The sequence below is a fragment of the Arthrobacter sp. EPSL27 genome (assembly GCF_001512305.1).
GTDB lineage: Bacteria > Actinomycetota > Actinomycetes > Actinomycetales > Micrococcaceae > Arthrobacter.
Genome location: NZ_LNUT01000003.1, coordinates 57672 through 170913 on the forward strand (window position 1 = coordinate 57672; position 113242 = coordinate 170913).

The 113242-nt window shown below is 67.2% G+C and carries 108 protein-coding genes, 1 tRNA gene and 1 pseudogene (2 of these 110 only partly in view); 58 read left to right on the forward strand and 52 right to left on the reverse strand.

Going from position 1 to position 113242, the window contains the following annotated elements; genetic code table 11:
* The 3 genes in view from AR539_RS02315 to AR539_RS02325 are tightly spaced (at most 2 nt apart) and all read right to left on the reverse strand, a layout consistent with a single transcriptional unit that may run on beyond the window.
* A protein-coding gene (locus tag AR539_RS02315) for a PP2C family protein-serine/threonine phosphatase (protein ID WP_442854390.1) crosses the window boundary here: on the reverse strand, positions 1–294 show its start. 1401 nt of this gene lie to the left of the window's left edge; only the first 294 of its 1695 coding nucleotides appear in the window; the start codon lies at positions 292–294; its stop codon lies off the left edge, out of view.
* A gap of 2 nt (positions 295–296) precedes the next feature.
* The gene (locus AR539_RS02320; protein WP_066432206.1) at positions 297–776 is read right to left on the reverse strand and encodes an FHA domain-containing protein FhaB/FipA; all 480 of its coding nucleotides are present in this window, start codon (positions 774–776) and stop codon (positions 297–299) included.
* Complete coding sequence (locus AR539_RS02325) at positions 773–1516, reverse strand: FhaA domain-containing protein (protein WP_066432207.1); 744 nt, start codon at positions 1514–1516, stop codon at positions 773–775. The genes AR539_RS02320 and AR539_RS02325 overlap by 4 nt, the downstream gene beginning before the upstream one ends.
* Before the next feature lie 363 nt (positions 1517–1879).
* Here AR539_RS02325 and AR539_RS02330 point away from each other — a divergent pair.
* Positions 1880–1962, forward strand: a tRNA-Leu gene (locus tag AR539_RS02330).
* 45 nt (positions 1963–2007) lie between these two features.
* On the opposite strand, the gene AR539_RS02335 is transcribed toward AR539_RS02330, so the two are convergent.
* Positions 2008–2697, reverse strand: coding sequence for a TetR/AcrR family transcriptional regulator (locus AR539_RS02335; protein ID WP_066432208.1), 690 nt, complete (start codon positions 2695–2697; stop codon positions 2008–2010).
* 188 nt (positions 2698–2885) lie between these two features.
* Here AR539_RS02335 and AR539_RS02340 point away from each other — a divergent pair, with 188 nt between their 5' ends.
* From AR539_RS02340 to AR539_RS02355, 4 genes are all read left to right on the forward strand, one after another.
* Complete coding sequence (locus AR539_RS02340; RefSeq protein ID WP_066433036.1) at positions 2886–4274, forward strand: flavin monoamine oxidase family protein; 1389 nt, start codon at positions 2886–2888, stop codon at positions 4272–4274.
* A 47-nt stretch (positions 4275–4321) separates the two neighbouring features.
* Entirely contained in the window at positions 4322–5233 is a 912-nt protein-coding gene (locus AR539_RS02345) for a universal stress protein (protein WP_066432210.1), read from the forward strand.
* On the forward strand, positions 5230–6753 hold the full coding sequence (locus tag AR539_RS02350) for an APC family permease (RefSeq protein ID WP_066432211.1): 1524 nt from the start codon (positions 5230–5232) through the stop codon (positions 6751–6753). Before AR539_RS02345 ends, AR539_RS02350 begins: the two co-directional genes overlap by 4 nt.
* A gap of 118 nt (positions 6754–6871) precedes the next feature.
* On the forward strand, positions 6872–7354 hold the full coding sequence (locus tag AR539_RS02355) for a pyridoxamine 5'-phosphate oxidase family protein (RefSeq protein ID WP_066432213.1): 483 nt from the start codon (positions 6872–6874) through the stop codon (positions 7352–7354).
* Positions 7355–7359: 5 nt separating this feature from the next.
* Here the strand turns inward: AR539_RS02355 and AR539_RS02360 are convergent, their stop codons facing one another.
* Entirely contained in the window at positions 7360–8007 is a 648-nt protein-coding gene (locus AR539_RS02360; protein WP_066432215.1) for an NADPH-dependent F420 reductase, read from the reverse strand.
* A 55-nt stretch (positions 8008–8062) separates the two neighbouring features.
* Complete coding sequence (locus AR539_RS02365; RefSeq protein ID WP_066432217.1) at positions 8063–8713, reverse strand: hypothetical protein; 651 nt, start codon at positions 8711–8713, stop codon at positions 8063–8065.
* A 156-nt stretch (positions 8714–8869) separates the two neighbouring features.
* On the opposite strand from AR539_RS02365, the gene AR539_RS02370 reads away from it, so the two are divergent.
* Positions 8870–9250, forward strand: a complete 381-nt coding sequence (locus AR539_RS02370) for a VOC family protein (RefSeq protein ID WP_066432219.1) — start codon at positions 8870–8872, stop codon at positions 9248–9250.
* A 34-nt stretch (positions 9251–9284) separates the two neighbouring features.
* On the opposite strand, the gene AR539_RS02375 is transcribed toward AR539_RS02370, so the two are convergent.
* The gene (locus AR539_RS02375; RefSeq protein WP_066432221.1) at positions 9285–9689 is read right to left on the reverse strand and encodes a DUF5997 family protein; all 405 of its coding nucleotides are present in this window, start codon (positions 9687–9689) and stop codon (positions 9285–9287) included.
* 103 nt (positions 9690–9792) lie between these two features.
* On the opposite strand from AR539_RS02375, the gene AR539_RS02380 reads away from it, so the two are divergent.
* Positions 9793–10548: a LysR family substrate-binding domain-containing protein gene (locus AR539_RS02380; RefSeq protein WP_197410535.1), complete on the forward strand. Its 756-nt coding sequence runs from the start codon at positions 9793–9795 to the stop codon at positions 10546–10548.
* A 19-nt stretch (positions 10549–10567) separates the two neighbouring features.
* Here AR539_RS02380 and AR539_RS02385 read toward each other — a convergent pair whose 3' ends face one another.
* Complete coding sequence (locus AR539_RS02385) at positions 10568–10918, reverse strand: hypothetical protein (RefSeq protein WP_066432223.1); 351 nt, start codon at positions 10916–10918, stop codon at positions 10568–10570.
* 134 nt (positions 10919–11052) lie between these two features.
* Between AR539_RS02385 and AR539_RS02390 the strand changes: the two genes are divergently transcribed.
* From AR539_RS02390 to AR539_RS02425, 8 genes are read left to right on the forward strand one after another with little or no spacing between them, the layout of a single operon-like run.
* Complete coding sequence (locus AR539_RS02390; RefSeq protein WP_066432224.1) at positions 11053–11355, forward strand: urease subunit gamma; 303 nt, start codon at positions 11053–11055, stop codon at positions 11353–11355.
* Positions 11356–11364: 9 nt separating this feature from the next.
* Positions 11365–11682: an urease subunit beta gene (locus AR539_RS02395; protein ID WP_066432225.1), complete on the forward strand. Its 318-nt coding sequence runs from the start codon at positions 11365–11367 to the stop codon at positions 11680–11682.
* Positions 11679–13457 (forward strand): urease subunit alpha, encoded by a 1779-nt coding sequence (gene ureC / locus AR539_RS02400; protein ID WP_066432226.1) that lies wholly within the window; start codon positions 11679–11681, stop codon positions 13455–13457. Before AR539_RS02395 ends, ureC begins: the two co-directional genes overlap by 4 nt.
* A 19-nt stretch (positions 13458–13476) precedes the next feature.
* Entirely contained in the window at positions 13477–13959 is a 483-nt protein-coding gene (ureE, locus tag AR539_RS02405; protein WP_066432228.1) for an urease accessory protein UreE, read from the forward strand.
* Positions 13940–14629 (forward strand): urease accessory protein UreF, encoded by a 690-nt coding sequence (locus tag AR539_RS02410; RefSeq protein ID WP_066432230.1) that lies wholly within the window; start codon positions 13940–13942, stop codon positions 14627–14629. Before ureE ends, AR539_RS02410 begins: the two co-directional genes overlap by 20 nt.
* Before the next feature lie 34 nt (positions 14630–14663).
* On the forward strand, positions 14664–15281 hold the full coding sequence (gene ureG, locus AR539_RS02415) for an urease accessory protein UreG (RefSeq protein ID WP_066432232.1): 618 nt from the start codon (positions 14664–14666) through the stop codon (positions 15279–15281).
* 41 nt (positions 15282–15322) lie between these two features.
* Positions 15323–16153 carry an urease accessory protein UreD gene (locus AR539_RS02420; protein ID WP_082699161.1) on the forward strand — a complete coding sequence of 277 codons (831 nt, stop codon included), beginning with the start codon at positions 15323–15325 and terminating at the stop codon, positions 16151–16153.
* Positions 16153–17205, forward strand: coding sequence for a HoxN/HupN/NixA family nickel/cobalt transporter (locus AR539_RS02425; protein ID WP_066432237.1), 1053 nt, complete (start codon positions 16153–16155; stop codon positions 17203–17205). Before AR539_RS02420 ends, AR539_RS02425 begins: the two co-directional genes overlap by 1 nt.
* A gap of 858 nt (positions 17206–18063) precedes the next feature.
* Here the strand turns inward: AR539_RS02425 and AR539_RS02430 are convergent.
* A complete protein-coding gene (locus tag AR539_RS02430) occupies positions 18064–20001 on the reverse strand; it encodes an adenylyl cyclase (protein WP_066432239.1) in 1938 nt (645 codons plus the stop codon).
* 310 nt (positions 20002–20311) lie between these two features.
* On the opposite strand from AR539_RS02430, the gene AR539_RS02435 reads away from it, so the two are divergent.
* From AR539_RS02435 to AR539_RS02460, 6 genes are all read left to right on the forward strand, one after another.
* Entirely contained in the window at positions 20312–21604 is a 1293-nt protein-coding gene (locus AR539_RS02435) for an ABC transporter substrate-binding protein (RefSeq protein ID WP_066432241.1), read from the forward strand.
* 3 nt (positions 21605–21607) lie between these two features.
* A complete protein-coding gene (locus AR539_RS02440; RefSeq protein WP_066432243.1) occupies positions 21608–22597 on the forward strand; it encodes a carbohydrate ABC transporter permease in 990 nt (329 codons plus the stop codon).
* Positions 22594–23520 carry a carbohydrate ABC transporter permease gene (locus tag AR539_RS02445; protein ID WP_066432246.1) on the forward strand — a complete coding sequence of 309 codons (927 nt, stop codon included), beginning with the start codon at positions 22594–22596 and terminating at the stop codon, positions 23518–23520. Before AR539_RS02440 ends, AR539_RS02445 begins: the two co-directional genes overlap by 4 nt.
* Complete coding sequence (locus AR539_RS02450; protein WP_066432248.1) at positions 23517–24992, forward strand: glycoside hydrolase family 1 protein; 1476 nt, start codon at positions 23517–23519, stop codon at positions 24990–24992. Before AR539_RS02445 ends, AR539_RS02450 begins: the two co-directional genes overlap by 4 nt.
* Before the next feature lie 25 nt (positions 24993–25017).
* Complete coding sequence (locus AR539_RS02455; protein ID WP_066432250.1) at positions 25018–26076, forward strand: LacI family DNA-binding transcriptional regulator; 1059 nt, start codon at positions 25018–25020, stop codon at positions 26074–26076.
* Positions 26077–26168: 92 nt separating this feature from the next.
* The gene (locus AR539_RS02460; RefSeq protein WP_066432252.1) at positions 26169–26861 is read left to right on the forward strand and encodes a GntR family transcriptional regulator; all 693 of its coding nucleotides are present in this window, start codon (positions 26169–26171) and stop codon (positions 26859–26861) included.
* A gap of 10 nt (positions 26862–26871) precedes the next feature.
* On the opposite strand, the gene AR539_RS02465 is transcribed toward AR539_RS02460, so the two are convergent.
* The 3 genes from AR539_RS02465 to AR539_RS02475 all read right to left on the reverse strand — a co-directional run bounded on the left by AR539_RS02465 (position 26872) and on the right by AR539_RS02475 (position 29670).
* Positions 26872–27687 carry a putative hydro-lyase gene (locus AR539_RS02465; protein WP_066432253.1) on the reverse strand — a complete coding sequence of 272 codons (816 nt, stop codon included), beginning with the start codon at positions 27685–27687 and terminating at the stop codon, positions 26872–26874.
* A gap of 15 nt (positions 27688–27702) precedes the next feature.
* Positions 27703–28920, reverse strand: coding sequence for an NRAMP family divalent metal transporter (locus AR539_RS02470; RefSeq protein ID WP_066433040.1), 1218 nt, complete (start codon positions 28918–28920; stop codon positions 27703–27705).
* 111 nt (positions 28921–29031) lie between these two features.
* Positions 29032–29670, reverse strand: a complete 639-nt coding sequence (locus tag AR539_RS02475) for a GntR family transcriptional regulator (RefSeq protein WP_066433042.1) — start codon at positions 29668–29670, stop codon at positions 29032–29034.
* A gap of 228 nt (positions 29671–29898) precedes the next feature.
* Here AR539_RS02475 and AR539_RS02480 point away from each other — a divergent pair, with 228 nt between their 5' ends.
* From AR539_RS02480 to AR539_RS19260, 8 genes are all read left to right on the forward strand, one after another.
* A complete protein-coding gene (locus tag AR539_RS02480) occupies positions 29899–30663 on the forward strand; it encodes a LamB/YcsF family protein (RefSeq protein WP_066432255.1) in 765 nt (254 codons plus the stop codon).
* Between the two features lie 46 nt (positions 30664–30709).
* The gene (locus tag AR539_RS02485; protein WP_066432256.1) at positions 30710–32383 is read left to right on the forward strand and encodes a 5-oxoprolinase/urea amidolyase family protein; all 1674 of its coding nucleotides are present in this window, start codon (positions 30710–30712) and stop codon (positions 32381–32383) included.
* Positions 32383–34164: an ATP-binding protein gene (locus AR539_RS02490; RefSeq protein WP_066432257.1), complete on the forward strand. Its 1782-nt coding sequence runs from the start codon at positions 32383–32385 to the stop codon at positions 34162–34164. The genes AR539_RS02485 and AR539_RS02490 overlap by 1 nt, the downstream gene beginning before the upstream one ends.
* A 180-nt stretch (positions 34165–34344) precedes the next feature.
* Positions 34345–35385, forward strand: a complete 1041-nt coding sequence (locus AR539_RS02495) for an NAD(P)-dependent alcohol dehydrogenase (RefSeq protein WP_066432259.1) — start codon at positions 34345–34347, stop codon at positions 35383–35385.
* 104 nt (positions 35386–35489) lie between these two features.
* Entirely contained in the window at positions 35490–35870 is a 381-nt protein-coding gene (locus tag AR539_RS02500) for a DUF7793 family protein (RefSeq protein ID WP_082699163.1), read from the forward strand.
* A 63-nt stretch (positions 35871–35933) separates the two neighbouring features.
* Entirely contained in the window at positions 35934–38321 is a 2388-nt protein-coding gene (locus AR539_RS02505) for an ATP-binding cassette domain-containing protein (RefSeq protein WP_066432263.1), read from the forward strand.
* A gap of 35 nt (positions 38322–38356) precedes the next feature.
* Positions 38357–38965, forward strand: coding sequence for a hypothetical protein (locus AR539_RS02510; protein WP_066432267.1), 609 nt, complete (start codon positions 38357–38359; stop codon positions 38963–38965).
* A 12-nt stretch (positions 38966–38977) separates the two neighbouring features.
* The gene (locus AR539_RS19260; protein ID WP_157360905.1) at positions 38978–39199 is read left to right on the forward strand and encodes a hypothetical protein; all 222 of its coding nucleotides are present in this window, start codon (positions 38978–38980) and stop codon (positions 39197–39199) included.
* A gap of 171 nt (positions 39200–39370) precedes the next feature.
* Here AR539_RS19260 and AR539_RS02515 read toward each other — a convergent pair whose 3' ends face one another.
* Complete coding sequence (locus tag AR539_RS02515; RefSeq protein WP_066432268.1) at positions 39371–40039, reverse strand: TetR/AcrR family transcriptional regulator; 669 nt, start codon at positions 40037–40039, stop codon at positions 39371–39373.
* Between the two features lie 95 nt (positions 40040–40134).
* On the opposite strand from AR539_RS02515, the gene AR539_RS02520 reads away from it, so the two are divergent.
* The gene (locus AR539_RS02520; protein WP_231728461.1) at positions 40135–41181 is read left to right on the forward strand and encodes an NAD(P)-dependent alcohol dehydrogenase; all 1047 of its coding nucleotides are present in this window, start codon (positions 40135–40137) and stop codon (positions 41179–41181) included.
* Between the two features lie 132 nt (positions 41182–41313).
* On the opposite strand, the gene AR539_RS02525 is transcribed toward AR539_RS02520, so the two are convergent.
* Positions 41314–42105, reverse strand: coding sequence for a CPBP family intramembrane glutamic endopeptidase (locus AR539_RS02525; protein WP_197410536.1), 792 nt, complete (start codon positions 42103–42105; stop codon positions 41314–41316).
* Positions 42106–42484: 379 nt separating this feature from the next.
* A complete protein-coding gene (locus AR539_RS02530) occupies positions 42485–43066 on the reverse strand; it encodes a recombinase family protein (RefSeq protein WP_066433048.1) in 582 nt (193 codons plus the stop codon).
* 419 nt (positions 43067–43485) lie between these two features.
* Between AR539_RS02530 and AR539_RS19265 the strand changes: the two genes are divergently transcribed.
* Positions 43486–43980, forward strand: coding sequence for a hypothetical protein (locus AR539_RS19265; RefSeq protein WP_157360906.1), 495 nt, complete (start codon positions 43486–43488; stop codon positions 43978–43980).
* Between the two features lie 298 nt (positions 43981–44278).
* Here the strand turns inward: AR539_RS19265 and AR539_RS02535 are convergent, their stop codons facing one another.
* On the reverse strand, positions 44279–45448 hold the full coding sequence (locus AR539_RS02535) for an IS30 family transposase (RefSeq protein ID WP_066432269.1): 1170 nt from the start codon (positions 45446–45448) through the stop codon (positions 44279–44281).
* Between the two features lie 76 nt (positions 45449–45524).
* Complete coding sequence (locus AR539_RS02540) at positions 45525–46115, reverse strand: M15 family metallopeptidase (RefSeq protein ID WP_066432270.1); 591 nt, start codon at positions 46113–46115, stop codon at positions 45525–45527.
* A gap of 504 nt (positions 46116–46619) precedes the next feature.
* On the opposite strand from AR539_RS02540, the gene AR539_RS02545 reads away from it, so the two are divergent.
* The 3 genes from AR539_RS02545 (at position 46620) to AR539_RS02555 (ending at position 48216) form a co-directional block, all read left to right on the forward strand.
* Complete coding sequence (locus AR539_RS02545; protein ID WP_231728462.1) at positions 46620–47135, forward strand: ANTAR domain-containing protein; 516 nt, start codon at positions 46620–46622, stop codon at positions 47133–47135.
* 118 nt (positions 47136–47253) lie between these two features.
* Positions 47254–47499: a hypothetical protein gene (locus AR539_RS02550; RefSeq protein ID WP_157360907.1), complete on the forward strand. Its 246-nt coding sequence runs from the start codon at positions 47254–47256 to the stop codon at positions 47497–47499.
* Positions 47500–47850: 351 nt separating this feature from the next.
* The gene (locus tag AR539_RS02555; RefSeq protein WP_231728463.1) at positions 47851–48216 is read left to right on the forward strand and encodes a nuclear transport factor 2 family protein; all 366 of its coding nucleotides are present in this window, start codon (positions 47851–47853) and stop codon (positions 48214–48216) included.
* 82 nt (positions 48217–48298) lie between these two features.
* On the opposite strand, the gene AR539_RS02560 is transcribed toward AR539_RS02555, so the two are convergent.
* The 5 genes from AR539_RS02560 to AR539_RS02580 all read right to left on the reverse strand — a co-directional run bounded on the left by AR539_RS02560 (position 48299) and on the right by AR539_RS02580 (position 53183).
* A complete protein-coding gene (locus tag AR539_RS02560) occupies positions 48299–49144 on the reverse strand; it encodes a fumarylacetoacetate hydrolase family protein (protein ID WP_066432280.1) in 846 nt (281 codons plus the stop codon).
* 28 nt (positions 49145–49172) lie between these two features.
* On the reverse strand, positions 49173–49808 hold the full coding sequence (locus tag AR539_RS02565) for an AmiS/UreI family transporter (RefSeq protein ID WP_066432281.1): 636 nt from the start codon (positions 49806–49808) through the stop codon (positions 49173–49175).
* A 197-nt stretch (positions 49809–50005) separates the two neighbouring features.
* Positions 50006–50425, reverse strand: coding sequence for a hypothetical protein (locus AR539_RS02570; protein WP_066432283.1), 420 nt, complete (start codon positions 50423–50425; stop codon positions 50006–50008).
* Positions 50426–50636: 211 nt separating this feature from the next.
* Positions 50637–51923, reverse strand: coding sequence for an MFS transporter (locus AR539_RS02575; RefSeq protein WP_066432285.1), 1287 nt, complete (start codon positions 51921–51923; stop codon positions 50637–50639).
* Positions 51924–51944: 21 nt separating this feature from the next.
* A complete protein-coding gene (locus AR539_RS02580; RefSeq protein ID WP_066432287.1) occupies positions 51945–53183 on the reverse strand; it encodes a M20 metallopeptidase family protein in 1239 nt (412 codons plus the stop codon).
* Positions 53184–53320: 137 nt separating this feature from the next.
* Between AR539_RS02580 and AR539_RS02585 the strand changes: the two genes are divergently transcribed.
* The gene (locus tag AR539_RS02585; protein ID WP_066432288.1) at positions 53321–54352 is read left to right on the forward strand and encodes an Lrp/AsnC family transcriptional regulator; all 1032 of its coding nucleotides are present in this window, start codon (positions 53321–53323) and stop codon (positions 54350–54352) included.
* 280 nt (positions 54353–54632) lie between these two features.
* Here the strand turns inward: AR539_RS02585 and purU (AR539_RS02590) are convergent, their stop codons facing one another.
* The 7 genes from purU (AR539_RS02590) to glyA are packed head-to-tail and all read right to left on the reverse strand — an operon-like array spanning position 54633 to position 63515.
* On the reverse strand, positions 54633–55529 hold the full coding sequence (gene purU, locus AR539_RS02590; RefSeq protein ID WP_066432289.1) for a formyltetrahydrofolate deformylase: 897 nt from the start codon (positions 55527–55529) through the stop codon (positions 54633–54635).
* A gap of 3 nt (positions 55530–55532) precedes the next feature.
* The gene (locus tag AR539_RS02595) at positions 55533–56906 is read right to left on the reverse strand and encodes an L-serine ammonia-lyase (protein WP_066432291.1); all 1374 of its coding nucleotides are present in this window, start codon (positions 56904–56906) and stop codon (positions 55533–55535) included.
* Position 56907: 1 nt separating this feature from the next.
* Positions 56908–57543, reverse strand: coding sequence for a sarcosine oxidase subunit gamma (locus tag AR539_RS02600; RefSeq protein ID WP_066432293.1), 636 nt, complete (start codon positions 57541–57543; stop codon positions 56908–56910).
* Complete coding sequence (locus tag AR539_RS02605) at positions 57536–60481, reverse strand: sarcosine oxidase subunit alpha family protein (protein ID WP_066432295.1); 2946 nt, start codon at positions 60479–60481, stop codon at positions 57536–57538. Before AR539_RS02605 ends, AR539_RS02600 begins: the two co-directional genes overlap by 8 nt.
* On the reverse strand, positions 60478–60900 hold the full coding sequence (locus tag AR539_RS02610) for a sarcosine oxidase subunit delta (RefSeq protein ID WP_066432297.1): 423 nt from the start codon (positions 60898–60900) through the stop codon (positions 60478–60480). The genes AR539_RS02605 and AR539_RS02610 overlap by 4 nt, the downstream gene beginning before the upstream one ends.
* A gap of 27 nt (positions 60901–60927) precedes the next feature.
* Complete coding sequence (locus tag AR539_RS02615) at positions 60928–62148, reverse strand: sarcosine oxidase subunit beta family protein (RefSeq protein ID WP_066432299.1); 1221 nt, start codon at positions 62146–62148, stop codon at positions 60928–60930.
* The gene (gene glyA, locus AR539_RS02620; protein ID WP_066432301.1) at positions 62145–63515 is read right to left on the reverse strand and encodes a serine hydroxymethyltransferase; all 1371 of its coding nucleotides are present in this window, start codon (positions 63513–63515) and stop codon (positions 62145–62147) included. The genes AR539_RS02615 and glyA overlap by 4 nt, the downstream gene beginning before the upstream one ends.
* Positions 63516–63684: 169 nt before the next feature.
* Here glyA and AR539_RS02625 point away from each other — a divergent pair, with 169 nt between their 5' ends.
* Positions 63685–64356, forward strand: a complete 672-nt coding sequence (locus AR539_RS02625; RefSeq protein WP_066432303.1) for a GntR family transcriptional regulator — start codon at positions 63685–63687, stop codon at positions 64354–64356.
* 18 nt (positions 64357–64374) lie between these two features.
* Positions 64375–65595: an MFS transporter gene (locus AR539_RS02630; protein WP_231728464.1), complete on the forward strand. Its 1221-nt coding sequence runs from the start codon at positions 64375–64377 to the stop codon at positions 65593–65595.
* 27 nt (positions 65596–65622) lie between these two features.
* Here the strand turns inward: AR539_RS02630 and AR539_RS02635 are convergent, their stop codons facing one another.
* From AR539_RS02635 to AR539_RS02655, 5 genes are all read right to left on the reverse strand, one after another.
* Positions 65623–66711: a LacI family DNA-binding transcriptional regulator gene (locus tag AR539_RS02635; protein WP_082699164.1), complete on the reverse strand. Its 1089-nt coding sequence runs from the start codon at positions 66709–66711 to the stop codon at positions 65623–65625.
* 38 nt (positions 66712–66749) lie between these two features.
* Entirely contained in the window at positions 66750–67655 is a 906-nt protein-coding gene (locus tag AR539_RS02640) for a carbohydrate ABC transporter permease (RefSeq protein ID WP_066432304.1), read from the reverse strand.
* Positions 67652–68533, reverse strand: coding sequence for a carbohydrate ABC transporter permease (locus AR539_RS02645; RefSeq protein ID WP_066433053.1), 882 nt, complete (start codon positions 68531–68533; stop codon positions 67652–67654). The genes AR539_RS02640 and AR539_RS02645 overlap by 4 nt, the downstream gene beginning before the upstream one ends.
* Before the next feature lie 110 nt (positions 68534–68643).
* Positions 68644–69978: an ABC transporter substrate-binding protein gene (locus AR539_RS02650; RefSeq protein WP_066432306.1), complete on the reverse strand. Its 1335-nt coding sequence runs from the start codon at positions 69976–69978 to the stop codon at positions 68644–68646.
* Between the two features lie 47 nt (positions 69979–70025).
* Entirely contained in the window at positions 70026–71462 is a 1437-nt protein-coding gene (locus AR539_RS02655; RefSeq protein WP_066432308.1) for a family 43 glycosylhydrolase, read from the reverse strand.
* Positions 71463–71749: 287 nt separating this feature from the next.
* Here AR539_RS02655 and AR539_RS02660 point away from each other — a divergent pair, with 287 nt between their 5' ends.
* Complete coding sequence (locus tag AR539_RS02660) at positions 71750–73309, forward strand: glycoside hydrolase family 32 protein (protein WP_066432310.1); 1560 nt, start codon at positions 71750–71752, stop codon at positions 73307–73309.
* A 68-nt stretch (positions 73310–73377) separates the two neighbouring features.
* On the opposite strand, the gene AR539_RS02665 is transcribed toward AR539_RS02660, so the two are convergent.
* On the reverse strand, positions 73378–74310 hold the full coding sequence (locus tag AR539_RS02665) for a LysR family transcriptional regulator (protein ID WP_066432312.1): 933 nt from the start codon (positions 74308–74310) through the stop codon (positions 73378–73380).
* Positions 74311–74468: 158 nt separating this feature from the next.
* Between AR539_RS02665 and AR539_RS02670 the strand changes: the two genes are divergently transcribed.
* The 9 genes from AR539_RS02670 (at position 74469) to AR539_RS02710 (ending at position 87809) form a co-directional block, all read left to right on the forward strand.
* Positions 74469–75773 carry an aromatic ring-hydroxylating oxygenase subunit alpha gene (locus tag AR539_RS02670; RefSeq protein WP_066432313.1) on the forward strand — a complete coding sequence of 435 codons (1305 nt, stop codon included), beginning with the start codon at positions 74469–74471 and terminating at the stop codon, positions 75771–75773.
* Positions 75770–77185 carry a ferredoxin reductase gene (locus AR539_RS02675; RefSeq protein WP_066432314.1) on the forward strand — a complete coding sequence of 472 codons (1416 nt, stop codon included), beginning with the start codon at positions 75770–75772 and terminating at the stop codon, positions 77183–77185. The genes AR539_RS02670 and AR539_RS02675 overlap by 4 nt, the downstream gene beginning before the upstream one ends.
* A 126-nt stretch (positions 77186–77311) precedes the next feature.
* Positions 77312–79234, forward strand: coding sequence for a BCCT family transporter (locus tag AR539_RS02680; protein ID WP_066432315.1), 1923 nt, complete (start codon positions 77312–77314; stop codon positions 79232–79234).
* Between the two features lie 3 nt (positions 79235–79237).
* On the forward strand, positions 79238–80167 hold the full coding sequence (purU, locus tag AR539_RS02685; RefSeq protein ID WP_082699165.1) for a formyltetrahydrofolate deformylase: 930 nt from the start codon (positions 79238–79240) through the stop codon (positions 80165–80167).
* A gap of 38 nt (positions 80168–80205) precedes the next feature.
* Positions 80206–82713 (forward strand): GcvT family protein, encoded by a 2508-nt coding sequence (locus AR539_RS02690; RefSeq protein WP_066432319.1) that lies wholly within the window; start codon positions 80206–80208, stop codon positions 82711–82713.
* A 544-nt stretch (positions 82714–83257) separates the two neighbouring features.
* Complete coding sequence (locus AR539_RS19885) at positions 83258–83959, forward strand: hypothetical protein (RefSeq protein WP_442854391.1); 702 nt, start codon at positions 83258–83260, stop codon at positions 83957–83959.
* A 246-nt stretch (positions 83960–84205) separates the two neighbouring features.
* Positions 84206–85567 (forward strand): MFS transporter, encoded by a 1362-nt coding sequence (locus tag AR539_RS02700; protein ID WP_066432321.1) that lies wholly within the window; start codon positions 84206–84208, stop codon positions 85565–85567.
* A 65-nt stretch (positions 85568–85632) separates the two neighbouring features.
* Positions 85633–86886, forward strand: a complete 1254-nt coding sequence (locus AR539_RS02705) for an aminopeptidase P family protein (RefSeq protein WP_066432323.1) — start codon at positions 85633–85635, stop codon at positions 86884–86886.
* Between the two features lie 89 nt (positions 86887–86975).
* The gene (locus AR539_RS02710; RefSeq protein WP_066432326.1) at positions 86976–87809 is read left to right on the forward strand and encodes an IclR family transcriptional regulator; all 834 of its coding nucleotides are present in this window, start codon (positions 86976–86978) and stop codon (positions 87807–87809) included.
* Between the two features lie 4 nt (positions 87810–87813).
* Here AR539_RS02710 and AR539_RS02715 read toward each other — a convergent pair whose 3' ends face one another.
* A complete protein-coding gene (locus tag AR539_RS02715; RefSeq protein WP_066432327.1) occupies positions 87814–89406 on the reverse strand; it encodes a PucR family transcriptional regulator in 1593 nt (530 codons plus the stop codon).
* 124 nt (positions 89407–89530) lie between these two features.
* Here AR539_RS02715 and AR539_RS02720 point away from each other — a divergent pair, with 124 nt between their 5' ends.
* Together AR539_RS02720 and AR539_RS02725 are read left to right on the forward strand one after the other, a co-directional pair.
* On the forward strand, positions 89531–91045 hold the full coding sequence (locus AR539_RS02720) for a purine-cytosine permease family protein (protein WP_231728465.1): 1515 nt from the start codon (positions 89531–89533) through the stop codon (positions 91043–91045).
* 86 nt (positions 91046–91131) lie between these two features.
* The gene (locus tag AR539_RS02725) at positions 91132–91941 is read left to right on the forward strand and encodes a creatininase (RefSeq protein ID WP_066432329.1); all 810 of its coding nucleotides are present in this window, start codon (positions 91132–91134) and stop codon (positions 91939–91941) included.
* Positions 91942–92071: 130 nt separating this feature from the next.
* Here AR539_RS02725 and AR539_RS02730 read toward each other — a convergent pair whose 3' ends face one another.
* The 7 genes and pseudogenes from AR539_RS02730 to AR539_RS02760 all read right to left on the reverse strand — a co-directional run bounded on the left by AR539_RS02730 (position 92072) and on the right by AR539_RS02760 (position 97970).
* Positions 92072–92887, reverse strand: a complete 816-nt coding sequence (locus tag AR539_RS02730) for a CPBP family intramembrane glutamic endopeptidase (protein WP_066432330.1) — start codon at positions 92885–92887, stop codon at positions 92072–92074.
* A gap of 116 nt (positions 92888–93003) precedes the next feature.
* Positions 93004–93237, reverse strand: a complete 234-nt coding sequence (locus AR539_RS02735) for a DUF6480 family protein (RefSeq protein WP_066432332.1) — start codon at positions 93235–93237, stop codon at positions 93004–93006.
* Positions 93238–93272: 35 nt separating this feature from the next.
* Positions 93273–94448, reverse strand: coding sequence for a zinc-dependent alcohol dehydrogenase (locus tag AR539_RS02740; RefSeq protein ID WP_066432334.1), 1176 nt, complete (start codon positions 94446–94448; stop codon positions 93273–93275).
* A gap of 190 nt (positions 94449–94638) precedes the next feature.
* Positions 94639–95086: pseudogene (locus AR539_RS02745) on the reverse strand (hypothetical protein).
* Complete coding sequence (locus AR539_RS02750; RefSeq protein WP_066432338.1) at positions 95086–95910, reverse strand: fumarylacetoacetate hydrolase family protein; 825 nt, start codon at positions 95908–95910, stop codon at positions 95086–95088. Before AR539_RS02750 ends, AR539_RS02745 begins: the two are co-directional and overlap by 1 nt.
* Positions 95910–97040 carry a cupin domain-containing protein gene (locus AR539_RS02755; RefSeq protein WP_066432340.1) on the reverse strand — a complete coding sequence of 377 codons (1131 nt, stop codon included), beginning with the start codon at positions 97038–97040 and terminating at the stop codon, positions 95910–95912. Before AR539_RS02755 ends, AR539_RS02750 begins: the two co-directional genes overlap by 1 nt.
* Before the next feature lie 108 nt (positions 97041–97148).
* Positions 97149–97970, reverse strand: coding sequence for an IclR family transcriptional regulator (locus AR539_RS02760; RefSeq protein ID WP_066432342.1), 822 nt, complete (start codon positions 97968–97970; stop codon positions 97149–97151).
* A gap of 49 nt (positions 97971–98019) precedes the next feature.
* Here AR539_RS02760 and AR539_RS02765 point away from each other — a divergent pair, with 49 nt between their 5' ends.
* Entirely contained in the window at positions 98020–99354 is a 1335-nt protein-coding gene (locus tag AR539_RS02765; RefSeq protein ID WP_066432344.1) for an MFS transporter, read from the forward strand.
* Positions 99347–100618, forward strand: coding sequence for an FAD-dependent oxidoreductase (locus tag AR539_RS02770; protein WP_066432348.1), 1272 nt, complete (start codon positions 99347–99349; stop codon positions 100616–100618). Before AR539_RS02765 ends, AR539_RS02770 begins: the two co-directional genes overlap by 8 nt.
* A 105-nt stretch (positions 100619–100723) precedes the next feature.
* Here AR539_RS02770 and nagA read toward each other — a convergent pair whose 3' ends face one another.
* Both nagA and AR539_RS02780 read right to left on the reverse strand, forming a co-directional pair.
* Positions 100724–101968 carry an N-acetylglucosamine-6-phosphate deacetylase gene (gene nagA, locus AR539_RS02775; protein ID WP_066432350.1) on the reverse strand — a complete coding sequence of 415 codons (1245 nt, stop codon included), beginning with the start codon at positions 101966–101968 and terminating at the stop codon, positions 100724–100726.
* A gap of 11 nt (positions 101969–101979) precedes the next feature.
* A complete protein-coding gene (locus AR539_RS02780; RefSeq protein ID WP_066432355.1) occupies positions 101980–102339 on the reverse strand; it encodes a hypothetical protein in 360 nt (119 codons plus the stop codon).
* A gap of 138 nt (positions 102340–102477) precedes the next feature.
* Here AR539_RS02780 and AR539_RS02785 point away from each other — a divergent pair, with 138 nt between their 5' ends.
* Complete coding sequence (locus AR539_RS02785; RefSeq protein ID WP_231728466.1) at positions 102478–102780, forward strand: antibiotic biosynthesis monooxygenase; 303 nt, start codon at positions 102478–102480, stop codon at positions 102778–102780.
* 78 nt (positions 102781–102858) lie between these two features.
* On the opposite strand, the gene AR539_RS02790 is transcribed toward AR539_RS02785, so the two are convergent.
* From AR539_RS02790 to AR539_RS02805, 4 genes are all read right to left on the reverse strand, one after another.
* A complete protein-coding gene (locus tag AR539_RS02790; protein ID WP_066432357.1) occupies positions 102859–103404 on the reverse strand; it encodes a hypothetical protein in 546 nt (181 codons plus the stop codon).
* 330 nt (positions 103405–103734) lie between these two features.
* Positions 103735–104385 (reverse strand): hypothetical protein, encoded by a 651-nt coding sequence (locus AR539_RS02795; protein ID WP_066432360.1) that lies wholly within the window; start codon positions 104383–104385, stop codon positions 103735–103737.
* 61 nt (positions 104386–104446) lie between these two features.
* A complete protein-coding gene (locus tag AR539_RS02800; protein ID WP_231728467.1) occupies positions 104447–105091 on the reverse strand; it encodes a hypothetical protein in 645 nt (214 codons plus the stop codon).
* A gap of 28 nt (positions 105092–105119) precedes the next feature.
* Positions 105120–106001, reverse strand: coding sequence for a hypothetical protein (locus tag AR539_RS02805; protein WP_066432365.1), 882 nt, complete (start codon positions 105999–106001; stop codon positions 105120–105122).
* Between the two features lie 218 nt (positions 106002–106219).
* On the opposite strand from AR539_RS02805, the gene AR539_RS02810 reads away from it, so the two are divergent.
* Entirely contained in the window at positions 106220–106786 is a 567-nt protein-coding gene (locus tag AR539_RS02810; RefSeq protein ID WP_066432367.1) for a LacI family DNA-binding transcriptional regulator, read from the forward strand.
* 22 nt (positions 106787–106808) lie between these two features.
* Here the strand turns inward: AR539_RS02810 and AR539_RS02815 are convergent, their stop codons facing one another.
* Positions 106809–107810 (reverse strand): bile acid:sodium symporter family protein, encoded by a 1002-nt coding sequence (locus AR539_RS02815; protein WP_066432369.1) that lies wholly within the window; start codon positions 107808–107810, stop codon positions 106809–106811.
* Between the two features lie 121 nt (positions 107811–107931).
* Positions 107932–108282: a MerR family transcriptional regulator gene (locus AR539_RS02820; protein ID WP_066433059.1), complete on the reverse strand. Its 351-nt coding sequence runs from the start codon at positions 108280–108282 to the stop codon at positions 107932–107934.
* 208 nt (positions 108283–108490) lie between these two features.
* Here AR539_RS02820 and AR539_RS02825 point away from each other — a divergent pair, with 208 nt between their 5' ends.
* The 3 genes from AR539_RS02825 to AR539_RS02835 all read left to right on the forward strand — a co-directional run bounded on the left by AR539_RS02825 (position 108491) and on the right by AR539_RS02835 (position 110919).
* Entirely contained in the window at positions 108491–110014 is a 1524-nt protein-coding gene (locus AR539_RS02825; protein WP_066432371.1) for a SulP family inorganic anion transporter, read from the forward strand.
* 44 nt (positions 110015–110058) lie between these two features.
* Complete coding sequence (locus AR539_RS02830; RefSeq protein WP_066433061.1) at positions 110059–110499, forward strand: protein-tyrosine phosphatase family protein; 441 nt, start codon at positions 110059–110061, stop codon at positions 110497–110499.
* A 135-nt stretch (positions 110500–110634) separates the two neighbouring features.
* On the forward strand, positions 110635–110919 hold the full coding sequence (locus AR539_RS02835; RefSeq protein WP_066432374.1) for a DUF1540 domain-containing protein: 285 nt from the start codon (positions 110635–110637) through the stop codon (positions 110917–110919).
* Positions 110920–110983: 64 nt separating this feature from the next.
* On the opposite strand, the gene AR539_RS02840 is transcribed toward AR539_RS02835, so the two are convergent.
* Complete coding sequence (locus AR539_RS02840; RefSeq protein WP_066432376.1) at positions 110984–112090, reverse strand: GTP pyrophosphokinase; 1107 nt, start codon at positions 112088–112090, stop codon at positions 110984–110986.
* Positions 112091–112299: 209 nt separating this feature from the next.
* Here AR539_RS02840 and AR539_RS02845 point away from each other — a divergent pair, with 209 nt between their 5' ends.
* Positions 112300–113094 carry an alpha/beta hydrolase gene (locus tag AR539_RS02845; RefSeq protein ID WP_066432378.1) on the forward strand — a complete coding sequence of 265 codons (795 nt, stop codon included), beginning with the start codon at positions 112300–112302 and terminating at the stop codon, positions 113092–113094.
* 42 nt (positions 113095–113136) lie between these two features.
* Positions 113137–113242: the beginning of a TrkH family potassium uptake protein gene (locus tag AR539_RS02850; RefSeq protein WP_082699166.1), read on the forward strand. Its footprint extends 1286 nt past the window's final position; the window shows 106 of its 1392 coding nt (coding positions 1–106); the start codon lies at positions 113137–113139; the stop codon falls past the right edge of the window.

A 113242-nucleotide genomic window follows, 5' to 3' on the forward strand; every position in this document is an offset into this window, starting at 1 on the left:
CGAATTGGCGGTCTGGATTTCGTCCGCCAGGACGGTGCCCGCGTCGCCGTCGTAGTCGTCCTTGTCCAGATGGATCATGTCGAGCACCGTGGCGGCCGAGGCGACATCGCCTCCGGCGTGCCCGCCCATGCCGTCGGCGACAACGGCGAGGTGGCGGCCGACGTACGCCGAGTCGTCGTTCTTCGCGCGCACCCGGCCGACGTCGGAGCGCGCGGCAAAGCGCATGATGAGCGGCCGCAGCGGGGCAGCCGTGGTGCCTTCGGCCCTGTCTGCGGGGCGATCCGGGGCGGTCACGGCTACGGCCTCAATTCGATGACCGTCTTGCCGATCCTGACGGGGACGCCGAGTTCAACGGGCAGGGCCCGGGTGAGCTGCTGATCGGCCAGATAGGTGCCGTTCGTCGAGCCCAGATCCTCGATGAACCAGCGGCTGCCCTGCGGGAAGAGGCGGGCGTGGCGTCCCGAGGCGTAGTCGTCCTCCAGCACCAGGGTGGCCTCCTGGGCGCGGCCGAGCAGGATGGGGCTCGCTGCCAGCGGGATGGTGGTGCCCTTGAGCGGGCCTTCGATGACCACCAGCTGGCGCGGCTGCTGCTTGACCGGGGCCGGGGATTCGGCGAGGGAGGGGTTCTTCCGCACCTGCCGGGCCGTGGGCGCACCGGCTGCGGCCTTGCGGCCGATCATCAGGTCGCGGCGCATGGCGGCAACGATGCTGAAGATGAGGACCCAAAGGAGCAGCAGGAAGCCGAAGCGCAGCGCGGTAATGGTCAGTTCGCTCACTGGCGGCCGCCTGGGTTGGCGGGCAAAAGGCGGTAAATGATCTTGGTCCGTCCCATCGTGATCGTGGAGCCGTCGGTCAGTTCCGAGGAGCCCTCGACCTTGTGGCCGTTGACGTAGCTGCCGTTCGTGGAACCGAGATCGACGGCCTGGGCGGTGCCCGGGCCGGTACGGATTTCCAGGTGGCGGCGGGACACGCCGGTGTCATCAATAAGAATGTCTGCTTCGGACGAACGCCCCAGGACGATCGACGGCGCATTCAGCGAGTACCGCTGGCCGTCAATGTCGAGAACGGGCTGCATCCGGGAGGGCTGGCGCGTCGGTGCGGCGGGCATGCCGCCGTGTGCCGGCTGCGCGGGGCCGGAAGAGGGGGACTTTTCAGTCCGGGACTTGATGTCGAAGTCGCCGGCGCGGCGCTCCTCGTCCCGGCGGAAGCTGATCCGGACGGGGCCCTGGAGCGTGTAGCCCTGGCTGCGCACGTGGTTGATCACCACGTCACACAATTCCTCGGCGAGGGGAGTGCCCCATTCCTGGGCCCGCTGGAAGTCGTCGTCACTGAGGAGGACGTCAAAGACGTTGGGCGCGAGGGTCCTGCCGGCAGCGATGGTGAGGGCCTTGTTGTCCACCTCGCGGCGGAGGTGGCTTGCGATCTCGACCGGCTCAACCTGGGCACGAGAACCGGTGGAGAAGACTCCGCGGACGGCCTTTTCGATGCCGCGCTCGACTTTGTCCAGCAATCCCATGGTCCTTCTCCTTTCGTGACGGCTGCGCAGGCAGCATTCGTTCCGGAACTCGGTTTCCCACATCTGCGGGAGCCCGCCGGTAGCGGGCACTCCTACATCAGATACTACTGGGCGAGTCTGGGAATGGCCTTAATGCGCGTCGCTCCTCCGTGCCGAAAATTTGCGCCGGGGCGGCTCTGACGTGCGCTGACGTCGGCCCGCTCCGGCCGGCGGAGACCGCTTCACGGGGGCCTGGCGGGGCACCGGCCCGGACGGCCCCGGAGGCCGATTAGTGTTTTTCCGCAATCGTCCGTTATGCTTGATCTCGCTGCTTTTACGAGGTTCACGGCCGGATTCCGGACGGGGAAACGTGGAAGAAGTTGCGCGCGAGTGGCGGAACGGCAGACGCGCTGGCTTCAGGTGCCAGTGTCCGAAAGGGCGTGGGGGTTCAAATCCCCCCTCGCGCACGCAAATGTAAAGAACCCCGGTCTTCGGACCGGGGTTCTTTTCGTTTAAGCGCGGAGCGCCCCGAACGCCGCGATCATGGCCTCCAGGCCGAGGTTGAAGGCGACGTCGGCGGGCTGTGCGTAGCCTTCCAGGTCCTGGTGTGCGACGGCCGCGGTGAAATTCGGAGTCGACTCCGCCATGCTGCCCGAGTCGAAGATGTCCGCCGGCGCCGTGACGTCGTAGGCGGACCCGAAGATAAAGGACTCCAGCGCCACGATCGCGGAGACGATCCGGCCCTGCGGGAAACCCGCCCGGCTGAACCCGGCGCTGACGGCCTCATACATGGCCAGCGTTTTGGGCGCGTCCGCCACCGGAAGCACGGCGATCACGGTGATCAGCGGGGTGTGCTTGGAGAACACGTCGCGGTAGCTCCACGCCCAGCTGCGCACCGCCCGGTCCCACGGCTCGGCGTCGAAAGCGGAGACATCAACCAGCGACGTCAGGTGGTCCTGGACCAGCACCAGCACGTCCCGTTTCGACGCGACGTGGTTGTACAGCGCCGACGGCGCCACATTCAGCGTCCGGGCCAGGGCCGCCATGGTGAACCCCTCATAGCCGCTTTTGCCGATGAGCTGCAGCGCCGCCGCGGTGATGCCGTCCTGGTCGAGGACGGCTGCCGCCGGCCGGCCCACCCGGCGGCGCGGCTTGGCGTCCTGGCGGTGGGGTTCTGCAGGGGCGCTGGGTAATGCCGGCATTGCAGGCCTTTCTGCTGTCGCTGTCCTGGGTGCTCCCATTGTGCCCCCACTTTACGGCCACTCTGCCGGGGAAATTTTGTTGCTCCGGAGGTCTTCCCTGATGCCTTGGAAAGGTCTATAGTCAATCCTAAATGAACGGCATTCATTTAGTGGCCAGCATCACCTTGGGCGGCCACGGAGAGGACATCATGCTGGAACTTGACCGCGACGTCGTCATCGTCGGAGCAGGCCCTGCCGGGCTGACCGCCGCCCGCGAACTGAAGAAGGCGGGACTGAGCGTCGCAGTCCTGGAGGCGCGCGACCGCGTCGGCGGCCGGACCTGGACCGACACCGTGGACGGCGCCATGCTGGAAATCGGCGGCCAGTGGGTTTCCCCGGACCAGACCGAACTCCTGGCGCTCCTCAATGACCTTGGCCTCGACACCTACTCCCGCTACCGCGACGGCGAATCCGTATATATCGGAGCCGACGGCAAGCGCACCCGCTACACGGGCGACACTTTCCCGGTCAGCGAAACCACCAAAGCGGAAATGGACAAGCTCACCGCCCTCCTGGACGGCCTCGCCGCCGAGATCGGCCCCACCGAGCCGTGGGCCCACCCCAAGGCCCGCGAGCTGGACACCATTTCCTTCCACCACTGGCTGCGCCAGAACTCCTCGGATGAGGAAGCGTGCAACAACATCGGCCTCTTTATTGCCGGCGGCATGCTGACCAAACCCGCCCACGCCTTCTCCGCCCTGCAGGCGGTACTGATGGCCGCCTCCGCCGGATCCTTCTCGCACCTCACCGACGAGGACTTCATCCTGGACAAGCGCGTCATCGGCGGCATGCAGCAGGTTTCCCTGCTGCTCGCCGCGGAACTGGGCGACGACGTCGTGCTGGACAGCCCGGTGCGCACCATCCACTGGGGTGAGGCGTCCGACGGCGGAGGCGTCACCGCCGTCTCGGATCGCGCCACGGTGACGGCCCGCTACGCCATCATGGCCGTGCCGCCGAACCTGTACTCCCGGGTCTCCTTCAACCCGCCGCTGCCGCGCCGCCAGCACCAGATGCACCAGCACCAGTCCCTGGGCCTGGTCATCAAGGTCCACGCCGTCTACGGCACCCCGTTCTGGCGCGAGGACGGCCTCTCCGGTACCTGCTTCGGTGCCGATGCCCTGGTCCAGGAGGTCTACGACAACACCAACCACGAGGATCCGCGCGGCACCCTGGTCGGCTTCGTCTCGGACGAGAAGGCCGATGCCATGTTCGAACTCAGCGCCGAGGAACGCCGCCGCGCCATCCTCGAATCGATCGCCGGGTTCCTGGGGGACAAGGCCCTCGAACCGGAGGTCTACTTCGAGTCCGACTGGGGCTCCGAAGAGTGGACCCGGGGCGCCTACGCCGCCAGCTATGACCTTGGCGGCCTGCACCGCTACGGAAAAGACCAGCTGGCCCCGGTGGGCCCCATCTACTGGTCCTCCTCCGACCTTGCAGCGGAGGGCTACCAGCATGTTGACGGCGCGGTCCGGATGGGGCGCCACACGGCGGCCCAGATCGTCGCGGCAGCAGACCGCACTTCCGTGGCGTCCAACTAACCCACCAACCCACCAACCCGCCCAGCAGCTCAGAAAGGATCGGCCAGATGCGTTATGTAGTGGGGTATTCAGCCAATGCCAGAGGCCATGATGCCGTCAATCTGGCCGTTTCGATGGCACGCGGCCGCGGCGCCAGCCTGGACCTCGTGCTGGTGGTTCCCGAGGTCCAGCAGTTCGGCGCCCACGCGCCCAAGGCCGGTTTCGAGAGCCTCCTGAACGAGCAGGCCCGCGCGTGGCTCGACGAGGCCCTCGCCCTCGTCCCTGCCGACGTCCCGGCAGAGGCGCACATCCGCAGCGGCGACTCCGACGCGCAGGCCCTGATCGATGCGGCCGAGGAGTTCGGGGCGGACGTGCTGGTGATTGGGGCCAGCAGCACCGGCCTGTTCAAGCGGTTCACTATCGGTTCGGTGGCCAGCGCTCTGCTCCATGCCTCCACGGTTCCCGTGGCGCTGGCCCCCCACGGCTACCACCGCAAGGACGCGCTGACCCGGATCAGCTGCGGTCTCGGAACCAGGGCGGGCGCCGAGAAGTTGCTGGACTTCGCCATCGGCATGGCGGCGAACCGGAAAGTGCCGCTGCGGGTGGTGTCCCTGCTTGCCCTCGACGGCGAGGACGCCGCCGGCGCTGCAGAGGCCGCCCGCGAATACGCCGAGAAGACCGTCGCGGCCGCCGCGCCCGTCAACCACGCCGGCGTCGAACTAGCGGCCAAAACGGAAGTCGTGGTCGCGCAGGGCCGGAGCATCGAAGAGGCCGTGGACGGCCTCGACTGGGAGGACGGCGAGGTACTGGTGATCGGCTCCAGCCGTCTCGCCCAGGCCCGGTCCATCTTCCTGGGCAGCACCGCCAACCGGATCCTGCGCGCCCTGCCCGTGCCCATGCTCGTGGTCCCCAGCGGCTATGAACTGAAGCACCAGAACGATACAACCTCGAATGACACCTCCCGAGAGGCACACCAATGAGCACTGAACACGTGACGGCCAAGACCTCTCACGACACACACGCAGGATTAAGCGCCAAAGGCCTCAAAGCCGGATCGGTGGGCCTGATCGGCGCCGTCGTGATCGGCGTGTCCTGTATTGCCCCCGCCTACACCCTGACTGCTGCCCTCGGCCCCACCGTGTCCGAGGTCGGGGTCCAGTTGCCCGCCATCTTCCTGGTGGGCTTCATCCCGATGCTGCTCGTCGCGTTCGGCTACCGCGAACTGAACAACGCGATGCCCGACGCCGGCACCTCCTTCACGTGGGCCTCGCGGGCGTTCGGCCCCTGGCTCGGCTGGATGGGCGGCTGGGGGCTGATCGCGGCGACGATCATTGTGCTCTCCAACCTGGCGGCCGTGGCGGTGGACTTCTTCTACCTCATGCTGGCCCAGCTGTTCGGCAACCCGGAGCTGGCCGACCTGACCCTGAACCTGCCACTGAACATTGCCACCACGCTGGTGTTCATCGCGCTGGCCTGCTGGATCTCCTACCGCGGCATGGAAACCACCAAGGGCGTGCAGTACGTGCTGGTGGCGTTCCAGCTCCTGGTGCTCGGCTGGTTCGCCGTCGCGGCGTTCAGCCATGTCGCCAACGGCACGGCGTTCGATGCCACCGCGATCACCCCGGAATGGTTCAACCCGTTTGCGGTCGAGTCCTTCTCGGCCTTCGCCGCCGGCGTCTCGCTCTCCATCTTCATTTACTGGGGCTGGGACGTCACCCTGACCATGAACGAGGAAACCCGCAACCCGGAAAAGACCCCGGGCCGCGCCGCCACCGTCACCGTGCTGGTCATCGTGATCATCTACATGACCGTCGCACTGTCCACCCTGGCCTACGCAGGCATCGGCCAGGAAGGCCTGGGCGCCGGAAACCCGGAGAACCAGGGCAGCATCTTCGCCGTCCTCGCCGGCCCGGTCATGGGCCCGTTCGCCATCCTGATGTCCCTCGCGATCCTTAGCAGCTCGGCCGCGTCGCTGCAGTCCACGTTCGTCTCACCGGCCCGGACGCTGCTGTCCATGGGCCACTACAAGGCGCTGCCGGCCAAGTTCGACCGGATCAGCCCCACGTACAAGTCGCCGAGCTACGCCACGATCGCAGCCGCCATCGCCGCCGCCGCGTTCTACGTCATCACCCGGACCACCTCCGAGAACGCCCTGTGGGACACCATTACGGCACTCGGCATGATGATCTGCTTCTACTACGGCATCACCGCCCTGGCCTGCGTCTGGTTCTTCCGGGCCGAGGCATTCAGCGGAGCCCGGGCGTTCTTCTTCAAGTTCCTGTCGCCGCTCCTGGGCGGCGTGATCCTGCTGGTGATGTTCTTCAAGACCGCCTACGACTCCATGGACCCGGCCTACGGCTCCGGCTCCTCCGTCGGCGGGATCGGCCTGGTGTTCATCCTCGGCATGGGCGTGATCCTGCTGGGCGTGGTGCTCATGCTGGTCATGTACAAGATCCGGCCGGAATTCTTCAAGGGAAAGGTGCTGCCGAAGGGCTACTGAGTCCCCGACCCTGCCCGGAAGGTCCTCCTCCCGCCCGCCATTGGAAAGTAAGCACACTTACCAATATGCTGGCGGGAGGGGGACCTTCCCCCGTTCGGAACCAGAATGAGGTCGCACCATGTCGGATGCAGAAAACATCAGCAAAGTAACGGACATCATCAACAGTTCGCGCATCGGAATGTTCACCACCGTTAACGAAGACGGCGCCCTGGTGAGCCGGCCGCTGGCCGTCCAGGATGTCAAGGACGACGGCGACATGTGGTTCTTCACGTCCTCCACCACCTCACAGGTGGCCCAGGTCCGGGCGGACTCCCGCGTGAATGTCTCCTTCGGCAAGGGCACGGAATGGGTGTCCGTTGCCGGAACGGCGGAGGTTGTCACCGACCGCCAGAAGATCCACGAGCTGTGGAACCCCGCGGTGGAAGCCTGGTTCCCGGACGGTCCCGACACACCGGTGGCCGTGCTCCTGCACGTGGATTCCGACTCCGCCGAATACTGGACCAGCCCCGGCGGGACCGCCGCGACGGTGCTGCAGTGGGTCAAGTCCAAGGTCACGCACAGCCGGGTGAGTGTCGGCGAAAGCGGAACCGTAGAGCTTTAGCTGTACTAACCCGGCTGGTCGACGATTTTCAGCCCGGTGCCCCAGTTGAAGGCGTCGTAGGCGGGGTTGACCTGCAGTGCCATCACCAGGAGCTGGAAGCCCTCCAGTTCCCGCGCGTGCTTCAGCCCGCCCACCCGCAGCGGCCGCAACCCTGCGGCCGCTGCGAACGACGCGACCTTGCTGGCCGCCTCGTCGGAGTCCGAGGCGATAAAAACGTCCAGCGGCATCCCGCCGGCTGCGCCCGCCGCCAGTGTGCCGGCGAACGTGGTGTTGAACGCCTTGACCACGTCGGCCCCCGGGAGCAGTGCGGAGATTTCCTCGGCGGCTGACGAGCCCGGCGGGACGGTCAGGGAATCATAGGTGTCCGTATCCACCGGGTTGCTGATGTCCACCACGGTTTTTCCGCTCAAGGTGTCGCCGTAGTGCGTGGCGACCTCGCGGGCCGGACCGAAATACAGGGCCAGCACCACAATGTCCCCGTCAGGGACGTCGCCCAGCCCTCCGGACGTGGTGCCGCCGCCCAGCTCGGCGGCCAAAGCGGCCGCGTGCTCCGCTGAACGGCTGAGGATCTGGACCGAGCGGCCGGCTGCCACAGCCCGGGTCCCGATCGCCCGGGCCATGTTGCCGCTGCCGATGATGGTGATGTCAGCCATGGGATTCCTTCTGTAGGGTGCCGTATTTATGGGGGCCCAGGGGCCTGTCGGCGCCTCAGCCGCGGGCCGGACCGTTCGCCAGGCGTCCGGCGCTGCGGGCCGGAGGAACCTGACCGCGGCCGGCGGTACGGTCCGCGCCGGCCGCCCGTTCGGCGTCGGCAAGGGCCTGTTCCAGCCGCGCCACAGCAGGTGCGTAGCCGGCGTCGGTTCCGCCGCGGAGCCTCTCCGCGTCCTTCATGGCCCGGATCAGGGCCGCCGTCTCGGGCTGCCGGGCGTCGGTCATGGCCGGGAAATCGATGGTGTGGGCGGGGTCCAGTTCGTAGCGCTGCCAGCGGGCCAGGGCTGCGCGGTGGCGGGCCTCAGCCGCCTCGTTGCTCGCTGCAATCGTCCGGGCAAGGCGCCGGGCTTCCTGCCGGTGCAGGATCCGGGGTGTGTAGAAATAGGAGGCCACGGCGGCGGCCACCGCCAGGCCGCCGAGCAGCAGGCCGGCCCACGGTGCAGCCAAAGCGGGCAGGATCACGGCCGGTGCCACTATGGCGAGTCCGCCGAAAACGTCCCAGAACACGGCATCCGGCACGCCGTCGTCGTCCGCGGCCAGATGCTTCCGGACGAGGTAGACCGAGCCCGCCGCAGCGCACATGACAATCACGGCCAGGGCCGGCAACTGCCACAGCATCATCGGGGCGGACTCAAAAAGGGACGGCATTCGAACACCTCCAGGGATCCAGCCCGGGGCGGGCGCGGTTCCGCTGATTCCATTGCAGTCCATCGGCGGCGGGCAGTCAATGGCTGGCAGGAGGGGGCGGGACGTGCGGGGTAGGCCGGTTCACAGCCGGGACGTGCCGGGCGTAGCCTGAAGCCCATGCGACTGAAAATGTGCAGTATCCACGTCAAGGACCCCGCCGCCTTCGAGTTCTACACCGGAATTCTGGGCTTTGAGAGCCTCCTGGCCATGCCCGAGCACAACCTGTACATCGTGAAGGACCCGGCGGGATCCGGCGGGGGATCGGTGGGTCTCCTGCTGGAGCCCAGCGACAACCCGCTGGGCGCCGCCTATATGAACGGATGCCACGACGCCGGGCTGCCCGCGATCGTGATGGGGGTGCCCGACGTGAGGGCGGAATACAAGCGCCTCACGGCCAAGGGCGTGATGTTCCAGGGCGAGCCCTCCGACGGTCCCGGCGGCACCACGGCGGTCTTCGACGACGGCTGCGGGAACTTCGTCCAGCTGCACCAGGACTGAGCGGCGCTTTCGCGGCGGGGCGCCCCGGCTCCGGCTACTGGGAGGCGGAGCGTGCCTTCTTGGCGTCCTTCTTCGCGGCCTCGTCCTTGACCCGCTGGGCTTCGGCGCGGACAGCGGCGTGCGTGGCTCGCTCGGCCACGAGCCACGCCGGGGGAGCCTGCAGCAGCGCGGTGATTTCCGCCGTCGTCAGCGCTTCCTCAACGCCGCCGCGGGCCAGGCCGCTGATGGAGACGTTCAGCTTCTGCGCCACCACCGGGCGGGGGTGCGGGCCGTTGCGCCGCAGTTCCGCCAGCCACTCCGGCGGGTTGGCCTGGAGCTCGGCGAACTCGGCGCGGGTGATGACCGAATCCTGGAACTCCTGGGGTGTTGCGGGCAGGTAGATGCCAAGCTTCTTGGCAACGGTGGCCGGCTTCATGGACTGGGAGTTCGCAGAGGTCATGCTTCAAGGGTATCCGGCCCCGGGCCGCGGCACTGCACCGCGGGGGTCCTGTTTCCGGCCCCGGCAGCCGGTCCGTGCCGGGGCCGGGCGGTACTGTGAACAGGTGGCCGCAGCAGAAGAAGCACCCCAGACCCCCGATGAATCCGCCGTCCCGGCCGAAGCGGCCGTGCGGGAGCTGCGGTTCGCCTACGTCGCCGGTGTGACCCCCGGCAAGTGGATCCGGCGCTGGGAAGAGCGGATGCCGGACGTTCCGCTGCACTCCTTTATGTCCGACGACGGCGCCCAGCTGACGATGCTGCGCGACGGGTCCGCGGACCTCAGCTTCGTCCGGCTGCCCGTGGAGCGCGTGGGCCTGAGCGTCATTCCGCTGTACGAGGAGCAGCCCGTGGTGGTGGCGCCCAAAGGGCACGAGATCGCGGTGTTCGAGGAAGTGGACCTGGCGGACCTTGCCCAGGAGACGTTCCTGGACGTGCAGGAACTCGGCGGCCCGGCGATGGCCCTGCAGGTGGTGGCCTCCGGCGCCGGGCTGGTGATTCTGCCCATGTCCGTGGCGCGGCACTTCAACGTCAAGGACACCGTGGCGCGGAAGCTGACCGGGGCACCCATGACGGAGATCGCCCTGGCGTGGCCCAGCGACGCCACGGACGAGGTGGTCGAGGAATTCATCGGGATTGTCCGCGGGCGCACCGCGGCCAGCTCCCGGCAGCCGTCGGCGCAGCAGGAGAAGCCCAAGCGGGCGCCCAAGCCGGACCGGCGCGGAACCGGAACGGCCGCCAAGAAGCCCAAGGTGGCGCAGCGTTACGCGCCGAACCCGGACAAGGGCCGCGGCAAGGGATCCCGGAAAAAGGGCAAGCGCTAAAGCGCAGCCGGCCCGGAGGCTAGGAAGCGCAGGCGTCCTGCAGGGCCTTGACGGACTCGGCCGGGACCTGGTCGCCGGACTCGGCGATCTGCCGCAGCGGCGTGGTGATTTCCGCGGGAACCCCCGCGGCTGCCGCTCCCGCCACCAGGCCGCCCAGCAGCTCCTTGTCCTGGACACTGACCAGGCCGTCCTCAACGAGGGCGCAGGCCTGCTTCTTGACTTCACCGCCGGCCGCCGTCGCAACCTGGGACGCGCCGTCGCTGACAGCCTTGTTGGCGGCGTCCTGGACCTGGCCGCAGCCGGTCAGGGCCACCATCAGGGCGGCAGCGGAAACGGCGGTACCGGACAGGGATGTGAAGCGGAGTTTCATGCCGCCACCCTAGCAAGCGAGCCTGAAAGCCAGCTGACTCCCGGCGGAAACCTGCAGGAAACGTTCCTTGTCTACGCTGGCAACACCGCGGCGCCGAACGGCGCGTGACCGCCGGCGTTTGAAGGGATTCCGCCATGCATCTGCTGCCCCGCGAGCAGGAAAAGCTCATGATCGTGGTCGCGGCCGACCTCGCCCGCCGGCGCCAGGCGCGCGGGCTGAAGCTGAACTTCCCGGAGGCGGTCGCCGTCATCAGTTACGAGCTGATCGAGGGGGCCCGGGACGGAAAGACCGTGGCGGAACTGATGAGCTACGGCACCACACTCCTGGCCCGTGAGGACGTGATGGAGGGTGTCCCGGAGATGATCCACGACGTCCAGATCGAAGCAACGTTTCCGGACGGCACCAAGCTCGTCACCGTCCACGACCCCATCCGATAGGGCAGACATATGGTTCCCGGAGAATACATTCTGGCCGCCGAGCCCATCGTGGTGAACGCCGGACGTGAGGCCGCCGACGTCGTGGTGACCAACACCGGCGACCGGCCGGTTCAGGTGGGCTCACATTTCCACTTTGCCGAGGCCAACGCGGCGCTGGTGTTCGACCGGCGGGCCGCCTACGGCCGGCGGCTGGACATCCCTGCGGGCACGGCGGCCCGCTTTGAGCCGGGGGACAGCAAGACCGTCCGGCTGATCGAACTCGCCGGCCGCCGCGAGGTGTACGGCCTGAGCAACAGGATCAACGGAACACTGGAAGGCCGCAGATGAGCTTCGAATTGCCGCGCCGGCAGTATGCCGACCTGTACGGCCCGACGACGGGTGACGCCATCCGCCTTGCCGACACCGACCTTTTCCTGGAGATCGAAAAGGACCTCACCGTCTACGGCGAGGAAGTGGTGTTCGGCGGCGGCAAGGTGATCCGCGACGGCATGGGCCAGAACGGCCAGGTGACCCGGGACGGGGACGGCGCTAACGGGGGCCTCGGTTCCGGCGGCGGAGTGCCCGACACCGTGATCACCAACGTCGTGGTGCTCGACTACACCGGGATCTACAAGGCCGACGTCGCGCTCCGGGACGGCCACATCTTCCGGATCGGCAAGGCCGGCAACCCGCAGATCACCGACGGCGTGGACATCGTGATCGGCGCGAGCACCGAGATCATTGCCGGGGAGCGGAAGATTCTCACCGCCGGCGGGGTGGACTCCCACATCCATTTCATCTCACCGGACCAGGTTCCCGCCGCCCTGTGCAGCGGGGTGACCACCATGGTGGGCGGCGGCACCGGCCCCGCTGAAGGGACCAAGGCCACCACTGTCACCCCCGGCCCCTGGCACATCCAGCGCATGCTGCAGGCGGCCGAGGGGCTCCCGATCAACATCGGCCTGTTCGGCAAGGGGCATGCCTCCGCCGTCGAGCCCCTCGCCGAGCAGATCCGCGCCGGCGCGATCGGGCTGAAAGTCCATGAGGACTGGGGTTCCACCACGTCCTCCATCGACACGTCGCTGAAAGTCGCGGACCGCTTCGACGTCCAGGTGGCCATCCACACCGACACCCTGAACGAGTGCGGCTTCGTGGAGGACACCATCCGGGCCATCGACGGCCGCGTGATCCACACCTTCCACACCGAGGGTGCCGGGGGCGGGCACGCGCCGGACATCATCAAGATCGCCGGGCTGCCCAACGTCCTGCCGGCCTCCACCAACCCCACGCTGCCGTACACCCGCAACACCATCGAAGAGCACCTGGACATGCTGATGGTCTGCCACCACCTCAACCCGGACATCCCGGAGGACGTGGCCTTCGCGGACTCGCGCATCCGCGCCGAGACCATCGCTGCCGAGGACGTGCTGCAGGACCTGGGCATTTTCGCGATCACGTCCTCGGACTCGCAGGCCATGGGCCGGGTGGGCGAGGTGGTCATCCGCACCTGGCAGGTGGCGGACAAGATGAAAAAGCAGCGCGGCGTGCTCAAGGACCCGAAGGGGGGCATCCACGGCGCCACCTCCGGCCTGGGGGCGGAGAGCGACAACTTCCGGCTGAAACGGTACGTGGCGAAATACACCATCAACCCGGCCATCGCGCAGGGCATGGCGGACTCCATCGGATCGGTGGAGGCCGGCAAGTTCGCGGACCTGGTCCTCTGGGACCCGGCGTTTTTCGGCGTCAAGCCGGACCTGGTGCTCAAGGGCGGTCAGATCGCCTACGCGCTGATGGGGGACGCCAACGCCTCCATCCCCAGCCCGCAGCCGCGCACCATGCGGCCCATGTTCGCCGCGTACGGCAAGGCCTTGCAGAAGTCCTCCATCACCTTCCTATCCCAGGCCGCCATCGACGCGGGGGTTCCGGCGGAACTCGGGCTGGAGAAGGTCATCCGGCCGGTGTCCGGCATCCGGAACCTCAGTAAGTCCGACCTCAAGCACAACGACGCCACCCCGGACATCGACGTCGACCCCGAAACGTACCGGGTGACGGTGGACGGCGAGGATGTCACGTGCGAACCGTCGGACGTGCTGCCCATGGCGCAGCGCTACTTCCTTTTCTAGGCCCCGGAGGCACCCAACCATGATTATCGACAAGGTCCTCGGCAACACCCACCAGCTTCCGCCCGGGCCGGACCCGTACGCCGGCCTGCACCGGGAAAAGGTGGTGCTGCCCAGCTCCCAGCTGGTCAAACGCATCCAGCGTGTCACCACCGACCATGGCAAGGAACTGGGTATCCGGCTCCCGTCCGGGGCCGGGGACCTGCGCGACGGCGACATCCTGCACATCGCCGGGGGCAACATGATCGTGGTGTCGGTGCTGCCCACTGACGTCCTGGTGATTGCGCCGCGCTCCATCCACGAGATGGGGGTGGTGGCGCATTCCCTGGGCAACCGGCACCTGCAGGCCCAGTTTTTCGACGGCGGCTCCGAGTACCGGGCCGAGGTGATGGTCTGCCAGTACGACCACACCGTGGAGGACTACCTGGACCGTGCCGGGGTGCCCTACCAGCGCCAGGAACGCGTGATGCCCGTCCCCTTCCGCCATGCCGAACACAGCCACTAGCGCCGCGTCCCGTCAGCTGGCCCTCCAGCAGCTGTGCGACTCGGCGCTGCCCACCGGGGCGTTTGCGCACTCGCTGGGGTTCGAAACCTACATCGACCGCGGGCTGGTCCACGACGAGGAGACGTTCGGGGTGTGGCTGGCCGCGTTCATCGCGCAGCAGCTGACCTACTCGGACGCCCTGGCCATCCGGTTCCTGTACGAGGGCGCCCCCGTGGCCGAGCTCGATGCGCTGCTCACCGCCCAGCTGCTTTCCCGGCAGCTGCGCGAGGCCAGCATCAAGATGGGCGCCCGGCTGCTTGAGATCGGCACCGAGATTTTTCCCTCTTTGGAACTGGCGGACTACCGGTCGCTGGTGGGCTCGGGCCGTGCCGCCGGGCACCAGCCGCTGGCGTTCGCCGTCGTGGCGCGTTCCCTGGGTGTCCCGCTGCCCGAATCCCTCACCGCCTACCTGTTCGCCACGGCCACGTCGCTGACCCAGAACGCCGTCCGGGCGATCCCCCTGGGCCAGAATGCCGGCCAGCGGCTGCTCCGTTTGGCGGCCCGCGACGTGGCGGCCGCGGCACTCCGCGCCGGCAGCCTGGACCGGTCCGACTTCGGCGCCGTCAGCCCCGGACTGGAGATTTCACAGATGCGGCACGAGCGCCAGCGTGCCCGCATGTTCATGAGCTAACCGACCCGCAAGAGAAATATGTCTGGAGAAGAATATGTCTGAACCCGTCAAAATCGGCATCGGCGGCCCGGTGGGTGCCGGCAAGACCCAGCTCGTGGAGCGCCTCACCCGGCACATGAGCCGCGAGATCTCCATGGCCGCCATCACCAACGACATCTACACCATCGAGGACGCCAAGATCCTGGCGGCCAACGGCATCCTCCCGGTCGACCGGATCATCGGCGTGGAAACGGGCGGGTGCCCGCACACCGCCATCCGCGAGGACACGTCCATGAACACCGCCGCCATCGAGGAGCTCACCCGGCGGCACCCGGACCTGCAGGTGATCTTCGTGGAATCCGGCGGCGACAACCTCTCCGCCACGTTCAGTCCGGAACTGGTGGACTTCTCCATCTACATCATCGACGTGGCCCAGGGCGAGAAGATCCCGCGCAAGGCCGGCCAGGGCATGATCAAGTCCGATCTGTTCATCATCAACAAGACCGACCTCGCACTCCACGTCGGCGCGGACCTGGCCGTGATGGAGCGGGACTCCAAGGAATTCCGCGGCGAGAAGCCGTTCTGCTTTACGAACCTCAAGACCGACGAAGGGCTGGATCGTGTCATCGACTGGGTGCGGCGCGACGTCCTGATGCTCGACCTGGCGCCGTGAGCACGACGGCGGCCGTTGCGCCTACGGCTGCGGCCGCGCCGATGGGGGAGCTGGCCCTGCGCATCGCAGAGCGGCGCGGCCGCTCGGTGGCCGTGCACCAGTTCCACCAGGGCGCCCTGCGGGTCCTGCGGCCGCACTACCTGGATGATTCCGGGCAGGTTTGCTACGTGGTGGTCAACCCCGGCGGCGCCTATCTGGGGGCCGACCTCTATGTCCTGGACGTGGAGGTGGAGGCCGGGGCGAAGCTCCTGCTGACCACCCAGTCCGCCACCAAGGTCTACCGCACACCGGGCTCCTTCGCCGAGCAGCGGATGCGGCTGCGGCTGGGCGAGGGAGCGCAGCTGGAGCTCGCCCCGGACCAGCTGATCGCCTACCGGGAGGCCAGCTACCGGCAGAACACCCACATCACGGTGCACTCGACGTCGAGCGTGGTTATCTCCGAGGTGGTCACCCCCGGCTGGTCACCCGACGGCGCCTCCTTCCGGTACGAGGAGTTGCGGCTCCGCACGGAAATCCACGTCGAGTCCGGGGAGCGCAGCGGGCTGCTGGCCCTCGACAACCTGCTGATCCGGCCCCCGCAGCACGACGTCACCGGCCTGGGGTTCATGGAGGGCTTCAGCCACGTGGGATCCCTGATCGCAGTGGACCGGCGCGTGGACCAGGACCTCGCGGACGAACTGCATCTCCTGGCCGGCGGCCACGATGCCTTCACAGGGGTGTCGCTGACTGCCACAGTGGACGGCATCAGCGGCCTGGTGCTCCGGGCCCTGTCGAACAGCACCGATGAGCTCAACAGGCTGCTGGGTGCCTGCAGCGCCTTGCTTCGCCGGCGGTGGCACGGCACGCCGCCCCTGGACCTAAGGAAATACTGATGACCACGTTGACCGGCGTCGCATCCCTGTACCGGCGCCGGGAGCAGCTCCCGTTCCGGACGCGGCTTATTGCCACCTTCGGTGCCGTGGCAGCGCTGCACGCCGCCGCCGTCGGGCTCCTTCTGGCCGGCCAGCTGACGGGCGGCGAGCCGCTGGCGCTCGGCCTGGTGCTGACCGCCTATGCGGCCGGCATCAAGCACAGCTACGACTGGGACCATCTCGCCGCGATCGATAATTCGACCCGGAAGTTCGTGGCACAGCGGCAGGATCCTGTGAGTGTCGGCTTCGCATTCAGCCTGGGCCACAGCTCCGTGGTGATCCTCGCGGGCGTGCTCCTGGTGGGCGGCGCTGCGGTGGTGGGCCAGTTTATGGAGGACGGCACGTCCGGCAACCTGGTGCTGGGGCTGATTGGCAGCGGCGTCTCGGGGATCTTCCTGCTGGCTCTGGGGCTGTTCAACGGGTCCGCATTCATCCGGGCGGCGAGGGCCTACCGGAGCGCGCGGGCCGGCGGCGACGTGCGTGCCGAGGATCTTGAAGCCCAGGGGCTCATGGCCCGGCTGCTGGCGAAGCCCCTGGCCCGGGTCCGGCGGCCGCGGAACATCTACGTCATCGGGTTCCTGTTCGGCCTGGGCTTCGATACCGCCACCACCATCGGGCTGCTGGTGATGGCGACGGCGGCGTCCCTGGCCGGGGTGTCCCCGCTGGCGCTCCTGGCGCTGCCGCTGGCCTTCACCGCCGCCATGACACTGTGCGACACCGCCAACGGCGTTGCCATGATGCGCATGTACAGCTCCGCCCTCCACCACCCCCGGAAGCGGCTGGGCTTCAACGCGGCGGTCACGGGCATCTCGGCCGTCTCGGCCCTGTTCATCTCGCTGATCACCCTTGGCGGGTTCTGCCACGCCGCCTTCGGCCTCGAGGATCCCGTCACCACGTGGCTGGGGGAGATCGACCTGGGCGAAGCGGGCCTGCTGCTCGTGGCCTGCCTGCTGGCGGTCTGGGGAACCGCCGCGGTGCGCGGGCGCCGGCACGCTGCACCCGGCGGGACCTAGACGGAGCCCTGGCCGCGCCGGCGTCGCGCGGTTGCGATGCGGGTTTGTCTCCCCGACGCGCTTTGTGCCCGGCGCGCCGGTAGACGGGCCGCGTCAGGTCGTTAGCGCAGCGCAGGGCACGAACCGCGTCGCAAAGTGCTGGGGTGAGGGGGTGATGCAGCGGCAGGCCTCGCCCGTCGGGACCTAGCCGCTGGTCCGACGGCGGGCGGTTGCGACGCGGGGACACTGGGGGACCTCGACGGAGGCCTGGCTGGTCCGGCGTCGGGCGGTTGCGACGCGGGTTTGTCCCCCCGACGCGCTTTATGCCCGGCGCGCCGGTAGACGGGCCGCGTCAGGTTTTTCGCGCAGCGCACGACACGAACCGCGTCGCAGAGCGCAGGGGGTGCCGGGGGTGATGCAGAGGAAACGCTCGCCCGGTGGACCTCGACGGAGCCGCCGAGTCCCGACCGGGCCGGCCTCGGGCGGTTGCGACGCGGGTTTGTCCCCCCCGACGCGCTTTATGCTCGGCGCGCCGGTAGACGGGCCGCGTCAGGTCTTTAGCGCAGCGCACGACACGAACCGCGTCGCAAGATGGCGGGGAAGGGGGATGGCGGTGACGCGCTGGCACCCTGCGCGGGGCGGAACCTCGACGGAGTCGCGGCGTCCCGGCATGGCCGACGTCGGGCGGTTGCGACGCGGGTTCGTCCCCCCGACGCGCTTTGTGCCCGGCGCGCCGGTAGACGGGCCGCGTCAGGTTTTAGCGCAGCGCACGACACGAACCGCGTCGCAGGCTGGCGGGGCCGGGGCTGGGAAATTTGGGGGTGACGCGCCGGCACCCTGCTCCGCGGACGGGGCAGGGCGCCGGCTGCCGACGTCGGGTTAGCCGAAGCTCTCGACGTAGCTGGGGATGCCGACGACGTCGGTCGAGACCGGAGCGCCGGTGTCGTTGACGACGTGGTCCAGGGTGCCGGCGCCGAGGTTGACCGTCAGCAGGCCGTGGAGCTTCACTCCGGGCGTGACCGGGACTTCAAAGCCCCGGGTGGCGTGGATGGTGGGGTCGACGTTGTTGTAGACGTAGCTGCCACCGCCCCAGAGCTCGTGCGTCTTGACCGAATCGGCGATCTTGTAGCCGGCCCAGCCCAGGACCCCGTCATGCTGCCAGGCGGCCTGGTTCGGGGCGTCGTAGGGCAGCTCATTCTGGAAGAAGATGGTCTTGCCGTTCTCGCCGTTCCAGATGACGTTGTACTCCTGGTAGTGCTCCACGAACAGGCCGGTGGCGGTGACGTTGTCGCCGTTGATGATGACGCCGTTTTCACCGGTGTTGGTGGTCCAGCCCACGCCCTTGCCGTGGTCCGCGCGCCAGGCCCAGATGTGGTCCAGGAGCACGTTGTCGCTGTTGACCTCCAGGCTGAGCGAGGCCTTCCCGACGTGCGGTCCGCCGATGCGGAAGAAGACGTCGTGGAGCGTGGTGGGGTTGGCCGGATCGCTGTGGTTGAGCGAGTTGGACGGTCCGCCGGCCTCGGAGTTGCGGGCCTTGCCGATCCGCATCAGCGTCGGGGAGTTCACTTCGCCGGCATCGATGGTGACGGCGGCAATGTCGACGCCGGGAACGTCCGCGACGGTCAGCGGCACGGAGCCGTTGACGGCGGTGAGGGTGGCCATGCCGAGGCCAAGGACCACGGTGTTGGCACGCTTGACTTCGATGCTCTGGTCAACGTCGTAAATGCCCGGGGTCAGCAGCAGGTTCTTGCCGCGCGCCAGCTGGGAGTTGATGGTCTTGACCGAATCGCCGGGGCTGGCGACGTAGAAGTCGGACAGCGGGATGCTGCGGCCGGCCGTGGGGCCGTTCTCCCAGGTGGTCCCTGCGGAGTCCGTGCGGACCGCCGGAACGAACACGCTGTACTGGCCGTCGGCGTCGAAGGTGAGGTACGGCTTCTCACGGCTGATCGGCGTGCTCGGCAGGTTGGTGTACGGCGGGTTCGGGAAGGACTGTGCCGGGGCGCCGTCCACACCGGAGAACACCTGGTTCCAGACACCGTTGGACCAGTCGCCGATGCTGCTGTCGCGCACGAAGTACTGCTGCTGGGAGCCGTTGATGACGTTGCCGGTCTTCGAGTCGGAAATGAAGCCGCCGCTGGCGTACTGCGGACCGGCCGTGCAGTAGTCCATCAGGGAGAGGTTGCCGCCGGTGATGTTGACCCGCCGCATGGGGGAGGCCTGGGAGGCGGCCCAGAAGTTGGCCGAACTCCGGCAGTCGGCGAGGCCGGTGACGTTGATGGTGAGGTTGGACAATGAGCGCCAGAAGTTGTTCAGGGCGATGCAGTTGTCCGCGGTCAGGCACCGGTTGTAGACGTCGATGTGCCCGTTGATGGTGACATCCGTGGGCGAGGCACCGAGGCCGGCGACCTCCGTCGAGTAGCCGACCTGGACGACCAGCGGCTCCTCGGCGCTGCCGTAGGTGCCGGGCTTGAACAGCAGGGAGTACCGGTTGGTACCCATTTCGTCGTCGACCTGGGTGGCCGCAATGGCGTCCACCTCGGCCTGGATCTCGGCCACAGGCATGCTGGGGTCGAAGATGCGGACGTTGGGACCGAACTCCGGCGCAGGCGCTGTCGTGGCTTTCGCGGGCTGCGGCTGGGCCGGGGCCGGCTTCGCCGGGGCGGCGGGCACGGCCGCCGTTGCGGCACCGGCGCCGGTGGCGAGCACGCCCAGCAGGACGGCGACGCTGCCGGCGAACAGCCGGCTGTGGAGACGCAGCGGCCTCCTGAGGCGGGGCTGCGGCGCCCCTGGTCGGAGACGGAAGTGGGCTAGCGGCATTGCTGGTCCTGCTCTCTGTTGGGGCGGATTTCCCTTCGGCCGCACACGGGGCTGCCGGGGAACTGGAGCCCTGCTCCCGGTGACCGCGGAGGTGTGGGAGCGCTCCCGCCGGGAAGCGTAACACCGCATCCAGCGCCGGGCAAGGGTTCGAAATACGCAGGTACGCCGCTGTTGACAACTCGACGTGATGTGCGACACCATGCTTGTGAGAGCGCTCCCATGGTCGATCTGGGAGCGCTCTCATGTACCGAAACGGGGCGGCCGGCCCCTTATCCCTCCGGTCCCCACACCCTGACAAAGGAGTCCCCGCGTGAAATTCCCCCGCAAACTTGCCGCCCTGTCGGCATCGGCCGCCTGCCTCACACTCGCCCTGAGCGGCTGCGGCGCGGATGCCCCCAAGAACGCCGGGCCCACCGGCGAAACAGGCAAGGAACCGGTCACCCTCAGCCTCGCGACGTTCAACGAGTTCGGCTACGAGGACCTGCTCAAGGAATACGAGACCCTCAACCCGAACGTGACGATCCAGCACAAGAAGGCCGCCACCACCAACGAAGCGCGCGACAACCTGACCACGCGCCTGGCGGCCGGATCCGGCCTCTCGGACGTTGAGGCCATCGAGGTCGACTGGCTGTCCGAACTCAAGGAGTACCCGGACCAGTTCGTGGATCTGAAGGACCCTGCCGTGGAAGGCCGGTGGCTGGACTGGAAGACCGAGGCAGCCACCACCCAGGACGGGCACCTGATCGGCTACGGCACGGACTCCGGACCTGAGGCTGTCTGCTACAACGGGGCACTGCTGGAAGCCGCCGGGATGCCGTCGGACCGCGAGTCTGTCGAGAAGATGCTCGGCACCACCTGGGACAGCTACTTCGACGCCGGCAAGAAGTTCGTCGCCGCAGGGACCGGCCCGGCATGGTTTGATTCCGCCGGGGCCATCTACCAGGGCATGAGCAACCAGATGTCGAAGGCCTACGAGAACGAGGACGGCACGGTCATCGCCGCCGACAACCCGGAGGTCAAGGAGGTCTACACCAAGGTTCTGAACGCCTCGACGCAGGACAACCTCTCGGCGCACCTGGGCCAGTGGAGCAACGACTGGGTAGCCGGCTTCCAGTCCCAGAAGTTCGCCACGACCCTCTGCCCGGGCTGGATGCTCGGTGTTATTGAAGGCAACGCTGCCGGCGTCGAGGGCTGGGACGTCGCCAACGTCTTCCCGGGCGGCGGCGGCAACTGGGGTGGTTCCTACCTGACCGTCCCGTCGCAGGGCAAGAACCAAGCCGAGGCCAAGAAGCTCGCAGCCTGGCTGACCGCCCCGGAGCAGCAGATCAAGGCATTCACGGCGAAGGGCACCTTCCCGAGCCAGGTTGAGGCGCTGACCAGCGAGGAACTGCTGGGCCAGACCAACGCGTTCTTCAACGACGCCCCCACCGGCAAGATCTTCGCAGAGCGTGCCAAGGCCGTCGGCGACTCCCCGTTCAAGGGACCGAAGTTCTTTGCCATCAATGACGCCATGCAGCAGGCCCTCACCCGTGTTGACGTGGACAAGTCGGACGACGCCGAGTCCTCCTGGGCGAAGTTCCTCACGGCTGTGAAGTCGCTTTAAGCCATGTCAGTAACGGACCGGGTCAGGCCCCAAGGCCAATCAATTGACGAGGAAAAACCCGGCAACAGGGACGTCCGGCGGCTCGCGTTTTCGCAGCAGGTGTCGAAGTGGGACGTCAAACTGTCGCCCTACCTCTACATCTCGCCGTTCTTCCTGCTGTTTGCACTCACGGGACTGTTTCCGCTGCTCTACACAGGCTGGGTGTCACTGCACAACTGGAACCTGATCGGCGGCCAGGGCAAGTTCATCGGTTTCGAGAACTTCGGTTTTGTCCTCGGGCAGCCGTACTTCTGGAACGCGGTGGGCAACACGCTGAGCATCTTCCTGCTCTCCTCCGTGCCGCAGGTGGTGCTGGCACTGCTGATCGCAGCGGTGCTGGACGCCAACCTGCGGGCCAAGACGTTCTGGCGGATGGGGGTGCTGGTGCCCTTCGTTGTGGCGCCCGTGGCGGTGGGACTGATCTTCAACAACCTGTTTGCCGACCAGTTCGGCCTCGTCAATGAATTCCTTGGCCTCCTGGGCCTCGACCCGGTCCGCTGGCATTCCGACCAGTTTGCCAGCCACGTCGCCATCGCCACGATGGTGAACTTCCGCTGGATCGGCTACAACGCACTGATCTTCCTCGCGGCGATGCAGGCCATCCCGCGCGATGTCTTCGAGGCGGCCACCATCGACGGCGCCGGCCGCGTCCGGCAATTCCTGTCAGTGACGGTTCCGATGCTCCGGCCCACCGTGATCTTCGTGGCCATCACGTCCACCATTGGCGGGCTGCAGATCTTCGACGAGCCGCGGGTCTTTGACCAGTCCGGCCTCGGCGGTGCCGACCGGCAGTGGCAGACGCTGACCATGTACATCTGGGAGCTTGGCTGGGGCCAGCGCAACTTTGGCAGGGCATCCGCGGTGGCGTGGCTGCTGTTCCTGATGATTGTGCTGATCGCCCTCGTGAACTTCCTTCTTACCCGGCGCATCGCCAACCAGGGAGGCCGCAAATGAGCTCCATCCCCATGATCCGACAGACCGCCGGGAAAGGGGCCGCGAAGGCAGCCGCCAAGCGCCCCAACCCCCGGGCGGGGCGGCCCCGGAACCGCGGCGGCGCCGGGGATATCCGGCGTCCCGGACCCCTGACCTACGGTGCCCTGGGCGCCGTCCTGCTGGCCTCCCTGTTCCCGCTGTACTGGTCCTTCCTGGTGGGCAGCCACGACAGCACTGCGTTGAGCCGGGGCATCCCGCTCCTTCCGGGCGGGAACTTCCTTGAAAACGCGGCCAAGGTCTTTGACAGCATTCCTTTCTGGAAGGCCATGGGCAACAGCATCCTGGTCTCCACCGTCACCTCCGCCTCCGTGGTGATCTTCTCCACCCTCGCCGGGTTCGCGTTCGCCAAGCTCCGCTTCCGCGGCAGCAAGGGACTGCTGGTCTTCGTGATCGCCACCATGGCGGTGCCCACGCAGCTCGGCGTGGTGCCGCTGTTCATCGTGATGGCCAAGCTGGGCTGGACCGGAACCCTCTGGGCCGTCATCATCCCCGGAATTGTCACGGCCTTCGGCGTGTTCTGGATGACCCAGTACCTCCGCGACGCCCTCCCGGATGAACTCATCGAGGCTGTCCGGATGGACGGCGCCTCCATGATCCAGGCCTTCTGGTACGTGGGATTCCCCGCGGCGCGGCCGGCCGCGGCCATGCTGGCGCTCTTCACGTTCGTCGCCACCTGGACCAACTTCTTCTGGCCCTTCATTGTGCTGGATCCCTCAAATCCGACTCTGCCAGTAGCGCTCCAGCTGCTGCAGGCCGCACACTTTGTGGACTACTCGGTGGTGCTGGCCGGTGCCGTACTGGCCACCATCCCGCTGCTGCTGCTCTTCATCGCGGCAGGGCGCCAACTCGTTTCAGGAATCATGCAAGGAGCAGTAAAAGGATGAGCACCACCCCGATCACATTCCCCGAGGGTTTCCTCTGGGGCGCGGCCACCGCTGCCTACCAGATCGAAGGAGCCGCCCACACCGGCGGGCGGAAGGACTCGATCTGGGACACCTTCGCCCGGGTCCCGGGCGCCGTCGCGGACGGCCACAACGGCGACGTGGCCTGCGACCACTACCACCGCTCGGGCCAGGACGTCGAGCTCATGAAATCGCTGAACCTCAAGGCGTACCGCTTCTCGACGTCGTGGGCGCGCTGCATGCCTGACGGCAGGACGCCCAACCCCGAGGGGATCGCCTTCTACTCCCGTCTGGTGGACGAGCTCCTTGCCGCGGGCATCACCCCCTGGCTGACGCTGTACCACTGGGACCTGCCGCAGGCACTGGAGGATGAGGGCGGCTGGGCCAACCGCGAAACGGCGACGCTGTTCGCGGCCTATGCGGCCGTCATGCACGAGGCCCTCGGTGACCGGGTCCGCATCTGGACCACCCTCAATGAGCCCTGGTGCTCGGCGTTCCTCGGCTACGCCGCGGGCGTCCACGCCCCGGGCCGGCAGGAGCCGGCGGCAGCCCTTGCGGCCGCCCACCACCTCCTCCTGGGCCACGGGTTGGCTGCCGCGGAACTGCGCCGGCTGGACCCGGAGGCGAGTATCGGCATCACCTTGAACCTCACCGTTGCCGATCCGGCCGACCCCGCCTCGGCGGACGACCAGGACGCGGCCCGGCGGATCGACGGGATGCACAACCGCATCTTCCTCGACCCGCTCTTCCGCGGCGAGTACCCCGCAGATGTGCTGGCGGACATCGCCGGTCTCGGCTTCGAGTCCGTGGTCCACGACGGCGACCTGGCCGTTATCTCGACGCCCATGGACCTGCTCGGCGTCAACTACTACCAAGGCGAGGCCCTGACCAAGACGGCGGCCCGGGCGGAAGAGCAGGCCAAGCCGGAAACCGTGACCACCACGGCGCAGGCGGCGCCTGAGTCGGCCGAGCGGCTGGCGCCCACCCCGTTTGTCTCCGCCGAAGGCGTGCACTCGGTGCCGCGCGGGCTCCCGGTGACCGGCATGGGCTGGGAGGTCCAGCCCGAAGGCCTGTTCCGCCTGCTCACACGGCTCCAGCGGGAGTACACGGGCCCTGCCGGCATCCCGCTCTACATGACGGAAAACGGCGCCGCTTACCCCGACGTTCCCGACGCCGACGGGTTCGTCGACGACCAGGACCGGCTCGCCTTCTTCGACGTGCACCTGCGCGCGGTGCGGGACGCGATCGACGCCGGAGCGGACGTCCGCGGCTACCTCGCCTGGTCCCTGCTGGACAATTTCGAGTGGGCCTACGGCTACCACCAGCGCTTCGGGATGGTCCGGGTGGACTACGACACGCTGGAGCGCATCCCCAAGGCGAGCGGCCTCTGGTACGCGAAGGTGGCGGCGTCGAACGCCCTGCCGTCCAGCCAGGCGGTCGCGCACGTGGCATGAGCGGTGATGTCGTATTCTCAAAGTGATGAACGAACAGATCCACCGGGGTCTCCGGGCCGCACCGGCCAGACCCACCCCCACCCTTGAAGACCTCGCGACGGCGGCTGGAGTGTCCCGCTCCACCGCCTCGCGGGCCATCAACGGCGGGTCCCGGGTCAGCCCGGAAGCCCAGGCGGCGGTTGACGCGGCGGTGCTGTCCCTCGGCTACACCCCGAACCGGGCCGCGCGCAGCCTCGTCACCCGCCGGACCTCGTCAATCGCCCTGGTGATCAACGAACCCGATGCCCGGGTCATGATGGACCCGTTCTTCGCGGCCGTCATCACCGGGGTGACGGAGGCACTGCGCGAGACGGATATGCAGCTGGTCCTGCTGATGTCCCGCGCCGGCGGCGATCCCTCCCGGACGGTGCGCTACCTGCGCGGCGGCCACGTGGACGGCGCCATTGTGGTGTCGCACCACAAAGCTGACGGCTGGACCGAAGAGCTCGCCGCCTCGGGCCTGCCCACCGTCTTCATCGGACGGCCCTGGGATACCGGGCTCGGCATCCACTACGTCGATGTGGACAGCTTCGAGGGCGGCCGGCTGGCCGCGCTGCATCTCGCAGCGGCCGGACGGACACGGCTGGCCACCATCACCGGCCCGCTCGACATGACGGCGGCAGAGGACCGGCTCGACGGCTGGCAGGCCGGCCTCAAGGAAGCAGGCCTGCCGGCAGGCCTGGTTGCCCACGGGGATTTCACCCCCGCCGGGGGCACCGAGGCAGCCGAACGCCTCCTGGCCGAGGACAGCGGAGTCGACGGCATCTTCGCGGCCTCCGACCTCATGGCCCGCGGAGCCATCACTGCTTTGAAGGCCGCCGGACGGTCGGTGCCCGGGGACGTCGCCGTCGTCGGCTTTGATGACCATCTGACGGTGCCCGGCGAGCTGCCGCTGACCACCATCAACCAGCCAACCGTGGAAATGGCCGAAAAGGCTGCCCGCCTCCTCCTCGCGGACATCGAAGACCCGGGGGCGGCCCGGGAACCGGTGATCTACCCCGCGCGGCTGGTTGTCCGGGAGAGCAGCGAGCCGCAGGCAGGGTAGGGGCCGAGTGCCGCGGGGCGGCAGGCCGCGCTGTACGCTGCCGGCGGCGCAAGTGGCGCAGGGAGTGTGCGCTTCTTCGGTAGATTGAATCCATGCCGATGAACGCCGCGCTTGAAGGGATCTCCGACGAGGTCCAGGCCACCCACGCCCACACCGGATCGTGGGTGGCTGCTGTGTTGCGTGCCCGTATTTCGGCCGGCCAGCTCGCCCCGGGAACCAAACTCTCCGAGCAGAAGCTTTCCGAGGTGCTGGGTGTTTCCCGCAACACGCTGCGGGAGGCCTTCACCGTCCTGGCCGGCGAGTCCGTGGTGCAGCGGATTCCCAACCGAGGCGTGTTCGTGTCCGCGCCCCAGGCCGAGGACGTCCGCGAGATCTACCGGGTCCGCCGGCTGATCGAGCCGGCGGCCGTGCTGTGGGGCGACTACCGTACCGGGGACCTGGACGTGCTGGACGGCATCATCGACCGGGCCCGCGCCGCCCTGGCGGTCGGGGCGGTCACCGACATGGCGGACGCCAACCAGGACCTGCACAAGGCGCTGGTGGCTCTGTCCGGGAGCGCCTCGATGGGCGAACTCATGGACAAGGTCCTCGCACAGATGCGGCTGGTCTTCCATGCCATGGCCACCACCTCGGACTTCCACAGCCACTACGTGGAACGCAACGCCGCCCTGGTGGCTCAGCTGCGGGCCGGCCGCAGGGACGACGCCGCGGCGGAGCTGCGCCGGTACCTGGATGCCGCCGAGCACGAACTCCTGGTGCACATCGGGGCCTTCCCGCAGAAGTGATGCCCCGCGGCTACGGGACCTGGTAGGACGAGTCGCGAGCGTCCGTAATGAGCATGTGCCCCGGGGCGTGGCCGATGGCCAGCGCCGGGCGGGATTCCATGACGGCGGCCTGGGGCGTCACGCCGCACGCCCAGAAGACCGGCACATGCCCGTCCGGGATCCGCACCGGGTCGCCGAAGTCCGGGCGGCCCAGATCAGCGATGCCCAGCTCCGCCGGGTTGCCCACGTGGACCGGGGCGCCGTGCACGGCCGGATAGCGGGACGTGATGCGGACGGCGTCGGCCACCTGCGACGCCGGGATGGGGCGCATGGAGACCACCAAGGGGCCCGCCATCCCTCCGGCCGGCTCGCAGCGGACGGCGGTGCGGTACATCGGCACGTTCACGCCCTGGTCGATGTGGGCCACCCGGATCCCGTTGGCCTGGAGGGCGGACTCGAAGGTGAAGCTGCAGCCCACGATGAACGTCACGAGGTCATCGCGCCAGTGCTCCGTGATGTCCGTAGGTTCATCGACCTTCCGGCCGTCCTGGTACACCACGTACTTGGGCACATCGGTGCGGATGTCCCCGCCGGCCAGCAGCGTCCCTGAGGTTTCGCCGGCGTCGAGCACCCCCAGGACAGGGCAGGGCTTGGGGTTGCGCTGGGCGAACAGCAGGACGTCGAAGGCCTGCGCCTTGGGCACGATGATCAGGTTGGCCTGCGCGTAGCCGCTGCTCCAGCCGGAGGTCGGCGTCACGAGGCCGGCCCGGAACAGGGCCCGCGCCTCGGCCGGGAGCAGCGCTGCCGGGTCTGCGGGGGAGCGGACGGCGGACGGCACGTTCAGCATTGGGGCATCCATTGGTTAGGCCCAGAGCTTGGCCAGGCTGGCCAGCGAGCTGTAGCCGAGGAACAGGGTCAGCAGCCAGGCCACGATGCCGATGACGAGCAGTCCCTTGGGGTAGACGTAGCCGTGCATCAGGTCCCGGCGGCGCCAGGCCACCCACAGGAGCACGCCGAAGCCGACGGGGAGGATGAGGCCGTTGAAGGCGCCCGCGAAGATGAGCAGCTGCTGCGGGGCCTGGCCGATCAGCAGGTAGGCCACGCTGCAGAAGGCGATGAAGCCGACGGTGATCAGGTTGCGGGTGCGCTCCCTGGTGGTCGGTTTCGTCACGAAGGAGACCGAGGTGTAGGCGGCGCCGATCACGGAGGTGATGGAGGCGGCCCACAGGATCACGCCGAAGACGCGCATGCCGATCTCTCCCGCGGCGGCCTGGAAGGCGGAGGCGGCAAGGTTGTCGCCGGTCAGGGCCACGCCGCCGGCGACGACGCCGAAGATGGCCAGGAACAGCAGGATGCGCATGACGCAGGTGACCAGGATGCCCACGATGGAGCTCTGGGTGATCTGCTTGACGTGCTTGACGCCGGTGACGCCGGTGTCCAGCATGCGGTGGGCGCCGGCGTAGGTGATGTAGCCGCCGATGGTGCCGCCGATCAGGGTGGTGATGACCAGGAAGTCGATCTTCTCCGGCATCACGGTGTTCTTGAGCGCCTCGCCCACCGGTGGGGCAGACACGATGGCCACGTACAGTGTCATGAGGATCATCAGGGCGCCGAGGATCACCACGATCCGGTCAAGGGCCACTCCCGCCCGCTTGCTGAGGAAGATCAGGATGGCCAGGACGGCGGAGAGGGCGCCGCCGATCTTGGGGTCCACGCCCATCATCGCGTTGACGCCGAGGCCGGTTCCGGCGATGTTGCCGATGTTGAAGACCAGGCCGCCCAGGAAGACCAGTGCGGCGAGGAACCAGCCCACCCCGGGGAGGACCTTGTTGCCGAGCTCCTGGGCCCGCAAGCCGGAGACGCCGATGATCCGCCAGACGTTCGCCTGCACGGCGATGTCTACCAGGATGGACACCAGGATCGCGAACGCGAACGCGGCACCGAGCTGGACTGTGAAGGCCGTGGTCTGGGTGATGAACCCCGGGCCGATGGCGCTGGTAGCCATGAGGAACATGGCGCCCAGGAGGGCCGAACGCCGGGCGGCCGGCTTGAGGGCGGCCTTGACAGTGGTGTTTTCCATGGGGAGGTCCAAACAGTTGGGTGACCTGGGTCACAACGGTTGTCTTCTGCCACTGTACAGGTTGTTCAACAATCCACGCAAGGAATTGTTCAACAATGACCGGCCGGGAGTTTACTCGCCGTGGACGGCACGCTGCCTTTCTTCCGACCGGTTCAGGTAGGCCAGGAGCAGCTCGCCGGCACGCTCCAGCTGCCCGGCCTCCAGGGCCCGGCAGATTTCATCGTTGTCCGCGAGGTAGCCGCGGTAGAAGTGCGCGTCCACCGTGGCCTTGTGGAAAAACAGCCGCATCTCGGCCAGGACCTGCGCCATGATCGTGTCGAGGCGCCGGCTCTCCGCCAGTGCCACGATGGCCCGGTGGAAATGCTGGTTGGCGGTGCCGAGGGCTTCCTCGTCGTCCGCTGCCGCCGCGGCGCGGCCTTCATCCACGGCCGCGCGGACGGCGGCGATCCGGGCGGGGCTCCCGCCGCCGCGGATGGCGCTCACCTCGATGAACCGGCGCACGGTATAGACGTCATGGATGTCGCCCGGGCCCAGGCTGGCGACGAATACCCCGCGGTTGGGGTGCCGGACCACCAGCCGCTCGGACGCGAGTTCCGCGAAGGCCTCGCGGACGGTGTTGCGGGAAACCCCAAGCTCCTCGGAGATGGTGGATTCGGTCAGCCGCGCGCCCGGCAGCAGCAGCCCTTCGGCCAGCTGCAGCCGCAGCTCGGCCGCGACCCGGTCCGCCACGGAGGGGGTGGCCACGCGCATCCGGGCCGCAGACGCCAGGGCCGTGCCGGCCGGGCCGCCCGCCTTGGTCCCGACTGGAGTAGCCCCGCCGGGGGCGGCCGGACCGGCAGTGCCACGAAATTCCGGGTGGGCGCTGGTCATACCTCAGAATGTACACCCCTGCCTTATCGTCGAATCTTAGGATTGTTGAACAATCCGGGATTTTGGTGCATCCTAGATAAGGAACACCAATGAGACGAGGATCACAAAGTGGCAACCATTGACTTGAACAGCGACGTCGGCGAGTCCTACGGGCGCTGGAGCCTGGGGGACGACACGGCGATGTTCCGCTCGGTTTCGAGCGCAAACGTGGCCTGCGGCTTCCACGCCGGCGACCCCAGCGTGATCCGGAAGACCTGCCGCGAGGCAGTGGCTGCCGGCGTCGTGATCGGCGCCCATGTCGGATACCGCGACCTTGCCGGCTTCGGCCGCCGCTTCCTGGACATCGACCCGATCGAACTCGCGGACGACGTCGTCTACCAGATCGGCGCGCTGCAGGCGTTGGCGGCCGCGGAAGGCGGCACGGTCACCTACGTCAAGCCCCACGGCGGCCTCTACAACGCGATCGTGGCGCACACCGCCCAGGCGAAAGCCGTCGTCGACGCCGTCAAGTCCGTTGACCCGAACCTGCCCATCCTGGGTCTGCCGGGATCCGAAGTGCTCCGGCTGGCCGAGGCCGCCGGCCTGCGCGCCGTCACCGAAGCGTTCGCGGACCGGGCCTACAACCCGGACGGCACCTTGGTCTCCCGCACGCTGCCCGGCGCCGTGCTGCATGACCACGCGGAGGTGACGGAGCATGTCCTCCGGATGGCCACCGACTCGGCCGTCCGCACCATCGACGGCTCCATCCTCAAGATCCGCGCCGAGAGCATCTGCGTGCACGGCGACTCCCCGGGCGCCGTCGCCATGGCGGGCGCCGTCCGCGAGGCCCTGACCGCCGCCGGCATCAGCACGGCAGCATTCGCCCACGCCTGAGCGGCGCGGATCCCATCCGAGGCACCGGCAACCATGAAGGCAACTGATGATTGAGACAGCGGGCGACACCCTGGCAGTACAGCAGGCGGCAGGTTCCAAAGTGAGCTCCGTGCGGGCGGTGGGAACCCGCGCGGTGCTCGCCGAGCTCGCCGGAACGGGCGAGGTGCTGGCCCTCCAGGCGCTGCTCCTGGAGCAGCCGCTGCCCGGCCAGCTGGACGTTCTCGCCGCGGCCCAGACGGTGCTGGTCACCGCGGATTCCCCGGTCGCTGCCCGGCGGATCGCCGCCCGGCTGCTCCAGCTCGACCTCACCGCCCCTGTGCACCGGGACGGCGGGCTGGTGGTCATCGACACCGTGTACGACGGCGAGGACCTCGCCGAGGTGGGGGAGCTGACCGGCCTGGGAAGCGACGGCGTAATCGCCGCCCACACCGGGCAGGTCTGGACCGTGGCCTTTGCCGGCTTCGCGCCGGGCTTTGGCTACATGGTGGGGGAGAACCAGGCCCTCGAAGTGCCGCGCCGCAGCTCGCCGCGCACCGCCGTGCCCGCGGGTTCCGTGGCGCTGGCCGGCAACTACTCGGCCGTGTACCCGCGCCGCTCGCCCGGCGGCTGGCAGCTGATCGGCCGCACCGGCGCGAAAATGTGGGACCTGGACCGGGAACAGCCCGCCCTGGCCGCGCCCGGGCAGCGGGTGCAGTTCCGCGCCGTGCGGGCCACCGTGACCCTGGCAGCAAAACAGCCGGCCCACACCCCCGCCCCGGAGGTTACCTCCGGCCTGCGGATCGTCTCACCGGGCCTGCAGAGCCTGATCCAGGACCTCGGCCGCTTTGGCCATTCGGGCCTGGGCGTTTCCGCCGCCGGCGCGCTGGACCGGGCCTCCCTGCGCCGGGCCAACCGCCTGGTGGGGAACGCGCCGTCGGCCGCCGCCGTGGAGACCGTCGCCGGAGGCCTCACCGTCCAGGCCGTCGGGGACCAGGTCCTCGCCGTCACCGGAGCGCCCGCGGAGCTGACCATCGAAACGCCGGGCGGGGACGACTCCGGTCCGGCAGAGCGGACCGTGCCCATGGCCACCCCCTTCGCCCTGCTGGACGGCGAGACCCTGGCCATCGGCGCCCCGCACAGCGGTTTCCGCAGCTACCTCGCCGTCCGCGGCGGCGTGGACACCCCGCCGGTGCTCGGCAGCCGCTCCACGGACACCATGTCCGGGATCGGCCCCGCCCCGCTGGCCGCCGGCCAGCACCTCGCCGCCGGCGGGGAAGCCGAATCCGGCGTCGTGGGGCACCCCGAGCTGCAGCCTGACTTCCCGTACGCCGGGGTCACCGTGCTCGACGTCGTCCCCGGCCCCCGCGCCGACTGGTTCGACGCTGATGCGCTGGCGTCCTTCTGCAGCCAGGACTGGGACGTCAAGCCGCAGTCCAACCGGGTGGGAATGCGCCTGCAGGGAACCCCGCTGCAGCGCACCCGCCAGGGTGAACTCGCCTCCGAGGGCACCGTCGCCGGTGCCGTGCAGGTCCCGCCGGAAGGACTGCCCGTGCTGTTCCTGGCCGACCACCCGATCACCGGCGGCTACCCGGTGATCGCCGTGGTGGTCGACTCCCAGCTGGACCGCGCCGCCCAGGTCCCGATCGGCGGCAAAATCCGCTTCCGCTGGGTCCCGGACGAGATAACCGCCGCCGCCGCGGCCCCCGAACACGCCACCCCCGAACAAGAAGCGAGTAACTGATGCGCAAGGTCCTGATCGCCAACCGCGGAGAAATCGCCGTCCGGATCGCCCGGGCCTGCGACGACGCGCAGCTGGCCTCCGTCGCCGTCTACGCGGACATCGACGCCGACGCCCTGCACGTATCCGCCGCGGACGAGGCCTACGCCCTGGGCGGCAACTCGCCGGCCGACACCTACCTCAACGTCCCCAAGCTGCTCGCCGCAGCGGCCGCCTCCGGTGCCGACGCCGTGCACCCCGGCTACGGGTTCCTCTCCGAAAACGCCGAGTTCGCCCAGGCTGTCCTCGACGCCGGACTCACCTGGATCGGCCCCTCGCCGGACGCCATCCGGCTGCTCGGCAACAAGATCACCGCCCGCGAGACCGCCGTCGAGGCCGGCGCCCCGCTGGTCGCCGGCAGCGACGGCCCGGTGGAAACCGCCGCCGAGGCCCGGGCTTTCGCCGAACAGCACGGCCTGCCGATCGCCATCAAGGCGGCCTTCGGCGGCGGTGGCCGCGGCATGAAGGTGGTCCGCGCCCTGGACGAGGTGGAGGAGGCCTTTGACTCCGCCGTCCGCGAGGCCGTGGTGGCCTTCGGCCGCGGCGAATGCTTCGTGGAGCGCTACCTCGACCGGCCCCGGCACGTCGAGGCGCAGGTCCTCGCGGACACACACGGCAACGTGGTGGTGGTCGGAACCCGCGACTGCTCGCTCCAGCGCAGGCACCAGAAACTGGTGGAGGAGGCGCCCGCGCCGTTCCTCACCGCGGACCAGACCCGCCAGATCTACGCCGGCGCCAAGGCAGTCTGCCGCGCCGCCGGCTACTCCGGCGCCGGCACCGTGGAATTCCTGGTGGCCGCGGACGGCACTGTGGCGTTCCTTGAGGTCAACACCCGCCTGCAGGTGGAGCACCCCATCACGGAGGAAACCACCGGGATCGACCTCGTGCAGGAGCAGTTCCGCATCGCCGCGGGCGAACCGCTGCGCATCACCGAGGACCCGGCGCCGCGCGGTCACTCGTTTGAATTCCGGCTCAACGCCGAGGACGTGGGGCGCGGCTTCCTGCCCTCGCCCGGCACCGTGGACCAGTTCGCCGGCCCCACCGGCCCCGGCATCCGGCTGGACACCGGGGTGCGCTCCGGCTCCTTCGTCCCGCCGCAGTTCGACTCACTGCTGGCCAAGCTGATCGTCACCGGGGCGGACCGGCAGCAGGCGCTGCGCCGCGCCCGCCGTGCCCTCGCGGAAATCAGCATCACCGGCGTTTCCACCGTGCTGCCGTTCCACCGTGCCGTGCTCGAATCGCCGGACTTCACGTCCGAGACCGGCCTCGGCATCCACACCCGCTGGATCGAGACCGACTTCGCGGAAAGCATTCCGGCCGACCCGGACTACAGCACCACAGCGCCCGACGGCGAACGCCGCACCATCACGGTCGAGGTGGACGGCCGCCGGATGGCCGTCGGACTGCCGGCGGACCTCCTGGACGGCTGGGCGCGCTCCGGCGGACCGCTGCCCGCCGGCGTGTCCGTGGACGGCGCCGCGCACGGAGACTCCGACGGCGGCCCGTCCGGGGGTCGCGGTGCCGCCGCGGACCCGGGGGAGCTCCGCGCGGGCATGGCCGGCACCGTGGTCAAGTGGCTCGTCGAACCGGGCGCCACAGTCTCGGCGGGGGATCCCGTCGTCGTGCTCGAGGCGATGAAGATGGAGACCCAGGTCTCCGCCCACCGCGACGGGACGGTGACCGGAGTCCGTGCGGCGGCCGGCGGCGTCGTGGCGGCCGGCGCGGTGCTGGCGCTCATCGGGTAGCCGGCAGCTGCGGCGCTAAGGGGTGCCCTGCCAGTACCCCTATCAGCAGGGACTCCCGCACCGGCGGCCCGATGGTGTTTGATGGAAGATGCCCCCGACGACGTCCGGGCCAGCAGGCCGCACCCACCCCGTGCGGGACGCCGGGGGTGACCCCCAGAACCAACAACAAGCAGGAGACCCATGCTTACCGTTAACGCTTACGCCGCTCCGTCCGCGGAAGAGCCCCTCGCGCCGACCACCATCGAGCGCCGGGACGTCGGCCCGCACGATGTCCTGATCGACATCAAGTTCGCCGGTATCTGCCACTCCGACATCCACACTGTCCGCGGCGACTGGGGCCCGCAGCAGTACCCGCTCGCACCGGGCCACGAAATCGCCGGCATCGTCACCGAGGTCGGCTCGGCCGTCACCAAGCACAGCGTCGGCGACCGCGTCGGCGTCGGCTGCATGGTCAACTCGTGCCGCGAATGCGTCAACTGCCAGAAGGGCGAGGAGCAGTACTGCCTCGCCGGAAACACGGGCACTTACGGTGCCGTGGACCGCGACGGCACCATCACCCAGGGCGGCTACTCCACGCACGTGGTGGTGACCGAGGACTTCGTGGTGCAGATCCCCGAGGGCATTGAGCTCGACGTCGCCGCGCCGCTGCTCTGCGCCGGCATCACCACCTTCTCGCCGCTGCGCCACTGGGGCGCCGGCCCCGGCAAGAAGGTCGCCGTCGTCGGGCTTGGCGGACTGGGCCACATGGCCGTCAAGCTCGCCCACGCCATGGGCGCCGAGGTCACGGTCCTCTCGCAGTCGCTGAAGAAGCAGGAAGACGGCCTGCGCCTCGGCGCGGACCACTACTACGCCACCAGTGATGAGAACACGTTCGCCGACCTTGCGGGCTCCTTCGACCTGATCATCAACACGGTGAGCGCCTCGATCGACATCAGCTCCTACCTGCAGCTGCTGAGCCTCGACGGCGCCCTGGTGAACGTGGGCGCCCCGGCCGAACCGCTGCCGGTGAACGCATTTGCCCTGATCGGCGGACGCCGGTCCTTCGCCGGCTCCATGATCGGCGGCATCCGGGAAACGCAGGAAATGCTCGACTTCTGCGCGGAGCACCACCTCGGCGCCGAGATCGAGGTCATCCCGGCCGAGAAGATCAACGAGGCGTACGAGCGGGTGCTCGCCTCCGACGTGCGGTACCGCTTCGTGATCGACACCTCCACGCTGTAGTTCACACGAGGGGCCCTTCCGGCCCGGACCGAGAGTCCGGGCCGGAAGGGCCCCTTTTGCGCGTCTGGCGGGCATCGTCCCAGCTCAGGCCTACAATGAACTCGATGATGCCGGAACGAGCAGTCGCCGCTGAGGGGAAGAACTCCTTAAGCGTGCGCGCAGGCATCATTGAATCCGTCTGGCGGCCGGGATCATTCGTCGACGTCGACGACGCCAGGGACGCCATGCGCGCCGTCGAGCAGATCAGCGGCGGCATCCCGCTGCCGATGCTCTCGGAAATGACCGACGTCGAGATCACCGCCGCGGCCCGGTACGAGTTCGCCCGGACCACCGGGGTGCTCGCCATCGCCGTTCTCGGATCCAGCGCCGTGGACCGGGTGGTCGCCGCCGCCATGAGCCGGCACACCCACTACCCGCACGCCTTCTTCACCTCCCGGAATGACGCCCTCACCTGGCTGACGGACGTCACAAAGAGCACCAACTAGAGTGGGCAGTACCGGGCCGCTGCGGGCCCCCGGTCCCGCCCGACAGATGGAGAGTGGACACGTATGGCCTCGACGACGGACAGCCAGGCGCCTGCGGTGCATGTTGCTGACAGCCACGACCTCCTGCGGGTGCAGGGCGCCCGGGAGAACAACCTCAAAGACATCAGCATTGAGATCCCCAAACGCCGCCTGACGGTGTTCACGGGTGTATCCGGTTCCGGCAAGAGTTCGCTGGTGTTCGCCACCATCGCCGCCGAATCGCAGCGGATGATCAACGAGACGTACAGCGCGTTCGTGCAGGGGTTCATGCCCACCCTGGCGCGGCCCGACGTCGACCATCTCGAGGGACTCACGACGGCGATCATCGTCGACCAGGAGCGGATGGGCGCCAACCCGCGCTCCACTGTCGGCACCGCCACGGACGCCAACGCGATGCTCCGCATCCTCTTCAGCCGGCTGGGAACGCCGCACGTCGGGCCCCCGACGGCGTTCTCCTTCAACGTCCCGACGCGCAAGGCCAGCGGGGTGATGAGCACCGAAAAGGCCGGCGGCAGGGTGGAGAAGAGCGTGGTGCAGAACGCTGTGTACCTGGGCGGCATGTGCCCGCGCTGCGAGGGCATGGGGTCGGTGTCCGACTTCGACCTGACGGCGCTCTACGACGAGACCAAATCGCTTGCCGGAGGCGCGCTGACCGTGCCCGGCTACAGCATGGACGGCTGGTACGGGCGCATCTTCAGCGGCGCCGGCTTCGACATGGACAAGCCGATCGCGAAGTTCACCAAGAAGGAACTGAACGACCTGCTCTACAAGGAGCCCACCAAGATCAAGGTCGAGGGCATCAACCTCACCTACGAGGGGTTGATCCCGAAAATCCAGAAGTCGATGCTCTCCAAGGACGTCGACGCGATGCAGCCCCACATCCGGGCGTTTGTGGAACGGGCCATCACGTTCCAGCCCTGCCCCGAATGCGAGGGCACACGGCTCAGCCCGGAGGCCCGGAGCGCAAGGATCGAGGGCAAGAACATCGCGGACCTGTGCGACATGCAGATCAGCGACCTCGCCGCGTGGGTCCGGAGGCTCGACGAACCGTCGGTGGCGCCGCTGCTGGCGGGTCTGCAGCACCTGCTCGACTCGTTCGCCGAAATCGGGCTGGGCTACCTCTCCCTGGCCCGGCCGGCGGGCACACTTTCCGGGGGCGAGGCGCAGCGCACCAAGATGATCCGGCACCTGGGCTCCTCCCTGACGGACATCACGTACGTCTTTGACGAGCCGACCATCGGCCTGCACCCGCATGACATCGAGCGGATGAACCAGCTGCTGCTGCAGCTGCGGGACAAGGGCAACACCGTGCTGGTCGTCGAGCACAAACCGGAGACCATCGCCATCGCCGACCACGTGGTTGACCTGGGCCCCGGCGCCGGCACCGGGGGCGGCGAGGTCTGCTTCGAGGGAAGCGTGGAGGGGCTGCGGGCGAGTGACACCATAACCGGCCGCCACCTCGACGACCGGGCCAAGGTCAAGGACGCGGTGCGGACGCCGTCGGGCGCGATGGAGGTGCGGGGCGCCTCGACGCACAACCTCAAGGACGTCGACGTCGACGTTCCGCTCGGGGTGCTGTGCGTGGTCACGGGGGTCGCCGGGTCCGGGAAAAGCTCGCTGATCCACGGCTCGGTGGCGGGCCGCGACGGTGTGGTGGTGATCGACCAGGGCGCCATCAAGGGCTCCCGCCGCAGCAACCCGGCCACCTACACGGGCCTGCTGGAGCCGATCCGCAAGGCCTTCGCGAAGGCCAACGGCGTGAAGCCGGCACTCTTCAGCTCCAACTCCGAGGGCGCCTGCCCCACCTGCAACGGCGCGGGCGTCATCTTCACCGAACTGGGTGTTATGGCCACGGTGGAGTCCACCTGCGAGGACTGCGAGGGCCGGAGGTTCCAGGCGTCGGTCCTGGAGTACACGCTGGGCGGCCGCAACATCGCCGACGTCCTGGCCATGTCCATGACCGGGGCCGAGGAGTTCTTCGGTGCCGGCGAGGCGAAAACACCGGCGGCGCACAAGATCCTTGACCGGCTGGTGGACGTCGGGCTCGGCTACCTCACGCTCGGCCAGCCGCTCACCACGCTGTCCGGCGGCGAACGCCAGCGCGTCAAACTGGCCACCCAGATGGCGGAGAAGGGTGACGTGTACGTCCTCGACGAGCCCACCACCGGCCTGCACCTGGCCGACGTGCAGAACCTGCTGGGCCTCCTGGACCGGCTGGTGGAATCCGGCAAGTCGGTCATTGTGATCGAGCACCACCAGGCGGTCATGGCGCATGCCGACTGGATCATCGACTTGGGTCCCGGTGCCGGGCACGAGGGCGGCCAGGTGGTCTTCGAGGGCACCCCGGCCGATCTGGTGGCCGCCCGGTCCACCCTCACCGGGGAACACCTCGCCGCCTACGTGGGCGGGTGACGCGGCCGCGTCGCCCGGGGAACTAGGATCGCCGTATGGCGCAGGCTGAGGATGTGTTCGAGGGGGAGCCCGGCGGGCTGCCGGAGCCGATGCCCCGCGGCAGGGCGCTCTACCGCGAAGCCGAGGCCCCGACGTCGGCCGTCCGGCACGTGGGAGGCTACGCCCCGTTCGTTGACTTCTGTGAAGCCCACGGCGTGCGGGCCGGAGACCTGGCATCGGATCCGGAACGGCTCATCTCGTTCCTGCATGAGCACGGTGCCCGGCTTGCGGCCGACGGCGCGCTCGGCGCGGCGGCGGCCGTCTTCGCCGGAAACACCATCGCTTGGCTGCGGCCGGACGCGCGGTGGACCGCCTACGAAGGGGCCCCGCCGCTGGTGGGCAACCGGGAGAGGCAGTTCGAGACGGGCCGCCTGCTTGAGGCCTGCGCAGCGCCGACGACGAATCCATCCGGGGCCTCGTTGCCATGCTGGCGGACTGGGCCCGTGCCGAACCGGAGGAGACCCGGACGATCCGGCTGCGGGACGTGCCCGGGGGATGGAAGCCTTGGCCGCTGCGCCGCCGGTGAAGTTGACGGCGCGGCCGGGCCCGCCGAAAGTCCAGGCCGCGACTTGCCCTCGGCTAGGCTCGAGGGCACCAGAGCCTGAGGGGGCAGCGCAATGATGCAGCGTGCACGGAAGCAAAGAACGGCCGACGAGCGTCGGTCCATTAAGGCCGGGGCGTTGATCGGGATCGGGATCGCCGTGCTTGTCATGGTCCCTGCGGTGTACCGGCTGCTGGCCGAACCCTTCCGTTGGGTTGATGCCGCACTGGTCGCTGCTGGCGTCGGCCTGGTCACCGTCCACATCGTCCGGCTGGTCCGGCTGAGAACGGCACCTTGAACGCGGCCATCGCCGCACGCTGGCTGGCTTGGGCGCCTGCTTCGGACCCCGGCGTAGCGTTCCTGCCCAGTTACCCGGTGCCGGCACAGCCGCCGCCGCAGACGATCCCCGGAAACCCGCGGAACTGCCCGGCTTTCGGGGACTGCGGGCCGGAGTAACTGGGCAGGAACGTCAGCCGGTGCCCTGGACTGACCTCGCGAGGCCGTCGAGGACCAGGTCCAGCCCGAACTCGAACTCCGCGCCGTAGTTATAGCCGGGCTTCATCACGTGCTCGATCGAGAACTCGGCGAGGTGCGGGTAGTCCCCGGAGGCATAGAGGCTCAGCATGCGCCCGGCAACCTCGGCCACAGTTTCCGGGCCGTTGACCGGCAGGGTGGCTTCCGAGAGGGCGAAGCCGTACACGTACGCGTCGATCACCGCGTAGGCGTGGGCGGTCATTTCCAGCGAGAAGCCCGCCGCACGCAGGGTGCCGATGACGGCGTCGTGGTGCTTCAGCGTCGCCGGGCCGGGGCTGGTCCGCGTCTCCACGAGGCCGATCGCCCAGGGGTGGCGCCGCATCGCCTCACGGGCGGACGTGGCCCGCCGTCGCATCTCGGTGTGCCAGTCGCCGCCGATCACCGGAAGGTCGATCTCGCTGAAAACGATGTCAACGATCCCGTCCAGGACTTCATCCTTGTTAGCCACGTGGTGGTAGAGCGACATCGGCTTGACCTCCAGCGCGTCCGCGAGAGAACGCATGGTCAGGGCGCCAATGCCGCCGGAATCGGCAACCGCGACGGCGCCGCGCAGCACCAGCTCCCGGCTGAGCCGGGGGCGGCTGGGGAGGTCTCCTGCAGGCATTCCACACTCCGGTTTCCTGATGCCATAGACGGTTTCGTACTTAGTACGATACATTAACCGTACTAAGTACGAAAACACCCTGGAAGGAACCCGGAATGACAGACCAGACCAGTGCCGCGGCCGCAGAGAACACGGTTGCCGCGGACGACACCATGCGGGCGATCGTGCAGGAAGCGTACGGTTCCGTCGACGTCCTCCGGCCCGGCCGGACTGCACGGCCGAACATTGCCGACAACGAGGTGCTGGTCCGCGTCCACGCAGCGGGCATGGATCGCGGAACATGGCACCTGATGACCGGCCGCCCCTACCTCATGCGCATCATCGGGTTCGGGTTCCGCAGGCCGAAGAGCAGCGTGCCGGGAATCGACGTCGCCGGCACCGTCGCCGCCGTCGGCTCCGCGGTGACCCGGTTCGCTGTGGGGGACAAGGTCTACGGGATGTCTCGGGGGTCGTTCGCCGAGTACGCCGCCGCGCTGGAGGACAAGCTGGCCCCCATGCCCTCAAATCTCTCGTTCGAGCAGGCCGCGGCGGTGCCGATCTCAGCGGGCACCGCCCTCCAGGCCCTCGACGCCGGTCGGGTGGAGCGCGGTGCGAAGGTGTTGGTCCTGGGCGCCTCAGGCGGCGTCGGGAGCTATGCCGTGCAGCTGGCGAAGTACCTGGGGGCTGAGGTCACCGGCGTGGGCAGCGCCACAAAGGCCGGACTGATGCGGTCCCTTGGGGCGGAGCATGTCCTGGACTATGCGGCGGACGACTTCGCCGACGGTGCACGCCGCTACGATGTGATCCTCGATATCGGCGGCAACCCGAAGCTTTCCCGGCTGCGCCGCGCACTGGCTCCCACGGGGACGGCCGTCGTTGTCGGCGGGGAGGAGGGCGGCAAGTGGACGGGAGGCTTCGGCCGGTCCATGCGCGCACCCCTCGTGTCCCTGTTTGTACGCCAGCGCCTGGCCATGCTGGCTTCCAAGGAACGCGCCAGCGACCTCGAACGGCTCACGCCTCTGCTTGAGGCCGGCCACGTCATACCGAGCCGTGACAGGACGTACCCGCTCGATGAGGTGCCGGAGGCCATGCGCCGGCTCGAATCCGGGGACGTGCGCGGCAAGATCGCCATCACGGTTATCGCCGACGAAACTGGCTCGTAAGCGGGCCGCCGCAGTGCGGCCCCGTACGCAGGTCCCTGCCCGTTGCCTCCGAGGAGTGTCCAAACCGGGGGCAGTCCCCCGCGCTGACGCCGGGGTTGATCGTTTCCATGGGTTGTCTCTGCCGGTGGGGTCTTAGATTCCCGCGGTGGCGGCGGCCACGAGGACCAGGCTGAATGTGACCCAGTCGTTGAGTATGTGAGCGCCTGTGGAGACGAGGATGTTTTTTGTTCGTAGGAAGGCCAGAGTGAGCACGATTCGTGCTGTGCCGATGACCAAGAGGGATTGGGCGACGTTCCATCCATAGGTTGGGAGGTGGGCGGCGCCGAACCAGATTGCTGTGATCAACCAGGCCAGGAGCATGGACGTTGTGCGGTTCAGCCGTGCCTTGGTGTAGAGCCAATACATGACCGCCAAGAGCGGCAGGATCGTGAAGACTTCCTCACCGAGCAATTGGATGCCGGTTCCAACGTAGAACGCGACTACCTCGCCGGGGCCGCGTTCCAGGACCCCGTCTGTGGCTTTGTTGGCGTTTGCGCCGAAGATCGACGAGACGATCAAGCCCACCACGAAGCTCACGGCCAGGTTGAGGAGCCAAAAGATGACCATGTCACGGTAGTCCGCGCCGGTCGGCTTGTAGAAGATTGACTTCCAGAACGGCCCTGTCAGCCCGATAAACACGGCCATGGGAATAGCGACGAACAAGAACCGGGGAAGGAGTGCCAAAACATTTGTTTCCTGGGGAAGGAATATCAGCGCAGCGAAACCAACCACGCACGAAGCGATGATAAGGAGCCATTTCCAGGTGGCGACTTCCACGGGGGAGCCGTCGTAGAAGGGCACATCGCGGCCGTCGTTGCGTTCGATGAGGCGACCGAACCGCTTCTTTCGGGGATCTATGGCTGGAGCGCTGATCGAATCTTCCACTCGAATTACCTCGTTTGCAGTGAGCTGAACAAAAGCCGCATCAAACCAGAATTCCCTAGTTGAGAGAACCATATCCTTGCTGGATTGACGGCGAAAGAGGCGCACCAAACACCTGGGCAGCCCCTCACCGTAGATGACCCTGAAGGTTGGCCGCCGTGGAGTCGGGCCAGTGACCCACTCGCTGGCCTTCAACGCCTTCAGCTACGTTCTTGCGTTTGGCTTTGGAATCTTTGCCAATTCCAGTTCGGGCGCGAGGCTTCCGCCCAGTAAGCAACCGCCAGGGACCGTCTTCGGATCAAGGCCCGGACGCCGTTAGCAAGGCGCTCAAGGCCGCAGCAGCCCGCCCGAGCCCGGGGGAGGAGCAGTTGGGAGGTCTGGTCTATAACTTGAGGTCTCGGGAGCGTCTGTAGAACGTCGCACGGGACATCCCGAGGTCCCGTGCAACCTGGGCCGCGGGTACGCCGCCTTCTACCAGGCGAACGGCGCTTCGGATCTGACTATCGGTGATTCGGCGGGGCCGACCGCCCAGGTTGAGCCCGGCTTCCCGCCGTTTCCTGATGGAGTCGGTGACGCGTTCCCGTTTGATCTCGTGTTCCATTTGGGCGAGAGCGGCCATAACCGTGAACACCATCGACCCCATCGGTGTTGAGGTGTCGACATCGCCCCCGCCGAGATTCAGGACTCTGAGCCCGGCGCCCCGGGTGCGGAGGGTGTCGGCGAAGGCGAGCATGTTCTGGGTGGATCGTCCGAGCCTGTCCAAGGTTGTGATGACGAGGGTGTCTCCCTCCTCCAGTGCGTCCAGGGCCCGGTCGAACTGCGGCCGCGATGACCGTGCCCCGGATACCCCGTGGTCGATGTAGAGGTCATCCCGGCGCACGCCTGCTGCCAACAGATCTACTTGTTGCCGGTCGGTGGACTGTTGCCGCGTTGAAACGCGTGCGTAGCCGATTAGTTTCGTCATGTCCGCCTCTGGATGTCTCATAACTGACCTTGAATACGTCCATTTAACCAGATGGTTTCGAGCCGTAGTTATGAGAACCGCCGACGCCGGAAAGTCGATCGGGATCTGGCGAAATTCAGGCGGGGTACGTGACCGCCTCGACACCGCCGGTGAGACCTCTCAGATCCCAAGGGTTCCGAGACATTCTAGAGGGTTCTAGAGAAAAACCAATTTGTCAGTGGAACTTGCTATTTTTGACTCATGCAGCTCGAACTGAACCCCTCAACCCTGGCTCCGGCGCACAACCCATGCACCTCGCAAACTTGTACGCAATGAGCTAGCCGTTGGTGTTCCCAACCCGCAGCGATTCGTTGATGAGTTCCTAGATTTCAATGACTCGGCTCCAACTCCGGGCCAAACTTATTAGAGGAGATCTCCCGATGGCATTCTCATTCAGCGCGAAGAAGCGCCGAGCGACTAACCGACAGATAGCTGAGGTGCAGCAGATGCTTGCCACTGCTGAAACCTACGATTTCAACCGTGGGGAGAGCTATGAGGCAGATAAACTGGGCGACTTCGTCTCACAATTCAGTGCAGAAATTCTGGGTTCACCACTTCCCAACTCGCGCGAACTGGGGCGTCAACTAGCAGCTGAAACCGTCAACAGCCGGTTCCCCGATGCTGTCAATGCAGCCTGGCTTGTCGCTGTAGAGCTTCCCAGCAGCAAAATAACGGAGCTGAGCAACATGCTCGGCCCCATGGGGGTTACTAACGGGGCTACATTCTTCACTGATGAGTTCCCAGACAGAGTCAAGGAGCCGATTCTGGGTCGGAAGCTCAATCTCTGGCGCGGTCCTGCTGCCATAGCGACAACAATTCTTGCAACCCACGCTGCGCAGATGGGCTATGTGTGGTCTGGCAGGGAGCTCTCATAGGCGTTAGCGTCGACCCTGCTCAAACTCGTCCACACCAACAGCATCAAACACTCCAGCCCAAGCTCCCTTGATTGGGCCCCCGTTAGCTATCGCATAGACGCTGGACTGCTAACGGGGCCCAATCAGTCTGAACATCGTCTCGGCTGGGCAATCAGTCTTTGTAGGACACGGCCAGTGGGAATGCGGAAACAAGAGCAATGATCGGTTCTCACAGTGTCGCGAAACCTTGCCGTCTCGAATTCCTAGCGTTTCGAGGCAGTCTGAGTCATAGCGTTTAGGGAACGGCGGATTCAGGCGGTCATTGCAACAGGAGTCCTTCGATCATTTCGATCGGTTTTCTGAACTCTAGTCTTTTGCGTGGCCGGTCGTTGAGTTCCTGGGCGACCCAGTCGAGGTCTTCGGCGCTGTGGATGCTCAGGTCGGTGCCTTTCGGGAAGTACTGCCGCAGCAGGCCATTCGTGTTTTCGTTGATGCCGCGCTGCCAGGGTGAGTGCGGATCGCAGAAGTAAATGTCGATACCGGCGTCGATTTTCACGGTTTTCCAGTCCTGCATTTCGATGCCCTGGTCCCACGTGAGTGAATGCCTCAGCGCCTCGGGGAGCGTCTTGATCTTCGCGGCCAGGGCGTCGCGCATTGGTTCTGCTTTGTATCCGTCCGGCAGATGCACGAGCATCGTGTAGTTGGTGGTTCTCTCCACGAGGGTCCCGATCGCGGACTGGTTGCCCTTGCCGATAATCAGGTCACCCTCCCAATGCCCTGGCACCGCACGGTCCTGAACCTCGGCGGGTCGCTCGGAGATATTGATCATCCCCGGGATCCGGTTTTTCCGCTGGCCGGCCTTCCTGCAGGGCTGCCTGAGCGCACGTCCGGTTCGTAAACACGCGGCCAGATCATGGTTGAGCGCTCCGCGGGACTGAACGTAGAGCGACTGGTAAATGGTCTCAGGTGACACCCGCATCTCCGGCTCATCGGGAAACTCAACCCGCAGGCGTCCAGCGATCTGCTCAGGCGAGTACTTCTTTTTCAGGTCCTCTTCCACCTTCGCACGCAACACCGTGTTGGTGTGCAGTTTCGCCGGTTTCGGCCGCGAAGCCCGCTCATACGCCAGAGCGTGAGCCGACGTCGCCCGGTAAGGCAACCCGGCCACCGAATTGCGCCGCAGCTCCCTGGACACCGTCGAGGCCGACCTGCCGACCACGGCCCCGATCCGGCGCAGCGAATGTCCCTGGGCGCGCAGCACCGCGATCTCCTCACGCTGGGCGAAGGTCAGGCACCTGCCCTTCAGACCCCGGCCGCGGCGTGGTCGGACACCGCCGGCCTCGGCCAGGACCCGGCGCCCGGTCCGCCTGCTCGTATTGATCGGCGCAACAGCGTCCGTGATGAAATCACCGGCCTGCATCCCGGCCCAAAAGAGCTGCAGAAGATCCGGCCTTACGTAAATCGAGTACCTCGCCACGACAACACCCATCCGCTAAGTGTTGCAATCACCGCAAGAACCCAAGGAACCTCCAGCGGGCATTATTGCTGATGCTGCCGTTTAGCCATCATTGCGGAGCGCCTGGACGAAGGTACCGCGGTCCGGGCAGCGGTCCTGCCCACTGGAAGTGGTGGTAGTCGGGCCGGTCCCAGGATCCGCCCCATTCGAAGCCCAGCTCGATGAATGCCGCTGTCAGTGGGTGGTCCGAGGTGAAGACTCCTGGCCGTGTGACGCGCTCGATGTGAGTCGCCTCCGGATACCAGACCCCGTCATGGGCCAGATATGGGTTGAGCACCGGATTGATGTCCACGGCCAGTCCCAGCGCGTGCATGGAGACGGTGTCCGTGCCGGCGATGGTGCGGTAGTTGAAGCCGGAGGAGTTGTCGGCCGCCATCGAGGCCTCATCGTCCCCACGGAAGGCTGCGTCATCGATCGGGACTGCCTGCCGGATCGGGAAACCCAAGTCACGGGCGGCAGCCATCGCCTCCAGGAAAGCTCCGGCGATCGCCTGGTGGACGATGATGCGGCCCTCGTGCTGGGCGCCGTTGAAGCCGAGATGGTCGAAGGTTACCTCCGCCAGATCCCGGACGGCCACGGGGCAACCGGGGCGGAACGTATAAGGCAGCTGCTGGGCCGAGACAGTCTCGATTCTGTTCACGACGGGTCCTTCCAGTACCTGTTGGTTGCCCCGGTGGAGGGTGCCAGTGTGTAACCCTCTTATTCCTCTTGGCGCGTCCGATCGTCCCGTTCGGAATCACCGCGGCCTGGCGCACCATCAGTTGACATCGACACAGCATAACTACGGTTGAGAGCAATCCACCCACAAAGTGGGCTCAAATGAGGCCGACAGTCTCAGCCTTCACTGACGTGGAATACGACCAATAGCGGCCTCCGCCACCACAGGTGTCCCGTACTGGCAGGGTCTAGGGGGCACTACCGCGGCTCCACTGTCTCTCCTATAGTCTGTTTCGACTGTGAAAACGGTTGGGCACTTGCCCGTGAGGACGCGTTGGCTGGAGGCCCTTGCGCCTTTCCTCTATCGGAGGATCAGATGTGGTCGAAGCTTGAGACGTATCTCTTTCCGTTACAGCCCGGAGCGACGTGTCCGTCGGGAACCTTCGAATTCCATATCCCCACGCGCACGATGGAGTGGTCCGAGGGTATGTTCGGCATGCACGGGCTGCACCCGGGGGAGGTGGTGCCTACCTTCGAACTCTTCATGGCCCACAAACATCTGTTGGACCGTGGGCAGGTGCTCGCGGTTTGGGCTGAGCTCCTGAAAGGTGGGGGACAGGGGGCGTTGTTGCATCGGATCAACGACATCCGTGGCAAGGAGAGACGAGTTTTTTCGGCGCTTCAGGCCGAAGCCGGGCCCACCGGCCAGGTGGATCACGTGCGTGGGTTCATGGTGGACGTGACTCAAAGCCTGCGCATTGAATCCCAGGACGCCGCCCAAGAGGCTATCGAGCGCGTGTATGCGCATAGGGACCTCATCGAGCAGGCGAAGGGAATCGTCATGGCGCTGAGGGGAATTGACGGTCCTGCGGCATTTGACGTCTTGGCCGCTGCGAGCCAGCAGACCAACGCCAAGCTTCATGTGGTCGCGGAAAACCTGGTGGAAGCTGCGGCACGCGGTACGGCCGCCGAACACCTGGCGGGGTTGCTCAATCTCCACTGACCCGTAAACCGCTGGGCGGCGTTCAGCAATGGTGACCCGTCCTGAGGGGCGCAGTCCACGAATCCCTTGCGTAGGGTCCGGCCCCGGGCGTGGACCGGCATAGCTGGGAGGGGTGTTCATGGAGGAAAACGATCAGCAGGCTTTGACCGGGGCCGTAGTGCAGGAGCTGGGCATCAACCCGTTCGTCCTGTGGATACACTTCATCAGCCTTGGCGGGAACGCTGAGCTCGAATCGGTCCGGATGTACTTATCGGGGACGGGTTCTTTACCGGAATGGGACCGGGACGTGCTCTCTGCCGCCGCCAATGACCTGACGTTGCAGCCCCCGGGCAGAGCACGGGCGCCTCGTTCAAACGAGGACTGAGCGCCATGCGCAATGGAAGGACCGATGCTTTGTTTCTTCTGCGGCTTTAGGCTGGGCAACACAACAATTCTGCTTGGGGGTAGAAATGACGAAACGCAGGCGTTTGCTAGAAGCTGCCGTAATAACGGTTTTGGCTGCAGTCCCGCTGACGGGGTGCGCGCCCCAGGGCCAACCGCGAGGCGAGAACTGAACGGTAAATACGCCAGCGTCGGCACATAGCGGGGAGCCTCGCACACGCTTGCAGGTGCATCCCAATCTCTTTCGCCAAATTGTTCAGCGCGTCGGGAGTCTCGACATGCTGATTCCACGCAGGTCGCCCAGCCGCAGAGCAGGGACATGAAAGGAAAAGCAATGGAGATCAAGCTGCCCACCGGCTGCGGCAATGCCCCTCGAGTCGGGATCGTGGGAGATTTCACCGTCAACTGGGCTGCAGGCGACGAAGCAGCCATGTCCGACTGGCTCGCCAGCGACGCCAGGTGGTCGATCGTCGGAACAGCCATCCACAGCGGCCCGGAGGCGGCAGGGAAAGCCAAGCCTCCCTTCGAGCCCGAGCGCGTCGAAATCACCTCAGTCATCACCCACGGCCGCCTTGCGTCCTGCGACGGCTACCTGGAAGCGGGAGGCAAGCGCGTGGCCTTCAGCCATGCCTTCCGCTTCGCCGGCGCGTCGAAGACGGCAAAAATTGCGGAACTCCGAAGCTACTGCATCGAAACTTGAGATAACCAACCCCTCCGCCATCAGCAGGCAGGCGGTTGCCGCCCTGCCTGCCCTGAGGATGGGGGTCAAGCTCGTTGGCTTTTCAGGTCCGGATGAACTCCTGGCGCTGGCGTCCAAGGCCCGCCACTTCTATCTCCACAACGTCTCCGGCCTTGAGATAGGGGAAGCGGCCGGACATGGCCACGCCCTCAGGGGTCCCGGTGCAGATCAGGTCGCCCGGTTCCAGCACCATGTACTGGCTAAGGTCGTGGATGATGGTGGCGACGTCGAAGATCATGTCCCGCGTGGAGGAATCCTGGCGCGGTTCACCGTTGACCCAGCTGCGCAGCCGGAGGTCTCCGGCGTCGACCTCCTCAGGCGTGACCAGGTAGGGGCCGGTGGGGCAAAAGCCGGCGCAGCTCTTGCCTTTGGACCACTGACCACCGGGACCCTCCAGCTGAAAGGTTCGCTCCGACAGGTCGTTAACCGTGACGAAACCGGCGATGTGGCTGAGCGCCTCCGAGGGTGAATCGAGATAGGACGCGCGGGTACCGATAACAACACCCAGCTCGGCTTCCCAGTCGGTTTTGGTCGAACCGCGCGGGATCGCAACAGGGTCATTAGGGCCGACGACGGTGTTGCCCGCCTTCTGGAACAGGATCGGTGCCGCTGGTGGTTCCGACCCCGACTCGGCGGCGTGTGCGGCGTAGTTCAATCCGATACCGAGCACGGAAGCAGGCCGGGCAATGGGTGCGCCGATCCGGAGGCCCGTGGCATCCATTTCCGGCAGTTCCCCGGCCGCCAGGGCCGCCGCCGCGCGGGCGGGACCGCCCGAGGACCAGAAGGCCCCGTCCAGGTCCGGGGTGATTCCGGCCAGTGAATAGAACGTGCCACCGTCCACGATGGCAGGAGTCTCGGCACCGACGGCACCTAGTCGCGCGAATTTCACGATTCTGCTTTCCTCTCGAGGTTGGAGATCAGTTGTGCATTTGCGTACGTATCGCCCGCGGCAAGGCCCGCGGCGGCACACCCCTGGGCCAGGCGAGAGCTGCAGCGGTCACGAGGAGCGCCCCGATCGCCCCGGCGGTCACCAGCGCCACTCCCTGACCGCGGGGCCAGTGCCCGCTCAGCCCCATGAGCGCCGGGACCGTCGCCGTTACTTGACTCGTCAGCACAAGCGCCCAGCCAGTGAACGGTGCTAGAGCCTCGTATCCGAGAACCATCCGGAGGAAGAACAATGTCCACAAGAATGCCCAGCCCAGCCATAGGACGCTCAGCAGCGGGTCGTCGCGGGACCACTCGGCTGCGAAAAAGATTCCCAGCGCTCCGACCAGGCCGCTGAACCAGCCCAGCCCTTTTGAACCGAGCTGGAGCAGCCCGTCCAATCCGGCGTATAAATACGTCAATCCGAAAAGGAACATTCCGGACGCGCCAAGAACGAACTGTGGGCCACCGCCGGCTGACGTGCCGAGATATGTGACGCCCAGCGCCAGCTGGGCGGTGCCTATCAGCGCGGAGAACACGGCAGAGTCCCGCTGGGGAACCCGGCCCAGGAGGGCCATGCCGTTAATTAGCAGCGCGGCTCCTGACAGGAGCAGGCAGAGGTAAGGCATGGTGAGCTACCCTCTCATTTTGCTGTCTGACAGAGAATCACTAGATGCCACCCAGCCTATGTTTCATGATGCGGAATATAAATACCGCTCAGTGAAATCCTAGGAGTGTGGTGTGTTGGCGTCAACCGAGACTGGTTTGTTCAGGGTTTGTGACTGCCGGGAATGCCTGGTCCTGCTCCGACTCGATCAGCAGCGGTTCAGACAGTCCGGCCGGAGGCGCGCCGCCGTGCGCGCACCCCTTCGGCCAGGAGCAGCGCCACAAACAGCGTGATGCCCGCTGCGCCGAGCACCACCCGCGTCCAGGCCGGCAGGCCCCACAACCTGTGGGCCGGGGACAGCAGCCCGAACACTCCGGAGATCAACAGCAGTGTTCCTCCGGATGCCAGGGTCACCGAGGAGGCGATGAGGATCCAGAACCGGACCATCCGGGACCTGGGCGCGAAGTTGTCTGCGTACTTGCCGGGGGTTCCGAACGCGGCAACGGGGTCCTCCCCGGACTCTGCGAGGCGGCTTTCAACGCCGCGCACGATCCGGGCCACCTCCGGGGCGGGGACGTCCCGGAGTTCAAGAATCTCCGCCAGTTCCGTGGCGTAGTCTTCGTTTGCTGCCTGGTTCACTCGGGTGACCCCTTCCTCCAGGCCCCGGGACTGCTGGGGGCTCCCCGCGGCGGCGGTCGTGGGCACTGCACCAGGCGGAGGTTGCCCCCGCGTCCACCTGTCCGGCCCAGTCTAGACACCTGCCCCGCCCGACGGCGGTCTTGCGGTTACCGCCGCACATGCAAAGTCCGGGCACACCCCGCGGATGTGCCCGGACTTGCTTGCGAAATTTCTAGTGCGTCAGGTCCTTGCCCTTGGTCTCCGGAATGGTGAAGACGAACAGCGCACTGACCAGCAGCAGCCCCACGGCGTAGACGTTGAACACGTTGGCCAGGCCGATGGTCCCGAGCCAGGTCTGCAGGTACGGGGCGGTCCCGCCGAACACGGCCACACAGATGGAGTACGGCACGCCCACACCGATGGTCCGGATGCTGGTGGGGAACAGCTCCGCGTAAACGGCGGGGACGATCGCTGCGCTGGCGGCGATGAAGATCAGCATGACGGACATGCCCACGGCCAGCTGCCAGGCCGAATCCTTCAGCAGCCAGGTCATGGGGAAGTGCATGACGGCGCCTCCGGCCGCGCCGGCCCACAGCACCTTCTTGCGGCCGATCCGGTCGGACAGCTTGCCCCAGAAGGGCAGGGCGGCGATGAACACGATGTTGGCGACCACACTGGCCCAGAGCGCCTCGCCGCGGTCGATCTTCAGTGTGGTGGCCGCGTAGCTCGGGGCCACCACACCCCAGATGTAGTAGATCACCGTCAGGCCCACCGTCAGCCCGATGACCTGGAGCGCCTGCTTGCGGTGCCGCACGATCTGCGGCCAGATCGCGGCACGCTTCTCTGACGCCGTCTCGCCCTCGAACGCCTCGGTCTCGTGCAGCTTGGAGCGCATGATCAGGGCGTACAGGCCCATGGCGGCGCCCACCAGGAACGGAATGCGCCACCCCCAGTCGTTCATGGCCTCGGTGCTCAGGGTCATGTTCAGGACCGCGCCCAGCAGGGTGCCGGCCAGGATTCCCACCGTGCCCGAGGTGTAGATCAGGGTGGCCCACAGGCCGCGCTTCTCCTTCGGGGCCACCTCGGAGAGGTACGTCTGCGACGACGGCAGCTCGCCGCCGTGGGCCAGGCCCTGGACCAGCCGGGCCACCAGCAGCAGCAGCGACGCCCAGGCGCCGATGGTTGCGAAGGACGGCGCGATGCCGATCAGGAGGCTGCCCAGCGAGGCGAGGCCCACGGCGAGGGTCATCGACGTCTTGCGGCCGACGCGGTCGCCGATCCAGCCGAACAGGAACCCGCCGAGCGGCCGGGCCACGAACCCGACGGCGAAGATCGCCAGGGTGGCCAGCACGGCCGAGGCGGGGTCCGCCTTGCTGAACAGCTGGCTGGCGATGAACGGGGTGAACGTGGCGTAGATGGCCCAGTCGTACCATTCGACGGCGTTGCCGATGCCGGTGCCGAAGATGGTCTTGCGCGTGGCGGCCCGGCGGGCCAGCTGCGGGTCAGTCATGGTGGTCATGGTGTCTCCGAAGGAAGTGGGCTAGGAAGCGGGGGAAGCCGGGGCGGCAGCGGCCAGGGCTGCGATCCGGGCAATGGCGAGCTCCGCGTACAGCGCCGCGCCGTCGGCGAGGACGCCGTCGTCGAACGTGGCATAGGGGGAGTGGTTGAACGGGGTGGCGGTGTGGTCCGCTCCGGGTGCGACGGCGCTGAGCCCGATGAAGGTGCCGGGCACCTCGTCCATCACCCGGGAGAAGTCCTCGGATCCGCTGAGCGGCGTGGCCCAGCGGGTCACCCTGGAGTCGCCGAACAGGTTCCGGATGGTGTGTTCCGCGGTGGCGGTCTCGTTCTCGTCCGTGATGCTCAGCGGGTATTCGGGGCGGTATTCGACGTCGACCTCCAGCCCGTGGGCGTGGGCGATGCCCTGCAGGAGCGTGGGGACGGCGGTCATCATCCGTTCGCGGGAGGCATGCGAGAACGTCCGGACGGTGGCCTCGATGCGGGCGGTTTCGGGGATGACGTTGCGGGTGGTGCCCGCCTGCAGGACGCCGACGGTCAGCACCACGGGATCGAACATGTTGAACTGCCGCGTGATCATGACCTGCAGAGCGGTCACCATCTCGGCGGCCGCCGTCACGGGGTCTTTGGCTGCGTGCGGGGCGGAGCCGTGGCCGCCGGCGCCCAGGATGGTGACAAAGAGCCCGTCCGAGGCGCTGAGCATGACGCCCGGCTTGGTGGCGAACTGGCCGTGCGGCTCCAGCGAGGAGAACACGTGCATGCCGTAGGCGGCGTCCGCGCGGCGGCCCGCGGCGTCCAGCACGCCCTCGCGGATCATGTGGCCCGCGCCGTCGTAGCCCTCCTCGCCCGGCTGGAACATCAGGACGACGTCGCCGGCGAGCTGCCCGCGGCGTTCGGCCAGGAGGGTGGCGGCTCCGGCCAGCATCGAGGTGTGGAGGTCGTGGCCGCAGGCGTGCATGGCGCCGTCGAGCCGGGAGGAGTAGTCGACGCCGGTGCGCTCCTGGACGGGGAGACCGTCCATGTCCGCCCGCAGCAGGACCACCGGCTTGCTGGCCGGCGCGTGCGGTGCGCCGCCGCGCAGGACGGCGGTGACCGACGTCGTGCTCTGCCCGAGGGTGATCTCGTACGGCAGACCGTCGAGGGCTTTGAGCACTTTCTCCTGGGTGCGCGGGAGGGACAGTCCGATCTCCGGTTCCTGGTGCAGCTGGTGGCGCAGCCGGGTGATGTCGCTGTGCAGTTCCTTGGCATCGGCGGTGACCGACATATGTTCCCTCTTCCCGAACGGTTGGTAGGTTTCTACGAACCATTGTGGAGTGACAGGAGTCACGTGCACCCAAATGACTGGAAAAATGCAAACATGGTGGTGTCAGGGCAGGAATCGTTCACCCGGGGAGGCGTCAGGTGGAACTCAGCGAGGAGGACCTCCAGCTGATCAACGCGCTGCAGATTGCGCCGCGGATCAGCTGGACGGATGCCGGCCGGATCCTTGGGGTGCACGCCACCACCCTGGCCGCCCGCTGGGAGCGGCTCAAGGAGACCGGCGCCGCCTGGAGCACGGCCCACCTCATGGGCGACCCGAAACAGATGTGCCTGGCGCTGGTGGATGTGGACTGCGAGATGGCGGCCCGGACGCAGGTCACCGCGGCGCTGGCGGCCATCCCGGAGGTGGTCACGGTGGAGGAGGCCGCGAGCAACCGCGACCTGATGCTGACCGTCATCACGCCCACCCTGGCCCAGTTCAGCAGCATGGTGGTGGGGCAGCTCCAGCAGATCCCCGGCCTGGTCAAGTACCAGGTAGCGCTGTGCACCCGGCTCCACTCGGGCGGTTACGCCTGGCGGCTGAACGTCCTGGACAAAGCCCGCTTGGCCGCCCTCCAGGCGCTGGCCGGGCCCGAGGCGTCGGGGCCGGCACCCGCCAAGCAGGGTGCGCCGCTGCCGCAGAGCCACCTGGACCTCATCCCGTTCCTGGCCCGGGACGGGCGGGCAGCTGCGGCGGATATCGCCCGGTCGCTGGGACGCAGCCCGGCCACGGTCCAGCGCCAGCTGAACCGGCTGCTGGCCAGCCAGGTCTTGTCGTTCCGGTGTGAAATCGCGCAGAAGTACTCGGGATATCCGGTCAGCTGCCAGTGGTTCGCCAACGTCCCGCCCGGCCAGCACGAGGCGGCAGCGGCCGAGCTGCGCGGCGTCCGCAACATCCGGCTGACCGCCTCCACCACCGGCCGGACCAACTTCGTGATCATCATGTGGCTGCATTCCCTGGCCGACGTGATGAACGCGGAACAGGCACTGCAGCTGAGGATCCCCGGAATTGAGCTCGTGGAAAGCGTGGTGGTGCTCAACACGGCCAAGCGGGTGGGCTGGATGCTGAACCCGGATTCCACCGCCACCGGCACGGTGGTGGTTCCCGCTGCCGACCTGGCACCCGCGGTGTGAGGCTGGCCAGGGGCGGCGGGGCGCCGCCGTCCGGCTCTATTTCCAGCGCCGCGGCCACCTGAGGTTCAGCAGCAGCAGGCCCAGCAGGAGCGCGTCGATGGTCATGATGGCCCCCAGCAGGTAGGCCCAGCCGATCATCACCGGGTGCTCACCGCCAGCCGGCGGGACAGAGTGCGGGGGTGCCTCGGAATGCCCATGACAATCTCCTGACCTGGCCCCCCGGACGCTCGATAGTCGTCCTAGTGTGCCACGGAGGCGCCCCCGCAGGGAACGGTGCAGGCTACTTCAGGACTACCGTCCTGTTGCCCTGCAGGATTACGCGGCCCTCGCAGTGCCAGCGGACGGCGTTGGAGAGTGCCTTGCATTCGGTGTCCCGGCCGGCAGCCACCAGGTCCTCCGGGCCGTAGGTGTGGTCCACTTCCACCACCTGCTGGGAAATGATGGGTCCCTCGTCCAGTTCCGCGTTGACGTAGTGGGCGGTGGCCCCCACGGTCTTCACGCCGCGGGCGTAGGCCTGGTGGTACGGCTTGGCGCCCTTGAAACTGGGCAGGAAGGAGTGGTGGATGTTGATGGCCTTGCCGTCCAGCTTGCGGGTGAGCCCGTCGCTGAGGACCTGCATGTAGCGGGCCAGGACCACCAGTTCGACGTCGAACTCATCGATGAGCTCCAGCAGCCGGCCCTCCGCCTGCGGCTTGGTGTCCGCGGTGACGGGCACGTGGAAGAAAGGGATGCCGTGCCATTCCACCAGCGCCTGGTGGTCCGTGTGGTTGGAGACCACGGCCACCACGTCGACGGGAAGTTCGCCGATCCGGGCACGGAACAGCAGGTCGTTGAGGCAGTGCCCGAACTTGGACACCATGATCAGCACCCGGCGCTTGGACCCGTGCGGTTCCAGCCGCCAGCTCATCCCGAAGCGCGCTGCCACCGGGGCGAAAGCGGTCCGCAGGGTGTCCGCGGTGGAGGCATCGCCGTCGGACGCAAAATGCACCCGCATGAAGAAGTGCCCCTCGGAGCGTTCGCCGAACTGCTGGTTGTCGATGATGTCGCAGCCGTGCTCGAGGAGGAAGCCGGAGACGGCGTGGACGATGCCGGGGGACTCCCGGCAGTCCAGCGTCAGGACATGCTCCACGGTGGTGTCCGGCCGGTCAAGGGGGATTTCAGCTTCGATGGCAGTCATGGCTCAGCACTCGATCACGTTCACGGCGAGGCCCCCGCGGGAGGTCTCCTTGTATTTGGTCTTCATGTCCGCTCCTGTCTCACGCATGGTTTTGATGGCCTTATCCAGCGACACCTTGTGGCTGCCGTCGCCGTGCAGCGCCAGCCGCGCGGCGTTGATGGCCTTGACGCTGGCGATCGCGTTCCGTTCGATGCAGGGGATCTGCACCAGGCCGCCCACGGGGTCGCAGGTCAGGCCGAGGTTGTGTTCGATCCCCACCTCGGCGGCGTTCTCCACCTGTTCGGGGGTGCCGCCCAGCACCTCGCACAGCCCGGCGGCGGCCATGGAGCAGGCGGAACCCACCTCGCCCTGGCAGCCGACCTCCGCGCCGGAGATGGACGCGTTGATCTTGAACAGGATCCCGACGGCGGCTGCCGCCAGCAGGAAGCGCACCACGCCGTCGTCGTCGGCGCCGGGAACGAATTTGACGTAATAGTGCAGCACTGCGGGCACAATGCCGGCCGCGCCGTTGGTCGGCGCGGTGACGATCCGCCCGCCGGCGGCGTTTTCCTCGTTGACCGCGAGGGCAAAGAGGTTCACCCACTCCATGGCCCGGAGCGGATCGCTGACGCCGGTGTCCGCCGTCAGGGTCTGGAAGAGCGACGGCGCCCGCCGCCTCACGTTCAGCCCGCCGGGCAGGATTCCTTCTGCGGCGCAGCCGTTGTCCACGCACTGGCGCATGACCGCCCAGAGGCCCAGCAGCTTCTCGCGGAGTTCCGCTTCGCTGCGCCAGACCAGTTCGTTGGCCAGCATGACGTCGGAGATCGACATGCCTTCGCGCTTGCAGATCGCCAGGAGTTCGTCCGCGGTGGTGAACGGGTAGGGCAGGACGGTGGCGTCGGCCACCACCCGGTCACCGGCGTCGGCGTCCCCGTCCACCACGAAGCCGCCGCCGATGGAGTAAAAGCTCCGTTCGCTGAGGACTGCCCCGGCGTGGTCCAGGGCGCGGAAGGTCATGCCGTTGGGGTGCGCCGGAAGGGCCTTGCGGCGGTGCAGCACCACGTCCTCGTCCCAGTTGAAGTCCACGCGGTGGTCGCCGCCGATCCATAGTTCGGCGTCGAGGGCCGCGGCGGCCACCTGGTCATCGGCTGTGAAGGTGTCCACGGTCTCCGGGTCCAGCCCCTTGAGGCCCAGGACCACGGCCTTGTCTGAGCCGTGGCCCCGGCCGGTGGCACCGAGTGAGCCGAACAGCTCTGCCTGCACGCGCCTGGTAGAGCTTAGGTGTCCGTCGCCCTTGAGTCCGTCGGCGAACAGCTTTGCTGCCCGCATCGGGCCGACCGTGTGTGACGACGACGGCCCGATGCCAACGGAGAACAAGTCCAGGACGCTGAGGGCCATGTCAGGGGACCTCTGGGGAGGCGTACTCCCGCATCGCGTCCAGAAGCCAGCGGCCCAGGAAGTCGGCGAAGGAGGCGCGGGGGAAGAGCCGGAAGGACTCCTCGCCGGTCTTCCAGAGCACCACCGGGATGTTGCCGATTTCCGTGGACAGTGCCGTGCCGGCCTTCAACGTCCGCGGGTGCAGGTCCAGGGCGCAGCCCTTTTCCAGGACGGCGCGGGCGCGGGGGCCGGACAGCTCGAACGTGGTGCGGTTGGCTGACAGGTCCACCACCTGGCCCGGGGCGTCACCCAGCGCGTGCGTGAGGGAACCGATGAGGTTGCCGCCCAGGGAATCGTGGTCCTCCTCCGGCGCCACCACCAGGAATTCCGAGGGTCCCAGCCAAAGAACGCTGACGCCCTCAGTTCCGGTCACGTCACCGCAGCGTGCCGGCAGGCCGCCGGTAACGGCGGCGATCCGCGAAGCGCCCTCCGAACCGGGATCCACGCGGACCCCGGCCATGGTCTGGAAGGGGCCTTCCGCCAGGACAACCTTGCCCTGGACGGAGCCGGCCTCCAATGCCGACGCCAAATGTGAGGCGGGGCTGCGGCGGATGTCCCGGAGTCCATTGATGCCTTCGAGTGCTGCTGAATTAGCCATCTTTGCGGGTCCCTTCGGGGTCAAACAGTACGGTTTCTGCGACAACAACATCGACGAGCTGGTCCCCGGCGACGGCCACCAGGTTCTCGCCAATGCGGTTGCGGCCATTCTTGATCAGTGCCAGGCCAAACGAGCGGCCCAGGGCGGCGCTGTGGTAGCTCGATGTCACGAAGCCCTGCATGGGGACGGGGCCGTAGGCGGGGTTGGTGCTGATGCCCTGCTCCACCAGCTGGGTTCCTTCCGGCAACCGGATGGAACCGTCCACCGGCAGGACGCTGACCAGGTGCTTGCGGTCCTCGCGCTGCCCTTCGGCCCGGGCGTAGGAGCGCTTGCCGATGAATTCCTTCGCCTTGGAGACGATCCATTCCATCCCCGCGTCCTGCGGGGTGACGGTGCCGTCGGTGTCCTGCCCGACGATCGGGTAGCCCTTCTCGGCGCGGAGCACGTGCATGGTTTCGGTGCCGTAGGGGGTGATGTTGAATTCTGCCCCGGCAGCGGCCACGGCTTCCCAGGTGTTCAGCCCGTACCAGGACGGCACGTTGATTTCGTAAGCCAGTTCGCCGGAGAAAGAGATCCGGCAGATCCGGGCCCGCACGCCGGAGGCGAGGGTGGTTTCGCGGAAGGTCATGAACGGGAAGGCGTCTGCTTCCAGCCCGCCGTCCGCTGCCAGTTCCGGTGCCACCTTGGCAAGCACCGCGCGGGATTTAGGCCCGACGACGGCAATCGTGCTCCACTGTTCGGTCACCGAGGTGCAGTGCACGTCGAGTTCCGGCCATTCGGTCTGGAGCCATTCCTCCAGCCAGTCCAGGACCTTCGCGGCGCCACCGGTGGTGGTGGTCATGAAGTAGCGGTCGTCATCGAGGCGCAGGGTCACGCCGTCGTCGAAGATCATGCCGTCCGCCATGCACATCACGCCGTAGCGGGCGGAACCCGGGGCGAGCTTCTTGAACGCGTTGGTGTAGATCCGGTTGAGGAACTCACCGGCGTCCTTGCCGCGGATTTCGATCTTGCCGAGGGTGGTGGCATCCATGAAGCCCACGGACTCGCGGACGGCGGCGCATTCGCGCAGCACGGCAGCGTCCATGTCCTCGCCCGCCTGGGGGTAGTACCAGGGGCGCTTCCACTGTCCGACGTCTTCGAACAGCGCGCCCTTGGCCTCGTGCCACGGGTGGATGGAGGTCTTGCGGGCGGGGTCGAACAGTTCGCCGCGCTGGCGTCCGGCCAGTGCTGCGAACGCCACCGGCGTGAACGGCGCCCGGTAGGTGGTGGTGCCGATGTCGCCGATGCCCCTGGACGCTTCGCCGGCCGTGCGGAGTGCGGCGGCGATGACGCCGATCGCGTTGACGCCGGAGGTCTTGCCCTGGTCATTGGCGGTGCTGATGGAGGTGTAACGCTTGATGTGCTCCACCGAGCGCATGCCTGCTCCCGTGGACCGCAGCACGTCAGCCACTGACTGGTCGCGCTGGAAGTCCACGAAGTGGTGGTGCCAGTCATCCGGCGTGCCTTCCTGGCCCGGGACCAGCCAGAGCTGGCGGGTGGGGGCGGCAGCCTTCGGCTCCCCGAGCGGGGACGGCTTGGTTTCTGAGGCGAAGCCTGCCGCGATGGCAGCGGCTGCTCCGGCGGAGATGCCCTCGGCCAGCACGTCTTCGAGTTCGAAGCTGCCGCGGCCGGAACCGATGGTCTGCTGGTTCGGGACCACGGTGCTCGGCACAAAGGCGGCGAGCTCGTCGTCCCAACGCAGCTTGCCCTGGCGCTGGGAGTGCAGGTGCACCAGCGGGCTCCAGCCGCCGGAAACTGCCAGCAGGTCGCAGGCTATTTCCTCGACGCCGGAGGTGAGTTCGCCGTCGTCGTTGATGCTGCGTACGGTGACGCTCTCAACCCGGCCGTCGGCGCTGCCGGAAGCGGTGTTTGCCACGGCGCTGCCGATCAGCACGCGGGTGCCGGCTTCGATGGCGGCGGCCGCCACCTTCGAGATCTGGGGGCGGGCATCCACGACGGCCGCAAGCTTGACGCCGGCAGCCCGCAGGTCCGCGGCGAGGGCGTAGGCGCTGTCGTTGGTGGTGCTGATGACCACGCGCTGCCCGGCGGCCACGGCGTAGCGGTTGAGGTAGCTGCGGACGGCGGAGGCCAGGATGATGCCGGGGCGGTCATTGTTCTCGAACACCAGCGGGCGTTCGTGCGCACCGGGGGCCAGGATCACCTGATTAGCACGGACGTGCCAAATCCGCTGGCGCGAGATGCCGGGGGCGGCCGGGCTGGACAGGTGGTCGGTGCGGTTCTGGACTGCGATGACGTAGTTGGCGTCGTAGGCACCGAAGGCCGTGGTGCGGTTCAAGACCGTGGACTCGGCGCCGGAAACCAGCTCGGCTTCCACATCCGCAACCCATTCCAGGGCCGGCTTGCCTTCGATGGTCTCGGCCAGTTCCGGGGCCGTGGAGCCGGACAGGAGGGAACCGCCCAGTTCGGGCTGGTCGTCCATGAGGATGACGCGGGCGCCGGTGCGGACAGCCTCACGGGCCGCGGCCAGGCCGGCGGGGCCGCCGCCGATGACCAGGACGTCCGTGTGGACGTACTTCTTGTCGTATTCCGCCCGGTCTTCTTCCGGGTCCAGCTTGCCAAGGCCGTTGAGCAGTTCCGCCTTCAGGCCGTCCACCAGGGACACCGTGGTGGCGGGGAGCATGGACTCGGCAACGTCGCCGGGGAAGCGCGGCGCGATTTTGACCATTGCATTGGATTCCTCCACACCGGCGGACATGATGCCCCGGGCACGGTCCTCATAGAGCGAGTTGCCGGCGGTGATGCGGCCGTTGGCGATCAGGGCCGAGGCGAGGGTGTCGCCGGGGTGGCCTGTGAATTCCTCGCCATCCACGGTGAAACGCCAGGAGATGGTCCGGTCGATGCGTCCGCCGGCGGCGAGGCGGGCGTTCTGGGAAGTCACTTGGTTGCTCCCTTCGGGGCGGTGGTGCTGGGGGCTGGATCGGCCGGGGCGATGCTGGTGCCTGAGATGCTGGGCGCTGCCGTGCCGGTGGTGGTGCTGTCAGCGGCAAGGCTCGCAGTGCCGGTTTCGGCGGTTAGCGTTCCGGCGGCGTCCGGGCGGGGCGTGCCCATCGGGTACACGGCCTTGATGTCGTACGTGACGGTGTCGCGGAGCATGTTGAACCACTGGCGGCAGCCGGTGCTGTGAAGCCAGCGCTCGGCGAAGATGCCCTTGGTGTTTTCCCGGTAGAACAGGAAGTGGGCCCATTCCTTGTCGTTCAGCTCGTTGGGGTTTTCCGGGTAGGGCACGTGGGCCTGGCCGCCGTAGTGGAACTCGGTCTCGTCGCGCGAGCCGCAGTTGGGGCAGGAGATAAGCAGCATGTGCGTCTTCTTTCTGGGGGACGGCGGCTAGTGGGCGACGGCGGCTGCGCCGTGTTCGTCGATGAGGGCTCCGGTTTCGAAGCGTTCCAGCGCAAAGGGCTGGTTCAGCCTGTGCGGCGTGCCGGTGGCGATGTTGTGGGCGAAGGTCATGCCGGCAGCCGGGGTGGCCTTGAAGCCGCCGGTGCCCCAGCCGCAGTTCACGAACATGTTCTCCACCGGGGTGTTGCCGACAATGGGGGAGGCGTCCAGGGTGGTGTCCACGATGCCGCCCCAGGTCCGGAGCACGTGGGCCCGGGCAAAGATGGGGAAAAGCTCGACGGCGGCAGCCATCTGGTGCTCGATCACGTGGAAGGAACCGCGCTGGCCGTAGCCGTTGTAGGAGTCCACGCCGGCGCCCATGACCAGTTCGCCCTTGTGGGCCTGGGAGACGTAGACGTGCACGTGGTTGGACATGACCACCGTGGGGTGGACCGGCTCGTGCAGTTCGGAGACCAGCGCTTGAAGCGGGTGGGACTGGATGGGCAGCTCGAAGCCTGCCATTTCGGCCAGCACGGAGCTGTGCCCGGCTGCGGCGAGGCCCACTTTTTCGGTGTTGATGGTGCCGCGGTTGGTCTTGACGCCGGTGACCCGGTTGCCGTCCTTGACGAAACCGGTGACTTCGCAGTTTTGGATGATGTCCACGCCCATTTCATCGCATTTGCGGGCGAAGGCCCACGCCACGTGGTCGTGCTTGGCGATGCCGGCGCGCGGCTGGTACGTGGCGCCCATGACGGGGTAGCGGATGTTGTCGCTGATGTTCAGGATGGGGCAGAGTTCCTTGACCTGCTTCGGATCCAGCCATTCAGCGTCCACCCCGTTGAGCTGGTTCGCCCCCACGCGCCGCATGCTTTCGCGGACGTCGCCCAGGGTGTGGGCGAGGTTCATGACGCCGCGCTGGCTGAAGAGGAAGTCGTATTCGAGTTCCTCGGGGAGGATCTCCCAGAGCTTGAGGGCGTGCTCGTAAATGGCCGCGCTCTCGTCCCAGAGGTAATTGGAGCGGATGATGGTGGTGTTCCGGGCCATGTTGCCGCCGGCCAGCCAGCCCTTTTCCAGGACGGCGATGTTGGTCATGCCATGGTTCTTGGCCAGGAAGTAGGCTGTCGCCAGGCCGTGCCCGCCGCCGCCCACAATTACGGCGTCGTAGCTTTTCTTGGGGTCCGGGTTGCGCCAAAGGAAATCCGGGTGCTCCGGGAGCTGTTGGGTGCTCACTGGGCTGCTCCAATCAGGTCAGATTCGAATGCGGCAATGTCGGTGCCGCCATTGAGGTGGGCGTAGAGGGGGAACTGCTCTGCCAGGGCAGCGACGCGGGCGCGGAGCTCGACGACGGTGCTTTCCTCGAGGGAGGCGCTACCCGGGGTTCCGGCTGCGGCAGTTCCGGTTGCGGCAGCGGCGATCAACGCCGTCGCGATGATGTCCGCGACCTCCGTGAACTCGACGGCGCCGAAGCCGCGGGTGGCGAGGGCAGGCGTTCCGATCCGGAGTCCGGAGGACACCATCGGCGGGCGCGGGTCGAAGGGGACCGCGTTGCGGTTCACCGTGATGCCGATGCGGTGCAGGGCGTCTTCGGCCTGCTGTCCGTCCAGTTCGGAGTGGCGGAGGTCCACCAGGACCAGGTGCACGTCGGTGCCGCCGTTGACCACGGAGATGCCTGCGGCGGCAACGTCGTCGCGCAGGAGCCGTTCGGCCAGGAGTTTGGAGCCCTGCAGCACGCGTTCCTGGCGTTCCTTAAATTCGGGGGAGCCGGCGAGCTTGAAGGCCACGGCCTTGGCGGCAATGACGTGTTCCAGGGGACCGCCCTGCTGGCCGGGGAACACGGCGCTGTTGATCTTCTTGGCGTACTGCTCCTTGGCGAGAATGACTCCGCCGCGGGGTCCGCCGAGGGTTTTGTGCGTGGTGGTAGTGACGACGTCGGCGTACGGCACCGGGTTGGGGTGCAGCCCTGCGGCCACCAGGCCGGCGAAGTGCGCCATGTCCACCATGAGGTAGGCGCCCACCAGATCGGCGATGCGGCGGAATTCGGCGAAATCAAGCTGGCGGGAGTAGGCGGACCAGCCGGCCACGATCAGCTTGGGCCGGTGCTCCAGCGCCAGTGCTTCAACCTCGGCCATGTCGATCCGGAGGTCGGATTCGCGCACGTTGTAAGGGACCACGTTGTAGAGCTTGCCGGAGAAGTTGATCTTCATGCCGTGCGTGAGGTGGCCGCCATGTGCCAGGCTCAGGCCCATGATGGTGTCGCCCGGGTTCAGCAGGGCGAACATGGCGGCAGCGTTGGCCTGGGCGCCGGAGTGCGGCTGGACGTTGGCGAACTCCGCGCCGAAGAGGGCCTTAACACGGTCAATGGCGAGCTGCTCGATCACGTCGACGTGCTCGCAGCCGCCGTAGTAGCGCTTGCCCGGGTACCCCTCGGCGTACTTGTTCGTCAGGACCGACCCCTGCGCTTCCATGACGGCGGACGGGGCGAAGTTCTCGGAGGCGATCATCTCCAGGGTGGACTGCTGGCGGCCCAGCTCGTCGGTGATGGCCCGGTGGACCTCGGGATCGACTGCGGAAAGTCGGTCGTTCAACTGCTCAACCACGGATGCTCCTTTGAAATACCACTTGCTGTCTAACTGATATATCAGTGTGGGATCAATGGTATGATTGGGATCACAGCAGAGTCAATAGCTGCTTGAAAGTGGCACAGCACTTCCGGTTGGAGGCGTGGTCACTGCATGGAAGAGTCAGCACGGAGAACGGAGCGGCACTGTGAATGCACTTCTTGCCCTGCCTCGGACTGAGGACGAGGCGCCATCCCAGGCGGAGGCCGCTTACCGGCAGCTGCGGGACAAGCTCATCATGCTGGAGATCCGTCCTGGCGAGCCCATAAACGAGGGCCAGCTCGCGGCCGAACTGGGGTTCGGGCGCACTCCCGTGCGGGAGGCCATCAAACGCCTGGAAGTGGACCATCTGGCCGTTTCTTATCCGCGCCGCGGGACTTTCGCCACAAATGTGGACTTCACCGAACTGGCCGATGTCTCGGAGATCCGCGAACTGCTGGAGCCGCTGGCCGCCCGCCGGGCGGCGAAGAGGGCCAGTGAAGGCATGCGCCGCGAACTGCTGCAGGTGGCCGATGCCATCGCGGAGCTGGGTCCCGGCCAGGCCGAATCGCGCGAACTCATGCGGTACGACCTCATGGTGCACCGGCTGATCTACAAGGCGGCAGCGAACCCGCACCTGGAGAGCACCCTCATCCGCTACGACAACCTGGCCACCCGCATCTGGTGCGTGGTGCTGGACAAGGTGCCGTCCGTCAGCGGCCACATCACCGAGCATGTGGACCTGCTCCAGGCGGTTGCCGCGGGCGACGCCGAGAAGGCCGCCGAGCTGGCCCTGCACCACGTCACCAGCTTCGAGGAAACCATCCGCAAGGTGCTGTAGCCCCTCACTCTTGAAAGGATGGAACACGCCACGATGCCCGTTGCCACCCGGAACGCACAGGACCGCACTGTCAGGTTCGGCTTCGCCTTCATCGGCGTCCTGCTCATTGCAGTCAACCTCCGGGTGTCATTTGTCACCGTGGGACCGGTCCTCGCGGACATCAGCTCCGACCTTGCTTTGTCCAGCGCTGCAGCGGGGCTCCTGACGGGCCTTCCGCTCATTGCTTTCGCAGTCTTTTCACCCATGGCGCCCGGCTTCGCCACCCGTCTGGGCCTCGACCGTGCTCTGTGGATGTCGTTGCTGTTCCTGGCCTCCGGAATTGCGCTCCGCTCCTTGCCCGTTCCCGGATTCATCTGGGTGGGCACAGCACTGATCGGCTTCGCGATCGCGTTCCTCAATGTCCTGGTCCCGTCGCTGGTGAAGCGGGACTTTCCCACGCGGGTCAGCCAGCTCACCGGAAGCTACACCGCCACCCAGGCCGCCTTCGCTGCCATGGGGGCCGCCGTCGTCGTACCCGTTGCCCAGACTTCCACTGAGGGGTGGCGGCTTGCCCTCGGTATGTGGGTGGGGCTTGCCCTCATCGCCGCGGCGGTACTCCTGCCCTGGCTGCGCCGGCACGGCTCCGGCGCCATGTACGCCGCCACGCCGGAAGTCTCCCACCAATCGCCTTGGACTTCGGCTTTGGGCTGGCAGGTGACCATTTTCATGGGGCTGCAGTCGATCGCCTTCTACGTCCTGATGGCATGGCTGCCTACAATCGAACAAAGCCGCGGGGTCCCGGCTACTACCGCCGGCATCCACCTGTCCGTTTTCCTGCTGGTCAGCGTCTTCGCCAGCCTCGCAGCAGGGGGCATCCTTCACCGCGGGTCGGACCAGCGGCTCGTTTCCTTCACCAGCGGCGCGCTGATGGTTGTGACGTTCCTGGGCCTGGCCCTCGCACCGGACCTCATCCTGCTGTGGGTCCTCCTGGGGGCGGCCGGGTGCGGAAGCCTCATTGTCATTGCCCTGTCGCTGTTCAGCCTCCGGACCGTGAACTACCCGCAGGCGGCATCATTGTCCGGCATGGCGCAGTCGGTGGGCTACGGCCTGGCTGCTGTGGGGCCGGTGATGTTCGGAGCTCTTCGCGATCTGAGCGGAGACTGGAGGCTTCCGCTGCTGGTCACCGCGGGCGTCATGGCGGTCCTTGCCGTGACGGGTGTGCTCGCGGGGCGGAACCGGGTGATCAGCGCTTCAGCATGACCACCGGCCGTCGTGCTTTTCTCCAGGTCAGGCCCGGGCCTGGGTCTTCACCGAGGTCCGTTCCACCGCAGGGCAATGGATTTTCGCAATCCCGCCTGTGCCGGTTTCCGGCGCCCCGTCAAGCCCGAGCAGCATCCTCACACCCGCCGCACCCAGCTCGTAGTGGGGGAGGGACACCGTGGACAGCGGGGGCCGCAGATGGGCGGCAATGACTTCCTGGTTGTCGAACCCCACCACGGCCATGTCGTCGGGGATGGAGAGGCCGTGCTCGCGCAGGCCGTCGTAGAGGCCCATGGCCATCCGGTCGTTGTAGCAGTAAACAGCGGTCGCACCACGCTTGAGGAGTTCCTCCGTGGCCCGGTAGCCGCCCTCCTGGTCCGGATACGCCTCCAGGACCAGGGAAGGGTCGAAGGGAACGCCTGCGTTCTCGAGTGCCTCACGGTACCCCTGGAGTCGCCCGTCCTTGGCCGGGGCGGGGATGGTGGCGTTGATGAAGGCGATCTTTCGGTGCCCGTGCCCCAGCAGGATGTCCGTGGCTGAGCGGCCACCCTGGACCTCGTCGGGTACCACCGCCCGGGTCCCGGGCTCGTTGGAGAAGCAGTTGACCAGGACGAAGTCGGCTTCGCGCAGCGGCGCCGGAATGTCCGTGTGGCGGTGGAACCAGGTGGAGTAGAGGATGCCGCGCACTTTGTATTCGAGCATCATCTGGATGGCGTCCTGCTCGAGTTCGTTGTTGCCCTCCGTGTTGGCGATGAGGAGGGCGTACCCGTGCTTCCACGCCTCGTCCTGCGCGCCATGAATGATCTGGCCGGCGAAGGGCGTGGTGGCAACGCCGTCGGCCACCAGTCCGATGAACCGGGACGTACCGCTGACCAGGGTCTTGGCCATCGCGTTGGGCCGGTAACCCAGGGTACGGATGGCGTCCTGCACCCGCCGGCGGGTTTCCTCGGCGATCCGGGCGGCCTTTTTCTTGTTGACCACCAGCGACACTGTTGCCGTGGAAACGCCGGCCGCTTCTGCCACGTCGCGGAGGGTGACGGGGTGCGTGCGCTCCGGGGTTTTCGGCGTCGAGGCGCCAGGGACCGGCGCCTCCGCACCATTCTCCATTGAACTCATCTGCCCTCCTTGAGGAGTATATCCATCCGCCGTTGCCGTCATCCCTTCGTCGCCCCGTTCTCGAGTCCCTGGATCATGGCCTTGTTGAGCACCAGGAACACCAGCAGCAGCGGGGTGATGGTCACGCAGACCGCGGCGAACGTTGCCGTCCAGTCCACCTTGCCCATGGCGCCGATGTAATTCTGCAGGCCCAGTGGAATGGTCTTCAGGTCCTCGGACAGAACGAACGTGTTGGCGAAGATGAAGTCGTTCCAGATGAAGATGCTGTTTACCAGGACCACGGTCACCACGGTGTTGAGGGACAGCGGCATGGTGATCAGCCCGAAGATCCGGTACGGTCCGGCGCCGTCCAAGGACGCTGCCTCGTACGTTTCCTTGGGGATGTACTCGTAGAAGGAGCAGAACAGGTAGATGGACATGGGCAGCGAGAACCCGGCCAGCGGGATGATCATGGACAGGTAGGTGTCCAGCAGGTTCACCGCCGAGTAGTCGATGAACAGCGGGACCAGGGCGATCTGTACCGGGACGATGATGCCGATCAGGAACAGCCCGCGGACCAGTTTGCTGAGCCGGAACCCCAGCACTTGGATGGCGTAGGCGGCCATCATGCCCAGCAGGACGATCAGGATGTTCGCCCCCATGGTGACAATGAAGCTGTTGAGGATGTTCCGTCCCAGGTCGCCGGTGTCAAAGGCCCGTGCATAGTTCTCCCATGTCAGGGAGCTGGGCAGAGCGAAGGGATCGCCGGTGGCAAAGTCCTGTTCCGTACGGAGGCTGGTCAGGAACAGCCACGCCAGCGGGTACACCTGCACGATCACGATGAGCATGATCAGCACGCGGGACAGCGTCCGGAACAGGTCGGGCCTCCGCCTGCGGCGCTTGACGGGCGGCCGTGAAGGCAGGACGGCGGCGGGCGGGGTGGGAGGGGCTGTCTGGGTGATCATGAGTCTGCCTTCCGCTTCAGTACGAACAGGATGAGGCCGACGGCGACGAGGCACTCAACCACGATGAACACGGAGATGGTGCTGGCGTAGCCGAAGTCCGTGCTGGTGAACGCTGCCTTGTACATGTAGGTGGTGAGCAGTTCCGAGGACTGCCCCGGACCGCCGTTGGTCATCAGGTAGGGGATGTCGAAGCCGCGGAGCCCGTAGGTGGTGGCCATGATGGTGGTGGTGATCCATACCGGACGGATATACGGGAAGCGGATCTTGGTGAACAGCGTCCACCGGGAGGCACCATCCAAGACTGCGGCCTCCTCAAGCTCCTTGGGCACCGCGAGCAGGGCCGCGTAGATGATGAGCATGTACAGGCCGGTGAAACGCCAGCCCTCCGGTGCGGACACGGCTGCCAGGACCGTGTTGACGTCCGAGAGCCAGGGCCGCTCCAGGTGGTCCAGGCCAACCCATTGGAACAGCTGGTTGAGGAGGCCCACGGGCTCCAGGGAGTAGATCCGGATGAAGAGGAATGCGATGGCCACCGTTGAGATGACGGCCGGCAGCAGGTAGAGGGTCTTGATCAGCTCGCGTCCGCGGCGGAGCGAGGTAAGGAGGCTGGCCACCACCAGGGCGCCGCCAAGCTGTAGGACCAGGCAGATGGCCAGGTAGATAAGGGCGTTCATGAACGCCCGCCAGAAGATGTCGTCGGCAACGAACATGCGGACGTAGTTGTCCAGGCCCACGAACTCCATATCGCTGATGCCGTTCCAGGAAAAGAAACTCAGGAACAGGGACTGGAGGATGGGAAAGAGGACTGCTGCGGCGTAGAGGAGCAGCGGAGGAAGCAGGAAGACCAGGACGGAGGTCCGTGACCTGTTGGGCAGCATCCGGTTGGGTTGCATGGCGGGGCCTTTCGGGGCCTTGCGGGCGGGGGACGCTGGGTTCCCCCGCCGCGTTGGGTACGTGAAGAAGCAGTGCCGGTGTGAAAAAGCGGTTTCTACTTGAAGAACTTCGGTGCGTTCTGCGCGATGGTCTTGTCCATGGTTTCGGTGAACTGTTCCGGCGAGATGTTGCCCTGGACCAGCAGCACCAGCTCCTGCTGCAGCCGGCCGTTGGTGGTCGGGTCCAGCTGGGTGTCCCACGGCATGGCCTGCTTGGAACCGAGGCTGTTGGCCTGGTCGAGGGCCTTCTGGTACAGCGGCGTGGCATTGCCCGGGACAACGGTTTCGACGTCGGTGGTGGGGGACAGTGCCCCGGTGGCGGCGTATTCAGCGGGGTACTTTGCCAGGGCGAACTTCAGGAAGTCACTCACCAGGGGATCGTAGGTCTTGGCGTTGACCGCCATGCCGATGCCGGACGGGGACACGAACTCGTTGGCGCCCGTCACGGATCCTGCGGTGGTGGGAAGGGTGAAGAAGTCGATGTCGTTGCGGACTGAGGGATCCAGCTTGTCCGTGGCCAGGCTGGGCAGCTCCCAGGTGCCGATGTTGTACATGGCAGCCTGGCCGGACGTGAACTGGTTCTGCGCGTCCGAGTAGCCCTGGGCGGAGAATCCGTCCTGGAAGCACTTGGCCTTGCCCAGTTCCGCCATCCAGTTCACGGTCTTCTGGCCGGCCGGATCGCTGAACTTCGCTTCGCCCTTCTTCAGTTTCTGGACGAACTCGGGGCCTGCTTCGCGGAACGGCTGGTAGGCGATGTAACGCTCCAGCGGCCACTGGTCCTGGCCGTCGATGGCGATGGGGGTGATGCCGGCGCTGCGCAGGGTGGTGCACATGGCCGGGATGTCGTCGAGCGAGGTGGGTACCGCCACGCCTGCTTTCTCCAGGAGCGCCTTGTTGTACCAGATGAATTCCAGCTCAAACTGGAAAGGGATCATGTACAGGGACCCGTCGTCGAAGCGCTGGTAGTCCAGGGCCCCCGGACGGTAGTTCCCGTAGATGCCCAGTGACTCCAGCAGCTGCTCGGCGTCCATCATCTTCCCCTGCTTGGCCAGCTGCTGGGCGAAGGGCGTGGCGTCCGTGTCGAACAGTTCGGGCAGCTTGTTGGCTGCCGCCAGGGTCTCGAGCTTCTGGATATAGGACGGTCGGTCGGGTGTGGTGATCAGGTTGAGCTCAAAGCCCGGGTGCTCCTTGGCGTAGTCCGCGGCAAGCTTCTTCATGATGTTGATGACAGCGCCGTCGGCAGGGCGGGAGAGCAGCCACGAGATCTCGCGGGCCTTGATCTCGCCGGTGGGACTGACGTTGGACGGGTCGGTGGAGCTTGTGCCTCCGCAGGCGGTGAGTGCCAGGGCGGTAACCGCTGCAGCTGCGGCAGCGCGGAGCATTTTCTTCATTGGGTCAATCTCCCTTGATTGGAACGGAGGTAGGGGTTTGGCTGTATTCAGTTGTCGGTACGCTTGCGTACTTCGAAGTCCGTGACGGTCACGGTGCCCTCGCCGGCGAACACGCCTATGCCGCCGGCGGGAAGGTCATAGATCCGGGTGCTGAGGGCCACCTGGCGGTCCACGACGGCGACGCAGAGGTCGCCATCTACGACCACCTCCAGCGTGTGGCTGCCGGGGGAGAGGTCGCACGGGCGTTCCAGTTCGATGGCGTAGGGAACGTCCCCGGAGACGTGCCATTGGGCCTCGCCGGTGATGCACCGGGGCCACTGGTCGAACACCAGGCGCCCGCGCTTCGGCTCGAGGCGGAGGACGTAGGAGTGGTCGCCGTCAGGGCTGGAACGCAGCAGGATTCCGCATTCCGTGGTGCCGGCCTGGATGTCCAGCACCGCCCTGGCATAGAACTGCGTGGGCAGGTCGTTCGCTGTGACGGCGGCGCTGTAGGAGTCCGGTACGTCCAGCCGGAGGGGCAGCGGGCGCTCCAGCTTAAGCGGGATCCTTTCCCAAAAACTGTCCACCAGCTCGTCCGCGAGGCCGAAGGCCAGCGTCCCGTCGGCGTTCTGCCGTGCCTCCAGGACGGACATGGTGCCCGCCCACTGCCAGGCGCCGTCGTCGCGATTGCCTTCCTTGCTGGCAATCCAGCCGAAGAAGAACCGCCGGCCGTCCCGCTCCGCCGTCTTGGAGGCGTAGAAGGCGCGGCCATCGATGCTGTCCAGGTCCGGGACCGTCCACGGGCCCGTGGGGCTCTTGGCCATCCGGTACCGGGTGGTGAACGTTTCGGAGAACTCGGAGTAGACCATGTACCACCAGCCGCCCCACTCGAATACGTCGGGGCATTCATGGGTGATGTACCTGCGAGGATCCCAGAAGGGCTCGGTGTGCTGCCAGGTCATCAGGTCCTTGGAGACGCACTGGGCGATGACCCCGCGGCGGCGTTCGGCGCCCTCGGAGTGCCGGGCTGCCAGGAGCATCCGCCACAGGCCGGCGGCCTCGTCGCGGAAGACGAAGGGGTCCCGCCAGTCCGCGGACTCGAACCCGTCCGGAGCGCCGAAGGTGAGCTCCGGGTGCTTGACCCAGGTGCCCATGCCGTCCGTGCTGGTGGCATGCATGACCAGCTGCAGGGGCAGGCCGTCCGTTCCCAGGTTGTTCGGGTTCTGACCTGTATAGAACAGGTGGTGGATGCCTGAGTCGTCAACAATGATGCTGCCTGTGTAGCAGTTGAAGTCCAGGTCGTCTGTGGTGCCGTGGGGGAGGGCCACACCGTGGTCCTGGAACTGGGTGAGGTCCTTGGTGGTCACCAGGTTCCAGGCCGTGCCGGGCTTCGGGGCGGAGCGGACCTCGTGAAGGTAGAAGAGCCAAAACTCCCCGTCCTTCTGGAACGGGATAAGGTCTCCAACCCAGGCATCGGCGGGCTGGAAGAAAACTGGGTAGCTCATCGGCGGTGATGTCCATTTCTGCTAAAGCGTTTGATCACCCGAAGCTAATGCGAAACCGAGAAATGATCAAGCGTTTTAGCAAAATTTGTTATTGACCGTGGCCTTGGCCGCTCGTTGGCTGCTTTTCCTGGAGGTCCTTTTTGCTTAAACGCTTGACCGCCGCATTGCCGCTCGGTATCTTCTTCTGCTAAAGCGCTTAAGCACCGGATGATCCGGATGCGTGAACCACCGAAGGTTCCATCCCCCCAGCGCCCGGCGGAGCAGCCGCCTTCGAAAGGAAGTCAACGATGACACATGCCTTTTCCCGTCGCCGCGTCCTGCAAGGCACCGGGGCAGGAGCGCTCGCCCTGATCATGGGCGGGGGCGCAGCCGCCGTTCCCGCCCGGGCCGCGCAGGCCTCCCAGCGGGCCGTCTACCATATGACGCCACCGTCGGGGTGGCTGTGCGACCCGCAGCGGCCGGTGTTGCTGGACGGCAAATACCACCTCTACTACCTGCATTCCACGCAAAACAACGGCCAGGGCGGCTGGGACCATGCCACCACGGCGGACGGGGTGGCGTTCACCCATCACGGTGATGCGCTGCCGCTGCAGCCCGATTTCCCCGTGTGGTCCGGATCCGCAGTGGTGGACACGGCCAACACGGCCGGCTTCGGCGCAGGGGCCGTCGTCGTCCTTGCCACCCAGCCCACCGGCGGCATCCGGAAGTACCAGGAGCAGTACCTCTACTGGTCCACCGACGGCGGCTACACGTTCACCGCGCTCTCCGAGCCGGTCATCGTGAACACCGATGGCAGGGCTGCGGTCACGCAGGCGGAAATCGACAACGCCGAATGGTTCCGGGACCCGAAAATCCACTGGGATGCGGCGCGCAACGAATGGGTCTGCGTGATCGGCCGGGCACGGTACGCGGCCTTCTATACGTCTTCGAACCTGCGCGACTGGCAGCTGAAGCGCAACTTCGACTTCCCCAACCCCGCGCTCGGCGGAATCGAGTGTCCCGACCTGTTCGAGATGACAGCCGACGACGGCACCAGCCATTGGGTGCTCGGCGCCAGCATGGACGCCCACAGCATTGGGCTGCCCATGACCTACGCCTACTGGACGGGCACGTGGGACGGGGAGCAGTTCCTGGCCGACGACGTCGCCAACCCGCAGTGGCTGGACTGGGGCTGGGACTGGTACGGCGCCGTCTCCTGGCCGGCCGTTGAGGCGCCCGCGACGCGGCGGTACGCGATCGGCTGGATGAACAACTGGAAGTACGCAGCCCGGGACGTTCCCACCGACCCCTCCGACGGGTACAACGGGCAGAACTCCGTCGTGCGGGAGCTGCGCCTGGAACGCCAGGGAGGCGGCTGGTACAGCCTGCTCAGCAGCCCCGTCACAGCGCTTTCGAACTACGTCAGCTCCTCCACCTCGTTCCCGGACCTGGCTGTGGACGGCAGCTACGTCCTGCCCTGGAACGGCCGGGCCTACGAGCTGGAACTCGACATCTCGTGGGATGCCGCCACGAACATTGGGGTCTCTGTGGGCCGCTCCGCCAACGGCGCCCGGCATACCAACATCGGCAAGTACGGCAATGAGCTGTACGTGGACCGTGCGCCCTCGGACCTTGCCGGCTACTCGCTGGTCCCATATACCCGGGCCGCGGCGCCCATCGACGCCGCCGCACGCTCAGTGCATTTGCGCATCTTCGTGGATACGCAAAGCGTCGAAGTGTTCATCAACGCAGGCCATACGGTGATCTCGCAGCAGGTGCATTTCGCGGACGGAGACACCGGGATTTCCTTCTACTCGGACGGCGGGCCGGCATCCTTCTCCGGCATCAGGATCCGGTCCTTCCAGTAGCCGGCCCCGCGAACGGCGGCCCCACGCCTCGGTGGGGGCCGCCGTCGCTATTCCGTCGCCGACAGCGCTCAGAGGTCCTCTTCAAGCCGGGCGGTGAGGATGCGGTTGGCGTTGGCCTGCAGGATGTCGATCGACTCTTGGATCAGGGGTGAGGCGAGGCTGCCCCTGCGCGCTGCCACCACAATGCGGCGCGTGGGTCGCGCCTTACCGGTGATGCGTAGCCGAACCACGTTCTCGGCACCATGCAAAGGCGCCAGCCGGGGCAGCAGGCCAATGCCCAGCCCCGCGCCCACGAACGCGATGTGGGTTTCCCATTCGACGGCCTCATGGGCAATCCGCGGCGTCAGCCCCACCGCCGTGAACGCCGCGGTGAAGAGGGAATGGTAGGTGGAACCGGCGGCCTCGGTGATCCAGGGCTCGGATGCCAGCTCTTCAAGCGTCGCCGTTTCCCGTGATGCCAGCGGATGGTCAGCGGGAACGATCACATCCAGGGGATCGTCGAGCAGGACTCTCTGCTCGAAGCGCGGATCGTCCTCGCCATAAGTGTCGGACTGCATGGCGACGATGACGGCAAGGTCGATTCGTTCCGCCACCAGCAGGTCGAAGCAGCGTGCCGGGTCAGCCTCAAGGACTTGCACCTCCAGCTGGGGGCGGGTTGAACGCAGGGTGGCGGCCAACGGCGCCAGCAACTGGGCGGCTGCAGAGGAAAATCCGCCGAGGCCAAGACGGGGCTGCACCTGGTCGCCGGCCTCCATAGCCACGGCGCGCAGGCTCTCCCACTGCGCGATGAGGGCATCCGATCCCGCTACGAGGAAGCGTCCGGTGGCGGTAAGCCGCACGCCCCGGCCGTCTTTTGTCAGCAACTGCATTCCAAGCACACGCTGGAGTTCCCGCAACTGCGCGGAGACGGCAGAGGGAGAATAACCCGTGAGCTCCGCGGTTGCGCCGATGGTGCCGCACCGGGCGAACACGCGCAGGGTGATGAGCCTAGCGTCGATCATGCACTAATTCTGCAGGGTTATCTTCAAAATTTGGCGCTTTTGTTGCAGCAGATGTGTCCCTAATCTCATCATTACAAGCTCTTCGACCATCCCCTTAGCACCCGCGCCCCGTGGTCACCCCGCACCACCCGCAACCCAGGCCTCCCGGGAGGAAACCCTTGACTGCTTCAGTGAACGTGCCCCTTAATTCACGCGGAAAACTCGCTGCGTCATTGCCTGCCGGGCAGCTGGCAGAAATTTCCGCGTTGTTTGAGTTCCGGCGCACCGGCTACTCCCTCGATGCCCCCTTCTACACCGATCGCACCATCTTCAACATCGACATGGAGGCCATCTTCGGCCGGCACTGGATCTTTGCCGCCAGCACCGCTGAACTGCCGGAGCCCGGAGACTACGTCACCGTTGACTACGGGCCCTACTCCCTGATCGTGCTGCGGAACGACGACGGCGGCGTGAACGTCCTTCATAACGTCTGCCGCCACCGCGGTGCCCGCGTTCTCACCGAGGCTGCCGGGTCAACCGGAAACCTGGTCTGCGGCTACCACTCCTGGACGTACTCCCCGGAGGGCAACCTCATCCATGCCTCCGCACCGGGGGAAACGAAGTTCGACAAGAGCTGCTTCGGCCTCAAGCGTGCCCACGGCCGTGAGGTTGCCGGACTCATCTTCGTCTGTATTGCGGATGAACCGCCCACGGACTTCGACGAAACGGCAAAGATCTTTGAGCCGTACCTGGCGCCCCATGATCTCGCGAAGACGAAAATCGCCTACCAGCAGAACATCATCGAAGAGGGCAACTGGAAGCTCGTCATGGAGAACAACCGTGAGTGCTACCACTGCGACGGACACCCTGAGCTCGCCTGCTCCCTCTTCCCCACCTGGGGCCTGACCGAAGGCCTGATCCCGCCCCACCTGGAGGAAGTGTGGGACCGCAACAAAGAGGCCCAGTCCTCCCTCGAAGAGCGGTGCCGCCGCTACGGCCTTCCCTACGAGGTAGTCGAGGAGCTGGACACCCGCGTCGCGGGAATCCGCATCTCACGGGAATCACTCGACGGAGAAGGCGAATCATTCTCCGCCGACGGGCGCAGGCTTTCCAAGAAGCTGCTCGGTGACCTGCGCGACTTCCGCCTTGGCCGCTGCTCGATGCACCTGCAGCCCAACAGCTGGTTCCATTTCCTCGGCGACCACGTCATCACGTTCGGTGTTTTTCCCATCAACGAACACCAGAGCCTCGTCCGCACCACGTGGCTTGTGGCTGACGACGCCGTGGAGGGCGTGGACTACGACCTGGAGAAGCTCACCTACACCTGGAAGCAGACGAACCTGCAGGACAAGGCGTTCGTGGAGCTGTGCCAGCAGGGTGCCGGCAGCCCCGCCTACGAGCCCGGCCCCTACATGAAGAGCGAATACCAGGTCGAGGCATTCATCAACTGGTACGTGCAGCGCGTGCAGGAGTACTTGGCATGACTGAACTCCTCACCGAAACGGCAATCCAAGAACCACAGCGTATTCGCGGTCTTGAGATGCCGTGGAACAGGGTGATGGGAAGCGCCGAGACGCCCGCCCGGGCAGCCCGTGCATTGGGCCCATGGCATCCGCAGGAGTTCACGGCCGAATGCGTCGAGACCGTCGCCGAGGCCGGCGCCATGATGACCTTTGTGTTCCGCCGCTGCGACGGTGCGCCCCTGGCGTTCCGCGCGGGCCAGTACGTGAACGTCGCATTTCCCGTAAATGGCCAGGACCAGGAACCGGTGGACCGCAGCTACTCGCTGTCCAGTTCGCCCACCGAGCCCTGGACCTTCAGCATCACCGTCAAGTGCGACTCCACGGGACTGGTCTCGCCATATGCGCACGAGAACGTCAAGCCCGGCACCGTCCTTGAAATGCTGGGGCCCGTTGGAGCGTTCCACCTGCCCGACGCCGACCGGCGGGCGCGGTTCCTCCTGCTTGCAGCCGGCGCAGGCATCACTCCGATCATGTCCATGGTCCGGACAATCCACTCCCTGCCCGGCCACGCCGATGTTGCAGTGCTCTACCACGGCTCGGACGCCGGAGGCTTTGCCTTTCACCGGGAACTGGCCTATATCGCCTCGGTGGACTCGCGCATCACGGTCCACTACTCCCTGGGTGACCGCAGCGTCCCGGAGGGATGGGACGGGCTCCGTGGAAGGCTGACGGCAGGCATGCTCGAGGAAGTGGCCCCCGACGCCAACGGCCGCCAGGTGTACGCATGCGGTCCCGAAGGTTACCTGAACACCGCCGCCGAGCTCCTCAAGGGGGTCGGGGTGGACGACACTTCCATTCATATGGAGTTCTTCTCGGGAGACCGCCAGACGCTCCTGGAATATCAGGCGGAGGTGGCGCTTGCAGCCGACGTCGCGGAGGAAATTGCCGAGGAGATCGCCGAGTCCGCCGAGAACTACTACGAAGGCCAGCCTGCCGCGTTTGGGCTCTACGAGCCTGGCTACGACGCCGACGGAACCTTGGAGGCCTCGGGGCTGCCGCTGGAAATCATCGACCCGGAGGCGCCCGGCCCGGACCCCTCCGCCGACGGCCCGGCCACGGAGCCGGATGCCGGCTCCCCTGACGCCTTGAGCTTTGACACGGTGGGAACAGGCACCCTCACCATGACCTTCATGCGCACCGGCCTTAACGTGCGGATCGACCCCAGCGAACGCATCCTCGAGGCGGCCCAGCGTGCGGGCGTCAGGATTGGCGCGAACTGCAAGGAGGGCATGTGCGGCTCCTGCAAGGTCGTCAAGCTTTCAGGGGAGATCGAGATGAACCACCAGGGTGGAATCCGGGCGCGGGAAATCTCGGCGGGCAAGTTCCTGCCCTGCTGCTCAGTCGCGCAGACCGATCTGGTGATCGATGCCTGACCCCCTGTTCCACGATCGAAGCAGAGCTGATCGTAACCACTGAATGAGAGGAAGCACCGATCTTCCACCGGCCCGGGGACGCCGGAGTACAGCGCCAGCCCATGAATTCTTACCAAAGGACCTGACATGGCTTTGAACAGCGACATCCGCCCGGATACCCAATCCCCCCTTGACCTGGAGGAGCCCACACCCGTTACTGCACCGGATAGCTCTTCTTCCTCCCACGAGTCACAGGACGCGGAGGATACCGAACAGATCATGCAGGAACTCCGCCAGACCAAGGCCGAACAGGCTGTGGCTGAACGGCGGAACCGCAAGCTCACCCTCGATAAGGCCACCTTCGGCATCACCGGCGTCCTTGCCCTGGCCTTCGTGGCCTGGGGCTTCCTGGGCCGGGACAGCCTGGCCACTACCTCGACACTCGCCCTGGACTGGGTTATGGAGTACACCGGCTGGCTCTTTATGGTCCTGGCCTCGTTATTCGTTGTTTTCGTCCTCTGGCTGGCCCTGGGCAAGTGGGGCAACATTCCCCTCGGCAAGGACGGTGAAAAGCCCGAGTTCCGCACCGTTTCATGGGTTGCCATGATGTTCGCGGCCGGAATGGGCATCGGCCTGATGTTCTACGGTGTTGCCGAACCGCTCTACCACTACATTTCGCCGCCGCCCGGCACCGTGGACGGACGGACCCCCGCAGCCATCCAGACGGCCATGGCCACCTCCATCTTCCATTGGACCCTGCACCCGTGGGCGATGTACGCCGTCGTTGGCATCGCCATGGCCTACGGCACATACCGCCTGGGCCGGCGCCAGCTAATCTCGGCAGCGTTTACGTCCCTTTTCGGCATCAGGACAGTCGAGGGACCGCTGGGAAAGTTCATCAACATCCTGGCGATTTTCGCCACGCTTTTCGGCACGGCGGCTTCCCTGGGCCTCGGCGCCCTGCAGATCGGCAGCGGGCTGAGCTCGAACGGCTGGATGGGCGAGGTGGGTACGCCAGTGCTCGTGGCCATTGTCGCCGTCCTGACCGCCTGCTTTGTGGCCTCGGCGGTGTCCGGTATCAGCCGCGGCATCCAGTGGCTGTCCAATATCAACATGGTCCTGGCCGTTGTCCTGGCGCTCATCGTCTTCATCGCCGGCCCCACGCTCTTCATCCTCAACCTCATCCCTGCCGCGGTGGGGGACTACGCCCGGGACCTGGCCGAGATGGCTTCCCGCACTGAAGCCGTCGGTGACGAGGCCCTGCGCACCTGGATGTCCGGCTGGACCATCTTCTACTGGGCCTGGTGGGTGTCCTGGACGCCTTTCGTGGGCATGTTCATCGCCCGGATCAGCCGCGGCCGCACCATCCGGCAGTTCGTCACCGGCGTCCTGCTGGTACCCAGCATCGTCAGCGTCATCTGGTTTGGCATCTTCGGCGGAACGGCGTTCAAGATCCAAGAGGACGCGGACAGGGAAGGCACAGCCGGCCTTGTGTCCATGGCCAGCGGGTCACCGTCCATCGATTTTGACGGAGCCCTGTTCGACCTGGTGAAGAACATGTCCATGCCGGCCTGGCTGACCGCGGCGGTGATCGTCCTCGCGATGGCCCTGGTGGCCATCTTCTTCATTACGGGAGCCGACTCGGCGTCGATCATCATGGGGTCATTGAGCTCCAACGGATCCTCGGACCCGAAGCGCGGCGTGGTGATCTTCTGGGGCACCCTCACGGGTGCGGTAGCGGCCGTCATGTTGCTCGCCGGCGGCGATGAACCGTCCGAGGCGCTTTCCGGGCTGCAGCGCATCACCATCGTGGCGGCCCTGCCCTTCGTCCTGGTCATGCTGCTGCTCTGCTTCGCCCTGGTCAAGGACCTTCGCCGGGACCCGCTGTCGCTCCGTCGCCGGCTGGCGGACTCCGTCGTGGAACGCGCCATTCGGAGCGGTGTGGACCAGCACGGCGGCGTCCAGTTCGATCTCGTAACCAAGCACGAATGTGACCAGCGCTGTTCGGATGACGGCCCCTGCTCGGCATCCCCCGCTCACACCCAAGCATCCGCAAAGAACCAGGAGTAGACCATGACCACAGTCCTCGAAGGCCGCCCCACCGCCATTGCGACGGCGGAAGCCGGCGCCGTCCCCAGCATCCGCAGTACCGGGACCGCACAGTACGTCCTCACGCTTGCGTGCCCGGAGCGCCCTGGGATCGTCCGGGCGATCACCGCATTCCTCGCTGACCGCGGCTTCGACATTGTTGAACACCAGCAGTTCGACGACCATATGAGCGGCAAGCTCTACCTGCGCACGGCCTTCACCCCGGGAGACAATGAGGTCTCTGCGGAAGGCCTCAGCGCAGAGTTTGCCGCCACTGCCGATGAGTTCGGCATGGAGTTCGCCATCCACGACGGCCGCCCCCAGCGCGTGCTGGTGATGGTCTCGAAGTTCGGCCACTGCCTCAATGACCTCATCTTCCGCTGGCGCGCCGGCAGCCTGGGTGCGGAGATCGCCGTCGTGGTCTCCAACCACGAGGACCTCCGCCCCATGGCGGAAGCCGCCGGCCTGCCGTTCATCCATGTCCCGGTCACCGCCGAAACCAAGCCGCAGGCCGAGGCGCGCCTGCTGGAACTGGTCGAGGAGTACCAGGCAGACCTGGTGGTCCTGGCCCGCTACATGCAGGTACTCTCGGACGGCCTCAGCAAGACCCTCCGCGGCCGGGCCATCAACATCCACCATTCCTTCCTCCCCGGGTTCAAGGGGGCCAAGCCCTACCACCAGGCCTACGACAGGGGCGTGAAGCTCATCGGAGCCACCGCGCACTACGTCACCGCAGACCTGGACGAGGGCCCGATCATCGAGCAGGAAGTGTTCCGGGTGGACCACAGCCTGGACCCGAATGCGCTGGTCACTGTTGGCAGGGACGCCGAATCGCAGGCATTGTCCCGCGCAGTCAGGTGGCACTGCCAGCACCGGGTCCTGCTCAACAACACCCGCACCGTCGTCTTCCGCTAACGCCTACGCCCGCCACGCACAACAGGAGAAACAAACCCATGAGCGCATCACCACGCGTTGTTATCATCGGCGCCGGCATTGTCGGAACCAACCTTGCCGACGAACTCACCACCCGGGGCTGGACCAACATCACGGTGGTGGAACAGGGACCGCTGGAACTTGCCGGAGGCTCCACCTCGCACGCGCCGGGCCTGGTCTTCCAGAACAACCCGTCGCGGACCATGACCGAATTCGCCACCTACACGGTGAACAAGCTGCTGGCTCTGAGCAAGGACGGCGAATCCTGCTTCAACCAGGTGGGTGGCCTGGAGCTGGCAACCACCCCCGAGCGCCTCGCCGACCTCAAGCGCAAGATGGGCGTGATGACCTCCTGGGGCGTCGAAAGCAGGATCGTCGACGCCGACGAGTGCGAAAAGATCTACCCACTCCTGAATACCGGCAAGCTCACCGGCGGCCGCGAAGTCCTGGGCGGCCTGCTTATCCCCACTGACGGCCTGGCCCTGGCGGCCCGTGCGGTGCAGCTGCTGATCGAGCGCTCCAGCGAGCGTGGCGTGACCTTCCTCGGCTCCACCGCGGTGACCGGCATCGCCCAGGAGGGCGGCAAGGTGACCGGCGTCGAGACAGACAACGGACTGATCCCGGCGGACATCGTGGTGTCCTGCGCAGGTTTCTGGGGCCGTGAACTCGGCAAGTTGGTTGGCCTGGAAGTCCCGCTGCTGCCGCTCGCCCACCAGTACGCGATCAGCACCCCGCTGCCCGAACTCGAAGGCGACAACGAGCTTCCGAAGGGCGCCAGCAAGCCCATCCTGCGCTACCAGGACAGGGACCTGTACTACCGCGAATGGGGCGACCGCATCGGCATCGGCAGCTACGCCCACCGGCCCATGCCGGTGGACATGTCCGCGCTGCCGAAGGTCTCCGCAGAGGAAATGTCGGACCACCGCATGCCCTCGCGCCTGGAGTTCACCCTGGAAGACTTCCTGCCCGCTTGGGAGGACAGCCAGGACCTGCTGCCGGCGCTGCGCGGTTCCGAAATTCAGGACGGCTTCAACGGCATCTTCTCCTTTACCCCCGACGGCGGCCCGCTCATGGGCGAGGCGCCGGACCTCCAAGGGCTCTTTGTGGCTGAGGCCGTGTGGGTGACGCATTCGGCCGGTGTGGCCAAGGCAATGGCTGAGCTGCTGGTGGAGGGCCGGTCGCGCACGGACCTCCACGGCTGCGAGCTCACCCGCTTTGAAAAGGTGCAGACCTCCGACGCCTATGTCAGCGAGACGTCGCAGCAGAACTTCGTGGAGATCTACGACGTAATGCACCCGCTGCAGCCCAGGGAATCCCCGCGGGACCTGCGAGTCAGCCCGTTCAACGTCCGGCAGAAGGAGCTCGGCGCCTTCTTCCTGGAGTCCGCCGGCTGGGAGCGCCCGCATTGGTTCGAGGCCAACCGCGGCCTCCTGGAGGAGCTGCCGGCAGAATGGCAGGCGCCGGAACGGGACGGGTGGTCCGCCATGTTCTCTTCCCCGATCTCCGCCGCGGAAGCGTGGAAGACGCGCACCGCCGTCGGACTTTTCGACATGACGCCGCTGAAGCGGCTGTCCGTGGTGGGCCCGGGCGCGCAGGCGCTGCTGCACCGGCTCAGCACGGGCAACATTGCCAAGAAGCCTGGTGCCGTAACGTACTGCCTGCTGCTGGAGCACGACGGCGGCATCCGCAGTGACGTGACGGTGGCACGGCTGGCGGAGGAAGACTTCCAGCTGGGAGTCAACAGCAACGTGGACTTTGACTACCTGCGGGTGGAAGCCCGGAAGCAGTCGGCAGCGGATCCGGCCCAGTGGGTGCACGTCTCGGACATCACCGGCAGCACCTGCTGCATCGGATTGTGGGGCCCGCTGGCGCGCGAAGTGATCGGCAAGGTCAGCTCCGACGACCTGACCAACGACGGCCTGAAGTACTTCCGCACCAAGGAAATCTCCGTTGGGGGCATCCCGGTCACTGCCATGCGGCTCTCCTACGTGGGCGAGCTGGGCTGGGAGCTGTACACCACCGCCGAATACGGGCTAAAGCTCTGGGACCTGCTGTTTGAGGCCGGCAGGGAGCACGGCATCATCGCGGCCGGCCGCGGCGCGTTCAACAGCATGCGGCTCGAAAAGGGCTACCGGCTGTGGGGCACGGATATGACCTCCGAGCACCACCCATACGAGTCCGGCCTGGGCTTCTCGGTGGCCAAGGACAAGACGGGCTTTGTGGGTTGTGAGGCCCTGGCCGGGCGCAGGGAGCAGCCGGCCACCCGGGCGCTGCGGTGCCTGACGGTCGACGACGGCACGTCCATTGTGCTGGGCAAGGAACCTGTGTACGTGGGCGGCTCCGCAGTGGGTTACGTCACAAGCGCCGCCTACGGCTACTCCGTCCGAAAGCCGATCGCCTACGCGTGGCTGCCGACGTCGGTGTCCGAGGGCGACCCGGTGGAGATCGAGTACTTCGGGAAGCGCGTCGCGGCAACGGTCTCTGCCGAGCCGCTGTTCGATCCGGGCATGGAGCGCCTCCGCGGATAGTCCACCACCTGCCCGGGCTTGCGTCGGAAACCGGGGGTCGCTGAAGAGGCGGCCTCCGGTTTTCACGCGTGACCGACCCTTTCCCGCCTTAATGTCAGACCCCATTGCGATGATGTGTGCATGGGCACCGAAGCGGTGGCGAAGGCGTTTGCTGACATCAAGGCCGCCGTTGACGTGCTCAACGCGGAGGTGGATGCTGCCGGTGTCGACGCTTCTGCCGGTCCTGATCCGCTGGCCATGCTGGCGGACACCAACCTGGACATCCTCTCCGGCGCAGCGGCCGTAGAGGCCGGCGTGGCAGGGTTGAAGGCCCGCGCTGCCATGAAGTACGCGGAAACCGCCCGCGCTCTCGCCCCTCCAGGGGCGCCGGTGCGGGCGCAGGAGATGGCCGTCGACGCCGAGATCGCCGCCGTGCTGGCCATCGGGCCGCGGGCTGCAGCTTCGTTCCTGGCCGCATCCCATATGATGACCACCGCCTTGCCGCTGACCTTGTCCGCCCTGCAGGCCGGAGCACCAGATCCGGGCCGACAATTTTGCCTCAGCGATCCTCACCAGCAGAACCAGCAGCAGTGGCGGGGCGAGTGCCGGTGGCGCAGACGCAGGAACGGCTGCCGGGTCGTCTTCGTCAGTGCGGGCCCAGGTGCTGGTCACCGTGCCGGTACTTGCCCTGATGGGCCTCACCGACGAACCAGCCATGCTGGACGGTTTCGGCCCCATCCCACCGTCCATGGCGAGGAATCTGGTCGCGAATGGGGCTGATTCGTTCCACCGGGTTCTGGTTGACCCGAGGGACGGGGCGCCACTGGAAATCGGGCGGACCAGTTACAGGGTCACCAAAGCCATGCGGAACTGGCTCCGGCTTCGGGACGGCAAATGCCCCTTCCCCTGCTGCAACAACAATTCACTGGACAACGAGGCAGACCACCTCCTCGCCTGGCACCAGGGTGGCGCCACCGGCATCAGCAACTTGGGACAACCCTGCCCTAAGCACCATCGTCTCAGACACACCACCGGCTGGACCCCAACACCAGCCACCAAAAACGAACCCCCTGGCTGGACCTCACCGTCCGGCCGCCACTACAAAAGCGAACACCAGGACTGGGAACCGCCCCACTGGCCGGACGAAGTGCTGCCGGAAATCAAGCGCCTCACCGGATCAACCCTCGGGTTTACAGACTTCGCTTACATGGGATTGTCCCCGGGAGAAGAGGACCTGGCGCGGTTCCTGACCGCCCCACGCGCTTGATTAGCAGAAGGCGGATGAAGCCAATTGCGGCATCAATGCAACTTTATTGCATGTGGAACAACACTGCGAGCCCATGCTACCCCGCTCCAACGCATGCCGCACCGGCCTTGAGTCGCTGAAGTTGCTGCCCATATCCCGCAAATAAGAAAAATGCCTTTTCACAACCATTGACCGTGGCGGCCATCACACCATAGTCTGTTGCAACAGCGTTGCGCTGAATGCAACCACGAACACTTTGGTGGAAACATGAGTAACGAAACTTCCTCCCCATCCCGCCGCAGCTCCCCGGGCGGCACCCTGAGTGATCCACGCCCCGCCCCTGCCGACAACGCCGTCAGCAAGGAAACCAGGCGCCGGGTCATCGCTGCCAGCTTCATCGGCAACTTCGTTGAATGGTTCGACTACGCCGTCTATGGCTATCTGGCCGTCACCATCGCAACGGTCTTCTTCCCGGAATCCGATCCGCAAACCGGGCTGCTGCTGACCTTCGCCCTCTTTGCCATCTCCTTTCTGGTCCGCCCGCTCGGCGGATTCGTCTGGGGCCACATCGGCGACAGGGTGGGCCGGCGGACAGCCCTCTCCCTGTCGATCCTCATCATGTCCGGAGCGACGTTCTGCATAGCACTGATCCCCGGCTACGACACGATCGGCATCTGGGCGCCTGTCCTGCTCCTGATCATCAGGGTGGTCCAGGGCTTCTCCGCCTCCGGCGAGTACGCCGGAGCCTCGGCTTTCCTGGTGGAGTACGCCCCCGCCAACCGGCGTGGCCTATACGCCGCGGTGGTCCCCGCCAGCACCGCGGCCGGCCTGCTGCTCGGTTCGCTGATGGCCGGCCTGCTGACTACCTTGCTCTCCACCGACGCCATGCAGAGCTGGGGCTGGCGGCTGCCCTTCCTGCTGGCGGCACCCATGGGACTGATCGGCCGGTACATCCGGACCAAGCTCGAGGACACGCCCGTGTTCCGGGAGCTGGCCGCCGAGGACCACGCCGTCAAGGCCCCCGTGTCCAGCCTCTTCCGCAACCACTGGCGGCAGTTGCTGCAGGCCGTCGGCGCCGTGCTGCTCAACGCCGTCGGCTTCTACGTGATCCTCAGCTACATGCCCACGTACCTGTCCTCGGAACTGGGCCTCGGCGAAACTGAATCATTCCTGGCCACCACCGTCGCCCTGATCACCTACATCGGCTTCATCTTCCTCACCGGCATGCTCTCGGACCGGTTCGGGCGCAAGAAGGTGCTGATCAGCGCCTCGGTTGCCTTTATCGTCCTGACCGTCCCGGCCTTCGCACTGCTCGGCACCGGCAACTTCCTGGTCATCGTCCTGGTCCAGATCCTGCTGGGCGCCATGCTTAGCCTCAACGACGGCACGCTCCCCAGCTTCCTGGCGGAAATGTTCCCCACCCGGGTCCGCTACAGCGGCTTTGCGGTCAGCTTCAACCTTTCCAACGCCCTGTTCGGCGGCACCGCCCCGTTCATGGCAACGCTCCTCATCGCCGCAACCGCAAGCGACCTGGCGCCGGCCTGGTACCTGGTGGCTGCCGCCGTCGTCTCCCTCATCGCAGTGTCCCTCTCCAGGGAAACCTGCAAAGAGCCCCTGCGGCACGAATAGCTTCCCTCTCAAGCCAACCAACCAACCGCAACTCAAGAAATGCACTAGAGAAAGGCATCGCCACGATGACCATCACCACCGACAACGCTTCGTCCATCGCCGAACTGGAGCGCCTCAAGGTTCTGAACAACGGCTCAAAGGTGAGCCTCACGTTCTCCGATACCGAGTTCGAGCGCCGCCTGGCCGGCCTGCGCCGCATCATGGCAGAGAAGGACCTGGACGCCGTCGTCCTGACCAGCTACCACTCCATCAAGTACTACTCCGACTTCCTGTTCACCTACTTCGGCCGCTCCTACGCCATGGTGGTCACCAAGGACGACACCGTGACCGTCACGGCCAACATCGACGCCGGCATGCCGTGGCGGCGGAGCTACGGCGACAACCTGGTCTACACGGACTGGCGCCGCGACAACTACATCTTTGCCATCCAGGAAGTCCTGCGCACCCGCGGCATCAACCCACGCCGCCTCGGCGTCGAGGACGACTCGCTGCCGCTGGACAACCGCAACAAGATCCAGGCGGCCTTCGCGTCGGCCACCCTGGTGGACGTGGCCCAGGCGGCCATGCGCCAGCGGATGATCAAGTCGGCGGAAGAGATCGAGGTCATCAAGCACGGCGCCCGCATCGGCGACCTGGGTGGCGAGGCCATCCGCAACGCCATCACCGCGGGGATCACCGAATACGAGGTTGCGCTGATCGGCACCGAGGCCATGGTCCACGAGATCGCCCGGACCTTCCCGGACTCGGAAATCCGGGACACTTGGGTCTGGTTCCAGTCCGGTATCAACACCGACGGCGCGCACAACTGGGCGACCACACGCAAGATCCAGGAACACGACATCCTGTCCCTGAACTGCTTCCCCATGACCTCCGGCTACTACACCGCCCTGGAACGCACGCTGTTCTACGGCGAGCCCGACGCCCGCTCCCTGGAGCTGTGGAACATCAACGTCGAAGTCCACAAGCGCGGCCTGGAACTCATCAAGCCGGGTGCGGTCTGCAAGGACATCGCCGCTGAACTGAACGAGATCTACGTGGGTCACGGGCTGCTGGCGAACCGGACCTTCGGCTACGGGCACTCCTTCGGCGTCCTGAGCCACTACTACGGCCGCGAGGCCGGCCTGGAGCTCCGCGAGGACATCGATACCGTGCTGGAACCCGGCATGGTGGTCTCCATGGAACCGATGATCACCGTCCTGGACGGCCAGCCGGGCGCCGGCGGCTACCGCGAGCACGACATCCTGGTGGTGGGCGAGGACGGCGCGGAGAACATCACCAAGTTCCCGTTCGGCCCGGAGTACAACATCATCGGCGCCTAGTTTCCTCCCTGGCGTCAACGAACACCCGGAAGCGGCGCCATCCCGTGGCGCCGCTTCTGGCTCTCCCTTAGGGAATGATAGGTAACACCATGACTGCAACAGAACCCGAGACCACAGGCAACGGCGACAGCAAGGGCGCTTCCGTCATCGTCAACGCGATCGCGGTCCTGCGCACTTTCACAGCGGACGAGCCCCTGCTCGGTGTCACCGAGATCGCCAACCGGGTAGGGCTGCACAAGAGCACGGTCTCGAGGATCCTTGCCACCTTCGAGCAGGAGCACCTGGTGGAGCGGGACGCTGAAACGCGGCGGTTCCGGCTTGGGCTGGGACTGATAGCCGTTGCCGGGCCGCTCCTCGCCGAGCTTGAGGAACGCCGGGTTGCCTATCCCGTACTGCGCGAGCTGTCGGAACAGACCGGCGAGACAAGCGCCCTCATGGTGTGGAGCGGTGATGAATCCATTTGCGTGGAGCAGATCGCCAGCCACCACCAGATCAAGCACACCACCCCGCTGGGGGCCCGGTACAACGACGCCCTCAGCGCCTCCGTTCAGGTCTTCCTGGCCCGCGAACCCGAACCCCGGGTCCGCTCCCTCCTCACCAGCGGTGCCATCAGCTGCCCGGGACTGGACGACTCCAGCCTTGACGCTTACCTGGTACGGCTGAAGGACGACATCCGGCGCGGCTGGGCCGTCAACTACGGGGAAACCTCCCTTGATGAGGTTGGCCTGGCAGCTCCCGTCTTTGACCACCGGGGCGAGGTGGTGGCCGCCGTCCTGATCCCGGCTCCCCGGTTCCGGGTGTCCCAGGACAGGCTGCAGGCGTTGGGGGAGGCCTGCGCCGCGGCCGCAGCGAAGGTCACCGCCCGGCTGGGCGGACGCCCGCCCGCAGCCCCCGGGCCCGGCCTGCGCCAAGGGGCCGGCTGACCCGTCAGGCCAGCCGGGCCAGCCGCGTGGCCAGATGCAGTGCCGCCAGCCGGCCGGAATCCCGGGGGTCGCCGCCGCACAGCTCGAAGATCCGCCGGAGACGCTGGTGCATCGACTGCCGCTCCACATGAAGCTCACGGGCTGCGTGGGCGGTGTTGCATCCGCAGTCCAGCCAGGTTGCCAGGGTTTCAAGCAGCCGGGAATTCCGCTGGGCATCCTGGTCCAGGAGTGCGCCCAGCTGCTGCCGCACGAAGTTCCGGCGCTGGTACGGGTCCAGCGCCTGTACGGTGAGGCGCTCGACGGCGAAAGCCTCGGCGTCGATGACGGTGCGGTGCCGACCCCCGCTTACGGCTCCCTGCTGCGGGGAAGACGCCAATTCCAGCGTGAGCTTGGCTTCTGACAGCGACCAGGGGGCATCCGAAATTCCGGACACCAGGGGACCTGCGGCCGCGAGTGTTCCGGCCATGGCCGGAAGCTCCAACAGGCCCGCAAGGAGCTCCTGCCGGCTTCCTTCCGTAGCGTCGCCGGGCAGGCTGGCCACCGCCAGAAGCTCCGCGTTGTCAACGTACGTGGCGTGGGACTGCGCCGCCCGGGACAGGTGTTGCTCCAGTGCCGTCCGCAGCTGCTGGGAGATATCCGAGCGCACCACCACAGCCACCAGCGGGGACGCAGCCGGGATGCCGGCCGCTGACGCCAACTGCTGCAGCCGCCACGGCTGGCTGCCCGAATCGATCGCGCGCATCAGCGCGGCTCCGGCAACCTCCCGCAATCCCGGGGACATCCGCTGCAGCATGGCCAGGGCCAGGATGTCCACCGAGCGCTTCCCTGCCGTCCGGGCAAGGTTTTCGTCCTCGTCCGCCGGAACGCGGAGCACCAGCTGCGCCGCGAGGATGCCGCGCACCGGCACGTCGATATGGATCAGGCGCACATGGTCGTCCGGCGCTTCCGGGGATGCGGGCTCGTCCCCGGCCGCAGTGCCGGCGGCATCAGTGCCAGCCGCGTTCGCGGATGGGTCGCCGGTCTCCGCGTGCCCCGGCGTCGCGCTGGCCAGGGGAGCGCCGGTAAGGGACGCCAGGGTCACCTCGCTGCCGGTGATGCCAGCCAGGACGGCCAGGATCCGGTCCAGGCTGCCGCCGTGGGCCAGTTCCACGGCCATCGCGTGGCTGGCCTCATCCGCCCGGCGCAACTGCGAGACCGACTCGCTGACCAGCGAGGAGTTGATGGCCTGCATCACGCTGACGAACGGCACCACTTTCCGCAGCTCGATCAGCGGAAGGCCGGCGTCCTCGGCGGCCGCCACCATTGAGGACGGCAGGGAGGGGAGGGCCGCGCCGGTCTCGATGGCCAGGGCCGCCACCCCCCGCTCGGCCAGCTGGCGGATGTAGGTGACCCGCCGTTCCTCCGAGGCCAGGGCCAGGGCCTCCCCGCCTGTCAGCAGCAGCTCCCCGCCGTCGAGCAGCGGGGCGATGTCCAGGATCTCGCTGGAGTGGATCCAGCGGAGCTGCGTCCGGGCGGCGCTGCCTGCCGCGGCCCGGACCACCGGATCGGCGACCGCCAGGGTGGGATGGTCCAGGACATCCTGAAGACGTATTGACATGACACTCCGTCGCGTGAAGCAAATATTAACTAGACACATCATATATAGGCGGATGTGGCATATGCCACATAATCTGGAAGGACCCCACTCACTCACGGAGGCTCCAATGCGTGAAGAACCCCCTATGATTTTGGCTAGCCACTCTCCTGCCACCGACAATGACGTCGAGGCCTGGCTCCAGCCCATCCCTGAATCCCAGCGAACCCACAAAGTGTCCGGCCAGTTCTGGATCTGGGCCGGCGCCAACCTTGCCCCGATCAACTGGGTGCTCGGCGCCCTCGGCATCCATCTTGGCCTCGGCTTCGCCGACACCGTCACGGTCCTGGTTTTGGGGAACCTGATCGGGATGCTGCTCTTCGGCTGCTTCGTCCTGCTGGGCCAGAAGACAGGCGCCACCGGCATGGTCCTCGCCCGGGCCGCCTTCGGCCGGCGCGGCAACTACCTTCCCGCCGCCATCCAGGCCCTGCTGGTCATCGGCTGGTGCGCCGTCAACACCTGGATCATCCTGGACCTGGTGATGGCCCTCTTCGGCACCCTCGGCTGGGTTGACCCGACGGCCCAGAACTACGCCTGGAAGATCGGCGTCGCCACGGCCATCATGGCCGCGCAGGTCGCCATCGCCTGGTTCGGCTACAAGGCCATCGCGGCCTTCGAAAAGTGGACCGTGCCGCCCACCATCATCATTCTCGCGGTGATGTCCGCCGTCGCCTGGTTCGGCATGAAGATCAACTGGTCCTACGCCGGACCGGCCGGCAACATCCTCGAAGGCTCGGAGCGCATCGCCGCGATGAGCGCCGTCATGACCGCCATCGGCATCGGCTGGGGCATCACCTGGTTCACCTACGCCGCCGACTACTCCCGCTTCGTCAGCACCGAAGTGCCCAAGCGCAAGGTTTACCTGGCCTCGGTCCTGGGCCAGTTCATCCCCGTCGTCTGGCTCGGCATCCTGGGCGCAAGCCTGGCTACCAACAGCGGCGAGATCGACCCCGGCAAGCTGATCGTCCAGAACTTCGGTGTCCTGGCGCTGCCGGTACTCCTGATGGTCCTGCACGGCCCCATCGCCACCAACATCCTGAACATCTACACCTTCTCGGTCGCGACGCAGGCCCTCGACATCACCATCAGCCGCCGCAAGCTCAACCTGTTCGTCGGCGTCTTCTCGCTGGCCGCCGTCATCTTCTTCATCTTCCAGGAGGACTTCGCCGCAGTCCTGGACGCGTGGCTGATCGGGCTCGTCGCCTGGGTGGCTGCGTGGGGCGGCGTCATGCTGGTGCACTACTTCTGGATTGAAAAGCGCTGGCCCGGAGACCCTGCCCGGCTCTTCGACGCCGTCGGCACCAAACGCCTCCCGGGGGTCAACCCGGCCGGCATCGCTTCGCTGCTGATCGGCATCTTCTCCACCTGGCTGTTTATGTACGGCCTGGTGCCGGCAATGCAGGGCCCGGTAGCCGTTGCACTCGGCGGATGGGACCTGTCCTGGCTGGCCGGCGGCCTGTCCAGCGCCACGGCCTACGCCCTGATGGGGCCGCACTTCCACCGGAAGTTCATCCTGGCGCCCGGCACCGTTGCCACCACGGTGGCAGCCGAACCGCGGATCAGCGACCTTCCCGTCACCACCACCGCCCCGGCCGGGCTCTAGCCCCGACACGCAACACCATCACCGCCGGGCCCGGTGGCGGCCGACGCCGCCACCGGGCCCGCAACTCAACGAGGAGCACCACCAGCATGGACCGATCAGTATTTCTGGAAGACCTGGACGCCTTTGCCTACCGCGACGCAGTGGCATCCGGGGAGGCAATCGTCCTCATTCCCGTCGGGTCGCTGGAGCAGCACGGCCCCCACCTTCCCCTGGGAACGGACACCGTCCTGGCCTCCCACTTCGCGGAGGGTGTGGCCCGGCGGCTGGGCGCACTGGTTGCCCAGCCCATCGCCTACGGCTACAAGTCGCAGCAGAAGTCCGGCGGCGGCAACCACCTCCCGGGGACGGTCAGCCTCGACGGCGCCGCCCTCATCGGGGTCGCGCGCAACCTGGTGAAGTCCTTCCTCAGCCAGGGCGTCCGGCACGTGGTCTTCATCAACGGCCACTTCGAGAACTACCAGTTCCTGTACGAGGGAATCGACCTGGCGCTGGGCGAGCTCGGAATCGAGCCCGGGGCAGGGCAGAGCGTGCTCCTGCTGTCGTACTGGGACTTTGTCAGCCAGGACACCCTGGCGCAGGTCTACCCGGGCGGCTTCCCGGGCTGGGACATCGAGCACGGCGGGGTGCTGGAAACCTCGCTGATGCTCCACCTCGAACCGGCCCGGGTCGGCATGGACCGCCTGGTGGACGGGCCTGCCGCGGTGCTGCCGCGGTTCGACCGGCTGCCGGTGGTGCCGGAGCGGACACCCGCCACCGGCTGCCTGTCCTCGGCCGCGGGTTCCAGCGCCGCCAAGGGCGGTCTGCTGTACGGGCAGGTGGTCGAGGACCTGGCCGCCGACCTCGCGGACGAACTGGTCCGCCAACCCGCGCCCGCGCCCCAGGCTGTTGCGGTGTAGGGCACTACCTACAGAGCGAAAGCAGCGCTCCTGCCCAGTTACTTCGGCACGGCGGGGACCGACACCGGCGTGTCCCCGCCGCCCGGCCCGTTTCGGCCCGGTAACTGGTCAGGAGCGGTCGCTGGCAGCTTCAGTACAGGAACACCGGCAGCCAGTCGCGGTTGTGGGCGTGCACCAGCGCCAGGAACAACACGAAATCGAAGGTCAGGTGCACGGCGACCACGTAGCTCAGGGACTTGGTGAGCTTGAAGGTATAGCCCTGCAGCAGCGCGAACGGGAACGTCAGCAGCGGACCCCACGCCTGGTAGCCGATCTCCCACAGGAATGACGAGAAGACCACGGCCTGCAGGATGTTGGCCTGCCAGTCCGGGAAGTGCTGCCGCAGCAGCGTGAACATGGTGCAGATGAAGAACAGCTCGTCCCAGATGCCCACGGCATTCACGCCGAGGAAGAGCCGCGAGAAAATGGTCGGGTCGGAGGCGTCCGGCCAGTTCTGGTACACCCCGGTGCGGATCAGGTACGCGGGCAGAATGAAGTAGCCCAGCAGGACGACGCCGGCCAGGTAGAGTTTCGCGGCCAGCGGCCATTTACGGCCGGTGTTCACCGGAAACCGGATGATCCTCTCGCCGTACGCGTACCGCGACACCACCCACGGCACCAGCACGGCCAGGGCGAGGGCGCTGCCCATGAGGACCATGTGCTGGAGGCTCAGGTCGGCGTGCAGCGGGACCAGGCTGATGATCACCATGCCGGCCGCGAGCAGCGCCAGGTGCCGCAGCAGCCCGCGGTCAATCAGGGCCGCCGTAACCAGGCCCGCGGCCAGCACCCCGTAGCCGAGGTCATTCTCGACGCCGAACAGCAGCACCCCGGAGACTGACACCAGCGACGCGGGCAGCAGCTTCCAGCTGAGCGCGGTGCGCGGAGTTTCCGTCGAGGTCGATTGCACCCCACCAGCATGTCAGGGACGACGGCGGCACGCACCGTCTGCAGGAAACCGCAGGTGCGTGCCGCCGTCGTACGTCCCGGTCCCGGCTGGCTGGCGCCGGCCGGAGGAGGGGCCTGCTACTCCTCGTGCCCCTGGTCGCGGCTCATCTGGTCCTCCGCGGGCGGGGTTTCTCCGGGAGGAACCCCGCCGCCGGGCTCCAGCCCGGTGATCTTCCCGTCCAGCGGGTCAGGGTTGGCCGAGGCTGCGGGATCGGCCGCCCCTGCCCCGGACGGGTCCTGCTGCGCCGCGCGGCCGGCCGGCGTGGGCCGGTCCGGATTGGCGGGGTCATTTTCCGGGTGGTAGGTGCTCATGATTCTGCCTTTCTCAGTGCGGGCGCGGTCTTGCGCTAGGGCTTCAGGACGACTTTGATGCAGCCGTCTTCCTTCTTCTGGAAGATCTCGTAGGCGGCTGCGGCGCCGTCTAGGGACACCTCATGGGTCTTCAGGTCCATCACGCCGAGCGGATCTGCAGGGTCCTCCACGAGCGGCAGCAGATCGTCCGTCCAGCGGCGGACGTTGCACTGGCCCATCCGGAACTGGATCTGCTTGTCGAACATGGTCATCAGCGGCATCGGGCTGGCAGTGCCGCCGTAGACGCCGCTCAGCGAGACCGTCCCGCCTCGGCGCACGGAATCGATGGCGGTATGCAGGACCGACATCCTGTCCACGCCGGCCGTCTCCATGGCCTTCTTGGCCAGCGCGTCGGGCAGGAGCCCCACCGCGTTCTGCGCGAACGCGCCGACCGGGGAGTTGTGCGCCTCCATACCGACGGCGTCCACCACCGCATCAGGGCCCCTGCCCTCGGTCAGGTCGCGCAGATGCTCCGCGACGTCCTTGGTGAAGTCGATGGTCTCCACGCCGTGGCGCTCGGCCATGCTCCGGCGCTCCGCAACCGGCTCCACAGCGATCACCCGGTGGCCCAGGTGGCGGCCGATCCGGCTGGCGAACTGCCCCACCGGCCCCAAACCGAAGACGGCCAGTGTCCCGCCGGCCGGGACGTCGGCGTACTTAACGCCCTGCCAGGCGGTGGGAAGGATGTCGGAGAGATAGAGGTACCGCTCGTCGGGCAGTTCCTGGCCCACCTTGATCGGCCCGTAGTCCGCGTGGGGCACCCGCAGGAGTTCCGCCTGGCCGCCCGGGACTGACCCGTACAGCTCGGAGAATCCGAACAGGCTGGCCCCGGTGTTGTGGGAGTGGACCTGCGTGGTCTCGCACTGGGACTGCAGCCCCCGCTTGCACATCCAGCAATGGCCGCAGGAGATGTTGAAGGGGATGACCACCCGGTCGCCCGGCTGGAGGTTCGTGACCCCGGGCCCCACCTCCTGGACAATGCCCATGGGCTCGTGGCCCAAAATGTCGCCGGCCTTCATGTACGGCCCGAGGACCTCGTACAGGTGGAGGTCGGAGCCGCAGATCGCCGAAGACGTGATCCTGACAATGGCGTCCGTCGGTTCCTGGATGACCGGATCCGGAACTTCTTCCACCCGGACTGACCGCTTTCCCTGCCACGTAAGTGCCCTCATGCCTGCTCCTTCAGTCGTCATTCAAATTGATAAGTATGCTGACCAATTCGATTATTGCCTGTTCTCGCCTCGATGGAAAGGCAGCCCGGCGGAATGCCCCCGGCACGGAACACGGAAAAGCCCCCTCGGTGAGGGGGCTTTTCCGCGGGGATCATGGGGTGCTTGCGTGGTGCCTACGGGGTGTGGCGGCTCAGATCCACTTCGGTGCGGCCGGAACCGTACCGCCGGCGGCGCCGGGCCCGGTGGCCGTGACGCCGGAGCTGCCGCGGCCTGCGGCCCACTCGACGACGCCGGCCAGCGGTCCGGAAACCACGGTGAGGGAGTCCGACGCCGTGTCCCCGAGTGTCAGGCCACGGTCTGTAACGCTGACGATCAGGTCCTTGTCTGTGCCGCGGGTTTTCCAGGCGCCGGTGATGTCCGCCAGGAGCCGTTCCAGGACGGGGCCCGGGATGTCCCGGAACGCTGCGCCGTTGGCCAGGTCCACGGCGGCGGGTCCAGCCCGGCAGCAGCGAGTCGCCGTCGAGCTCCGCGTCGGACAGCTCATTGAGCTTGCGGGCGAAGAACGCCGTGCCCCGGCGCGCCTGCAGCAGGGCCGCAAGCAGCTCCGGGTCCGTCGTCTGGTCGTGGCGGGCAACCATCAGGCTTCCTTGACCACGCGGTTCTTCAGCTGTCCCAGGCCCTCGATGCTGGTGACCAGGATCTGGCCTTCCTGCAGGTAGCGCTTGGGGTCCTGGGCGTGGCCCACACCGCCGGGGGTGCCGGTGGCGATCACATCGCCCGGGTTCAGCGTGATGATGGTGGAGATGTAGGAGACCAGGAACTCGGGGGTGAAGACGACGTCGTTCGTGGGCGTCTGCTGCTGGATCTCGCCGTCCACCGCGGTGGTCATGAGGCCGCCGCTGAACTCGTCCTTGGTGACCAGGGCCGGGCCGAACGGGGTGGACTTCTCCCAGGTCTTGCCCTGCAGCCACTGGACGGTGCGGAACTGGTAGTCGCGCATGGACACGTCGTTGAGCACGGCGTAGCCGGCGATGTGGTCCGCGGCGTCGGCTTCGCTGATCCGGCGGCCCTTCTTGCCGATCACGACGGCGAGCTCGGACTCCCAGTCCACCGTGTCCGATTCCTGCGGCAGGGCGAGGTCGTCATTCGGGCCGATCAGGGATTCCTGGTACTTGGCGAACAGGGTGGGGAACTCGGGGACTTCCCGGCCCATTTCCTTGATGTGATTGCGGTAGTTGTGGCCCACGCAGATGATCTTCCCGGGGGAGGGGACCACGGCGTCGAGGTCCGCGCCCTCGAGCGGGTGGGTGGCGCCGGCCGCGTTCTGGGCGGTCGCTTCCCAGCCTTCGGAGCGGAGCAGCGCCCCGACGTCGGCGAATCCGTCGATCTCGGTCAGGGTGTCGCCGTCCTGGCGCACTGCCTGGGTGGTGCCGGCTGCGGTGCGGAGGGTAAGGAGTCTCATTACTTGGTGCGTCCTTCGATGTAGGTGCGGTTGAAGTTCAGCCGTTCGAAAATGGGGGCGTCGCTGAAGCGGAAAAGGTCGAACCCGCTCTCCGCCTGCAGTGACCAGGCGGCCCACGACGGGACGACGAAGAGGTCGCCCTTCGCCAGCTTCCGGGTTTCGCCGTTGAGGACCACGGAGCCGGAGCCCTCAAAGACCTGCCAGACGCTGGAGCCGACCTCGCGGACGGCTTCGGTGGAAGCTCCGGCGCGGAGCCGGTGGAATTCGGCCCGGATGGTCGGCATCACGTCGCCGCCGGTGGTGGGGTTGGAGAACCGGACGGCGGCGTGGCCCTGGGACACGGTGGCCGGGTGGCCCTCGTCCTCGAGCAGCAGCTGCTCCCGCAGGGCCCGGTCGGTGTACTCCCAGCGGTACGCCGCGATGGGGGAGCTGGTGGTGTCGTCCAGGCCGGAGAGCGGGCGCAGGCCCGGGTGGGCCCAGAGCCGCTCGGACCGGGAGATGTCCGGGGTGGCCTCGTCGGTGACGCGTTCGGTGCCGAACTCGAAGAAGCCGGCGTCGGCGTAGTGCACGAACGGGATGTCCAGGCCGTCAATCCAGGCCATCGGCTCATCGGTGTCGTTGTGGTGGCCGTGGAAGTTCCAGCCCGGGGTGAGCAGGAAGTCCCCGCGGGACATCCGGACCGGATCCCCGTTCACGACGGTCCAGACACCCTCGCCCTCGACCACAAAGCGGAAGGCGTTCTGGGAGTGGCGGTGCTCGGGGGCGGTCTCGCGGGCCCCCAGGTACTGGATTGCCGCCCACAGTGTGGGGGTGGCGTACGGGGTGTTCCCCAGGCCGGGGTTGGCCAGGGCGATTGCGCGGCGCTCGCCGCCCCGGCCCACCGGGACCAGATCGCCGGCACGGGCGGCCAGAGGGTACAGGTCGCTCCACCGCCAGACGTGCGGCACGGCTTTGGGGGACGGGACCATGGGCATCAGGTCCGCGATCTCGGTCCAGAGGGGAATCAGGTTCTCCCGGTCAAAGTCCCGGTACAGCTCCTCCAGCTGGGCAGCCTCTTCCGGCGTCGGCTCCGGAGCTACGTGCCCCGCAGCCACTGATTCATGGGTCGTGTTCTCGGCGCTGATGGACACGGGGGCCTCCTCGGCAGGTCAGAAGTGGTGGTTGGCGTACTTCGACTCTACGGACGCGCCAGTGTGACCCCCAACATATTCTGCTGGTCAGAATTGGCGGGCGCGCTGTCAGTCCGGGTCGGCCGGGTTGGCGGCGATGTCGATCTCCAGCTGCCGGCAGGTTTCCCGCAGGGCGGGGACCAGGCCGGCGTCGAACACCTTGCGGAAGCGGGTGGCGGGCGTGGACACGCTGAGTGCGCCCACCACCTGGCCGTGGCGGTTGTGCAGGGCAATCCCGAGCGCGCTCACGCCGTCCTCGGTGCCTTCGAAGTTGGCGGCGAAGCGGTTGCTGCGGATTGACTCCAGTTCACGCAGGAACGCCGGGTACTCCTCCGCCGGAATCGTGTCCCCGCCGATCTCCGCATTGTTGCTGCGGAAGAGCTGGTCGATCATCTGGGGTTCCAGTTCGGCGAGCATGGCCTTGCCCCCGGAGGTTTTGTTGGCGGGCATCACCGTTCCCTGCCGGTCACCCACGCGCAACACGTTGTTTCCCTCCACCGAGGACAGGAAGCGGACCTTCGTCCCCACCCGCACCATGAGGTTGACGGTCTCGTTCAGCTGCGCGGAGAGCAGCTCCATGTGCGGCTGGGCGAGCGAGCGGAGCAACCGCGTCCAGCTGAGCCCGGCCGGCCCGACGCCCATGGCCGGCCCGGGCACGTAGCGGCGCGTTTCGTCCTGCACGGCAAAGCCCCGGTAGACCAGCATCGCCAGGAGGCGGTGGGCTGTGGACGGGGCCACGCCCAGCTCATCCGCGGCGTCCTTGAGCCGCAGCGCCCCGCCGTCGCGGAGTAACTGCAAGAGCTGCAGCGCGTTGTCCACGGCCTCGATGGAATACGTCGGCCGCTTCTGGACAGGCTTCCGGGCCGAAGCGGACGCGGGCTTGTTCTGCACATCAGAATTCTATTGTGGTTCACTTGGCGCGGCTAGGACAGTTAGTGGCATGAATCACACACCTTCCGCTGCAGCGCCGCACCGGTCCGAACCGGGGGCAGCCACCCCCGCGGCCGCTGACGGGCCTGCATCCAAATTCTCCAAAGGCTCGGCAGCCGCCGTGCTGGTCTGCTGGCTGTTGGTGGTCTTCGACGGCTACGACCTCATCGTCTACGGCACAGTCCAGTCCTCCCTCATCACCGAGACCGGCTGGGGCCTGAACAAGGCCACCGCAGGAACCGTCGGATCCATGGCCTTCGTCGGCATGATGATCGGCGCCATCTTCGCCGGCCGGATGGCCGACTCGTGGGGCCGCCGCCGCACCATCCTGGGCTGCGCCGTCGTCTTTTCGGTGTTCACCGTCCTGTGCGCCTTCGCTCCCAGCGCCGCCGTCTTCGGCGTCCTGCGGCTCCTCGCCGGCATCGGCCTGGGCGGCTTGGTGCCGTCGGCGAATGCCCTCGTGGCCGAGCTTGTCCCCACGAAGTGGCGGTCCACCATCGCCACCCTGATGATGTCCGGTGTGCCGATCGGCGGGTCCATTGCCGCCCTGGTCGGCATCCAATTGATCCCCGCCTTCGGCTGGGAGTCCATGTTCCTCGTGGCCGGCCTGGCCCTGGTGATCGTGGTGCCGCTGGGCCTCAAGTACCTCCCGGAGACGCTGGCCCCCGCCGGTGCCGCCGGCTCGGCGCCCGGCAGGGGGCAGCAGCTCAAGGAGCCGGCCGGGTTCTCCTCCCTGCTCCGCGCACCGTACCTCGGCGCCAGCATGCTGTTCGCCCTGGCGACCATCGCCACGCTCTTCGCCTGGTACGGGCTGGGCACCTGGCTGCCCAACCTGATGCAGCTGGCCGGCTACAACCTGGGGTCCGCCCTGACCTTCGCCCTCGCCCTGAACCTCGGCGCCGTGGCCGGGTCGGTCCTCACGGCCTGGGCCGGGACCCGGTTCGGTCCCATGCCCACGGCCATCGCCGCGGCCGCCGTCGCAGCCGGGGCCCTGGTGGTCCTGGTCACGGGCCCGCCGGTCGCCGTCGTGTATTTCATGCTGGTCCTCGCCGGCGTCGGAACGCACGGCACGCAGTGCCTCATCATCGCCGCCGTCGCGAGCCACTATCCGGGCCACCTGCGCGGCACCGCGCTGGGCTGGGCGCTGGGGACGGGCCGCATCGGCGCCGTCGCCGCACCCCAGGTGGGCGGCCTGCTGCTGGCCGCCGGGCTCGGCGTCAATTCCAACTTCCTCGCCTTCGCCGGGGCAGCCGCGATCGCCGCGGTCCTGCTGGCCGCCGTCTGGCTCAAACTCAAGTCCAAGTCCTCAATCTCACCCTCGTCAACAGGAGCAAGCAATGTCTGAGCACGTCCAGTCCACCGGAGCGGAATCCACCGATGTCCTCGTCATCGGAGGGGGCATGGCCGGGCTGGCCGGGGCCCTTGCGCTGCGTGAGAACGGCGCCAACGTCACCCTCGTCGAACGCGCCCCCGAATTCGGCGAGGTGGGCGCCGGCCTGCAGATGGCCCCCAACGCCTCCCGCGTCCTGAAGCGCTGGGGCCTGCTGGAAAAGGCCCTTGAGATCGGGGTCCAGCCGAAGCACCTGGTCTTCCGCGACGCCATCACCGGCGAGGAGCTCACCCGCCAGAGCCTGGGCGGGGAATTCGAGGAACGCTACGGCGCACCCTACGTCGTTATCCACCGCAGCGACCTGCACCGGGTCCTGCTCGAAGGCTGCGAGGCGGCCGGCGTCACGCTGGTCAACGACGTCATGGTCGAAAGCGTGGAAACCGTCAACGGCCGGGGCGTGGCGCACACCGCCGCCGGCGTGGACTATGAGGCCGACGTCGTGATCGGCGCCGACGGCCTCCGGTCCACCCTGCGTCCGCTGGTGACCAACGACGAGCCCGTCTCCTCCGCCTACGTCGCCTACCGCGGCACCGTCCCGATCACCGCGGACACGCCCAAGGCCGACCTCGAGGACGTCATTGTCTACCTCGGCCCGGACTGCCACCTGGTGCAGTACCCGCTGCGCAAGGGCAAGCTGCTGAACACCGTGGCCGTCTTCAAGTCCCCCTCTTTTGAGCGCGGCGAAGAGCAGTACGGCGGCGTGGACGAGCTGGAGGCGGCGTACAAGGACTGCGTCCCGGCCGTCCAGGAAGCCCTCAAGAACCTGGCCACCGGCATCCGCTGGCCCATGTACGACCGCGACCCGATCGAAAACTGGGTTGCCGGGCGCATGGTGCTGATGGGCGACGCCGCCCACCCGATGCTCCAGTACCTCGCCCAGGGCGCCTGCCAGGCGCTGGAGGACGCCGCCGTGCTCCAGGACGCCACGGTGGGGACCGTCTTCACCGACGACGGCATCAACCCGGACGCCTGGGACGGTGCCATCAAGGACTTCAACAGCATCCGCGCCGGCCGCACCGCGCGGGTCCAGCGCACCGCCCGCGTCTGGGGCGAGTCCTGGCACGTCTCCGGCCTGGCCCGGACGCTGCGCAACCTGCTCTTCAAGAGCCGCAACGACAACGATTTCCGCTACAACGACTGGCTGTACGGCCAGGACGGCGACGGCGTCCCGGCAGTCCGCGAGGCCCGTCCCGCCCTGGCGGACCGGGTTCCCGCCTGATCTGAGCCAGCCACCACAACGCGGGGTCACTCCGCGCCCATCCCGAGGCCCGGGACGGGCGTGGAGTGACCCCGCGTTGCTTCGTTGAGGGCCCCGGCGGCCGGTTCAGGCGGGGACGGGCTCAGCCGGGCCGGGCAGGATGCGGCCGTTGCGCAGCACCGTCACCAGCTCGAAGTCCGGGCCCACGGCAACGACGTCGGCGCGCATCCCGGCCCGGACACTTCCGATTTCTGCTTCCTGGCCCAGGACCCTGGCCGGAACCAGCGTTGCCGCCAGGACCGCATCGGCTGGGGCTACGCCGGCGGCCACCGTGGTCCGGACCACCTCCAGCAGGGTGGCCGTGCCGCCGGCGAGGGCGCCGTTGCTGCCCAGGGTGGCCACTCCGTCGTCCACCACCACCTCCGACGAGCCCAAGGTGTAGTCGCCGTCGGGAAGCCCGGCGGCCGCCATGGAGTCCGAGACCAGCGCGATGTTCCCGGCTCCGGCCAGGTCAAACACCATCCGGACCGTTTCCGAGTCGAGGTGGACGCCGTCGCCGATGAGTTCGACTACGGCGGTGCCTGCTGCCGCCAGCCGCAGGCAGGCCGCGGCCGGCCCGGGTTCCCGGTGGTGCAGCGGCGGCATGCCGTTAAACAGGTGCGTCACCGTTGGGCGGGCGTGCGGCCCGAAGCCCTGCCCGGCGCCGATGAGCTCCGCGGCCTCCGCCAGCGAGGCCGCAGCCCTGCGCGCATCCGCGGCGGTGTGGCCCAGCGAGGGCGTGACGCCGTGCTGCGTGAGCATCCGGAGCAGCTCGGGGGTGCCCGGCAGTTCCGGGGCGTAGGTCATGGTCCGCAGCGCACCGCCGGCGGACTCCAGCAGGTCCTGCAGCAGTTCCGGATCGGGGTCGCGGAGCCAGCGCGGGTCCTGCGCGCCGCAGCGGGCGCGGGAGAGGAAGGGGCCCTCGGCGTGGATTCCCGCGATGAGTCCCTCGGCGGCCAGGGTCCGGAGGACGCCGAGTGCCCGCAGCAGCTCAGCGGCCGGGGCGGTGACGAGGCTGGCCAGCAGCGTGGTGGTCCCGTTGCGGTGCAGAAAGTCCACCGCCTGCCGGCAGGCCCGGGCGTCTCCGGTCGGGAAACCGCCGCCGGCCGCGCCGTGGCAGTGGAGGTCCACCAGGCCGGGCAGCAGCGAGCTGCCGGGCGGCAGGGGGATCTCCTGCGCGCCGGGGAACTGCGCCGCGTCATAGCCGCCGGCGGGCCCGGCATAGGCGATCCGGCCGCCGGTCACCGCCACGGCGGCGTCCGCGGTGCGGGCGCCGTCGGTGAGGAGGGCGCCGCGCAGGATGTACGCGGGCGAATCGCTGGGGTCGGGCATCGGGAGTGTCCTCAGGCCATCAGCGTGAGCACGGCGATCCGGTACCCCTCGGCTGACTCGATGAGCTGGTAGCAGAAGCGCTCGGGCTGCCGGGCGGCGTAGGACCAGGTGACGTCGGCCCAGACGGTGCCCGGCGCCTCGCCCATGATGACGACCTGCCGGCCGACGTCGTCCACTCCGGCGTACTGGCTGAAGGCGGAAGTGAAGAACTCCTCGGTCTGGCGGGAGTCGCTGACAGGGATCGAGGTGCCGGGGAACAGGATGAGCGACGGCACCGCGTACATGCCGGCGATCGCCCGGGCATCGCGGGCCAGCAATGCAGCGGCGTAGTCATTGAAGAACTCTTCTACCTTGGCATTGGTCACAGTCATGGCCCCAGACTACAAACCCTGCCGTTCCCGCGCACCGGGCTGGAAATCCGGCGGGGACGATTGGCCCTACCGGCCGGCGGGAGGCCGGGCCGATAATCGGCCGTATCCACCCCTGTTCAAACTATGGAGGCGATTGTCGTGTCGGTTTATACGCTGGGAATCTGGCTGGTGCATCCGGGCCGCGAGAACGACTTCGTGCAGGCCTGGCGGGATCTGGCCCGCAAGACCCAGGAAGACTTCCCGCATACGCAGGCCGTGCTGATGCACGACCGCGACGTCCGGAACCGGTTCATCAGCACCGGCCCGTGGGAGTCCCTGGAGCAGGTCGAACAGTGGCGGGCCTCCGAGACGTACCGGCACGGCCTCGAGGTGATGAAAGAGATGCTGGAGCATTTTGAGCCGCACACCCTGGACGAGGCCGCCGACGTCGGCAGGGACTAAGCGCTGCTGACCGGCTGGCCAACCGAGTCGCCTGCCGCCCATTCTGGCCTCTGACTGGCGACGGCGGTGCCGGTCGGATCAGCCGCGGGGCCGCGGCTTGGCGGGGAACAGCGGGCGGCAGTCGGTGCAGACGCCGACGTCGGAATCCGGCGATCCGTCGCGGCCCAGTGTCACTTTGCGTTCCAGCTCAAGGCGGCCGTGCAGGACCCACGCCATCACGGCTAGGGACAGCACCCCGACGGCGGCTTGGAGGGACGGAGGGGCGTCCCGTGCCGAGGTCGCCCACACGGCGCCAAACAGGCCCAGCGTGGGCCAGCGCAGATCGCAGAGCGTGGCGGCCGCGCCGATCGGGGCGTTTACGTAGCTGCCTGCAAGGAATCCGGCGAGGACCGATGCCGCAGCCACCAAGCCGTAGCCCGGCCAGCCGGTGCCTGCGCCGGCAACCATGCCGTTGGCAGCCATCAGGAAGGAGGCGGCGAGGCCGGCCGCGGCCATGGTTACGGCCATGCGGGCCCGGGACCAGCGGCGAAGCACCTGCGGGAGTTGCCGCAGGCGGTCAAGGTGCGAGGGTCCATCGGCTGTGCCCGGGCCGGTGTCCTGCCGGGCTTTGCTTGTGACTGTCAAGGCTGTTCCTGGTCCGGTCTCAAAACTTGGTGGTTTCGGTGGATGTCGATCCTTGGGCTGCAGGTGCGGAGCTTGCAGCCGTGATTCTAAATATACCCTATGGGGTATTATTTCTGGTATCAGGTGCGGCATCCGCGGCACCCCGGGCGTTGGGAGTTCATATGTGCGCTGCAGTTCGTTGTAATCGTTGTGGAAAGATCACCTGGGCCGGCTGCGGCGAGCACGTCGATTCGGTCTTGGCAGACGTGCCCCAGGATCAGCGCTGCACCTGCGACGACTAATCGGCGCAGTAACCCCTCCGGGCTTTATGGGGGAAGCCCGCAGTGACCTCTAAAGTGGTCCGAATTCCCGGGAGCCCACGGGATCCGTCCACACCGGTGACATCGCCTCAAGGGCGCTGCGGAGCTCCGCGTCCGCCAGGATCGCCGCACGGAAGTCCTTGCGGGCGTGCTGCATAAAGTAGGCCGGAAGGGCGAAAATGCTGGTGGTCGCCACCAGGAAGAGGGCATACATGGCCACGACGGCGGCCATTCCTCCCGCCCCGGCCTCGAGGCTGATCGCCGCCGGGAGCAACAGCACTCCCAGCACCGCGGACAGGAACAGCGTGAGCCCGATGCCTGAGCTCAGCTTCCCTGGGGCCCGCGACGCCATGGCCGGCCGCACGCTGGGCACGCGGTGTTTCACCCGCCGCCGCAGCAGCACGCCGGTGCCGACGAGGACCATTCCCGCAATGAGCAGGCCCAAGAGGACCCCCACGGCGGCCGGGCTGGCGAGCAGCGTCAGTGCTGCCCCGCCGAGGCAGGCAGCCCCGACGCCAAGGCACGCGGCCGCGAGGCCCCGGACCTGGCCGAAGTTCCAGGCCATCTCGCGCAGGGCGCTCGGCGCCAGGGCCTGCGCCGACGGCTGGATCTCTTGGGAAATCCAGTAGCTGAGCGGAAACTGCCGGGGGGCGGACGGGCGGGCGTGCGGCTGGGTTGTCATTCCGGCTGGGCTTTCTGGTGTGCGATCGGGCAGGCCTTCCGCGGACGGGTCCGCGGCAGAATCAGAACGTGAGGGCGGACTCGAAGCGGCGGAACGCATCGGCGGCGTCGATCGCCTCGGCTTTATCCGCTCCGTCGTCGCCGGTGGCGAGGGTCCAGGACTGGTCCGCCTCCACCTTGAGGTGTGCGGTCAGCGGAGGCCCGGACAGCCGGTGGTGCTTGATCATGGCCGCGGCAGGGTAGCCCTCGGCTCCGGTTTCAAGGTAGTGCCGGGCAATCTGCAGCCCGAGCTGGAGCATTCCGGCGCCGGGGTCCACCGGCTGGACCTCGTGGACGCCGTACCGGTTGAGGTTGAGCAGGAGCGCGCCGTCCTTGGACCCGGCGGTGAACAGGACGTGGTCCGTCTGCGGGGTGACCAGGGCGAGTTCAAGCCACTCGTCGGCCGTGGAGACCACAGCGGCCACGATGGCGCCCTTGTCCACGGGCACGATGTCATCGCCGGAGACTTCCGCCAGTCCGCGGACCAGCAGGGTGGTGATGCCGGCCTGTTCCAGCAGCTCGTTGTCCGCAACAGGGGAGAGGCGGAACACTGTCCGGGTGGTTTCTGCCGACGGCGTCGGGTTTACGGCAAGAAGGGCCAGGAGTTCGTGATCCGTCAGGCGGAGCGGGGTCTCGTCGTTCATTTCTTCCTCACGTTGTGTGCTCATCATTCCTAAGCCCGGCATGGAGCCGGGCTTAGCCGCCCAGCCAGCCCCACACCTTCTTGGCCCCGTCCGCGACGGCGTTGGCACCGTCCGCTATGACATTACCGACCTTCTTGGCGCCATCCACCACCATCTCGGACGTGGAGCCGTAGCCAAGGTTCTTGGAGAGCAGGCCCATGCCCGCCCAGGCGAGGCTCGCCCCGGCAAAGAAGGGCCCCACGACGGGGACGAAGCTGCCGGCGGCCAGCACGGTGGAGACGCCGCCGTCCCACATGGCATTGGAATCGCCGCTGAGCATCCCGTCAGCGAACTGGGCAGTCCCGCCGATGATGCTCAGGACGCCGGCGGCCCGGCCCACCATGGACAGACCGTTCAAGAGCTGGGTGCCCTTGAGGTACCCCAGTCCCGGTGCCTGGCCGTACTGGGCGCCGAGCACGGTCCACGGCATCCTGGTCAGCAGGCCGCCCTTGTACATCTGGTTCAACAGGACATCTGCCCCGAACCCGGCGCCCGAGGCTGCGGTGTTGGCCACCTGGTACACCGGATTTCCGTTGGCGTCCAGCACTGGGTCCAGGATGGGGTCCAGCGGCGAACCGGAGGCCGGTCCGCCACTTGGTGCCGCAGAGCCGCCACCGCCGGAGGACGCGTTGCTGGCCTTTTCCTGTTCATCCGCATGCAACAGAAGGCTCTTCGCCTGGTCCCGCAGCGAGTCGCTCGAGTGACGGAGCATGGGGCGCAGGGTGGAGGACCATTCGCTGCGGAACCGCTCGCCGTCGGCGCCCTTCCAGACAGCTGACCCGACCACGCTGTTGACGGTGGCCTCGATCCTTTGAAGGGCACTGCCGGACTGCCCGATGGACTTCGAGAGCGATCTCAGCTGCGCCACGTCAGCGCCGTAGATGCCAGGAGCCATGCGTTTCCCCCAATGGATGTAAAGACTCGTTTCCCCGAACACTATCGGCAAACGAATTTCCGGGCGATGGAGAGTCCTGCCCATGGGCCGCCCGGGCCCGCGGCGTCCGCCATGGACCGTTCCCCGCTTCGGGCTAGAGTTCAGCGTGGGGGTAACCCCGCGACGAAGTTTCCAGCAGCGCCGCACGTCCGCGGCGGAGAAGTCCCCGGGAGTCACCAGTGCGGCACGGAGCCAAGCCCACCATCCGCGACGTCGCGGAGGCCGCAGGAGTGTCCCTGACCACGGTCTCCTATGTCCTGTCCGGCCGCACCGGCGGCAACACACGCATCAGCCAGCCGACGCAGGACCGCGTGCATGCCGCGGCCGGCGAGCTTGGCTACGTGCCCAACCAGGCGGCCCGCGGGATGCGGCGGGGCCGCACCGATGTGGTGGCGCTGGCCATCACGGATCTCGAGGATTCCCGCGACCGGGAGCTGGCCACCGCCGCGGCGCGGATCCTGCCCCGGCACGGCTACCAGCCGGTGATCCTCGTCGGCGACAGCTGGCGGCAGTTCATGCTCTCCGGCGGAGCCGACGGCGTCATCCTCGGCTCCGTGCCGGCGTCCCGCACCGCCGTCGACCTTGAGGCCATGGCGGAACTTGCCGACCGCGGAGTGGCCCTGATGCTCCTCACGGACTCAACGCCGCCGGACGGTGTCGGCGTGCTGGCGCCGGACGCCGGCGCGGCACCGGAGGCCCTGGCCGAAGAAGCGGTCGTCCGGCTGCTATCCCGTCTGAAGGGCTAAGCGCCCGGCCAGGTGGGAAGAGCTACGCTTCCCGCAGGGGGCGCCGCGCCAGCCAGGCCGCGACGATGGCACCGGAAATATTGTGCCAGAGCGAGAACACCGCGGACGGCAGCGCGGTCAGCGGACTGAAATGCGCCGTCGCCAGGGTGGCGGCGAGGCCCGAGTTCTGCATGCCGACCTCAAAGGCCAGGGCCCGCCGGGCCTTGTCATCCAGACGCCCCAGCTTGCCTGCAAGGTAGCCCAGGCCCAACCCGAAACCGTTGTGCAGCACCACCGCGAGGAACACGATCCCGCCGGCGGCGACGATCTTGCTGGCGCTGCCGGCCACCACGATCGCGACGATCAGGGAAATGACGACGGCGGAGGCCCAGGGCAGGGCCGGCAGCACCTTGGCCACGGCCTTCTTCAGGAAGAGGCGGGCCAGCAGGCCGGCGATGACCGGCAGGAGAACCGTCTTGACGATGTCCAAAACCATGCCGCCGGCGTCGATCTGCAGGTAGGACCCCGCCAGGAAGAGGACCAGCAGCGGCGTCACCACCGGGGCGATCAGCGTCGACACGGAGGCGACGGCGACGGACAGGGCAACATCGCCCTTGGCCAGGAACGCCATCACGTTGGACGCGGTGCCCGAGGGCGCACAGCCGACGAGGATCAGCCCCACCGCCAGTTCCGGGGGGAGGTTAAGGGCGACGGCGATCAGCCAGCCGGCGCCGGGCATGATCACGTAGTGCGCCACAATGCCGAGGACCACGGCCCAGGGGCGCTTGGCCACGGACGCGAAGTCGGGCGGGGTCAGTGTCAGGCCCATGCAGAACATGATGATGCCCAGCAGGTACGGCACGGCGGGGCCGAGCGGCTTGAATGCGTCCGGCAGCAGGTAGCCGGCCACGCCCGCGATGACCACCAGCAGCGGGAAGACGGTCACCGCGATCCGGGCAATCTTCGCCTCGGCGGCGAGGGCGGGGTTGGCCGGCACTGTGCCGGTCTCCGGGATGGACTCAGGTGATTTAGTTGCCTCAAGCATCCAAAAAGGGTGCCAGTCCGGCCGCCCGCGGGCCAGTTCATGACCCTTGGGGGACAAATATGTCGGATTTTCAGGCTGGCCGGGCTGGTTTTGCGCCAGCGGGCCCCTTACGGAGCTGTGCTCAGGCGGTTTGGCCGCGGAGCATGGCGATGAAGTCGTCCGCCTGCGCGAGGTTGCGGGCCATCTTGGCACGCTGGAGCGCCGCCTGTTCCAGGATTTCCGCGAGCCGGCCGGTACGCTCCGGGCCGCCCGGTTCTTCCGCGAGGAGTCCCAGGATCTCTGCCATTTCCTCGAGCGAGAACCCCAGGGGCTTCATCTGCTTGATGACCATCAGCCGATCGAAATCATCCTCCGAGTACACCCGGAAGCCGCCGTCCGTCCGCGCGCTGGCAGGCAGGAGGCCGACGTCGTCGTAGTGCCGGATGGTCCGCAGGGACAGTCCGGTGCGGTCTGCCAGTTCGCCGATGTGCATGGTGCTGGCGCCGGTGGTCTTGGCCGTCACAGGGTCTCCTCTATGTGCTCGGAGTTAAACTCTACCATCACGTTAGGGTAGGGTTGAGGGGCGGGGTTGAGACGCTTCCAGCATGTTTCCCCTGTCCGCGGGCGCGGCGCTGCGCCCCCACATTCATTTGCCCCACGAAGCCTGACGTATGTCTTCCCGACCATGAACGGAGCCAGCAATGGCCGCCACCAAAACAGAACATCCCCCGGCGTTCACCCCTGAACAGCTCCAGTCCGTGCGGGGAACCCTGAGGTCGCCGCGGCGGCTGAAGACCGAGGTCCTGGGCGGGCTGGTAGTCGCGCTGGCGCTTATCCCGGAGGCCATCGCCTTCTCGGTCATTGCCGGCGTCGACCCGCGGATCGGGCTGTTCGCGTCCTTCACGATGGCGGTCACCATCGCCTTCGTCGGCGGCCGCCCGGCCATGATTTCGGCCGCCACCGGCGCCGTCGCCCTGGTGATCGCCCCGCTGGTGAAGTCGCACGGCCTGGACTACCTCGTTGCCGCCGTGATCCTGGCCGGCATCTTCCAGATCATCCTGGGCCTGTCCGGGGTAGCGAAACTGATGCGGTTCATTCCGCGCTCGGTGATGGTGGGCTTCGTCAACGCGCTCGCGATCCTGATCTTTATGTCCCAGGTCCCCGAGCTGCTGGGAGTTCCGTGGCTGGTCTACCCGCTCACCGCCGGCGGACTCCTGATCGTGTTCGGGCTGCCGAAGCTCACCCGGGCCGTGCCCCCACCGCTCGTCGCGATCGTGGTCCTGACCCTCATCACCGTGGTCGCCGCCGTCGCGGTCCCGACCGTGGGGGACAAGGGCGCCCTGCCGGACTCCCTGCCCTCCCTGTTCATCCCGGACGTCTCCTTCAGCCTGGAGACCCTCCAGATCATCTTCCCGTTCGCCCTGGCCATGGCGTTCGTGGGACTGCTGGAATCCCTCATGACCGCCAAGCTCGTGGACGACATCACGGACACCCGCTCGCCCAAGACCCGCGAGGCCTGGGGCCAGGGCGTGGCAAACATAGTCACCGGATTCACCGGCGGCATGGGCGGCTGCGCGATGATCGGCCAGACCATGATCAACGTCAAGGCCTCCGGCGCCCGCACCCGGATCTCCACCTTCCTGGCCGGTGTTTTCCTCCTCATCCTGGTGGTGGCCCTGGGCGACATCGTCTCGCTGATCCCGATGGCGGCCCTGGTGGCCGTGATGATCTTTGTTTCCGTGGCCACGTTCGACTGGCACAGCATCCGCCCGTCAACCCTGCGGGCGCTGCCCAAGAGTGAAACTCTCGTGATGGTCTCCACCGTGATCGTCACCGTGGCCACGCACAACCTGGCGATCGGCGTCGGGGTCGGCGTCCTGGTGGCCATGGTCCTGTTCGCCCGGCGGGTGGCCCACTTCGTCACCGTGGACCGCACCGTGGCAGAGGTCGACGGCGTCCCGGTCGCCACGTACAAGGTGGACGGCGAGCTCTTCTTCGCCTCCTCGAACGACCTCTACACCCAGTTCGACTACGCCCTGGACCCGGAGCGCGTGGTCATCGACATGCACGGCAGCCACCTGTGGGACGCGTCCACCATCGCCTCGCTCGATGCCATCACCGAAAAATACCGGCACCACGGCAAGGACGCGACCATCATCGGGCTCAACGACGCCAGCGTCCTGATGCGCGAACGGCTGGCCGGAAAGCTCGACGCCGGCCACTAGCCAGCACGGTGCGGGCTGCCGGCGGAAGGACTACGCTCGTGGTCATGACGCAGACCTGGGATCCGGGCCAGCCGGGAGTCCTGGAGCTCCCGTCCGGGCGGCTCATCCGGGGCCGCGGACTGCTACGGCCCCTTCCGGCCGGCCCGCGGCCCGAGTTTGGCCTGTACTTGCTGGGAAGCCGCCCGGCGCCGGTGGCGTGGGATTCGCGGTGGGTCCGCTGGCGGGACCTGCGCCTGCCGGCCGACGACGCCGACGCCCTGGACGCCCTGACGGAGGCCTGGCGCCGGTCCGAAACCGAGCGGGTCGAGGTGGCCTGCTGGGGCGGCCGCGGCCGGACCGGTACCGCCTTGGCCTGCCTTGCCGTCCTCGACGGCGTTCCGCCCGCGGAGGCCGTCGACTTTGTCCGGGCACGTTACCGCCGCGGCGCCGTCGAAACCCCGTGGCAGCGCAAATACGTGGCACGGTTCCGGAGCCCGGAAGGATAGCGGGCCGTGCCGGCCGGTATCAGGGCGCCGGTATTAGGGCACACTATTGGGTCTTTTTGTTTGCCGGGGACGGGCCTACCGTGGACGGACGGAGCCGCCCGGCCCGGGCGGCCGGTTTCCCTGGAGGAATACCCCATGACGACGCACGTAGCCGACTGCAGCGTGACCAACTGTTCGTTCAATGACCACTCCAACTGCAACGCCGCCGCCATCACCGTCGGCGGCGCCGAGGACCACGCCTCCTGCGCCACCTTCATCGACATCGGCGTGCACGGCGGCCTGCCCAAGGTGCTGGCCGACGTCGGCGCCTGCCAGCGGACGGAGTGCGCGCACAACGACCATCTGATGTGCAAGGCCGCCGAGGTGCACGTGGGTCCGGGCGTCGACAACGCCGACTGCCTCACCTACGCCCACAGATAACGGCCCGCACCCCAGCGACCATGGAACCGGCGCCGGCGTTGCAAAGGTGGGGAGACTCCGCGCGCTACCCCTGCGTGAGGCGGTAGCGCTCAATCTGCTTAAGCCGCCGCAGGAGGCTGTCGCGCCGCGGGTGCGGGACGGCGTCGGCCGGTTCCGCGGTGAGGTCGATGTGCCTGGTGCCGTACTGCCAGAGCAGCAGGTCATCGAGGAGCCGGTCCGGGCCGGGTGAGTAGCGGTGGTCCAGTGCGCGGCGGACCTCGGTGATTTGGTTGGCGCTGAGCAGCCCGGCCAGCTGCACCGTCTGGTTAAGGCCGTGGGCGGCCATCAGTTCGGCGGCCCAGCCCCAGTCGTCGTCGACCTTCCGGTCCACGTGCGGCAGGAGGGTGCGCCAGACGTCGCGGATCCGGTTGGGGGTGAGCTGCGCGGCGCCTTCGCCGTCCATGTCCCAGTAGCTGCGGACCTCCTCGTAGCGCTCATTGAGGTCGGCGAACGCCCCCTCCACCGTTTCCAGCATGGCGGCCGTGGCCGTGAACTGGCGGTCGAAGTGCGGGGTCCAGGCGCGCGGATCCTCGGCCTTGAAGCGGATGTCGTGCTCGATCTCGCTCCAGGCGTGTGCGAACACGGTGCGGATCTGGCATTCGAAGAAGTAGCTGCCGTTCGGCGGAACGTCAGGGTTGAAGACCTGCTGGTACTCCTTCACGGCCTCGTTCTGGATGGTCCGCAGGATCAGGTGGCGGCTGGAATAGCCGTACGTGCCGGACTCGATGGAACCGATGTCCTTTTCGCGGTCCCCGCGGCAGTCGAACAGCTGGCGCTGGCGTTTGATCAGGTTGGCCACCACCGCGTTCTCCGCCGGCAGCTTCGTGATCACGCGGACGCCCACCATGTCGTTCAGGGTGCGGAACGGGTCCGGGAATTTCAGCACCGGCGGGCCGCCCGGCTCCAGCGGCTTCTCCGTCCGGGAGATCTTCTCGCGGAAGGATTCGACCGTTTTGGTCCGGCCGGTAACGAACAGCGGCGTCACCTCGGTTCCCTTGAGCATGCTCCGCAGTGTCAGCAGGACCTCGCGGGTGACCAGCTTCAGGGCAGGGCGCACCCGCTCGTACAGTTCCACGTTCTCCTGCACGGATTCGCGCAGGCCCACGTCCAGCCGGTCCCAGTTGCTCGCCATGCGTCCAGCTTACGGCGGAGGTACGACGGCGGAAGGGCGGACACCCGGGTGGTGGGCCGGCCCGGCGCCGCCAACAGCCGCGCCGCGCGGCGCTCGGGTAGGCTCGGCACATGGCTGATGTGCGGCGTCGGGCTCTTATCGCGGCCGCAGCGACGGTGAGTTTGGGGGCATTCACCGCCGCCTGTTCACCGGGCCCCAAGGAGGACACTGTGAAGCGGCAAAAGTACAGTTACGGCGATGACCCCAGCCAGTGGGGGGAGCTTTTCCTGCCGGACACTGCCGTCACAAAGGGCGTGGTGGTGGTCATCCACGGCGGGTACTGGCGCTCGCAGTACGGCGCGGAGCTCGGCGAGCCGCTGGCCAAGGACCTCGCGGCGCACGGCATGGCCGCCTGGAACCTGGAATACCGCCGCGCCGGCAACGGCGGGGGCTGGCCCAACACCTTCTCCGACGTCCTTGCCGGCATCGACAAGCTGGCCGACATTGCCGGTGACCACGGCCTCTCGCTGGACCGCGTGGTGGCCCTGGGACACTCCGCCGGCGGGCACCTCGCGGTCTGGGCGGCGGGCCGGAGGCGGCTGTCCCAGCTGGGCGCCCCCGACGCGGACCGCCTGCTGGTGCGCAAGGACGACGCCGGAGCGGTGCACCTGACCGGGGTGGTCAGCCAGTCCGGGGTGCTGAACCTCGCGGAGGCCGAGCGGCTGAATCTCAGCAACGGCGCGGTCAGCAACCTGCTGGGCGGCTCCTCCGATAGATACCCCAAGCGGCATAAGTATGCGGACCCGATGAGTGCGGTGCCGCTGCAAATCCCGATCTATGCCGTCCACGGCACGGACGACGACACCGTCCCGCTGAGCCAGTCGGACTCCTACGCGGCGGCCGCCAAGGCCGTGGGGGACCCGGTCCAGCTGCTGCGGGTCCCGGGTGACCACTTCGCCCTGATCGACCCGAAGGCGCCCGCCTACGGGAAATGCCGCGAGCTGGTGCAACTTCTGCTCGGCTGAACCGGTGCGCCGCGCCCGCCGCCCGGTGGTAGCGTGACCCCTATGCACGTCGAAGTTCCCGCGGTTCCGCGCGCCCTGGCTGCGGGCTTCACCCGGTTTACGCACGCGTTCGCGCCGCGGCACCCGGCCCAGGTGATCGTCCTGGGCT

Coding starts and splice junctions, on each gene's coding strand:
- AR539_RS02325 (WP_066432207.1), bottom strand. CDS start 1,516: ATGGGATTGCTGGACAAAGTCGAGCGCGGCATCGAAAAGGCCGTCCGC.
- AR539_RS02335 (WP_066432208.1), bottom strand. CDS start 2,697: ATGCCGGCATTACCCAGCGCCCCTGCAGAACCCCACCGCCAGGACGCC.
- AR539_RS02340 (WP_066433036.1), top strand. CDS start 2,886: ATGCTGGAACTTGACCGCGACGTCGTCATCGTCGGAGCAGGCCCTGCC.
- AR539_RS02345 (WP_066432210.1), top strand. CDS start 4,322: ATGCGTTATGTAGTGGGGTATTCAGCCAATGCCAGAGGCCATGATGCC.
- AR539_RS02350 (WP_066432211.1), top strand. CDS start 5,230: ATGAGCACTGAACACGTGACGGCCAAGACCTCTCACGACACACACGCA.
- AR539_RS02355 (WP_066432213.1), top strand. CDS start 6,872: ATGTCGGATGCAGAAAACATCAGCAAAGTAACGGACATCATCAACAGT.
- AR539_RS02360 (WP_066432215.1), bottom strand. CDS start 8,007: ATGGCTGACATCACCATCATCGGCAGCGGCAACATGGCCCGGGCGATC.
- AR539_RS02365 (WP_066432217.1), bottom strand. CDS start 8,713: ATGCCGTCCCTTTTTGAGTCCGCCCCGATGATGCTGTGGCAGTTGCCG.
- AR539_RS02370 (WP_066432219.1), top strand. CDS start 8,870: ATGCGACTGAAAATGTGCAGTATCCACGTCAAGGACCCCGCCGCCTTC.
- AR539_RS02375 (WP_066432221.1), bottom strand. CDS start 9,689: ATGACCTCTGCGAACTCCCAGTCCATGAAGCCGGCCACCGTTGCCAAG.
- AR539_RS02385 (WP_066432223.1), bottom strand. CDS start 10,918: ATGAAACTCCGCTTCACATCCCTGTCCGGTACCGCCGTTTCCGCTGCC.
- AR539_RS02390 (WP_066432224.1), top strand. CDS start 11,053: ATGCATCTGCTGCCCCGCGAGCAGGAAAAGCTCATGATCGTGGTCGCG.
- AR539_RS02395 (WP_066432225.1), top strand. CDS start 11,365: ATGGTTCCCGGAGAATACATTCTGGCCGCCGAGCCCATCGTGGTGAAC.
- ureC (WP_066432226.1), top strand. CDS start 11,679: ATGAGCTTCGAATTGCCGCGCCGGCAGTATGCCGACCTGTACGGCCCG.
- ureE (WP_066432228.1), top strand. CDS start 13,477: ATGATTATCGACAAGGTCCTCGGCAACACCCACCAGCTTCCGCCCGGG.
- AR539_RS02410 (WP_066432230.1), top strand. CDS start 13,940: ATGCCGAACACAGCCACTAGCGCCGCGTCCCGTCAGCTGGCCCTCCAG.
- ureG (WP_066432232.1), top strand. CDS start 14,664: ATGTCTGAACCCGTCAAAATCGGCATCGGCGGCCCGGTGGGTGCCGGC.
- AR539_RS02420 (WP_082699161.1), top strand. CDS start 15,323: ATGGGGGAGCTGGCCCTGCGCATCGCAGAGCGGCGCGGCCGCTCGGTG.
- AR539_RS02425 (WP_066432237.1), top strand. CDS start 16,153: ATGACCACGTTGACCGGCGTCGCATCCCTGTACCGGCGCCGGGAGCAG.
- AR539_RS02430 (WP_066432239.1), bottom strand. CDS start 20,001: ATGCCGCTAGCCCACTTCCGTCTCCGACCAGGGGCGCCGCAGCCCCGC.
- AR539_RS02440 (WP_066432243.1), top strand. CDS start 21,608: ATGTCAGTAACGGACCGGGTCAGGCCCCAAGGCCAATCAATTGACGAG.
- AR539_RS02445 (WP_066432246.1), top strand. CDS start 22,594: ATGAGCTCCATCCCCATGATCCGACAGACCGCCGGGAAAGGGGCCGCG.
- AR539_RS02450 (WP_066432248.1), top strand. CDS start 23,517: ATGAGCACCACCCCGATCACATTCCCCGAGGGTTTCCTCTGGGGCGCG.
- AR539_RS02455 (WP_066432250.1), top strand. CDS start 25,018: ATGAACGAACAGATCCACCGGGGTCTCCGGGCCGCACCGGCCAGACCC.
- AR539_RS02460 (WP_066432252.1), top strand. CDS start 26,169: ATGCCGATGAACGCCGCGCTTGAAGGGATCTCCGACGAGGTCCAGGCC.
- AR539_RS02465 (WP_066432253.1), bottom strand. CDS start 27,687: ATGCTGAACGTGCCGTCCGCCGTCCGCTCCCCCGCAGACCCGGCAGCG.
- AR539_RS02470 (WP_066433040.1), bottom strand. CDS start 28,920: ATGGAAAACACCACTGTCAAGGCCGCCCTCAAGCCGGCCGCCCGGCGT.
- AR539_RS02475 (WP_066433042.1), bottom strand. CDS start 29,670: ATGCGCGTGGCCACCCCCTCCGTGGCGGACCGGGTCGCGGCCGAGCTG.
- AR539_RS02485 (WP_066432256.1), top strand. CDS start 30,710: ATGATTGAGACAGCGGGCGACACCCTGGCAGTACAGCAGGCGGCAGGT.
- AR539_RS02490 (WP_066432257.1), top strand. CDS start 32,383: ATGCGCAAGGTCCTGATCGCCAACCGCGGAGAAATCGCCGTCCGGATC.
- AR539_RS02495 (WP_066432259.1), top strand. CDS start 34,345: ATGCTTACCGTTAACGCTTACGCCGCTCCGTCCGCGGAAGAGCCCCTC.
- AR539_RS02500 (WP_082699163.1), top strand. CDS start 35,490: ATGATGCCGGAACGAGCAGTCGCCGCTGAGGGGAAGAACTCCTTAAGC.
- AR539_RS02505 (WP_066432263.1), top strand. CDS start 35,934: ATGGCCTCGACGACGGACAGCCAGGCGCCTGCGGTGCATGTTGCTGAC.
- AR539_RS02510 (WP_066432267.1), top strand. CDS start 38,357: ATGGCGCAGGCTGAGGATGTGTTCGAGGGGGAGCCCGGCGGGCTGCCG.
- AR539_RS19260 (WP_157360905.1), top strand. CDS start 38,978: ATGATGCAGCGTGCACGGAAGCAAAGAACGGCCGACGAGCGTCGGTCC.
- AR539_RS02515 (WP_066432268.1), bottom strand. CDS start 40,039: ATGCCTGCAGGAGACCTCCCCAGCCGCCCCCGGCTCAGCCGGGAGCTG.
- AR539_RS02520 (WP_231728461.1), top strand. CDS start 40,135: ATGACAGACCAGACCAGTGCCGCGGCCGCAGAGAACACGGTTGCCGCG.
- AR539_RS02530 (WP_066433048.1), bottom strand. CDS start 43,066: ATGACGAAACTAATCGGCTACGCACGCGTTTCAACGCGGCAACAGTCC.
- AR539_RS19265 (WP_157360906.1), top strand. CDS start 43,486: ATGGCATTCTCATTCAGCGCGAAGAAGCGCCGAGCGACTAACCGACAG.
- AR539_RS02535 (WP_066432269.1), bottom strand. CDS start 45,448: ATGGGTGTTGTCGTGGCGAGGTACTCGATTTACGTAAGGCCGGATCTT.
- AR539_RS02545 (WP_231728462.1), top strand. CDS start 46,620: ATGTTCGGCATGCACGGGCTGCACCCGGGGGAGGTGGTGCCTACCTTC.
- AR539_RS02550 (WP_157360907.1), top strand. CDS start 47,254: ATGGAGGAAAACGATCAGCAGGCTTTGACCGGGGCCGTAGTGCAGGAG.
- AR539_RS02555 (WP_231728463.1), top strand. CDS start 47,851: ATGGAGATCAAGCTGCCCACCGGCTGCGGCAATGCCCCTCGAGTCGGG.
- AR539_RS02565 (WP_066432281.1), bottom strand. CDS start 49,808: ATGCCTTACCTCTGCCTGCTCCTGTCAGGAGCCGCGCTGCTAATTAAC.
- AR539_RS02575 (WP_066432285.1), bottom strand. CDS start 51,923: ATGACCACCATGACTGACCCGCAGCTGGCCCGCCGGGCCGCCACGCGC.
- AR539_RS02580 (WP_066432287.1), bottom strand. CDS start 53,183: ATGTCGGTCACCGCCGATGCCAAGGAACTGCACAGCGACATCACCCGG.
- purU (WP_066432289.1), bottom strand. CDS start 55,529: ATGACTGCCATCGAAGCTGAAATCCCCCTTGACCGGCCGGACACCACC.
- AR539_RS02595 (WP_066432291.1), bottom strand. CDS start 56,906: ATGGCCCTCAGCGTCCTGGACTTGTTCTCCGTTGGCATCGGGCCGTCG.
- AR539_RS02600 (WP_066432293.1), bottom strand. CDS start 57,543: ATGGCTAATTCAGCAGCACTCGAAGGCATCAATGGACTCCGGGACATC.
- AR539_RS02610 (WP_066432297.1), bottom strand. CDS start 60,900: ATGCTGCTTATCTCCTGCCCCAACTGCGGCTCGCGCGACGAGACCGAG.
- AR539_RS02630 (WP_231728464.1), top strand. CDS start 64,375: ATGGAACACGCCACGATGCCCGTTGCCACCCGGAACGCACAGGACCGC.
- AR539_RS02635 (WP_082699164.1), bottom strand. CDS start 66,711: ATGAGTTCAATGGAGAATGGTGCGGAGGCGCCGGTCCCTGGCGCCTCG.
- AR539_RS02640 (WP_066432304.1), bottom strand. CDS start 67,655: ATGATCACCCAGACAGCCCCTCCCACCCCGCCCGCCGCCGTCCTGCCT.
- AR539_RS02645 (WP_066433053.1), bottom strand. CDS start 68,533: ATGCTGCCCAACAGGTCACGGACCTCCGTCCTGGTCTTCCTGCTTCCT.
- AR539_RS02650 (WP_066432306.1), bottom strand. CDS start 69,978: ATGAAGAAAATGCTCCGCGCTGCCGCAGCTGCAGCGGTTACCGCCCTG.
- AR539_RS02655 (WP_066432308.1), bottom strand. CDS start 71,462: ATGAGCTACCCAGTTTTCTTCCAGCCCGCCGATGCCTGGGTTGGAGAC.
- AR539_RS02660 (WP_066432310.1), top strand. CDS start 71,750: ATGACACATGCCTTTTCCCGTCGCCGCGTCCTGCAAGGCACCGGGGCA.
- AR539_RS02665 (WP_066432312.1), bottom strand. CDS start 74,310: ATGATCGACGCTAGGCTCATCACCCTGCGCGTGTTCGCCCGGTGCGGC.
- AR539_RS02675 (WP_066432314.1), top strand. CDS start 75,770: ATGACTGAACTCCTCACCGAAACGGCAATCCAAGAACCACAGCGTATT.
- AR539_RS02680 (WP_066432315.1), top strand. CDS start 77,312: ATGGCTTTGAACAGCGACATCCGCCCGGATACCCAATCCCCCCTTGAC.
- purU (WP_082699165.1), top strand. CDS start 79,238: ATGACCACAGTCCTCGAAGGCCGCCCCACCGCCATTGCGACGGCGGAA.
- AR539_RS02690 (WP_066432319.1), top strand. CDS start 80,206: ATGAGCGCATCACCACGCGTTGTTATCATCGGCGCCGGCATTGTCGGA.
- AR539_RS02700 (WP_066432321.1), top strand. CDS start 84,206: ATGAGTAACGAAACTTCCTCCCCATCCCGCCGCAGCTCCCCGGGCGGC.
- AR539_RS02705 (WP_066432323.1), top strand. CDS start 85,633: ATGACCATCACCACCGACAACGCTTCGTCCATCGCCGAACTGGAGCGC.
- AR539_RS02710 (WP_066432326.1), top strand. CDS start 86,976: ATGACTGCAACAGAACCCGAGACCACAGGCAACGGCGACAGCAAGGGC.
- AR539_RS02715 (WP_066432327.1), bottom strand. CDS start 89,406: ATGTCAATACGTCTTCAGGATGTCCTGGACCATCCCACCCTGGCGGTC.
- AR539_RS02720 (WP_231728465.1), top strand. CDS start 89,531: ATGATTTTGGCTAGCCACTCTCCTGCCACCGACAATGACGTCGAGGCC.
- AR539_RS02725 (WP_066432329.1), top strand. CDS start 91,132: ATGGACCGATCAGTATTTCTGGAAGACCTGGACGCCTTTGCCTACCGC.
- AR539_RS02735 (WP_066432332.1), bottom strand. CDS start 93,237: ATGAGCACCTACCACCCGGAAAATGACCCCGCCAATCCGGACCGGCCC.
- AR539_RS02740 (WP_066432334.1), bottom strand. CDS start 94,448: ATGAGGGCACTTACGTGGCAGGGAAAGCGGTCAGTCCGGGTGGAAGAA.
- AR539_RS02750 (WP_066432338.1), bottom strand. CDS start 95,910: ATGAGACTCCTTACCCTCCGCACCGCAGCCGGCACCACCCAGGCAGTG.
- AR539_RS02765 (WP_066432344.1), top strand. CDS start 98,020: ATGAATCACACACCTTCCGCTGCAGCGCCGCACCGGTCCGAACCGGGG.
- AR539_RS02770 (WP_066432348.1), top strand. CDS start 99,347: ATGTCTGAGCACGTCCAGTCCACCGGAGCGGAATCCACCGATGTCCTC.
- nagA (WP_066432350.1), bottom strand. CDS start 101,968: ATGCCCGACCCCAGCGATTCGCCCGCGTACATCCTGCGCGGCGCCCTC.
- AR539_RS02780 (WP_066432355.1), bottom strand. CDS start 102,339: ATGACTGTGACCAATGCCAAGGTAGAAGAGTTCTTCAATGACTACGCC.
- AR539_RS02795 (WP_066432360.1), bottom strand. CDS start 104,385: ATGACAACCCAGCCGCACGCCCGCCCGTCCGCCCCCCGGCAGTTTCCG.
- AR539_RS02800 (WP_231728467.1), bottom strand. CDS start 105,091: ATGAGCACACAACGTGAGGAAGAAATGAACGACGAGACCCCGCTCCGC.
- AR539_RS02805 (WP_066432365.1), bottom strand. CDS start 106,001: ATGGCTCCTGGCATCTACGGCGCTGACGTGGCGCAGCTGAGATCGCTC.
- AR539_RS02815 (WP_066432369.1), bottom strand. CDS start 107,810: ATGCTTGAGGCAACTAAATCACCTGAGTCCATCCCGGAGACCGGCACA.
- AR539_RS02820 (WP_066433059.1), bottom strand. CDS start 108,282: ATGCACATCGGCGAACTGGCAGACCGCACCGGACTGTCCCTGCGGACC.
- AR539_RS02825 (WP_066432371.1), top strand. CDS start 108,491: ATGGCCGCCACCAAAACAGAACATCCCCCGGCGTTCACCCCTGAACAG.
- AR539_RS02830 (WP_066433061.1), top strand. CDS start 110,059: ATGACGCAGACCTGGGATCCGGGCCAGCCGGGAGTCCTGGAGCTCCCG.
- AR539_RS02835 (WP_066432374.1), top strand. CDS start 110,635: ATGACGACGCACGTAGCCGACTGCAGCGTGACCAACTGTTCGTTCAAT.
- AR539_RS02840 (WP_066432376.1), bottom strand. CDS start 112,090: ATGGCGAGCAACTGGGACCGGCTGGACGTGGGCCTGCGCGAATCCGTG.